The following is a 115,343-nucleotide window of genomic DNA, read 5'->3' as shown; positions in this document are numbered from 1 at the left end:
ACAACAAGTGATGTTAAATTTCCAAGTATATAATCTAAACGAGACTATTAAGCATCTTGAACATATTGGTGTACCTCTTGCAAAGAAAAAAGAGATTAGTGAATTTGGAAATTTTATTTGGATTGAAGATCCTGAAGGTCGACTGGTCGAGCTTTGGGAGAAATAGCGGGTTGTAATCATTTGCTATTAAGCTAACAGGTGCGTTTGCTGAAGATCGGAGCTGTCCTTTAAGGCAGCTTTTTTTTTATGCAACTATCGGGGCAGGATAGTTGCAGAGTGCTGTTTAATCTTTTTTCAACAATTGGGCCGGATTGTAAACAACAACTCTTAAAAAATTGAATCACTGAAAGGTAACTTTCTGAAAATTATGAAATTTTTTATTTTATGGTTGTTTTTACCTGTTATTAGACATATCATAATGATATATCAATTTGATATATCATTGTGATATGTGGAAGGGGATTGTTACATGTCAATTGAAAGTTCTATTCTTGCTATATTAAGCTTTTGGCCCAGTACAGGATACAATATTAAAGCAGAGTTTGAGCATAAAGCTGCCGGCTTATACTGGGGAATGAGTTATGGGAGTATTTATCCGAAATTAAAGAAGCTTGAAGAAGAAGGACTTGTTTATCCTATTGAACAAGAGGAAGAGGGACGTAAAAAGAAACTTTATGAACTTACCCCAAAAGGGTGGGAGGAATTTGAAAACTGGCTTCGACTCCCTCCTGCCTACCCAATTATTAGAGACGAATTATTAATGAAGATGTCCACTTGGCACGAAGATATGGAAAGCTCAGTATTAATCAGTCATCTACTAAAAAGAAAAGAGACAACCGAAGATTTACTTGAATTTGTAAAAGCCTGGCCAACAAACGGAAGCTCTTACATCAGTAATGTGGGTATGCTAACCATCCGCTATGCCGAATTACGACTGGAAGCTGAGTTGAAATGGATTGAAGAATCGATAAATGCATTGGGAAATAATCAACTTCCAAAAGGGCAGGATCCAAATGGGAATACAGAAAAACTGCTAGCAAGACGAAGAGAGGCAACCCAAGGAGAAAAGGAGAAATAACTCATGAAAGCTGGAATATTTGAGCCTTTAAAATTCCGTCCATTTCGTTCATTATTTGGCGCGCAGCTATTTTCTGATCTGGGTAATTGGCTCGATTTTATTGCTTTACAGGTTATTGTTGCTTACCATTGGGGGCTAGATGAAACAGCCATTGCCGCAGTGATCATTGTATTAGGGCTACCTTGGGTCATCATAGGTCCCTTTGCAAGTGTATTCGTGGATCGACTTCCAAAAAAGCAAATGATGATCATTTGTTTATTTTTAAGGATCATGTTTGTAGGAGGGCTGTTTTTTGCTCCTAACCTTTATATCCTTTTAATATTTGTGTTTTTGAAGGGAACAGTCGCAGCAATTTACGACCCAGCAAGACAAAGTATGATTAGGTTTACGGTCCCTGATAACCACCTTCCAGAGGCGGTAACACTTAGTCAGCTTTCCGTTAATACGATGAAAATTGTTGGTCCTGCACTTGGAGGAGGCGTCATAGCTTTATTTGGAGCAAAAAGTCCATTCTTATTTGAAGCTGCAGGTTTTTTCATCGCTATATTAATTTTATTAACTCTTCCCAACATGGATGAAAAAGAAATGAATTCTGACATTAAATCTGAAAAGAAAAATAGGAATAATGGTCACTATTGGAAAGAACTATTAGATGGCATTAAGCACATTTCATATACCCCATTATTAAAAAGCTCAGTTATCCTATCCTCTGTAGCGTTTTTTATTATTTTCCTGTACGATGGACTATTCGTATTTATTGCCCAAAACCTTGGCTTCACGCAAGGGAATTTTGGGTTACTGATTAGTGCTGTGGGTCTGGGAAGCGTGGCAGGCTCACTTTTAATGGGCAACTGGACTCATTGGAAAAGAAAACCTATTCATTTTATGTCAAGTGCATTACTTTTTAGCGGTTCATTAATCATTGTAATGGGACTTGGTAGTATGGAGATTGTAAATCTACCTGTATTAGCCTGGGTGATTGGCGCATTTTTCCTTGGTTTCATGGGCTCCGGTGAGTCGGTCCCTTATGGATTTATCTTGCAATCGGAGACACCCAAGCAAATGATGGGCAGAGTATCTGCTGCGGCCACATCATTACAAACCTTTTCTATGCTTATTGCACCTGCTTTGGGATCCCTTCTTGCCAAATGGCTTGGAGTTTCATTCGTCTTGATAGGAGCAGGAGGGGCAACCTGCTTATTGGGTGCAATTGTCCTCATCTTTATCGTGAGAAGAATAAACGTTCAAAAAGATATTCAGGAAAAACAATTCCAAGTTTAAAAAGTTACATGACGATACAATTTATTTTGGAACATGAACGTTGAAGTTGGGAGGAGGTTTTTAACAACCGTAATTTATTGGTCATAAAAAGTAAAGCAAGATGAAATTAGTATGATTCTTGAACTCTATCAGATTGCATTCCACAATTGGGCGCTATTCTTGAATAAGGTTCGCTTTTCTTATAGAACTAACGGGTGCTTTACTTCAATAAGGAAGGTTGCTGAGGCAGCCTTTTTCTTATGGCGCTAACGGGGAAGGATAGTTCCATAAGGTAATATGGTAAAATGACATAAACCTAGCCTTTAATATTGGCTATGTTAAAGGAAATGGTTGCTTTATCGTTAAATAATTTGGATGATTCGATTTTCTTACACTAGTCTGTATTGTTCAACATACTAAGACCAATTGTAGAACAAAGATCAAACAGCACTCGTGAAACAACCTGCCCCTTTAGTTCCATTAAAATAAGGAGCTGCCGATCAGCACTTGTTAGTTTAACAACATAGTCATTCTTCTCTATCAATTAATTTTTGGTCATGCACCTGTTAATTTAAAACCTAATTTTCTTCTTAGGTAGTTTATTTGGTGTTTCTATTAGCTTTGCAACTTTTTTATGTTTGTTGAACCTTACATTGTTAAGCCAATATACGAAAGCCTCTCCATTAAAACAGACTCCAAAAATTTTTTCGCCTTCCTCATCTTCTCCTGCGACTTCCCAGTATGAATGCTTGTTTTCTCTGTCATATAACCATTTATCAAATTCTCTCTGCAACTGATGTATATTTCTCCCTACTTTTGCAAGACAACTTATATATTCAGTATCCTCTTCGTACATAAATTCGACTTTCACAATCATAAATATTTTTTCCTCTCTTGCTTTTTAAATTTTACTAGACTGCCCAATCTCATATTTATCTTAATATAAATCTCCTGGTATCTTTAGATTTAAAATCAAGATTGAAAATTAATAAAATACTTTGATCATTTGCAAAAAAGATAGATAAAAATATTCGTAAAAGACCATCTCCTAGAAAATCAATTTTTAAGAGATGGTCTTTTAATTTTCTGGTAAATGCTGTTTTTAAGGATGAATAATTCAATAAAATACTCATTAATATGTTCTTCACACTATATTTAACCAAGCGTCTGCTAACTTTTCAATTCCTTTACGTATTTCACAATCCTCTAAGCCGGCAAAACCGAGCTGAATAGTGGGGTGACCTGGAAAATTCTCTACGTGAAATGGGGAGCATGGATATACTTTAACGCCGTTTTTGAGCGCTTCTTTGACGAGCCACTCTTCTCTTTGCTTTGTTGTAACTTCAATGACAATATAGAGACCAGAGGAGCCACCTATAATTGTAACAGTATCTTTAAAGTACATTTGAATGGTGTCACATAACACCTTCATTTTACGTTTATATATTGTTTTCATTTTACGTAAATGTGCATACCAATATCCTTCTTCTATAAAATGATGGATTGTACGTTGGTGAAGTGTTGAAGCTGTTTGCTCTAGTAATGGTGCAATTTGATGATATCTAACTAGTAATTCTTTTGGTAGCACCATATAGCTCAGCCGAATGGAAGGCAATAATGCCTTAGAAAAAGTACTCAAGTATATGATATGCTCACTGTTTGTTAAACTTTGTAATGAAGGTATAGGCTGCTGTTTATAGCGAAATTCACTATCATAATCATCTTCGATAATATACCCATTTACTTTTTCAGCCCATTCAATTAAATTATATCTTTCGTTGATAGGCATAGTTATCCCTAGTGGAAACTGATGTGATGGTGTTACGTAAACTAACCGAGCATTACACTTATCTAAGTGTGTGATGTCAATGCCGTCCTCTTTAACAGGTATGGGCACAACTGAATATGATTGTAATAAAAAAAGTTCTCTGGCACCATTATATCCGGGATCTTCTACAGCGATTTGATTATGTTCTTCTTTTAAAAGGATTGATAAAATCATCAAAAGTTGCTGTGTGCTACTACCAATAACAATTTGTTCACTGGTTGCTCTCACCCCTCTTGATTGAAATAAATACTTTGCTAAAGATTCTCGTAATAATAAATCCCCTTGATTCGCTCCATATTGATAAATCAGATTATCTTTTAGGACTTTATTCGAAAGAGAGCGCCATTTCGCTAGAGGAAAGTTGTTTCCATCTACAGCTCCAGCTTGAAAATCAATTGTAGGATTTACAATACTCTTAGATGATGCTTTGGTATGACGTATTATCTCGGAAATAGGTAATAGTTCCGAAATAGAAGCTTGTACATAATAACCTTTTTTATATTCACTGCGAATGTAACCCTCTGCTTGTAATTGTTCATAAGCCAGCTGTGACGTATTACGGCTCACTTGTAACATCTCTGCAAGCTGCCTAACAGATGGTAGTTTCGAATTCTCTACAATTTTACCTGAGACAATTTGGGCTTTAATATAGCGATAAACTTGTTGATACATAGGTAGAGTGCTGTTTCGATCAACATTAAATACAAGTTCTTTCATTCTACGCACCTCATCTGTCATTTTTAAATATTATAAACTGTACCTTTTCGAAATGACAATGAAAGTGAATAATAGTATTATATATAATTCGTTGAAAAGGAGAATGTAACATGGAATTTTATAAAGCAAATAAGTTTGACGTTGAAGGAGTAGCACAACTTTTTGATTTATACCGTCAATTTTATGATCAGTCAGAGAATTTAACAGAGGCACATAAATTTATTGAGGAACGTCTTTTAATTGGAGACTCGATCATTTTTGTGGCAAAAAAAGAGGAGCAATATGTAGGATTTGCACAGCTCTATCCAACCTATTCATCAATTTCAATGAAGAAGGCATGGATTTTAAATGATTTATTTGTAATGGAAACTGAAAGGCACTCTGGTGTGGCCCAGCAGTTATTACAATTATCCATTGAATTATGCCACCAAACTGATGCCAAGTATTTAACCTTAGAAACAGCCTCTACTAATGTAAAAGCCAAAAAATTATATGAAAAGAACGGATTTGTTCGTGATACTACTTTTGAACACTATACTTTAAGCTTGGCGTCAACTGACAATAAAGTCCTTTAATAATATACGTTCCTATTATGGGGTAATATAAAAGTTCAATTTATTTTAGGAGGAATGGAAATGGAACAACGCATTAATTATCTTGAAGTAGCACCTGAAGCACTTAACATTATGATGGAAATGGAGAAGTATACTAAATCTACTGGAATAGACCGTAAACTACGTGAACTAATTAAAATCCGTGCTTCTCAAATTAATGGCTGTGCTTTTTGTCTTAATATGCATACCTCTGACGCTCGAAAAATGGGTGAAACGGAACAGCGTTTATACTGCGTCAGCGCATGGAGAGAATGCGATTTCTACACAGATGCTGAAAAAGTGGCATTAGAATTAACTGAACATGTGACGTTAGTTCCAACTAAGCGTGTACCTGATGATCTTTATAATCGAGTGTGTATACATTTTAATGAAAAAGACTATGTAGATCTTGTTATTTTGATCAATCAAATTAATAGTTGGAATCGACTTTCCATTTCAATGGGGAATTTCGCAACTGGAGCAAAATAAGAAATTTTTATCCCTATATTAAGAATGAATTTTCAGCAATCGGCGCTTTAATGGAATAAGGATCACAGAAATGATCAAACTTTTTTATAAAAGAATGATTCAATTGAATATATTAAAAGCGTGTTTTGATCAATCTTTTTTCAAAACAGGCTTTTAATATTTGCTCTTTTATAAGGTTTATAGAGTTAATTTAATCAAACTTTTTTACAAATCTACAGAAGGACACAATATATTGTTGCTAAACTTTATACAAAAAACAGCTGTCGACTTTGTCGACAGCCTGAGGCATCATATTAAATATGGTGTCTTTTTTATTATTTTAAGGGGATTTCGAAATCTCCAATATCAAAGTATTCCCATCTTCTGTTTTGTAATTTTTACGATATAATTCTATCATAATATCGCCAGCTTGATCTGTGCTATCTTTAAATTCGGATTGAGGTTTATAAGTAGAAGGGAATTGGTCATAACTGTAAAATTAGAAGCTCCATAAATACCCCAACTCAGCATAACTGCCCCAATTCTTAATGCTTCCTTCTCCTTTGGAAGATTGCGTTTCAAGAGCAGGGCATAAAATACCGTTTCTAATTCCTTTTTAATTTTTTGTTCTATTATCGCACTAATAGACTCATAACTCTTTCTGCATTGTGTACTTAATTCAGGCTGAAAGTTAGTCACCGCAAGAAATATTTTTATAATTGTAGCTTCGTTTAAAGTATCATGAGAATTTAACTTATCCTGGATAATTTTTACTGTTTTTTCTGATATAACAGCATCGAGCAAATCGTATTTATCAATGAAATGAGCATAAAACGTTGCGCGATTAACGGTTGCTTCATCTGTAATTTCTTTTATCGTAATATCTTTAAACACCTTCACTTGTGCCACGGTAATAAAAGAAGCTATTAAAAGTCTTCTTGTTCGTAAAACACGTGGGTCTACCTTCGTTATTTCCTTTTTGTTCAAAAGGCCAAGACTCTTGTTCATACATGCCGTCAACAAGGGATACCTGTTATTTTCACTCGACATATAAGTAGAGGGATGCCATAGGCCAAGTAAACAAAGAACCGTTGAATAAATAAGGGGAACCTATCTATTATGACTCTGATATGGATTCTTTTGAGATTACAGATGAGATAAAACCTCACAAAAATGACATCACTTAGTGAACTTTTCATCAAAAAGGCTATTGATAAACAACGTGTAAAGGATGGAGTATAGACTGTAAAGAATTTGTGAGAACAAGAATTTAATCCTGAATTAAACTGTAAATTCTAACTTAACGATATAAAATAAATGCAGGAGGTTGATAATATGAAAGCAATTCAAGTTACACAGTTTGGCGGACCTGAAAAATTAGTATATACAGACGTAGAGGAAGTAGTAGCAGGTAAGGGAGAGGTATGTGTTCGTTTATATGCAGCCGGTGTCAATCCGAGTGATGCCTATACATTAACAGGTACATATGCGTTTTATATACCTCAATTACCTTATACCCCAGGCTTAGATGGTGCGGGAATTGTGGAGGCGGCTGGAGAAGAAGTCACAAATGTTCGTGTTGGTGATCGTGTATTTATTGCGTCCTTAATGCGAAGTAATAGTACGGGTACTTTTGCACAAAAAATAGTATGTGATGAAGCTTTGGTTCATTTATTACCAGACCATGTATCTTTTGAACAAGGTGCGGCATTAGGGGTACCGGCAATGACTGCATATCGTGCATTATTTCAACGTGCCTGTCTGAAGCCTGGTCAAACCGTGCTTATTCATGGAGCCAGTGGTGGGGTTGGATTACAGGCTGTGCAAATGGCGAAATCTCATGGTGCTAAAGTGATCGGAACAGCTAGTAAGCCAGAAGGTAAAAAAATGGTTCAGCAAGCTGGTGCAGATGTTGTCATTGATCATGTGACAGAAGCAACGATTGAAGATGTGCTGGCCTTAACAAATGGCGATGGGCCAGATGTAATTATTGAGTTTTTAGCAAATATTAATTTAGAAACAGATTTAAAGCTGATTGCATCATTTGGTAAAATTGTAATTATTGGAAATCGCGGTTCAGTTGAAATAAATCCACGTCTTGCAATGCAAAAGGAATGTGATATTTTAGCAACAGCTCTTTGGAACGCACCACAAGATGAATATGAGCAAAGTATTCACGGTGTAAGAGGCATGCTAATAAGCGGTGCGCTTCGTCCGATTATTGGTACAACTTTGCCGCTCCAACAAGCGGCGCAGGGCTTTGAACAGCTAGCAAAAGGTATAGGTAATGGTAAACTTGTTTTAATAATTGAATGAATATTCTACAACGTAAAAGCACTCATACAATTACAATGAGTGCTTTTACGTTGTAAAGAAGGAATTATAAATTGATTTATAAAATGTATCTCCATACAAAACGCTTTAAGGGGTACAGAAAGTAAAAAGGAAGAACTGCCGGTTTTTGCGCTTTATGGATGGCTAACGGGTGCGTTTCTGAATTAGCAGCAACGTTTTTTTTACTATCGGGTTAATGGAAGAAATATTGGAGTTTTTCTAAATGGAATTGTATTTCATTTCCAATATGGCTAGTCAAAATCTTAATATATTTCTAAATGTTAAGTCATATGAGTATTTTAAAAAGATATGCATGTACTGGGTTAATTTAACAATTATTATATTAAATATAACAAAAAATTACGATTCTTTAATACGGATTTAAAATCCCAGAGTTATTCTAAATTTACATCTAGAGGGAGGGATCGGAAGTTGTCAAAATTTCAGGTCATATCTTCTTTGCTCATCTTGGTATTTATCATTTTCGTAATTTATGAAATCACAGCATTCTCACCCAATCATTCCACAATGAATCATTCCACATCGAACCGCTCCATTCAAGTACAATTGTTAGGCGTTAATGATTTTCACGGCCAACTAAACAAGTATCAAAGGGTTTCAGGAACCATGGCAGGGGGTGCTGAATACCTGGTCAGCCTATTTAAAAAAATATATACAAGAAAACCCAAATACACTACTTGTTCATGCTGGTGATATGGTAGGAGGAAGTCCTCCAATCTCTTCTCAATTTCAAGACGAACCCACGATTGAATTTATAAACCTCATGCACTTTGATGTTGGGACACCTGGAAATCATGAATTAGACCAAGGCGTAAATGAAATGAAACGCCTTATTTATGGAGGATTTAATAAAGAAACAGGTTATTTTCAAGGTGCCAATACTTCATACAGTTCTGCAAATATCATCGATAGAAAGTCGGGTACTCCCTTGTTGCCACCGTATGTTATTAAACAAATTGACGGAATTAATATTGGATTTATCGGTGTGGTCACAAAAGAGACCAACCTGTATGTGACCCCTGAAAATCGAAAAGAAGTAGAAATTACTGATGAAGTTTCAGCTATTAACCGAACCGTTAAGCTTTTAAAGGAAAAAGGGATCAAAGTTATTGTTGTACTGGCACATGATTCAGCTAAATCAGATCAGACAGGAGCAAATCCCAGTGGAGCTTTAGTGGAGATGGCTCCAAAAATCGATGATGAGGTCGATGTCATTTTTGCCGGTCACAGCCATGAATATGCCAATACCGTTGTAGCGGGTAAACTGATCGTTCAAGCTTATTCTAATGGGAAAGCTTTTTCTCAAGTAAATCTTGAAATTGACCCACGTACTAAAAATATTGTTAAAAAACAAGCAAAGATTATTGTCACTTCACATGATCATATAAAACCAGATAAAGAAACGGTTGCTCTTCTTAATAAATATAGTAAAAGATTGGGGAGCTATTTTAATCAGATAGTAGGAGAAATGCCTGAAGAAATCACACGAAATCAAGATGCAAACGGTGAATCCCCATTAGCGAAAATGATTGCAGAATCTGAGCGGGAAGCGATGGGGGTAGATATAGCTTTTGTCCATCAAGGCGAAATGCGGAAAAATTTTAAAAAAGGGGATATCACTGTAGAAGACCTTTATACAGACTTGCCTTTTGGTCATAGTGTCAGTAAGTTAATCTTAACAGGAGACCAAATAAAACTTGCTTTAGAACAGCAGTGGACGAAAGATTATGAAAATAGGTTACAGACGGTTGGTTTAACGTATAGTTGGGACTCCAATGCTCCAATTGGCAGCCGCATTGTTGCGATGAAAGACAGGAAGGGTCAAGAGATTCAGCCAAACAACGAATATGAAGTAGCGGTTAGTAATTATTTAGCTTCAGGCGGTGATAACTTCACTGCATTGCAACAAGGTAGACTCGTAGAATCCGGTCCACAAGTTGTCACTGCACTTATACACTATATCCAACAGAAGCATCCCCACGAATAGTTACTTTTTTGATTCATGGTTTATTCGAACTCTGAAATAACTTTAAAGGAATTTTTTGAGATTTGTTGAATTTCTTTAGGTAAGATTCAAAGAAAGGTGGAAAAGTATGAAATCAACAAGTTCTCCTATTTATCGCAAAGTTAACAATGTCTTTATCCATGTTACAGATTTAAAAAAAATCAGTTGAATGGTATTGTAATCTCCTTGGAATCCCTCAGAATAATGACCCTGTAGAATCGCTTGTCTACAATATTCCTGTAACAAGCGAAACTGGATTAACTTTAGATGACCATACATTTGTACCCGGATTTAAGATTCGAACCATCCAATAATGTATTGTTTAATTTCTATGTAAAAGATATAGACGAAGCATATAAATTCATTAAAGGTAATAACATATTCATTGTTAAAGAATAGAGCGTATTGGTGAATTTGCTTATTTTAACTTTCAAGACAAAGATGGTAATGTACTTATGATTTGTAATTGTTAATGATAAAACGAGTTTGTTAGCTATTATATACCTAGCTCTTTTAATTTCTTGTTGCGCAGTTTATGTCAACTCTACAATTAGTCTTTTTCAACTTACAGGTGCTTTACTTCAATGCAAGGAGCTGATCAGCAGCTCTTTTTTGTATGGAACTAAAGGGAATTAGGTATATGTCTACATAGTAAAGAAAAGAATTGGAGTGAATTAGTTTGGAGCTGACACACACACGATTATTAGTAAATAATTATAGAGAATGTTTTTCGTTTTATAGAAATGTTTTAGGGTTTGAGGTTACTTGGGGAAATGAAGATTCTTTATATGCTGAATTTAAATTTAGAGGTTGTACCTTAGGTCTGTTTGAGAGGAAACAAATGCTTGAAGCAATAGGTGCTGAGAGCGTCTCTTATACTCATAATACTGATAAAATTGCTTTAATTTTCAAGGTTGATAATGTTGAAGAGAAATATAAGGAATTAAAAGAAAAGGTTGAATTCATAACAAAGCCTTCTGCACAAGAAGGCTGGGGAATTAAAGTAGCTCATTTTAGAGATCCCGATGGTTCACTGATTGAAATCTATGAGAGTATTGAATAAATTTTATAACTGTTCGATGCCTTAACAAGGCATCGTCTTTTTAATGGATTAGAGGAATTTTGTAAAATATATCACTTAAACTAACGTGTTTGTTATTTCATTAATAGGGATTCGTTGCGGCGATACTTTTTCTAATGGAACTAAAGGGGTAGATTAGTAGAAGAAGGACTATTACATTAATAATGGATTATAACGAATGGAAAAAATTTCTGTAAGGTGGTGTTTTGCTATTACTAAGCTAAAAGGACAGGTTGCCATAGTTACAGGTGCAAGCCATAGCTAAGGAATTGGTTCTAAATGCCGCAAATTAGAAAAAGAAGGTGCTGATATCTTCTTTACATACTGGGATTCTAAATCCGGTCGGTCTTAGTGGTTCCTTAAAAATTGCTTAATTTTAATAATTTTAAATTAAATGCATAGTAAGGAGAATTTTAGTATGAAAATAAAATGGTATGGACATTCTACTTTTTTACTGACATCCGAAGGAGGAACTAGGATTCTCATTGATCCATATTATCGCTTTATCCGCTACCGTATGCCGATTGTTGAACCAGATATAGTTGCCGTTACACATAATCATTTCGATCACAGTAAAATTCAAGCTGCAACAGGTGATTACTTGCTTGTTAATGAGCCGAAGGAATACATCCGAGATGATGTAAGAATTAGTGGATTTAAGACATTTCACGACAAGGTAAATGGCGAGAAGAGAGGCCCCAATATTTTATATCGTTTCCAAATGGACGGTCTAACTATCTGTCATTGTGGAGATTTAGGGCATCTATTATCAGAAGAACAAGTAAAGGAAATTGGAAAAGTAGATATTCTCATCATTCCCGTAGGAGGTACATTCACGATTAATGCACTAGAAGCTACTCAAGTAATGCATCAATTGAAATCTACTATTACAATTCCTATGCACTATAGAACAAAGGCTTTGTCGGTTGTTGGCTTGATGTTTTCAAAGGTAGATAAGTTTCTTCAGATTTCCGGACAGCGAACAACCGAAGTTAAGACTTTGGATATTTTCAAAGAAAATTTGTCAGAATATGCTGGTGTCGTAACTATGCTGTATGAATGAATACAAGGCTGAGCTGTGGATTTAAAATAAAGTCACGATGTTAATAAAAATGTTGCGACTTTCTGAAGAATGAATTGATAAGATATCCTGTTTATGCAGGATTTTTTTATTTCACATCAGCAGCTCTTTTTCTTATGGAGCTAACAGGGCAGGTTAATTGCATAAGAACTGGCATAATTTAGAGAAAATTAGAGTGTAGAGGTGAATTATGGATTTCCTTATATTAGCAATGTTGTTAATGCTTTTATCTGACTTCACAAAAATGAGAAATCAAAATCAAACAATAATTAAACAGAATGAAAGGGCTATCTCTCTGTTGAACAGGTTGATAGAATAGAGAAGAAATAGACTGATTTTATATGATAGATATTTTAAAATGGCAAATCAAAATTCATGGAAATTTTGATTTGCCATTTTATTTTATTCAACAAGTAGCCCAGTCAATATAACTTGTAAACCATATAAAAATTGTTGCTCAAAATCCAGACTCATTTCATATTGTTCCCCAAAAATTAATCCAAACTGTTTAGCTTCTTCTGGAGAAATATGTTTTGCGCGAATTTCATCGGCAACAAATGATAAAACATAATTATTTATAATATTTGCAGCACTTATGCAGTTTTTATCAGAAACTCCGTACTTTGTTAATGTAGCTAAAATAAATTTTATAGCTTTAATTCTGCTTGGCGTGCTCGGAAAAGATAATGCAAATATGTCTACCGCATCTCTGGTTTTTAATAAAACTCTACGAATTTCTAAAGCAAGGGTTGTTAATGCTTCTTTTGCATCATCTAAAGTTTCAGGTAATGCTATTTCTTGGTTAATGTGTTCTGCTATCAAATCATATAAATCCTGTTTACCTTTAATGTGCCAATATAAGGATGCTGCCTTGATATTTAATTCCTTTGCTAAAGCACGCATTGATAAATTACTTATTCCATCACGATTTAGTATATCAAGTGATGCTTTTATAATTGCATCTTTTGTTATAATACTTTGAAGGAGAAGTTTATTTATGATGAAAAATATGAGAAAAAATAAAGATGTTGGTATTTATGGCTTAACAGCAAAATGGTATGATAAAAATTCTCGCAAAAGCAGAATGGCTGAAATGCAAAGATATGCGCTTGAAGTTGCATCTCATGTTAGCAAAAATGCAAATATATTGGAAGTCGCACCCGGTCCGGGTTATTTGTCTATTGAACTTGCTAAGGAAGGTTTTAATGTAACAGGAGTCGAGATAAGCCCTGATTTTGTAGAAATTGAAAAAAATAATGCAAAAGAAGCAAATGTTTCTGTTAATTTTAAAGAAGGTAATGCTTCAAACCTCCCTTGTGAAGATAACTTTTTCGATTATATTGTATGCAGTGCTGCATTTAAGAATTTCAAAGATCCTGTAAAGGCACTATGTGAAATGCATAGAGTGCTAAAACAAGGCGGAACATCTCTAATAATCGACATGAATTACGAGGCAACATCTGAAGATATAGACATTGAAGTGAGAATATCAGGAATGAAGGGGTTTGACAAGTATTTTGTGAAATTTGCTTTTAAAACTTTCTTGAAAAAAGGCGCTTACACAAAAGAAGATTTTGAGACATTTTTAAGAGGAACACCTTTTAAAAACTACAAAATTAAAAAAGAAGGTATCAGTTTATATGTTTATCTTTATAAATAAAGTGGTTTCCTCTTCCGATCAAAAGTGAGAAATAGATTAAGTCAAAGGAGAGTCATCTTTTAATATTGTTGAACGATCTTCCGTAATCGGGCGCGATTCGTTAATAAGAATCGCTTTTCTTATAGAACTAACGGGTGGGTTAGTTCATTAAGGAACACAATAATGATCAATCTTTTTTATAAAATATTAATCCAATTAAATATTATAAGGGCATGTTTTGAGTATTCTTTTTTCAAAACATGCTCTTTCTATTTGTTCATTTATCAAGATTTCTTGTATTAATTTGATTAAACTTTGTTTCAAAGCTAAACCTATGTTGGAAGTGCATTTATTATTCGTACACGGGATTAATAATTAATTCTTATAACTTTATAGAAATTCATTATTTTACTGAATTACAAAAAGATGATACAGTATTTTCTATATTTACAAATTTATTTACATTGGAGGTTATCTATGAAATATGGAGAAACAATTTTTAAAAGCTATTTCTTCTTTCTCATTAAATAGTCAAAAGTGAAAGGAATTATCTATTTATTGATATAATCTGTGATGATGCTATTAATCTTGCGTTCAGGGAGGGCTGACCTATGAAAAAGTTTTTTGCTTTTCAAGTGTTAATTGCATTGTTTATTGGAGCACTTATCGGACATTTTTTTCCTGGTCTTGGCCAATCCTTAAGACCAATTGGTGACGCTTTTATTCATCTCATTAAAATGATTGTTGTGCCTATTGTTTTCACTACTATTGTCATTGGATCATCAGGCGACGGAAACATGAAAAAAATGGGTTCATTAGGACTTAAAACAATTATTTGGTTTGAATTTATTACCACCCTAATTCTAGGTATTGGTCTTTTACTTGTTAACATTTTAAAGCCTGGTGCAGGGCTTAATTTGTCTTATCTTGCACAGAAAGATATCTCACAACTAAATGAAAGCGTTTCCAAAGTTGTCGATTTTAAAACGATGCTTGTTAACATCATTCCAAGCAACATTGTTGATGCAATGGCAAAAAGTGATTTATTAGCTGTTATATTCTTTGCTATTTTATTTGGGGCAGCTGCAGGAGCAATTGGCAAAGCGTCAGAGCCGGCAATGAAGTTTATGGAATCAGTTGCAAATATTATGTTTAAACTGACACAAATGGTCATGGTAACCGCACCGATAGGTGTACTCTCTCTCATGGCAGCCTCTGTAGGTCAGTATGGTATCGCCCTTTTAATCCCTATGGCAAAGTTAATTGGGGTTGTATATCTTGGGCTTGCTATTGTTATTTTCGGTCTGTTTCCAGTAATTGCTTGGTTCTTGAAGATTTCTTACTTTAAAGTGTTTCGAATGGTATGGGATTTGTTCCTTATAGCTTTTTCTACAACAAGTACGGAAACCATTCTGCCTCAGTTAATGGATCGAATGGAATCATACGGCTGTTCGAAACGTGTTGTTTCATTCGTTATTCCTTCTGGGCTATCACTGAATTGTGATGGTTCGACATTGTACCTTTCTGTTTGCTCTATTTTCTTAGCACAAGCATATGGCATCCCGATGGATTTTGGCCAACAGCTGATTGTAATGGGGGTCCTTGTTGCAACCTCAAAAGGAATTGCTGCTGTTCCATCCGGTTCGCTGGTTGTCCTTTTAGCCACCGCCTCAGCAGTAGGGCTTCCTGCAGAAGGCGTCGCAATTATAGCAGGTATTGACCGTGTGTTGGATATGGCACGTACTGCTTGTAATACTCCTGGACATGTTCTCGCTTGTATTGTGGTTTCGAAGTGGGAAAAAGAGTTCCGTCAGGAAGAATGGATTAAAGCTCAAACCGAACAGTCAAGCATTCGACAAGCATAAGATAAAAGGAGCATTCATGTTTTTGTTGTTCTCCGTCAAATGTTGAGGTGATGGTCTTCGGACCTCACCCTTTTCCAATATGAATCCTCATCCTTCTTAACTTTAAAGAATATTGTAAATAACATTAATTTTTGAAATAATTGTTATTAAATTAATAAGGCGAATAGTTGATTTATCAATTTATTATTGTTGAGGTGTAGTCTAAATAAGCCTATTCGGGGGGATTAATTTTGATTTATGATAGCCAAAGTAAAACAATTACTACTAAAAGGTTATTGTTAAGACTGTTTCAAACATCAGATGCATCAGAGGTTACTAAACTTTGTAATAATTATAACATTTATAAGAATACTTTATATCTACCATATCCATATTCCATAGAGGATGCTTTATCCTGGATAGAAAATCATCTTGATAATTTTAATAATAATAAGTCATATGAATTTGCTATTACAGATAAGGTTACAGGAAAATTATATGGAGCAATAGCATTATCTAACAATCAAAATTTTAATAATGGTGAAATTGCTTATTGGATTGGAGAAGAATTTTGGGGAAATGGTTATGCCACAGAGGCTGGCGAAGCTATACTCGAATTTGCCTTTATTGAAAAGCAATATCATAAAGTATATGCTCGTCATTTTAACTCAAATTCGGCCTCTGGCAGAGTAATACAGAAAATAGGCATGAAAAAAGAAGGTGTATTAAGAGATCATGTCATGAAGGAAAACCAATATGAAGATCTTGTTTATCATGGAATTATCAAATAAAAGATTTAAATGTTATATTACATAGTTTAAAAACAAGGCTAGGCATCTCCTTGTACTTGGCTTTGGGATGGGCGAAACATATAAACAATAAAGCTGATTTGTTCAACTAACAGGTGCTTTACTTCAATAAGGGAGGTTGCTGAAGCAACCTTTTTGTTATGCGACTAAAGGGGCAGGTTAGTTGAAGAAGAACCTACCTAAATTTGTAGAGTTAACTTTATAGAAGCTTTATATACTCCTGCAATAATATACTATATACCATTTGAATTTAAGATGTACAGTTATATGAGGATATCTTGAAAGGAGTTTTCCTCATGAATATTACATCTTTTATCATGTATTGTTTTATTGTTACTTTTACTCCAGGACCTACTAATATCGTCATATTATCCACAGTGCATAATTCTTGGACAAAAAAGGCAATGGAATATACGTATGGAGCAACTATTGCTTTTGGTTTATTACTTGTTATTTCTGCTATGTTGAATACTATACTTGTAACGATAATACCAAAAATTTTAATTGTTATGCAGATAATCGGAAGCTTTTATATATTGTATCTCGCTTATCAAGTTTACAAAACGGATACAACAAAACCAACTGTAAACCAATCTGGTACGTTTATGTCAGGCTTCCTTACGCAGTTTTTAAATCCAAAGGTGGTAGTATTTACAATGACTGTAATTCCTACCTATGTTATGCCCTACTATGTCTCAAAGCCTGCGGTTACAATAAGCGTTATTGCTATAACTGTTATTGGATTTTTAGCATTTATAACATGGGTATTTTTCGGTGCAATCTTCAAGGAGTTTTTACAGAAGCATAAAAAAACTGTTAATGTAATGATGGCATTGTTTTTAGTTTATGCTGCAATAATGATATGGATGTAGGTAGGCTAATTAAGAGGTGAATTTAATGGACAAATTTATCTATAAAAAATCAGCAGGTATTACTGCGTTGTCAGCAAGTATGACTGATTTTACGTATAAAAAGCATTCTCACAAGGAGTATGCAATAGGTGTAACATTGCGTGGTATTCAACATTATAACTTGGATGGCAGTTTACAATTATCATATCAAAATGGTGTTATGCTTTTTAATCCAGAACAGGCACATGACGGAAGGGCACATGATGAGACAGGCCTTGATTATGTGATGCTATATATTGAGCCGCAATTGCTTTTAGAGGTTATTGAGAAAAAGGATAAAGTACGTTTTTCAAACCCTATTGTGTATGATAATAGACTTGAACAAAGAATATTAAATCTTTCTAATGCAATATTGAGTGGAAAGGATGAGGCTTTGTGCAGTGAATTACTTTTATCCCTCACAGATAGCCTTAGTCAAACTAATCTTTCTACAGACTATAAGAAAGATAACGTTCTAATTAGAAAAGCAAAGGATATGTTTCATACCAACTTAGAAAATGTACTTAAACTTGACGAGATATGTAAAGAGCTTAATTTGTCAAAATTTAAATTTATCAGATCATTCAAGGCCCATACTGGAATTTCACCATACCAATACTTTCTTAACTGCAAGATAGAACGTGCAAAGCAGTTAATAGAAAAAAACGAGATATTTATTCAGCAGTAGCTGAATGTGGTTTTGTTGATTTAACCCATTTAAATAAACACTTTAAAAGCGTATATGGAACAACAGCATTTGAATATATGTCACATTTAAATTGAGATAAATAGATTTAAAATAAAGGGGGAATAAAATTGTCTTTAAAAATAGGCGACATTATTACATTTAAACGGACTTTCACAGCAGAAGATGTTGAATTGTTTACTAAAATCTCAGGTGATGAAGGCTCTCACCATGTTACTCCTGATGAACAGGGAAGACTTGTAATACAGGGATTACTAACCGCTACCTTACCAACCAAAATAGGAGGCGATAACAACGTACTATCTCGTACAATGAATTTTGAGTTTTTAAGACCAGTATTTACTGATGATACAATAATTTGTGAAGTAACAATTGAGCAATTTGAAAAACAGGTTAATAGAACACATATTACTGCCTGCTTTTTGTGCAAAAATCAAAATCAGAAGGAAGTGCTGAGAGGGGATTTTTCAGGAGTGATACTATAATTTCTTCTTGAAGTTCTACAACAAACGAAAAAGAACTTGGAAAGTGAAGTGAACCCAAAAAGTTAGACACTTTATTTAATTAGGCAGCCTTGAGGGCATGAACCCGGAATTCTACCGGGCTCATGCCTTTTAATTTTACCTTGATTCGTTGATGATTGTAGTAATGGATATATTCTTCTAATTCTTGTTTGAAATGCTCCATGCTTTCAAATTCTTGAAGATAAAGTAACTCTGATTTTAATAGGCCAAAGAAGTTTTCTATGACCGCATTATCGAGACAATTTCCTTTACGGGACATGCTTTGTGTAATGTTATGTCTTTTCAAATCATGCGAATATTGTTTCATCTGGTAATGCCAGCCCTGATCTGAATGAAGAATGGGTGAATCTTTCGATTCCAAGCGGTCAAAGGCTTTCTCCAGCATTTTGGAAACGAGGGGATAAACAGGCCGAGATTCGACATTATAGGCGATGATTTCTCCATTAAACAGATCAAGAATGGCCGATAAGTATAGCTTCTCCCCAGCTAGATGGAATTCTGTGACGTCTGTCACCCATTTTTCATTTGAGTTTGTTGCCTTGAAATCACGTGCTAGAATGTTGGGTGCAATCTTGCCGATTTTCCCTTTGTACGAACGGTATTTCTTCATGCGAACTAAAGACTTCAATCCTAGTTCATTCATCAATCGGAGAACTGTTTTATGATTGATGCGAGCACCTCTGTTACGTAATTCTAGGGTGATACGCCGATACCCATAGCGCCCTTTATGCGTATGGAAAATCTCTTCGATAAGGGATTTCATTTCTGTGTATTTATCCTCACGCCCGAAGGCGTTTACCCAATAATAGTATGTACTCCGTGCCATGTTAGAAATGGATAGAAGCAGATTTAAATCAAATTGTTTCCTTAGTTCATGGACTACTTTCGCTTTGTCTTTCTTTGTAGGGCTTCCTTTTCTTGAACTAAGGCATTCAACTTTTTTAGATAGGCATTCTCTGCACGTAAGTATTCTAATTCGGCAAGAAGTGCTTCTTGAGAGCCTTTAGCTGGTGATGTTTTTTTGGTTTCTTTTTTCATGGATAGACGCCCCTTTTTCTTTGGTTTAAGGGCGTCTATACCTCCTTCCTTCAACTGATTTGACCATTTCAAAAGTGTAGAATCGGAAGGAAGATTATAGTGTACAGCGGTCTCGCTGATCGATGCCCCATATTCGTTCATATAATTAAGTACCTCTAGTTTAAAGGGCAGAGTGTAATTTGTATAGGATGAAGCAATTCCTTCCATCCCATGTTCTAGATAGCGAGCGACCCATCTCTTCAGAGGGGATAAACCTACATTTCTTTCTTGTGCGATGGATTTATAGGATTTTTTCCCTTCCAAGTACTCTAAAACTGCATGTAATTTTTCGTCTATCGTATATTTAGTCAAAAAAACTGCACCTCCAATTGTTAGATGTTGTCTAACAATTGGGGTGCAGTTCAAAGTTTCCAAGTTCTTTTTATTAAAATTTTATCTAGTCTTTAAGTCATAAAGTAACATTCCATTAATGTAACGAATGATTGAGAACAGTTTCACTTAAACTAACGGGTGCGTTAGCTGAAGATCAGAGCTGTCTTTGAGGCGACTTTTTCTTTATGGAGCTATCAGGGCAGGTTAGTTGAACAAGGATAATGGATTTTTGTGGTGAAATGGTAATGCTGAATGGGAGAGGTAACTATTGAATATAAAAACTGATTCTCTTGTAACTTTTATAATTATGTGGGGAATACCAACTTTTATGGTTGTTAGAGGTTATTTAAAAATGATTACTGACGATAAAAAATCAAATAACAAGGTTCTGATAGTTTCCGCCATGAAAGGCTATTTTCGCAAGGATTGTAAAACGGGGCAGAATAGTTAAATAAAGATTGAGACCTTGCTGGTGGATTAATTTATGAAGTAAAGGAGGAAGTTTTATATCAAACCATATATTTATTACAACAAAGAAAATTGGATTATAATTTAAATAAATATTGAGTTATTAGGAGTTAGAAGATGAAAAATAAAAAAAGAAAAAAAGTAAGGCAGAACGGCTATTTTAAAGAAGGCCTAATTGAGCTCTTATTTGAAGTGGCTTGGAACATCTTAATGTTTATACCAAGAATGATGATTCGCTTAATAAAGGACATTTGGTGAAGTGGTTAGTTCAAAATAGAGCTAACGGTTGCTTTGGTCAAAAAAAACAACATTCTATACGAAGACAGCCAAAGTAAAAAAGCCCAGCCCATTACAGGCTAAGCAGGTTTCTGTTTTGATGTCTGTGTACCCCAATTTCAGCTTAGACTGTTGGGGTTGGTGGTTCGGGTGGGATTGGAAGCTGTGGAGGACGCTGATTGTAGCTTTTGTTATACCTCCCATATAAACAACACTCCTTTTTCTACTATATATATGGGATGAAAAAATACATGCTTGTCCAAATTACCTAAGTTCAGTGCTTTTATCTTATCGAGTCTTCTATTGAAAAAATCCCTCTCAAAAATTCGTTACAATAGAGTACACCCAATAGGAACGTTTTCGAAATCCATTTAAATCAAAGTTACAACCTTATCTGTCACTTTAGACGTTATTTTGCACCTGTTTAAATCGCTTTTTTGCATTATAAATAAATATAAAAAAGCTATCATTTAAGGTGATAGCTTTTTCATATTTATTTGATTCCGATTACTAAACTATCCCGTGCAAACAAATACCTATGTATTTATATTTAATACACGCATCACAAAGATCTCGGTTGATGCAAATTTTAAATTACAAGGTTAATTAAAAGTTTGAGATTTTAAAATATTGTACTATGATAAATTTAATTCCATTATTTAAGTTGAGCAATTGTATGGGGCAGTGACCCTTACTCTTACACAATTTAGAGAACATTTTACCTAAGGAGTGGTTATAATGGCACGTGTTTTATTTATTAATGGTGGATCAGAAGGACATCTCAATCCAACTATTGGAGTTGTGCAAGAGCTTATTTCGCGTGGTGAAGAGGTAGTGTACTTTACGATAGAAGCTTTTCGAGAACGTATTGAGAAGACGGGAGCTACTGTACGAACATTCGACGGTGAAAAATTTATAAAAGCTTTTATCTCAGGTGGAAGAAATTATTTACTCGAAAGAATCAATGGTCTTTTGCTTACGGCAGATATCATAATACCTGGTGTTCTGGAGCAAATCGAAGGGGAACAATTTGATTATATCATTCACGATTCCATGTTTGGTTGTGGACGTTTACTTGCACAAATACTAAAACTTCCGGCAATTAATTCTAGTACTTCTTTTGCACAGACAAAAGCATCATTTGATAAAATGTTGGAACATCTTTCACAAAATATCCCAACAGAAATTGTTAAAACGATAAATGATGATTTTCAAAACTTGACAACAAAAATTAAAGAAAAATATGATGTTGAAATCCGTTCTCCTTATGAAGTTTTTTGTAACCCTGCACCACTTACAATCGTTTATACAACTAGGGAGTTTCAACCCTTTGGAGAAACATTTGACCAAACTTACAAATTTGTAGGTCCATCCATCTCTTTACGATCAACGCAAGAAACCTTCGACCTTACCGCAATCAAGGGAAAAAGCCTAATTTACATTTCTCTGGGTACTGTCTTTAACCAAGCAATTGATTTCTATAAGCTTTGTTTTAAGGCATTTGGGAACACTGATCATACTGTTGTCATGTCTATTGGGGAAAAAGCTCAAATATCTGATTTGGGGGAGATTCCTAAAAACTTCATTGTAAAAAATTATGTTCCACAAATTGAGGTGCTGAAATATACAAAATTATTTATCACACATGGTGGAATGAACAGTACCAATGAAGGTCTCTATTACGGGGTACCGTTAATTGTAATCCCACAAAGCGCTGATCAGCCTATAATTGCTCAACAAGTTGCCAATATCGGAGCCGGTATTAAATTACAAATGCAAAATTTAACAGCAAATCAACTACGTGAATCCGCAGAGCATGTGTTAAACCACCAATCTTTCCATAAAGCTGTTGTAAATATTAAGGAATCCTTTCAAAAGTCGGGTGGGTATCACCAAGCTGTTGATGAGATTTTCGAATTTAAAAGTGAATATGATATCTAAATACAAATATTTCTCAGCTACGATCATTGTTGACTTTTTCTTAGTGGACAGCAACTTCTTTTTTAATTGCAGTAATGCAACAATATCTAGATTGTGAAGTTATACACGGTAAAGTAACTGGGGCGTTAGTTCAACAAGACATTGTAATTAAGATCTTCCACAATCGGGCGCGATTGCTGAACAATGAGCAATCGCTTTTTTATTAAACGGATCAGAATAGTTCTATAAATGATTCGATGTAAATAAATAAGAAACCCAGCTAATCTTCTCATGTGAAGGTAGCTGGGTTTTTAAAGGTGGATATGCAAAATAACACTTAAAATATGCGCAAATTATCGGTCAAAGTGACACCATTTAATTGAACAACGCACTTTAAATCAAACAAGATATTTATGTTGAATTATAGATATAATTGTGTACGATTATACTTATTCTAATGCCCAGTATGGAGGAAGAAAGATGAAGATAATAGAATTACCAATTGAATTTGAATTTAATGGACAAAAAAATTACATTTATCCTAGCTTAATTATATTAGAAAATGAACTTACCTTGGTCGATACAGGGTATACAAATTTTTTAAATTTAATCGAAAATGAAATTTTAAAAAATGGATATGAAATAAAAAATTTAAAGAATATAATCATTACTCACTATGATGATGATCATATAGGTTCCTTATATGATTTCAAAGAAAAGTATCCTTGGATTAACATTATAGCTAGTGAAATTGAATCATAATACATTAGTGGTGAAATGAAGGCAGAGAGATTGGTTCAAGCCGAAAAAATGCTAGAAAATATGCCAAATGAAGATATGGAATTTGGTAAATGGTTTATACAGCAATTAAAGAATTTGAAGCATGTTTCAATAGATGAAAAGCTACATGATGGTGATATGATTTTAGATAACAATTGTAGAGTAATAGCAACACCAGGGCATACTTCAGGGCATATTTCATTATATTTTCCAAGTTTAAAAAGTGTAATTACAGGTGATTCAGCTGTTAAAGAAAATCATGAATTAGTCATTGCTAATCCACACTTTTGTTTAAATCTTGAGAAAGCAAAACAGTCTTTGACAAAGGTTAAAAATCTTAAAGCTGAAAATTACTATTGTTATCATGGTGGAAAATTCACTTTATAATTGGGGGCTGAACACTAATATTCGGCACTTGAATTAAACAACTTTATTATCTCTACACACAAGCCGGGTTTAACAACCTTTGATATTATATTACATCTTCCGTAATCGGGCGCGATTGCTGAACAATGAGCAGTCGCTTTTTTACTAGGCGGATCCGAATATTTCTATAAATAATTAGATGTAAATAATTAAGAAACCCAGCTAATCTTCTGATGTGAAGGTAGCTGGTTTTTTTTAGTTGGATGTGCAAAATAACACTTAAAATATACGCAAATTATCGGTCAATGTGACAGCCACGCTACGAACTGCATCTTAAAATTCACCAAAAACGAGGGTTTATATGGTGAAAAATATCCTTCCTTAGCGTATAAAAAGCCTGCTTTTTCATTCCAAAAAATGTATTACCCTATGTTTTCCGCGAAATGTTGGCGGGACCCCATAATGTATTTTAACGGAAGTACTAAAAACAAAAACCCCTTGCCGCACAAGGGGTTTTTGTATAGGGAAATAAAATCGATTGGCACCAGAATTTATTTTGTTTGATTATGTATTCTATTTATGGCCTCTTGTCTATTCATTATTTTCATACCAACATATTTTATAGTAAGAGTGTTAAAAGGAGGGGATATGAATGTTTTTTTGTGATAGAAGACGCCGTTGTGATCGATTTGATCGTTGTGACAGATTCGATCGATTTGATCGTTGTGACAGATTCGATCGATTTGATCGTTGTGACAGATTCGATCGATTCGATCGTTGTGACAGATTCGATCGATTCGATCGTAGAAGAAGGTGTTTTTGGTAATTTAACCTTCAACTCAAATTACAAGCTTTGGTTGAGCTAATGACTGATCTAAAATCTTTCAAAAAAACTACCTGATATAATTATCTCGGTAGCTCTGGATGAACACCTATTTCACAGCTTAATCCTGTTCTTGGATGGTTATCTAATACCTCTTGCAAATGACGTTTCACGTCATCTATATTTATTTCACTTAGCAGGCACCTATGTGTCTGTTACATTTTTTTTTAGAATACCTTTTTCAACGAACTGGCCAGTTCGTTAAAGAACCTAATCAATTAGTTTACATAAGAGATCTTAGAAGAAATAACCAATTAAAATTCGTTCGTAAAAGTACACTTTTACGAACTTTTTTGATTGTTACTTCTTTAAAATAGACTCTCTTAAACAATGCTTTTGATTTTTCTTCTTCAACTAACGAAAAAACGCTAGTTCACATAATCACGCTTATAGGTAAAGAAAAAGGATCCTCTAATTAAAGATCCTTTTGTTAAACACAGATACCACTGTTTTAAAATGGTGTGGTGTTGAAAAAATAGTTTTTCTTCATCCTATATCCATTTTCATCAAAATAAACAACAATAAAGTCATTTATAAACGTACACGGAAGATGCATTATTATTTGCCGAAACACCATTGCTAAATTTGTAGTTGGATAAGTTTATTGTTTTTCCCCAATAGTAAGCGTTGTTAAACCTAATATAGCCTCCACTTGCATACTCATGTTGATACAAGTAAGTACTTCCTGTATTAGCTGTACTAATTGAGGATATAACGTCATTCCAAGTTCTCCCCAACGAAGAAGTGATATTAGGGATAGAATCTCCTACCCTAACTTTAATGTAGGGCCCCCATTTATTTGCATCCGTATAAAAATCAGTACAACAAGTACCAGATCCCCCAATACCAGATCCCAAAGTTTCAAAGTTACTGGATACACTCGATTCTTTCTCTACTTTCTTTTCATTTTTGATATAATCATCTACTTTTTGCTGTGTTGTAAACCCTAAACGAACTTCATTCCCCTGTTCGTCCCCTGTATAGTAAATATGTTTGACATTGGGATCAGTTGCATTTGTCGATACCTGTTTCCCATCAATTAAATCGTACTGACTTTCCCCGGCCGCAAAAGATACATTAGAAAAGGAGAACATCGCTAAAAAGGTAACAGCAACCGTAAACATGAGACTGTAAATCGTTTTCACTTCAACCACTCCCTATTTATAAATTACACACCAGTTAAATATAGTCGAATTCATTTTTTCTTTTAAGGTTCGAAATAATTAATCTGACTAGTTAATGTCATTAACAACCAACTCCTTTATACGTGTTATTTTTTTAATACCAACTAGTCGGTATTAATCAATTTATTATATGATTAGTAATGTGTTACTATTAATGAAATATTCAGTTTTTTAAAAAGGGGTTTTTTATGTTAAATCATCATCAAAAACAATCAGAAGAAACCATCAACAAATTAATGCGATCAGGAATTGAATTGTTTTCTAAGCAAGGCTATTCTAGTACAAGCATTGATCAAATTGTAAAACATGCTGGTTACTCTAAAGGTGCTTTCTATGCTCATTTTTCCACCAAAGAGGAGTTCTTACTGAGGTTGATAAAAGAAGGTATTGATTTCTATTTTGAGGATTTAAAGGAAGCTCTTACTCAAAAAGATTGTGATTTACTAAATACATTTAAAGAATATTCTATGCGTTTAGTGAATGAGGCTTATGAAAAGGGGTCTTCTCCTATGCTTCTCCAAGGATGTATGGTTTCGAATGAATTACCTCAGATAAAAGAAAAGCTTATTCTCCAGATGGAGGAATGGAGGTCATTCCTTACACATTTATTTCAGAAAATGAAGGACGAAGGTATTGTCGGAAGTCCATTGGATGCTAGAATTTTAGCGACGGCTAGCATGGCTCTTTTTAATGGATTTAATCTGCAACATTTTGTTGATAATCGAATTCAAATACAGGACATGTTAAATGTTTTTGTTGAATTGCTTCAAATACAAGAACCTAATAAGAAAGGTTAATAACAACTAACATGGATGCTTTATAACTATACTGAATCATTTATAAATGTCTCTTTAATTTGGGGGTCAATTTGTTTATTGTCTTATGCAACTAACGGGTGGGTTAGCTTAAGATCGGAGCTGCCATTAAGGCAGCTTTTTCTTTTATCGAGGCAGGTTTGTAAAAGAATGCAGGTACAAAGATTTTTCTGAAACTGAAAAAATTAAAATCTTGAGGGAGAGTAAAATGAAAGATATTCATGATGAAAGCACATGGCCCGTTTGGGCTAATGAGACAATAGACATTGTCGAACCAAATCCCAAGTGGGTAGAAAAAGGTAATCAGGAAAAAGCACTTCTTCTTAATCTTCTTTCAACTTTCGGCATAACGGAAATTCAACATTATGGAAGTACATCTATTCCTAATTTACCAGCTAAACCAATCTTTGATTTAATGGCTAAAATTGATTCATTTCAAAAAATAAAAGAAATATCTTCATTGTTAGCTAATCACGACTGGCATTATGTACCACCTAACATAGACAATCGACCTTGGCAAAGATTTTTTGTGAAAGTAATTAACGACAAACGAGTAGTACATTTACATATTTTACTTGAGGGAGAAGAACGGTGGGATAATCAGCTACTTTTTCGTGATTTATTACGGACTAATCAGCAGTTTATTGATGAATACGCTATTCTTAAAAGAAATTTAGCAAAAAAATATAGCAATGATCGTGAAGCGTACACTAAAGCAAAAACAGAATTTATCAATTATGTTCTTAAATCTTAGTTGCGAACTAATATAAGTTTGTGAAGAAATGTACCTAAACTAACGGGTGCGTTAGCTGAAGATCAGAGCTGTCTTTAAAGCGGCTTTTTCTTTAACTATCGGGGCAGGATAGTGGAAGAAGGTATTTATTGTTCAGATAGAGAATAGTATTCGAAAAAGGTTGATTTTTAAGGATTAAACAAACTTAATATCAGGAGGAAAAAATGGTTGAAAATAGTTATGAGAAACAACAATTGAAAAAGCTCAGGACTTATATTTATATCACGATAGCATTACTTTTTTCAATGATATTTATATTTGTTAGCATTCTATTTTTGTATTTTCCTATGATAGGCATTTTAGACGTTGTGTATTTTCCACCAAAACTCGCAATTTTTTCATTCTTAATTTCTATTGTATTTTCTGTTTTAGCCATAAAAAATCTCTTTGGTAAGATATTGTTAGTTTTAAACATATTTCTAATGCTATTTATGATTTTTTATGGACCATAAATAGATACAAGAAGACTAACTTAGGGTGTAATAGTCAGGCTGTTGTATAGACAGCCTTTTCTTAAGTAACAACGAAAGCGACATTTCTGCAATAAATGAACTACTTTCTCCATTTGTAAATCGTTCATTATTGTGAAGTAATTCACTTAAACTAACGGGTGCGTTAGTTGATTAATGAACACAAAAATTCTCAATCTTTTTAATAAAAGAATAATCCAATTAAATAGTATAAGGGCATGTTTTGATTAATATTTTTTCAAAACATGCTCTTTTTATTTGTTCAGTTATCAAGGTTCTTGTATTAATTTGATCAAACTTTGTTTAAAAATTACAATAACACTTTATTTACTTGAGATTCTATTGGTCTATTGGGCAAGACACCTTACCCAATAGACCAATAGATGAAGGGATTTAATAATCGATACCGGCAGCTTCAGCTAAATATTCAATTAGATGAAGGGCGCGCATTGATTGTGTGAGTCCTTCACGATCAATACCAAGTTTCATCTGTAATAGGCAGCCAGGATTTGTTGTAATAATAACAGTTGCCTCTGTGGCTTTCGTGTGCTTCATTTTCTCATCAAGAATCTGCATGGATGAATCATAGTTTACAATATTATAAATGCCTGCAGATCCACAGCACATATCAGCCTGATCCATTTCAATAAGTTGTATTCCAGGCACTTGTTTCAATAATTCGACTGGTTCTTGCGTTACCTTTTGAACGTTCGTCATATGGCAAGAACGCTGATACGTAACTCTCTCGCCAGCTCGGGCTGCTATCTCTGGTAATCCGCATTCAACAAGAATTTGGCTGATATCTTTTGACTTAGCTGAAAAAGCTCTTGCTCTGTCTGCCCATTCGCTGTCATCCGAAAGTAAATGACCGTATTCATATAACATGGCGCCGCATCCTCCAGCATTATTGACAACAAAATCAGCTTCCACTTTTTCAAAAGCCAATATGTTTTGTTTCGCAAGATTGCGTGCTTCATCCATTTCTCCAGAATGGGCGTGCAGTGCGCCGCAGCATGTTTGTTTCGGTACAACGACAACATCACAGCCCGCTTCTGAAAGAAGCTTAATGGATAATTGGTTAATGTGGTGGAACATCGCATCCATAATACAACCGGTGAAAAAGGCAACTATATATTTCGGATTCAATTTTGCTTTCACTTCTATCAGGGCACGCCCTCGTTCCACCGGTGAAACCGGTTCCGGCATGATTGCTTCGAATGCACCAAGATTATAAGGTAACTTTTTCATAATACCTGATGAACGAGTCGCTTTTTGCAGCCCACTTTTTTTGTACAGCCAAATGGAGTGCCCAGTGACGTTCATCATCTTCCTACTTGGGAAAACCTTTTTCAGCATTGATTTTCGAAGTAGTCGCACAGGAATAGAAAAGGTTTTGCGTTTGACAAGTGCTGCGCGAGTGGCTTCTAAAATGGAACCATATTCTACACCTGTCGGGCAGGCTGTTTCGCACGCCCTGCAGCCTAAACACAAATCGAATGGTTCTTCGAGAACAGATAAGTCTGTAATTTTTCCTTCACCGACCATTTTCACTAAGTTAATCCGACCACGTGGTGAATGTGTCTCTTTTCCGAATGTTGTATAAGTCGGACACACAGGCAAACAATAGCCGCATTGGACGCAGTTATTCGTTTTGTCGTATTGAAATTCTTTTCTTAACTGTTTAAGTGATGTTTCCATGTTAGCTCAACTCCAATTTTTGTCCCGGGTCAGGGAAAATTTTCCCTGGGTTCATAATGTTATTTGGATCCCATACTTCTTTAATCCGTTTCATAATATCGAGGCCGGCTGCCCCTAGCTCCATTTCCATAAAGGGAGCTTTCATCATTCCAATGCCATGCTCGCCGGACAAGGTTCCGCCAAGCTCAATGGCCGCCATAAAAATATCCGCTACAGCTAGTTCAACGCGGCTCATTTCTTCTTTATCCGTTTTATCACAAATAATGTTAGGATGAAGGTTACCATCACCTGCATGCCCAAAAACAACGAGATGAACACCATACTTGTCTCTTATTCTCTGCAGTCTTTCACACATTTCAGGAATTTTGCTGCGAGGAACGGTGGCGTCTTCTGAAATTTTCGTTGGCTTAATCCGAACAATGGCCGGAGATACGAGCTTTCGTGCTCTCCATAGTTCCGCTTCTTCGACTTTGTCCTTTGGAATTCTAACTTCTCTTGCTCCTACGGCACGACATAATTTAGATGCCTGGGCAACTTCTTCTTGCAAAGCAAGTGGATGGCCATCAATTTCAATTAAAATAAGTGCGGCCGCATCAACAGGTAAGCCAAGTGGCTCAAACTGTTCAACTGCTACAATGGATGCCTGATCCATCAATTCCATTTTTGAAGGGAAGATACCGGCAGAAAGAATTTTGGAAATCGCACTTCCTGCATCTACTAAACTATCAAAAATAACCATTATTGTTGCAGTAGCCTTCGGTTTAGGAATGAGTCTGAGCACTGCTTTCGTAATGATGCCGAGTGTCCCTTCTGATCCGACAATCAGCTTTGTTAAGTCGTATCCGGTCACATTCTTAACGGTACTCCCGCCTGTTTTTATGAGTTCTCCTTCAGGTGTAATCACCTCAAGGCCAATAACATAATCTTTCGTTACGCCGTATTTCAGCCCCCTCGGCCCTCCAGAGTTTTCAGCTAAATTGCCGCCAATTGTCGAGACGTGAGAACTGCTTGGGTCAGGTGGATACATAAATCCTTTTTGTTCAGCTGCTTTATGTATATTCGATGTCAAGACCCCAGGAGAAACCACTGCTACAAGGTCCTCTTCGTGAATTTCCAGAATATCATTCATCACAGATAAATCGAGGACGATGCCCCCTTTAACCGGAAGCGGCCCGCCACTTAAACTAGTAGACTGGCCCCGTGGATAAAGAGGGATTTTCTCCCGATTCGCAAACTTCACGAGGGATACTAGCTCTTCTGTACTTTTTGTCTGAATGACGAGGTCCGGCAAATACGTCCCGAATGAAGCATCGAATGAATAGCTAAAGCGGTCACTTTCATCTATATAGACTTTTCCCGTTTTTATAATTGCATCGATTTCCTGAATGTGATTGGCGGTTACTACTTTCATTTCATTATCATCCTTTCTGTTTTGCTATACTGTATAATCCTGTAAAAATAAACTTAATTTTTTCTCGGCGTTTCTTAGATGAATCTGGCATTGAAGTTTAGCCAATTCGGGCTCTTCTGCTTCAATTGCCAGAAGAATGCTTTGATGTTCATCGTAAACTGCTTTACGTTTTCGTTTTAATTGTTCGTTTGGACGAAGAGTAATGTTTAACGCTTTTTCATAGAGAGTAGATAAGCTTTCTAGCGTTTGAATCATAATCGGATTTTGCGTAGCCTTAATAATGGAACTGTGAAATTCTATATCAGAATGGATGGCAGTAGTACCTTTTTCAATAGATTCTTCTTCCATTCTTTTTAAAATATTCTTCATTTGGTCAAGGCATTTTGGTGTACGTCTTAGGGCAGCTAAATAGGCCGCTTCAGGCTCCAGAATCTTTCGCATCTCAAATAGATACTTAATATTTTCAACATCATCTCTTTCTACTTGTATGCGATGTATGAATGTTGAACTTGTCGTTTCTTCCACATAGCTTCCGCCTCCTTGACGGGAGTTAATGACACCAGCAGCACGCAGCATGCTTAATGCCTCGCGTATGGGTGCTCTGCTTACAGAAAAATGAGCCGTTAACTCCTTTTCCGTTGGTAGCTTAGAACCTGGACGGAACTGCCCTGTTTCAATCATGTTTAATAATTCACGAGAGATCATTTGAGAAACATTTTCTTTTTGGGACAAAATAATCTATCACCTTTCATGTTTTATCTTAATAGAGAAGGATAAAAGCTAAAAATTTGTATTATGAATTTAAATTTGTATGACATATTTATGGGATGTATTGAGATTTTATTCTAATTTTTAGAAATATTAATTCGAAAGCGCTTTCAATTTGTTTGTAATAAAGAAAAACCTTTAACTAAACTACAAAAAACGAATATTTGTATTACAAATATTGTATAAAAAACTGTTGAGTTAATCAAGAGTTTTCTTTAATGAATACAACTTGGTTTCGCAAACTGTAAAAATTTATATTAAAAGGGAAGTACTTTTGAAACTTTACTAATGTAAAAGGTTACTTTTAAGTTGCTTTCAGTCCTCAATTAATGGAATGTTATTTAGCTTATTCTCATTAACAAATAATTGAGGTTTTTGTTTTTAAATATTTGCATTTATGAGTGAGCGACATGAGCAATGCAACTATGTTTAGAAAGACAAACGACTAAAAAAGTGACAAGACGAATTGTACCATTTCTTATTGTCTTGTATGTAATCGCATTCATTGACAGAGCGAATTTAGGTTATGCGGCTTTGGACATGAACGAAGCACTGGCACTGACAAGCAAGATGTTTGGAATCGTTTCTGGTATTTTCTTTATCAGCTATTTCTTGTTTGAAATTCCAAGCAATGTGATGCAGGAAAAAGTCCGGGGCGCGAAAATGGATTGCACGTATTCTCGTTACGTGGGGAGGCGCCGTAGCGTACATAAATATTAAAAACATTTCGTTGCATAAAAATACAAATTGTTGTATTTTTATAATAAACATTCTAAATCTAAAAAGGAGATAAGATATGGATATTTATCATGCAGTAACCAGTGATGTTAAATATATTTATAATTTAATACAAATTCACGCTGAACAAGGAGTAGTTTTGCCTCGTACAAAATTATCACTATATCAACATTTACAATGTATGTATGTCATGAAAGAGGATAATAAAATACTTGGGGTTGCCGGATTACATGTTTTAGGTCAGGACCTGGCAGAGGTACGTTCATTAGTCGTTGCTCCAAATCATTCTGGTCAAGGTATAGGTCGTAAATTAGTTAATCATATTATAAATGAAGCCTCACGACTTGAAATTAGCAGATTAATATCATTAACATACGAAACGGAGTTTTTAAAAAATGTAATTTTGAAATTATTTCAAAGGATACTTTGCCTGAAAAAGTATGGATTGATTGTATGAATTGCCCCAAGTTTAACTCTTGTGATGAAGTTGCAATGATTAATTATATTGGATAAAAAATTATCATCGAGTCCATTCAATTATGGCTGTCATGAATAAATGCGGATTACACATTACCATAAAGACCGTCCATGGTATTTTAAGGAGATAGCACCTTATGGTAAGTGGTTAGAAAGAGAGGGTGGCATACGGGAGTGATGAGTATCTTTAAGTACAATATGTATTTATAGCTTTAAAATATAAAAGTAAAGGTTACGATAGAAAGAGAATGTCACCCTAACGATGGTGCCATTCTCTTCGTCCTTAAGGAGAGAAGTTAACGCCGAAAAAACAAATTTGGAATAAATTTTAAATAAAGTACTAGCAATTGAATTAGTTACTACAGATTATACACGTATTAAAACAAAAAAGATTGACAGGAATAGTACCTGACACAACCTGAAAAATAGTTTACTATATGGATTTTTAAAAAATAATAGACTAATAATTTTGGTTTAAAACCTTAATTCCATCCCTTATTAAAGAATCGCACCCTAAAGATAATTAACGAAGAGAGTTAGTGGTATCGACTTTTTATGTTGGAATTCTCTTTAGGTATAAAATTTCCGAAATGGGCGGTATAGCATTGTTGCTACCGTTCGTAAAAGTACTTTTTGAAAAGTGAACAAAGAACCCATAGGCCTTGCCTAGGACCACAACATAGGTGATAACAGTTTTTCCTTATGCTATTTCTTTCTTTATTCATTCCAGAACTTCATAGCCTTTTTATCAGAGGTATAGACGGTAACTTGTTTGGTTTTGCTAAGTGTTTATAAGGTTCTCCTTCTTCATTTACTTTACGAAGCTCTTCATGCTGTTTTTCAACCCGATTTAACAGCTTATTTACTTCAAGGAAATCAGCGTTTCCCATCTTCATATCTTCACTCACTCCTTTTTTTATTTCGAATTAAATAGATGACATATCCAACATACCAAGATCCACGACATTAAATCCCTTATAAATAAATAGGGCGCAATTATACATAGATTAAAATCTACGTTTTGCGAACCAAACTTTTTCTTTAAGAGTTTTTCGGGGTTGTCCAATCTAGTATAATACCAGACTCATATAATATCTCAGAGTTAATAAAGGGGGGAGGATTAATTTGGGGAAGGATAAAAAATGTCCAGATTGCGGACATAAGCAATGTAAATGCAATCATAAAAAATGTAAGGATTGCGGGCACAAAAAATGTCAATGTGAATCTAAACAAGAACAAAAGGTAGAGCAAAACATTGAAGTGTATGTAAAAGTACCTGCAGGACCTCAAGGAGCTCAAGGTGTTCAAGGAGCTCAAGGTGTTCAAGGGCCTCAAGGTGCTCAAGGACTTCAAGGTGTTCAAGGAGCTCAAGGTGTTCAAGGGCCTCAAGGTGTTCAAGGACTTCAAGGTGTTCAAGGACCCCAAGGTGCTCAAGGTGTTCAAGGACCGACGGGAGAAAATGGATTGTCAAACCAGTTTGTTGTAGGTCTTAATACTACTCCTTTTCCTACATTGGTTTCATTAAATCCGTTGCCAGAGGTTCTTTCAACAGTAACCATTACTATTGATGATCCTGGTGATACCGTCAGATTAATGGCATCAATTCAGTCAATAACTTCTGCATCAAGCGTAAATTCTAGCCCACTCCGAGCAAATGTGATAGCGTACAGAATTAGACGAACTGCACCTAATCTGATCATCAGATCTGTGCAAGATACGGATTTTGATTCTCTAACTACTGCTTTTACAACTCTTGATAACCCTGGATTAGGAACATTTACCTATGTTTTAGAAGGATTGTTGATCAATTCAACTATTCCTGTGCAGAACGAATTTATAATTAGTGTTGTCTTTACTGCCGAGGAAATTGAACCTAATTAACTACCAATAACCCTGATAATGTGAACTCAGATAAAGAAGATGGCTGCCAATTGGCCGCCATTTGAATGTACGATTCTTAAACAAATCATACATTCAATTGGCCGCCATTTGAATGTACGATTCTTAAACAAATCATACATTCAATTAAAAGAAAGAAAAGTACAAAAGTAAAGATATGTATTGAGTTTTAAATAAACGGTGTGAAAAGAGAGTTTTTAATAATGGACATCCTTAAATGTCCTTCTGAGGTGGAAAAAATCTATTATGGACCTAAGCCATATTGTGTATGGAGAATGAGAAAAGCCGCCTATTTGCATTATGATAGGAGGCTTTAAAGAATCGGTCATTTTGTTTTTCTTGTTATTCAGCAGTGAATGTAAATGTTACTTTTAACGGCCTGCCTTCGCTCCCCTTTTGTGTCCAAATGATTTCCACTTCGAATTCCGTTGCTTTTTCAGCCAAAAGGAAATTTTTAAATTGATAAGGCATTCCATCATTCAATTGTTTTGCTAAAAAAGTAGTCTCTTCAAATTGGTTTTTATTATATTCCTCTTCACCAGGACAACCAAAAAGTGAAAACTTCGTCGGGAATTTTATTCATTTTGAATATTCTATTAAACCAAAAATATTAGTAAAAAAGAGAGCATACAACACCTGGACCATATAGGAAATGGCTTCGTGAACAAGGATATGACATTAAAACTTGTCTACTATAAGAGACGTTGAGTCAGAAAAACTAAATATGCAAAATGCTTTAGAATAAAGAAGAGAGGGTCATTAAACTCCATCAAATTTCGCGGATGGTGAGTGGGGTCGCAGGGAGCAACCCACATGGATAGGGCAGACTGTGAGTTGCAACCCGAAGCGAGTTGACTATTTACCAAGATACAGAGTTTTCCTTACGAGGAAGGCTTTTTTTCATTCTTTTTGAAGACATTCGAAAGTGTATAAAAAGTTGACCGGGTGTAATATCGAAGAATTGTTTTTTTGCCAGGTCTAATATAGCTATGACTTCTTCCCGTTTGTTTATTGTCTCTACTTACTTCAGCTACATAAACATCTGGAATGCAAGAAAACAATCAACTACAGACCTCTACGCTGCCAGCGTGGGGAGTGTAATTCCGATAGCATACTAAAATGTCCAAAATCGCTTTAGATCAAGGTTTTCGATGTGTGTGTAAGGTTTAGGATGAACTATGATTTCCGTCAGTTTTCTATAGTTTGTGACCGAAATGTTAACAGAGTGCGACCAATATTTAAGTGTAAAAATTAGCTTTTTGTTTGGGAATCAATAGGGTTGTGAGATGTGATGGTATGCTAAATTAGGTTTATCGCAAGAGAGTATTTTTCTGTAGGAGTAATAGTTGAACAGACACTCCCTATTACCTCCGTCTTCGTAGTAAGTCCTGCACTTTATCAAATGTTTCTTTTTCAATAATGGCTTTATGAGTATTTTCAATAATAATTAGATTTTCTGCGTCAATTTCTTTTCTTTTTGAAGAGGTAACAGAGATCATTTCTGACCGTCCTTGTACTAACTCTCCAATGTAGTGTCTATTACAAAGAATACCTTTAATGGTGGAACCATGCCATTGTTTAGAGGCATTTGATTTATTTGCAATAAAAGGTATATTAACAACTAAAACAGATTTGATTTTAGAAAAAGATTTGAAAGCAATTGAAGAATCAATTAAAGTATTACAAAAATATGTAGAGCTAATTACAAATCCTAAGAAAAGTAATTATCCAAGATTAAAAGTCGTTAAAGTTAAAATATAATGATCGGTTTGAAATAACTAGATTTGGAAGGGAATTTATTGAGTTTATTATTAATACAAAATTAGTTCGGAAAAGATTTCATATTCTTGTCTATTAGAAAGCTTGTATTTTATTGTTTTAAAAGATGCTGGTTTATAGGAGGCGTTATTTGAAAGTTTATTACGGAGGTATAAAATGAATAACTATAAGAAATTTATTGTAATATAATTAAAGAACTAAATTTAGATGAAAAACCAAATCAGCAGGTTGATTCATATATTTATGAGGAATTTAGAGATAAAACTCAATTTATTGAAAATAAAATATTGAATTTAATGGGTGATATGCAAAGTGACTATATTTCGTATAACAAATTTAAAAGAACACTTGTAAAACGAAACATTGAAGTAAAACAATTAATAGGGAAAATTTCAGAAGAATTATCAAAGTTGCTTAATGAAATGAATACTATGAGAAACTGGGGACTGCACGAACCAGAATCACTTAAACGCACATTTAGAAAATATCAAAGAATTTTGGCCAAAGGAAGAATTAGATTGGTATTTTAATAATTTCAATCCTATACACGTACCCATATTTGGAAAATATGAAGGTAAATGGATTATTAGTTTATATGAGAGTTGTAAAGGAAACTTAGAATATTATAAAGCCATTTACGAATATATTTTAAAAGACTATAGGTTATTATCCGGTGAAGAAGATATAAAAATTAATTTAAAGAAGATAAAAGTGCGTCCTTTTGAATTAGAAATAAAATTGTCTAATACATCTCTTGAAATGCAAAAAAATCAATATAATCTAAAATAAAGTATATTGAGAAGAATTTATAAAGAAACGAACACATGTCCCTTTCAAAAATAACCATAGGAAAGCTCTATTTAGAAAATATAGTAACTGTGGCTCTTATTTAAATGGAAAATCAATAAATTAAGTGATCAAATAGTAACCTGATTTGTTTCTGAACTCAACCAATCAGGTTACATAAACCCAGCAACATCTCTTGTGTTGCCACATACACTCCGTATTGTGAAGCGGTCGCGTGGTTGGAGTTGGTATAATAGAAAATCAGTTGATATAGAAAAAATCTATACCATCTGCTTTTTTGTTTATAAAAATACCATTCAGGACCGATTTTAGTTAAAATAAACATTGCCGATTTTCACAATAGTTTTTCACAAATTATAAATGTCCAAATGTACTTGATAATAAGTTATTAAGCATGATATAAGTGTAAAAGAAGTGGAACATTTGGCTTTATATTTTTTGATCGAGAGTTTGAAGATGTATCCATATTGAGAGGATTTGAGTTTGAAATGATAGATAATTTTTGGCGTGATTTACCACGACCATTTTTTGTACTTGCACCAATGGAAGATGTGACAGATGTTGTTTTTCGTCACGTAGTAAGTGAAGCCGGTCGACCGGATGTATTTTTCACAGAGTTTACAAACTCGGATAGCTATTGTCATCCAGAGGGCATGAAAAGTGTGCGTGGCCGTTTGATTTTTACAGAAGATGAACAGCCAATGGTGGCACATGTTTGGGGGGATAATCCCGAATATTTCCGTCAAATGAGTATTGGCATGGCAGAGCTAGGATTTAAAGGCATAGATATTAATATGGGCTGCCCTGTACCGAATGTGGCATCGAGAGGGAAAGGTAGTGGCCTTATTCTGCGTCCAGACGTTGCGGCAGAACTTATTCAAGCAGCAAAAGCGGGCGGACTGCCTGTCAGCGTGAAAACACGACTTGGCTATAATGATGTAAATGAGTGGGAGGAGTGGCTAACGCATATTTTAAAACAGGATATTGCGAACTTTTCTATTCATTTACGTACAAGAAAGGAAATGAGCCAAGTAGATGCGCATTGGGAGCTAATTCCGGAAATCAAAAAATTACGTGACCGTATCGCACCAAATACGCTACTAACAATCAATGGAGACATTCCTGACCGTCAAACTGGGCTGCAGCTTGCTGAACAATATGGTATTGATGGCGTTATGATCGGGCGAGGTATTTTTAAAAATCCTTTTGCTTTTGAAAAAGAGCCAAAAGAGCATAGCAGTAAAGAATACCTTGATCTTTTAAGACTGCAGCTTGATCTTCAAGATCAATATGCGGAAGCACTGCCACGTTCAATCACAGGGCTTCATCGCTTTTTCAAAATTTATGTCAAAGGATTCCGTGGAGCTGGTGAATTAAGAAATCAATTGATGAACACGAAATCAACAGATGAAGTGCGTGCATTGCTTGATAACTTTGGAAAAGAATGTTGATGGGACGGGGACAGTGAAATGATGTAACTCTCAAAAAGTTAGAGAAAAAATGAATCACATCAACTCATGTGTACTTATTTTATTCAGTTTCAAGTTCCATTGCAGCCGGCTTTTTGATAAAGTCTGTTTTCTAGAATGTAAAAAACCCACCAGCACTCTTGTGTTGCCACATACACTCTGTACATGAGGAGAGTGCTATTTGTTTCTAGCGAATGTTTTTCCACTCGAACCGTAAACCTGCTGCAAAATTGAAGAAATAAAGAATAGAAAATTATTAGGATTCTATCTCAATTATAGGATTTTTTGGATTAACTAGGTGGAACCGTACCATAAATATCGATTCTTAGATCAATATTTCCTTTAATCAGAAACATTGTTCTTGATAAGTTCGTTTGCAATTGTCCGCTTGATTTTTAGAGGTAAGCACCTAGTCCTATTATTAAAAGAAGTATCAAAGAACAACTCAACGTTTTTGATACTTCTTTCTTCAATTTTATTTGAAAGATTAACTGTAATCTCGTTTAATATGACATGGAAAGATTTTTGTTTTTTGTTCTATTGGAGGTACCATAGGAAGCATACCAAGGCGTTCGTAGCTTCTCTCTTAGGCTGGTTTCTTCTGTTTTTGGTCCAAGCGATAACTTAGGAAAGTTAGAAGACTTGCAAAGATAGCAACCAGCCCACCGACCCATGTCACATTCAGTAAATTTCCCTGATGGTAAACAACTCCGCCCAGTGCGGAACCAAAGGCGATACCGACATTGCTTGCTACTGGCATTAGTGAAGCAGCTAGCCCTGTAGCTTTTGGTTGATAAATACCGGCAAGATCTATCAAATAAAGCTGGGTTGATGTTGTTAAAAGAATGGCCATTAATGACATCAAGCCAATGTTAATCAATCCAAAGAGAAAATGACTTGTCGTCCAATATAAACTGATCAGAACGACTGCCTGCACGAGAAAAACAAACCGGAGGCGTCCGATAGCATTGTAGCCGGCAATTTTACCAGCGAGTATGTTGCTGAAAATGGAAATGAATCCGTAGCCAAACAAGATCAAACTGATTGAACTGCCTGGTGCTTCCATTCCTTTTAGGATCGGAACAAGATACGTATAAACGGCATACGTTGCCCCAAATCCAAGAGATGGAATGAAAAAAGCCATTAAAATTCGCGGGTGTGTTAACAAAGAAAATTGATCACGCATCGAACTGCGAATTGTACTTTGCATGGCAGGCAATACGAAGAAAGATGCCAAAAACGCAATAGCTCCGAGAAAAGTCGTTAACAGGAAGGATGCATTCCAGTTGTACCATTCAGCAATGACAGTGCCTATCGGTACTCCAATCACGTTTGCAAGCGTAAAGCCACCGAAAACGAATGATATAGCAAGTCCGCGTTTAGCGATCGGCATGGTTTCACTTGCAACAACCATGGCAAGTGAAATTAAAACGCCTGTTACAACCGCCGTCATCATTCGAAGTGTAAGGAGCATGAGGTAGCTCGTCGAAATCACGCACAAAGCATTCAGAATGATGAACGAACCTAGCAGAAACAACATCCATTTACGCTTTGGAAAATGGCTCGTTGCCGACATCACGAGCGGTGTGGCAATGGCAAACGTAAGCGCAAACGCAGAAACGAGTGTGCCTGCTTTGGCATTTGTAATATGGAGACCCGAGGAAATATCGGTTAAGATTCCGACGATAACAAATTCGCTTGTCCCGAGAACGAATGTTAATAAAGTAAGTGTTAAGATGAGCAACCAATGTCGCTTAGTTAATTCTGTGGTGTGCATAAATACCTCTTTTCTTTCTTAGATGAATGTAAATGTGTCACAGGAAAGATAAACAATTTACCTATCATACCACAAAACATTTTTACGAGGAAAATCCTTGCTTAGATATCGTTGATTATTTTTTGCTAAAAAGCTTGTACCTGAATCATTCACTAATTTTACCGTAACCTGTTTTTTTATCAAACAAAAAAAGAATCAAAAACGGATTAATAAGGAAAAGCATAAGGGTAACAAGATGATAAAAATATAATACTCTAATATCAGGCAGAAAACATAAATCAAACAAAAAGGATGGGATCCTGATGGTTGATGAAAATAAGCAAAATAACAAACGGGAACAATGGAAAAAGAATGTTATGGATAATCTGAAGAGGGAAGCTGTCAAAAATATCATAGCAAGAACGGGAGACCTAGCAAGATTAGATGCTAAAGTCAATAATACTTACACTGTATACATCAAGGATGGAAGGATGATAAAGCAACCTACAAATGGGAAGTGTGTTGTTATTAATGGAAAAATCCAAAATTAAAATTTGTGAAGGAATAGAGAATACACATTATAGAAGGCGAAGGTATATAGCGGTTGGACCACAGTAATTGGTGCAAGGCCATAACAAAGTTCATAGTGCTAACGTGCATGGTAAGCTTTCTGAAGCCAAGATAGTGTAATAGAATTCGAGGTCCTTACTTTTATGAAGCTCTAATTTGATTAGATTTGGTACATTTGAAGTGTGCGACGAGCAGTTCGAACTAGAAACCCACATACAGGAGAAGAAATACAAATTGCTGCTTCCAAAGTTTACTGCTTGTAAACCGGATAAGGAAAAGAGGCGGTTAAATAAAAAAGTAGTATAGCGTAAAAAAATACTCTGGGATGAGATATTCTCCAGAGTATTTTTTTCTTTATGTAAAGTTAGGTTTTATACTTTCGCATCTGTTTTCACATAGATAAGTGCTACGGGTAAAATGCAAAACACTCTTAAGTGAGCTTGTGAGATGCTCCTATTTTTACAGAATGAGAGGAGGGAAGGGATGTAGTGGGAGGGGATGTTACTGAACCCTTTTTTTCGATAAATGTCGAAAAACTTTGCACCACAAATAACTTTGGTGTGGAAGGTGATCACTTTGTGATATCAGCCTTTATGAAGAAATTCCAATATAAAAGTTAACTCTCGAACTTCATTAGCTACATAGTTTCAAAAACCAAATTGTAAAAATGTTGTCTCTAATAATATAGAGTCCCATTAATACTTTAGAAAATTTTCTCTGTTGAGTACAAAATCATTAAAAAACATAACTGATTGTATAACTTGAATTAATCATTAAAAGTAGTATTATGATTTAGGTACGAATGTTAAGGAGGCACAACTATGAAACAGATTTCTCGAACAAATACAGCTTTACTGCTTATATTTCTTGTAGTTGTATGGGGCGTTAATTGGCCATTGTCTAAAATGGCGCTGAATTATACACCACCAATATTATTTGCGGGAACAAGAACTATATTGGGTGGTCTGATTTTACTAATTTTTGCTCTCCCGAGATATAAAAAACTTCGCTTTAAAAAAACATGGCATTTTTACCTAATTTCTGCTTCTCTAAACATTATTCTCTTTTACGGCCTTCAAACGGTAGGTCTTGGTTTTGCACCTGCGGGATTATTTTCGGCCATCGTGTTCATTGAGCCAGTTTTACTTGGGATTTTCTGTTGGATTTGGCTAGGGGAATCGATGTATGGATTAAAAATTATTGGATTAATTCTTGGCTTCGCAGGTGTTGCTATAATAAGTGCAGGAGGATTTACAGGCAATGTTTCAGCGATTGGAATTATTCTTGCCCTTGGCTCTGCTTTATCCTGGGGATTAGGTACTGTTTTTATTAAGAAAACTGGTGATCGTGTAGACTCAATTTGGATGGTTACATTACAACTTATTATGGGAGGCATTTTTTTATTAAGTGTAGGTTCCAGCGTTGAAAGCTGGTCAAATATCCAGTGGGAATTTCCATTTATTATAAATTTATTATTCATCTCTATCTTTGTAATTGCATTTGGGTGGCTTGCATTCTTTACACTTGTAGGTTCAGGAGAAGCGAGCAAAGTAGGTTCATTTACGTTCCTTATCCCGCTTATTGCAATCCTTTGCAGTTCTTTTATGTTGCATGAAAAAATTACACTAAATTTATTAGTTGGCCTTTTATTTATCTTGATTAGTATTTTGTTTGTAAACATAAAACTAAAATCACAGACAATACCCGACTCAAATTTATAAAATATGGCTGTTTTCTAAAATATTATAATTTGATTACGATCTAGATCGGTCGCTTTATACATATAAAATGCGATTAGGTCAAATATCGTTATGGACACATATCCGAGTTTGATTATATGGATGACCAAACCAGTTTAGTCTTATTTCCTGTAGTATTATTTGCAGACTTGGCTAATACTTTCCCATTTATTTCTTAGGGTGGATTATGTAAAAAGTTGGAGTTATCCGAGCTATTGTTTGGAAAAACAACAATAAAGATTAAGAATTTTTATATTATAAAATAAACCTCGTTAGAATATATGTAGTTTTCTTTAACCATATTTTGCTAAGAAAATGTTAATTATACTAATCATTAATATAAAAAAACCACTCTTTAAAAAGGAGTGGATTTTTTATATTTATTTGGTTTATTGCGTAAATCTGTCACTTTTATGCTCCCTACAATACATTTCATGACTAAGGTCTGTTTTTCTATAGCATCTTTATGATTTACAAACAGAATCTCTTCCAATTATAAGGGGATCTTAAATTGTCCCTTTTGCTTCCGATCAAGATTAGCGATATAGGAACTCATCAGCTTCATGGAAAACTGAAAGATCGGGCTTTGAATAAAGGTATAGGCAAACGTCATAATAAACACTGGACCGCCAAGGATGAAGCCGATAATCAAGATGAGGCTCTCGACAACGATTCTTGCACGGCTGACAGATAACCCGGTTTTTTCCGAAACGGAAAGCATGAAACCATCCCGAGGACCGGCCCCGATTCCCGCAGCCACATAGATTCCTCCGCCAATGCCGGATATGATGATACCCATCAACAAGATGAATAGATTTAACCACCAATGCTCCGTTTCATGAGGAAGAATGTTGAGATGCAAGAAGAAATCCATAATCGGGCCGATTGACAAGGCATTTAGAAAGGTACCAATGCTAATATACTTCCTATCAACGACGCAGGCGATTAGCACAAGTACTAAGCCGCATATGACACTCCACGTCCCAATCGTGAACCCGAACCGTTGGAACAGGGCGACGTTTAAAACCTCCCATGGATGCGACCCCAAGGATTGAACATTCACCGCAATCGCATTCCCTAATCCAAAGAAAATTAAACCAAGAAAAAAATAAAATACCGTAATAAAAGAAATGTCATCTCTTCACCTCTACATCATATATATCTATCTACTTTAGATGAAGAAGGCCTAACGAACAAGATGATTTATTAAATTCAAAGCGAGAGGACCATGAAAAAACGTCATCCTTTTCGAGTATTTTACTCAAAGAATAACGTTTTTTTGTGTTTGAAATTGTTTCGTTTTCTTGATAGGCATGACGAAGGAATGAGAGGGCAATTGACCCGTTGAGACATGGGAGGGAAAGCCTCCAGGGGCGGCGTAGAGATGTGTATTATATGGTAAAATATGGAGTGGTAGCTGGCTCCTTTATTTAACTATGCCTTCACGAAGCCTAACTGATCTGAACTCATTTCATTTACCCGTAAGTCTAATTACAAGGGTTATGAAATCCTGCGAATAAGTGAGCATTCGAGAGATATTCGCATCAAACTGAGGGAGTTGAAGAATGGTTTTTCCTCTTATTTAACAATTATGCATATTGTCAAGGATGTAGTTTAGGATTACTAGTGATGAACCGTACCATAAGTAAATGAGGTTTTTAGTACGGTTGGAAGACACCTTCAACAAAGAAAGCTAGCCAAGGGCTGGCTTTTTTTTCAGTAAATAGATCTGTGCCTAATAACTCCTCGAATATTCTTGTTTTAAATATAGTTTCAAAGGTGTTTACATCTCGGTTTATTATATTACTATGAATGTTTACTTGTAGTAATTTGTGATATTTAATCCAATCAAGTAGTAATATATCATTCTATTATTTATCCATACACCGCTACTAGTTAAGTCTGCTTTAGTTTTTGTAACTTAGATAAATCTGAAACAGGACTTTGAAATTATTTAAAAGTCATGACACTAGGTAAAAACGATTATTTTCTGATAATTTACATGAAATTAACATGGAATTAACCTTCTATATAAATAACCAGATTATTATTGGGGAATAATAGGAGGAATGAAATTTTGAGAAAACTATTTTGTAAAAGATTTATTAATTTACTAGTTATTGCACTACTGGTTCTACCCATCTTCTCAAGTCTTGCCATTCGTGCGCATGCAGAAGATACCGTGTCGGTTAAATTACTTTCGGTGAATGATTTACATGGTAAGATTGATGTAACAGCAACAATTAATAATGTAAATTACGGACGTGCTGATTATTTGGCTACTTATTTAAAAGCCCGTAAAGCAACCAATCCAGATAACACGCTAATTATCCATTCTGGAGATATGATTGGTGGCAGTTCTCCGGTTTCAGCTTTACTTCGAGATGAACCTACTGTTGAAATCATGGAAGCAATCGGATTTGATGTAGGAACTGTAGGTAACCACGAATTTGATAAAGGTACACAAGAATTCCTTCGGATGGTAAATGGCGGTGACCATCCGAACGGCACACAAGGATATAACGGGATGGACTTTCCAGTTATTGCTGCAAATGTGGAATACAAAGATAGCGGAAAGCTCATATTAGATCCCTATGCCATTAAAGAAGTAGATGGTGTGAAAATTGGATTTATTGGTGTAGCTACGGTTGAAACACCTAATATGGTGATGGCCTCAGGTATTCAGGATATTCGTTTCACGGACGAAGCTGCCGCTGTTAATAAATATACGGAGGAGCTAAAAGCACAAGGAATTAAGGCAATTGTCGTTTTAGCTCACGTTCCTGGAAATCAAAGCGGTGAAACGGCCACTGGTCAAATTGCAAGTTTATCTAAGAACGTAGATGACGAGGTAGATGTCATTATTGCTGCTCATAACCATGTGAAACTCAATGCGATTGTAGACAACAAACTTATTGTCCAAGCTTGGGAATATGGAAAATCCTTTGCGGATATTGATTTGAATATTGATCGTGTTACAGGCGACATTGTTGAAAAACATGCAGAAATCGTTGATGTTATTCAAGAAGGTGCAACTCCTGATCCAGAGGTTAGTGCCATTCTAGCCAAATATAAAGAAATGGTTGGAACAAAATTGAATGAAGTCATGGGTTATGCTGCCACTCCAATGACTGGCGGATACCCTATCAAAGGCATCATTGGTGACAATGCTCTTGGAAACTTGATTGCAGACGGAATGAATGATGAAATGAAGTCTGATTTTGCCTTAATGAACGGTGGAGGAATCCGTGACGTTCTAGCCCAAGGCGAAATTACTTGGGAAAATCTTTTCAATATCCAGCCATTTAATAACACATTGGTTACGGTCACCATTCCAGGATCAGCATTAGAACCTATATTAAATGCTCAGATTTCATCCTATGGGCCAGACGTCTCCATTAGTGGATTCTCATATATATGGGATAGTGCGACAAGGAAAGTAGTGAATATCTATCTTCCTGATGGAACACCAATTGATAAGAATGGGACCTATACGCTTACTGTCAACAATTATATGTATGAACATGAGACTGATAAATATAAAATTCGCCAATATGGCAATGATCCAGTTCAAGGACCTGAAGATTTACAAGCTACTGTAAACTTCGTGAAAAGCTTTAATGGACCAATCCATTATGTAGCGGAAGGAAGAATCTCGGAAGACTTCAAGGCACCTGAACTGGCGGATGTGGTATTACATGAGGCTGACTTGAGAGACGGATCGTATCTTCATGAAGTTAAGGTATCCTTGGAAGCAACAGATGCAGGTATCGGGATTTCGCATATTGAGTATAGTCTAGATAACGGTGTCACTTGGAAACGTTATGATGAGGGGCTAACTATTAATAAAGAAGGTAAAAACTCTATTCAATATCGTGCGATTGATAAAGTGCATAATGTTTCAGAGCCGAAAGCTCTTGAGGTATTCATTACACCTGCATCAGTCGAAAATGCGATTTCTTTAGTGAAACAAGCAGAGGGAAATAAAGGAATCAAAACATCGCTTATTGCTCAATTGGAGAACGCAATTAAAACTTTTGAAAAAGATAAAGAAGATAAGGCTTATCAATCTTTAGAAAAAATTTACTCGCGTATTAGCGAGCTCCCAAATAAGCATTTAGAGGAAGTGGACAAAAACGAAATCATGTTCATGCTTCAATACATCATTGAACATAGAACAGAAACTAGCGGGAATGAGTTCCCAGCCTTATTAGCAAGTTAGTTTTCGATTCGAGTCTTTTATAATAAATAAAATGATGGCAAGGATAAAAACATGACCTTTCGAAAAAGTAGGATGCTAACCAGAAAATAGGAACTGAAAAAACAGATAGAGGCTTGTTTTACGCGCACTCTATCTGTTTTTTTAATTTACTCTATTCAACGTTAGAGTGAACCGTACCATAAGTAAATGAGGTTTCTAGTTGAAAGTTAAAAAGTATTTCATTCTTTGAATTCATTATTATCTAAATAAAAATAAGCACTCAGTCAAAAAAGAGTAGAATGCTGAAATTAATCTTAGCATTCTACTCTTTTTTTGTCTCTAATATCACCAAAATCTATTTGATGACCGCCGCCAAAGTTAATCCACTCCATTTGTGATTACCGTGGCCAAAAAGTAAGTTTTCACTTTTTATAAGTTTGTTTATTTTTGTTAGTAAATTAATATAAGGAAAAAAAGACTTCAAACCATATGACAATCTCCAGCTACTTTCAGAAAAAGATTATAAAAATTCAAAGGCAAGTGGGGAAAACAACCTGTTTTTCTTCACTTGCTTTATTTTAGGGACTTATCGGACAGCCCCCTTGTGGAATTAATAATATTAATATAAAAAATTAACATTATATTTATATAGTTTTGGTTTAATTGAATTGTAAAATATAAATCTCCTTGGAGGAATCATTAGATGATTAATAAGAAAATTGTGAAAACAGGAGCTACTTTAGCACTTGCCTTAGCTATTACAGTTCCAGCACTATCACCGACAGCAGCTACTGCGAAGGAAAATAGTAAAATTGAATCTGTTAAATTTAATGGAATGAAAGCACCAGCTACTATCGATGAAATGGTAAAAACGTATACAACTGCAACCGTTGATGTAAAATATAGCAATGGAAAAGTAAAAACATTTCCGTTGTCCTACAACTACCTATTTAAATCGGAAGATAAGGTAGCAATCGTTAAAGGTGAAAAAATTCCTGCAGGTACACCAATTGATGTAAAAGGAAATCCAATTAAGGATCCAAGCAGCACAGACGGAAAATATTTTGTTTCAGATGCTCCGGATTCAAATAGCTTATTAATGCCAATTGACGGCAAACTTTATATGGTTACACATTATGAATATCAAACAATTGATGCTGCTGGTCAATCAGCATACGGTTTAGTCCCAGCATCTATGTCTTTAACTGAGTTGGAACAGGACAAAAAAACAGGTGAACTTAAACCTGTAAAAGTAGAAAAAATCGATTTTTCGGCAGTAAATGGACTTTGGATTCCATGTAATGGTTCTTTATCACCATGGAATACACATTTAGGTTCAGAAGAGTATGAGCCAGATGCTCGTCAATTTGCGGACCCTACATCAAAAACAAGAAGTCAAGTTGAAACATTTGCTCAATTCTATTTTGGAAATAAAGCAAAGGCTAATCCTTATTTCTATGGCTACACTCCTGAAATTACAGTAGATAAGAAGGGGAAAGCATCGGTTGTGAAACATTACAGTACAGGGCGTTTCTCTCATGAGTTAGCTAAAGTAATGCCTGATAACAAAACTGTATTTTACGGTGATGATGGTGGTAATACAGGAATGTTTATGTATATAGCCGATAAAGCAAAAGATTTATCAGCGGGTACACTATATGCAGCTAAATTTAAACAAACAGGTACTGAAAATGGTGGTTCAGGAGACTTAGAATGGATTAATTTAGGACATACAACGGATAAAGAAGTGGAAAAAATTATTGACAGCGGCATTACATTCAATGATATTTTTGAAACTTCTGATGTACCAAAAGAAGGTTTTACAGCGATTAAACAATATTCATATGGTAAAACAGAATATCTAAAACTTAAACCTGGTAAAGAAAAAGCAGCTGCCTTCCTTGAAACACGCCGATACGCAGCAATGCTTGGTGCGACTACTGAATTTAACAAAATGGAAGGTTTAGCGCTAAACGAAAAGGATAAAAAAGTATATATTGCTATTTCCGATCAAAGTAAGAGTATGGAAAAAGATTCAACAGGAAAAGACCCAGCAGACCATATCCAATTACCAAAAATTAAAGCTGGTGTAACCTATCAATTGGATTTACAAGGTGGTCAAAAGGATAGCGAAGGAAAGGCTATTCATAGCTCTTATGTAGCACCATCAATGTATGGATTGGTGGTAGGAGAAGACCTTCCTAATGCTGATGCATATGGAAACACTGCAAATGTAGACAAAGTAGCTAATCCCGATAACTTAAGTTATTCTGAAGCAATGAGAACCCTCTTTATTGGTGAAGATAGCGGTGCTCACACAAATAACTATGTTTGGGCATATAATGTTGAAACGAAAGAATTAAATCGTATTCTATCTGTTCCAGCAGGAGCCGAAGCAACTGGATTATTTGCTGCTGATGACCGCAATGGATTCTCATACATTTTCAGTAATTTCCAACATCCTGGTGATGAACTAGATGGTAAGTCAATTACAGCTGTTAACAAAGATGAATTATTTAAAGCTGTTGACGAACAAATTGGCATTAATAAAACAGGGGGGATTGGTTATATCTCTGGTATACCTTCTTTAACAAAATATAATAATGGTAAATATCAAAAAAGTTTAGAAATTGATAAAAAATGATAAGTTTAGATTAGGTAATGAACCTGAATGAAGGAACACAAATTTACGTAACGGCAACTGATGCAGACCGGAAATATAAGCACTGATAAAGTTACTAAGTAATGGATAAACTGGCTCCTAAAATGCCTTCAGTAAATGAAGTTATTGTGCTTATAAAAATGAATAGGGCTGTCATAAAAGTGATTAAAAAATGACTTTTGTGACAGCCCTCATCCATTTTAATTTGGCTCTGTATTATTTGTTGGGGTTATGACACAATTTTGAAGCAATAAAAAAACGTAGGAATCTTATTTTAGAAATGAGATTCGTGTCTCACCTCAAGCAGTGGCAGAACAAGTAGGGATTTTGCTAGAGAGAAACCTATAGGTGGGAAATAGAATGAGATTGTGAAGGATTGTACGTAAACTTTAGCCAATGTCGATTGTTATTATAAAGAATCTCTTGAACCAAAAACCAGGATGATCCCAAGAAATAAAATTATAAATATTGTTTTATTAATCCTGTACGTAAAAGTACACATTTATAAACATAAAAAGTCCTTAGAATCTATTAAATCTAAGGACTTTTTTGATTGCCTCTAATCCTAATTATGTTAAGTAGGGCTGGCGTACGCTGGTTCTTCTTATTTCACATTTCACATAATATTTTTTGAACGTATTTTTATGTTTTGTTGCTGATAGGTCGAACACGTAAGTGACATTTCTGTCATTCTTATTTATTTATTGTTAGGTAAATCGATGGAAAGAAATTGAAATGATTTTTAAAATAGATATAAACTCTGTTGTAGAAAGGAATATGTCCAGAGAACCCTTTACAATCACCTTATTAGTTTGGTTGACGTTGTTTGTAATTTTTGTACTTCATGGGAGAATAGATACTTTATAAAAAAAGCCGCCCTTCCAAATATAGAAAGATAGCCCCTTTGGCGTTTTAAGGAAAGGACCTTGTATTAACCTGATAGATGGCGAGACCCGTATTAGAGAATGTACGGTTAACTTAAATGAATTTTAAAGTTCTTATATTAAAACAAAAAATAATACTACCAAGAAAAGGAGAATGACTGATGAATCGAAGTTTTGTTGATCGATACAATCAATCTATCATTTTCTTTAATGGAGAGTGTAAAACTTGAAAGGAGAAGTCTATGAAAAAAGTATTCGAAGTATTAAAGAAAATATTTGTTTTATTTATTGCCTTTATCTTGCTCGTATCAGTATCTGTTTTTATTTACCATAACTCTCAATTAAGTAAGGAAGCAGCACTCCTTAAAAGTGAGGGAACAGTCGTTAAGTTTAATAATAAAAAAATTCATGTCTATAATGAGGGAAGTGGTGAGGATATATTTGTATTTATGGCTGGCTCCGGGATCGCTGCTCCTGTTTATGACATGAAAGGACTATATAGCAATTTTTCAAAAGAAAATAAGATAGCTGTCATTGAAAGAGCTGGATATGGGTACAGTGACGTTTTTAACGATGACAGAGATATTGACAAAATACTAGAGCAAACTAGAGAAGCGCTAATAGAAAGTGGAAATAAACCTCCGTATATATTAGTGCCTCACTCATTATCAGGGATAGAAGCTATTTACTGGGCACAAAGATACCCAGATGAAATAAAGGGAATTATTGCTTTAGATATTGGTTTACCTCAACAGTACGTAACACATAAAATGAACCTAGTTGATTCATTGACAGTAAGAGGAATAAATATTTTAACGAAAATTGGTTTGCACCGACTTGTTCCTTCTTCTACTTATAATCCTGAAGTGATTCGGCAATCATTTTTAACTGAAGAGGAAAAAGAAATTTATAAAGCATTATACTATAAACAATTTTTTAATGATGATATGAAGCAAGAACTTTTACAGGCTTATGAAAACGGTAAAAAATCAGTTAACCTTCCGATACCAAAAGAAACACCTATTTTATTTTTAGATGCAATTGCTGACCAATATAAAAACTCAAAATATACAAAACAAAAAAACAAAGATTATGAGGAATTTGCAGAACAATTAGAAATAGCAGATGTCATAAAAATTAGAGGTACACACAGCATTTATTTATACGTGCCTGATGAAATATATAAGCTTTCAATGGAATTTATCAATAAAGAAGTTGAAAAAAATGAAATCCTACGTGATGAAAGGATATAACATTTTAATAGTAGAAGACGATTTGATAATTGGCGATTTACTTCAAAAAATTTTGTAACTCGAAGCGTACTATGTTTGTTGGAAAACGGATGGAAGAGTAGTTCTGGATATCATCCATAAGATAGATTTAGTCATAATGGATGTTATGTTACTAGGTGAAGATAGCTATCAAATCACAAAGAAAATAAAAAACTAGGATTAAATATTCTCATAATTTCTCTCTCTGTCCGAAATGATAGGGTAAATCCTTTTGATTCTAGAGAGTTACATTACAAACTTTTTTAAATTGCGGGGTAGAAAATACAATTGACTAAGAACATAGGGTCGTTGAATTATTTGCAGAAATTATAGATTAAATATTAGTTGAACTTGATTAAAAGTTATACCATTTTTGGTGGAATCTTTAATGTTTCAGGAGGGGGATTTGGAATTATAGAACTTTTAAGGTCAAGGCTTAACTTGGATACAGCTTAGCTCATCTATATAGGAAATCCAGGATAGTAGGTGGATGATTATGAGTTAATTGGTTAATTGACTGGGCGGTAAATAAAAAGAAAAGGTACTAATTCCTTTTTTGTACGGAATCAGTACCAGGTATAGATATTTAATAATCTTACTTATTAGGGAATCACTTACCGGTTAATTAAGCAATTCCCTTCGTCATAACGAACGATAATGACGAGCTTGTGTCTATCCCCATGGTGTTCCGATTACGACAAATATTAGCCAAGCAAGTCCAGGTCCGATAACAACAAAGCATGCGGATGCAATTAAGAGTTTTCTAAAAAATTCATTTTGGTTCATACCTTGAGCATTTGCGAGCAACATAGCACCATTTGTTGAGAAGGGACTTATATCCACAATGCTCGATGCAAAAGAGATGGATGATATGACACCTATGGATGATACAGTCGGATCCTGAAGAATTGGAATCGCGAGTGGAATAATGGCTGCCAAGAAACCTGTTGTTGAGGCGAAAGATGAGATAATTCCTCCAATATAAGATGCTGTTAGAGCTGCCATTACAGAATTATTCATGCCAGCTATTAACTGGGTCATATATTCGATAACACCGATTTGTTCTAGTACTCCTACATAAGTCACAATCCCTGTTACCATAAGGATAATTGGCCAAGGCATACTCTGTAAGACGCCTTCTTGCCTTTTTGGAGCCATCAAGAAAAGTGCCAACCCTACTCCAAACCCGGCAAAGCCCATGTGTACATTGTACCCTAGAGCTAGGACGACTAGAAGAGCTATTCCAAGAAGTGTGAATCCTCTATACCAAGTTAAACGCCCTTCTGATTTTCCTGAATTATCTACTTGATTTACATTTATATCGATTGTTTCTACTGTTTCTACTGTAGCTGCTGTATACAGGTGAACAGAATCTTTCCTAAAAAACCTAAGTCCTCCAAAAAGAATGAATACTATAATCGCAACGAATACACATAAGATAAAGGTGTTTAAGAAAAGCAAACCTGGTGAATGTGGGAGGTTTTGTGAATCCATCATACCGTTCACAATCACACCAAAAAGATGAAGTGGTGAGAAACCACCCGCAGTCACCCCTATAAGTAGCATTAAGCCCATCATAAGAGGATTAATCTTGTATTGAAAGGCAACTCGTAACGCAATTGGACTTAAGATAGAAGCAGAAGCAATGGCAGATGTACCGATACTGGTCAAAATAGCACCCAGGGCGAACATAATCCATGGAATTAAGCCGGTGTTACCTTTAACCAAAAGGAGTCCCCATCTACTAATTAAGTCGATGGTTCCATTTTTTTGGACAATGGCAAATAAGAATGTGACTCCTGCAAGTAGGACGAATAGATCTGCAGGAAATGCACTAAAGATCTCGTCAACGCTTAGCCCACTGACTAACACACCCATGATAAAAGCAGCAACAAAACCAATAATACCGATGTTTATTGGAAGAATAGCTCCAATGATAAACATGAGTAAAAGTAATATAATAGCTCCGATTTCTATGCTCATAATATGTCCCCCTAAGTTTAATAAATTGCTCATGTGTGACCTGAGCCATGTGCTGAACAAATCCATTTGCTTGCGTCTTAGAGGTAGGGTCGCACTGTAACAGACTCATAAGAAAAATACTCTATTAAAAATTTAAAACTTTGATTCACAAATCTGAAAACGCTTTCAATTAGAAGTATTATGAATGCCAATAAATATCCTTATTAGGGAATTATTTTTTTGAGTTTTTCAAATGAAGAGTAATTGTCAACAATTTATTAATATCATCAAGAGTAATTGCATAATACAAGACACGTTTAATTTCTGTTTAACCAATTGTAGAGTAGCTTCATTTCTTTAACCTCCTTTCCTTAGTTCATTTTTGTATAAAAAACTAATGGCGATTGTCGACAAAATTATGCTGATGTTTGTAATTCTAATGAAATTAGAATTTTCTGTCAATGTTTTTTTTATCAATTTTATTAAATTCCCTTAATCCAAATAGGAGGGTGTAAATTCAAGAAGTTTTGTTAAACCAGAAGTTGGTTTTTGTACCCTATGTATTTGAAAGAATAAACCGCATTTTGGGAAAGGCAAATAAGCCTGCTCGTAGAGATAGGCTTTTTCACTTTTTTCAATTTAAGTTTTCATGTTGAAAAAACAAGGGAAAGTGTTTTTAGGTAGGAAACTATGGAATATGGTTTTCTAATTTTGTTTTTCAACGTCCTTTTCTTCTGGTGTCATAGTTCATACAGTAATACAGTCCTCATCAACATTCATACCACATGCACGTTCAATAACTACATTCATTGAAAACACCCGTTTCGGCTTCAATAATTGGAATTGGTAAGATCAACTTGACCTTTGTTCTGCATGGATTGTTAAGGGAAAATCTAATTATTAATGCCTTTAATGCTAGGTTGTGATTTACCTTTAGGGTTAAAGACATTTTGGTTATGCTGTATTAAAACTTTTTTGCTTCAACAAATTGTTTTTTATGTAAATGATTTAAAATAATATGGTGTTCTTTAAGTGATTTATTAATATTCTCTACCCATTCAAAAGAAAGTCGTTGCAATGATAGTAGCGGTAGTCCTAATCTAGAATACATATTGGCGATAATATCACTTTTACTCATTTCGATAATCCCCAAGTGGAACTTTTGATTCAACATCGCGTATTCCAAACGGTCACCATCAACCAGATCCATCTTATTAACAAGCTGTTCCATATGAATTAGAGATGATTCAGGTGTATCGAGTTCTGCAATCCTCTCTATTGCCAGGCTTTCGAGCATCATTCTTATTTCTAACAGATCAATAATATCTCTTTCTGAGTAGCCCTTTACAACGGAACCTTTTCTTGGGATCCGTTCAACTAAACCATCGATTGCTAATAAATAAAAAGCTTCTCTTATTGGGGCTCTGCTTGTCCCAAATTCTTCAGCATAATTAGCTTCTATTAATTTGTCTCCTGCTTTAAGTTTCCCAGTAATAATTTCTTCAGTTATTTTCTCGGCTATCAGCCTAGATAGTGAGTTATTATCAAAAATGTTGTTATCAACCATTATTTGTCCTCCTTAACCTGGACATGAGTTTTGAACTTTTATTAATGTATACAATACCAGAACTTTTAGAAAAATCGAAGTAAACTTTTTGGGAAAATCCTACTCATTTTAAATTTTTTTAAAAAAGCAAAATATTGTCATCAAACTAAATCAATTGAAATGAGAAAAAGGGTGAAGATTGCCACTCTTTTTAGAAGTAAATACAACCAATGTTATCGACAAATTGAAAATACACGTAATAAGCCTGAAAATAAATAGTCAGAAAATTATATAAATTAATAATTATTAGTTGAATTTACATTAAAAGTATATTAGGATGTAATCATTCACAATAAACGATTGTCGACAATATACTATTTTAGTTTCGGTACATGATAATTTTTTAAAAAAGCAAGTAAAGAAGTCATCAAATTCAAATTTATTAAAGGGGTGAATTCAGCATGAAAGTTACGATTAACCGAACTGAAACGAATGGGAAGATTACCTTACAAGAAAGCGGCGGGTTTGCGATAGTGACCATACACCGTCCAGAATTAAAAAATGCACTGACAAATCGAATGTGGAATGATTTAGCAGAGATGGGGAAAATGATAACTCAAAATCCAAAGAATAAAGTCGTAATATTGCGTGGAAGTAAAACTCATTTCTCTGCTGGCTCCGATATTAAACAATTTAATGAGTTAACAATTGCTGAGGCAAATGAAGCATTTCGATTAATGGAAGAGGCCATTTCTACTTTTGAAAAAATAACATTACCTACAATAGGCGCCATAAATGGTCCTGCGTTAGGTGCAGGTTTTGAATTGGCCTTAGCATGCGATATACGAATTGGCACGCCACACACACTAATGGGAATTCCAGTTGGAAGACTAGGGATTACTTTGAACCAACCATTTGCGAAAAGAATAGCCGACATGATCGGAAAAAGTAGAACAATGGATCTAGTTTATACGGGTCGTTTATTAAATCCAATAGAGTGTTATCAATTGGGCCTAATCAATTATCTTCTAGATGATGAAGAAGATATTAATCATTTCATTATAAATCTTGGCAAAAGGATCTTGGAGCAGTCACAAGCCTCCCTTTTAGCTGTAAAACGGTCAGTTGCTTATAATTATCCGACTATTTCAATTCCATGGGAAACTGGCATTCAATCCAGCGTTGACCCCATTGACTTTCCAGAAGGTGTTCGATCTTTTGTAGAAAAAAGAAAACCAAACTTTCAAAGGAGACGATAATATATGCAACCACTAAAAGGAATTAAAATAGTAGATTTAACCCGTATTTTGAGTGGTCCATACTGTACAATGACACTTGCTGACCTAGGTGCAGAAGTAATCAAAATAGAGTCCCCAAAAGGTGACGATACAAGAGAGTGGGGTCCCCCTTTTTTACAAAATGAAAGCGCTTATTTTTTAAGCGTTAATCGAAATAAAAAAAGCTTGGTACTCAATTTAAAAGAAGAAACAGGGAAAGAAATTTTTTTAAAGTTAGTTAAAAATGCTGATGTTGTAGTTGAGAATTTCCGTCCAGGTACTTTAACGAGACTTGGTATAGGTTACGAGGTCCTTAAAGAGCATAATCCAGGAGTTATTTTAGCTTCAATTTCCGGATTCGGCCAAACGGGTACATATTCAAAGAAACCAGGATATGATGTTTTAGCCCAAGGTATGGGCGGGTTAATGTCAGTAACAGGAGAACTCGGGAAAAGACCAGTGAAAGCAGGATTTTCCATGGCGGATGTCGGTACTGGAATGTGGGCAGCTTTTGGCATTTTAGCAGCTTTGCATGAACGTAATCATTCTGGCGAAGGTCAGTGGGTAGACACATCCTTACTGGATACCGTCGTTTCGTGGCAAACTTATTTAGCAGGCAGTTATTTTGCTTCTGGAAAAAATCCAGAACCACTGGGAGATGCTCATCCAAATATTGTCCCTTATCAAGTATTTGAAGCATCTGATGGATACTTCATACTTGCTGTTGGGAACGATGGTTTATGGGATAGATTTGTTGAGGTGATGGATTTACAATCCATAAAAGATCAAAGGTTTGTAACAAATCCAAAGAGGGTGGAAAACCGAGAGATACTTATTCCTCTCTTAAATGAAGTATTTCAGAACAAAACAATTAATGAGTGGATTGCATTATTTGAATCAGTGAAAATTCCGTGCGGTCCAGTAAATAAGTTTTCAGACATTCTAAATGATAAACATATGTATGAACGCGAAATGATAATTGAGAGGGAGCACCCAACACTTGGGCCTATTAAAATGTTAGGAATTCCAGTTAAATTTTCAAGAACACCAGGGGAGGTTAAAACTGTGCCACCACAATTAGGGGAACATACGACCGAAATTTTAGAAGAGTTAGGTTATAGTGATGAAGAAATTTTACGCTTTGTTGAATTAAATATTACAGCTCCAGAAAAAGCTAGTTTAATAAAAAAATAGATGAAAAAAGTATCCATTATGGAAACCCTGGAGGATAAAGATGTTTATAGACCCGGAGACGCTAACACCTAAGGAAATATATAAATTGCTCATTGGTTCAGTTGTCCCAAGACCGATTGCATGGGTTTCTACGGTTAGTAGAAATGGAGTATATAATTTAGCACCTTTCAGTTTTTACAATGTTGTTTCGCGAAACCCGCCAATGCTCGGCATTTCAATAGGTCCAGGTGTCGGTGAAAGAAATGGAACAGAAAAGGATACGTTGACAAATATACGTAGTGAAAAAGATTTTGTCATCAATGTAGTGTCCAATAATGTTGCAAATCAGATGCATTTAAGTTCTGGTAATTTTCAACCTGAGGTTGATGAGTTTAAGAGTGTAAATGTAACACCAATGGAAAGTAAGATAGTAAAATCTCCATTAATAATGGAAGCAGATATAAAAATGGAATGTCGATTAGAGAAAATTATCGAACTTGGATCAGATCATCTCGTAATTGGCAGACTTGTTCAATATCATATTATTGACGATTTATATTGTGATGGGAAGGTCAATATAGAAGAATTACAACCAGTAGGTCGACTTGCTGGAAATTATAATCTTGTTGAAAATATTTTTCTTCTCCCCAGATAAAAAAGGGAGTGATAATCTGATGAAAGCCATTTATGTTAATCGATTTGGAGGTCCAGAGGTATTAGAAGTAATAGAAACAACTGTGCCTCTCATAGCTCCAAACCAAGTTCTAATACAAGTTGCCGCAGTGAGTGTTAACTTTGCTGATATAAAAGCAAGATTAGGTAAGTATCATGGAAAAGGCAACCCGCCTTTTATACCAGGATTAGATGTAGCTGGGATAGTAGAATCTGTAGGTAATTCAGTGAAAAATGTAAAGGTGGGGGATCGGGTAATTGCCTTTCCAGCCAACGGTTCTTATTCAGAATATTGTGTGGCATAAACTAACCTATGTCATTCCTGATAATGTTAGCTTTGATATTGCAGCAGCATGCCCAGTTGTTTCAGTAACTTCATATAATCTACTGTCACAATCTGCGAATGTAAAAAAGGGAGAAATCATTGTTATTCATTCTGCCTCTGGTGGAATAGGTACAACTGCAATACAAATTGCAAAAGTATTGGGTGCAAAGATGATCATTGGAACAGTGGGAATTGATGAAAAAATTGCAACAGCTAAAAGTGCAGGTGCAGATGCTGTGCTTAATTACAATACAGAAAGCATGGAGCAAAGAATCCTTGAATTAACAAATGGACAAGGTGCTGACGTTATTCTCGATTCAATTGGGGGGAAGATTTTTGAAGAAAGTATGAAATATCTTGCTCCTTTCGGAAGAATTGTCTGTTTTGGAAGCTCATTAGGAGAATCAGGTGTAGTCAAAACCAACGATCTCCATAAAACATGCCGTTCCGTATTAGGATATAGTTTAGGAACCCAGTTAAAGGCACGGCCAGAAGCATTAGCTCAACCAGTTTCAGATGTATTGAAATTAATTGAAAACAAGGAATTAAAAATAGTCATAAGTAAAAAATTTAAATTAAACGAGGCAGCAGAAGCACATAAATGGATTGAGAGTAGGAATAGTGTAGGGAAAATTCTATTAATTCCATAATGTGAAAGAGGATGATTAATGAAGGAGTGAGGTTAACGAGTCACTTCATATTTTCATCCTCTTTTCTATTAATCTTTTTCTAAAGTAAGACTAGAAATATAAACATCGATTGAATCTAGCTCAATTTCCAAGACAGAAAGGAGAATAAAGGTGATTTTCTCTTGAATCATTTCGATCATTTTTATAATATTTTGATCAATTGAGGAAACGAGTTCGACCTGTATTTGTAGTTTAGGGACATTGGAGAAATTATATCTAATGTTGCTAACTTTTGACACCTCGACTATGTTTTTGCAACTGAAAATTGTAATATCTTTTAAGGCAGTTTCAGATATGAAGATAGTACCTTTGTTAAAGTTTGGCTGAATAATTGTTGTTTCACCAATATATATTTTTTGATTAGAAAAGATTTTCTTACCCTTTAAGATTATCTTTTTAACCATGCTAGGTTCGATTTGAATATATGGGATCGGTATGACATGTTTTTCTTCTGTCTTTCGTACAAAGAGTGCCATTTTAATTTCTTTACTGGAACGGATATCAGATACATCAGTATATTGGTCAATTTTCCCTAATTTTAATTTTTGGGCAATTAAATCAACCATCTTGATTGAAGTACCTACTATTAAAATTTTATCAATCGAAGCTCTATGAATAGCTTTTATTACTTCTTCTTGATGCTCGTCGTAATGAAATATAGCACGCTTAACCGCCTTAATATAATTTTTTTCGTATTTTGCAGAAGTTCCTGCAATTTTCCGGCCTTTAACAATTAAAAGACCATCGTCAATAAAGGCAGGAATCCCTTTTTTATGGGTATATTGAAGAACAGAAGTGCTCTTTCCAGTACCACTTTTTCCAACTAATGCAAAAACTTTCAAGAAAAATCCCCCTTAACTTCCAGTTTATATAAAATTACCTTTTAAAGATAATTTTTATATTCTAGCAAATATCGAATTGAAAGAAATTACTTTTGATTCAGTTCCCTTCTAATCCATTAATAAAATAAATAAAATAGTTAACAAAAAATGTGATTAGAAAAACTGATTAACATAAAATCTTTTGAATAATAAGGTTTTAATCTTAAATGCATACTAGATTATTGGAAAATAAGTATAAATTGTTAACAATTTGTTGAAGGGAATTTAGAGATAACATATAATATACTCAAAGACATTATATCATTCTTAAGTGGTTGTTCAAAAAGGTCAGGAAAAGTTCCGCAAAAAGAAAAAAGATTTTTCTTATCGCGAAGTTATTTCTAGGAAACTGACCCTAGTATTGTGAATCTCTTCATTGATTCGCTTTTTTCCTCCTTTTTGAGCATTCGCTTAAAGTTATTTGTAAAAGAGGTGTATTATTATGGAGGTCGATAAGCATCTTCCAAAAATTATTGCAAGTCAAATCGTTACTGATATTATAAATAACGTTTTGGAATCCGGGGAAAAAGTAATTGAAGAGCGATATGCGAATAGTTTTGGTACTAGTCGAGGTCCAGTTCGAGAAGCACTTTATATATTAGAAAATGAAGGGATGATCGAGAGAATTCCCAAAAGGGGTTCATTTGTAAAAAAATACAACAAACAGGATCTTTGTGATTTATTTGAAGTCAGAGGATCTCTAGAAAACATGTCACTAAGCCGCCTTAAATATCCATTACAAGAGGATCCGGTAAATGAAATTGATCAAATAATTAGTGATATGGCTACTGCAAATATGGAAGTTTATGCACAACTAAATAATGATTTTCACTATAAAGTCTTGTCTTTATCAGGGAATGAGGTTTTTAAAAATATTTTTTCTCGTTTGGGAACACCATTGATAACCTTACAAAAGATAGTTTTAGAAACTCCTGAAAGTGTAAAGCAATCGTATGAGGAGCATAAAATGCTTTGGAATGCTATAAAAGTGGGGAAAATTAATCTTGCAAAAGCAGTGTTAGAAGACCATATTGAAAGTGGTAAAAGAAGGTTTTATGAAGCAGTTGAAAAAAATAAAAAATAAAGGAATGTATCTTTTATTTTTTGTCATAAATTATCAAAATATTTAAAATAATATAAAAAGTGTGGATTGAAATGATTCTTCATTAAATGGACATTGAATAAAAAAAGGGTTGTAGATGGAAACGGAAACATTAGAAGGTTTTAAACTATTAACATTTAGCAGTCCTCTAGTACGAAATGCTATTAATATGAAAATGATTGAGGGGGAGTAGAGGTATTGAGTTGTTTTAGAAAAATGATGATATTGACATTCTTATGATTTCGGAACAGGTAAAGCTTTTACTCTGGAGAAGAAGATACAACGAAATTCTTAAGTGTGATTATGGAGGAAAATGGTGACATGGTTAATAGCATGTAGATCCAACGATACCTGTTATTGGTGTAATTAAGGAGTAGGCTGAAGTATTTCTGAATGAAGAGAACTTGAAGATAAGTCCAATCAATGTAAAGTTCACCATACTAATAATTGTGAGACTTTTGAATTATTTGTAGAGAAAGAGAAAATTAGACCAGTAAAAGGGTGGTATTGGTGTTAGGTTACCCGAAGAATCTACTATATTTAAAAAAGAAATAGAAGGGACGTAGAAGAGATGGCTGAAAATCTAGAGGTAGTGAACAAAAATAGTATTAGTAATGAGCCACTTTATCTCCAAATAGAAGGAAATATAGCGTTTATCAATTTCAACAGACCCGAAAAACGGAATGCACTTAGTTACGAAATGTGGACGAAAATACCTGATTTAATAGAAGAATGCGAAAAAAATTCACAGGTTAAAGTAATTATTTTTAAAGGTGTAGATCATAGTGCGTTTTCGGCAGGAGCAGATATAAGCGAATTTAAAACATTACGTTATACAGCTGAAGGGGCTGATAAATATAATAGGGCAACGCTGGTCGCAGAAAAAGCCATAATGGATGTTTCCAAACCAACAATCGCCATGATTCAAGGGTTTTCTGTGGGAGGGGGCTGTGAAATAGCAGTTGCATGCGATTTTAGATTTTCTGATGAAAATGGAAGATTGGGCATTACCCCTGCCAAGCTTGGATTAGTTTATAATACGCCTGGAACAAAGAATATTGTCGACCTTGTAGGTCCTGCAAAAGCAAAAGACATTCTATATACAGGCCGTTTATTAGATGCTGAAGAAGCTTTTCGAATTGGGTTAGTGGATCGTGTATTTTCCTCAGACTCAATTGAAAAAGAAACTTTGGATTATGCAAAACTAATTTGTAAAAATGCTCAATTGTCAGTACGGGGGACAAAAAAGATTATTAATGAAGTATTAATGGGAGCTACCGAGGATTCTCAAGAGACAGCGCAACTTGTAATCGATTCTTTTGTTTCAGAGGATTATAGAGAAGGTGTTCATTCTTTCCTAGAAAAACGCAAGCCGAACTTTAAATATTCTTAATATGCAAATGAGTCATACTGAGAAACTTTCTTGAGGTGTAAGTATAGATAAGAAATAAAAACGTTGAATGAATTTTAGTTTAACTGACACACACCTTAAGAAAGGGGATTTTTACATAAAGGCTTAAAACGATATAAATGAAGTTAAAAAAAGGGATTATAAAAGGGCATTCTATATAAAATCGGCGTATTGTGTGATAACGAAAAACGAAATGGCTGAGAGTCTATAAGACAGATGGGGGATAAAGATGAATCAAACAAAAACCAGCAACAATGTCATCTCACTTAAGAATATTAACTGGAAACGCAATGGGAACCAAATATTAAATGGGGTTTCATGGGAAGTCCAAACGGGGGAACACTGGGCGCTTCTAGGTTTAAATGGATCAGGTAAAACATCTCTTTTAAAAATGATTACGGGATATCAATGGCCCAATAGTGGTGGCGAAGTTTCTGTTTTAGGAAACATTTTTGGAAAAACGAATATACCTGAGCTACGGAAATCCATAGGCTGGGTGAGTTCCTCCTTAGATCAGGAATATCAATCACGGCCGAATGATACAGCACTTGAAGTAGTCTTAAGTGGTAAATTTGCTTCTATTGGATTATATGAGGAAATTACAGAGAATGATGTAAAAAAAGCAAATAAATTACTAGACCAATTTAGAATCAAACATTTGTCCAACCAATTCATCCAATCTCTTTCTCAAGGTGAAAAAAGAAAAGCGATGATTGCAAGGGCTCTAATGTCTTCGCCTCGTTTATTAATTTTAGATGAGCCTTGTAATGGATTGGACATTTACTCTAAGGAAGAACTATTAACCACTATTGAAGATATGACTGCTGCACCGAACGGCCCAACCATTTTATATGTTACACATCATATCGAAGAAATCGTTCCATCAATAACTCATGCTTTGTTAATCAATTCAGGGAACGTTATTGCAAAAGGCGATAAAAAGAACACATTAACAGAATCATTGTTAGAAAAGACCTTTCGTGTTCCTATAACTTTAGAATGGGAAAACGATCGTCCTTGGATCCGGATTAAATCGATGTTAGCGACTGTAAAAAACTAAAACTTCTGGAAAGCATTCTGCATGAGTAGTATAATCAATTCTTCTATAAACTTTACATGAGTTTTAGGGGATTTTAACTCTTCTGAGAAGGGTGTCAACTGTTATTCATAGAGATTCAATGGGAGCAACGTTTTATAGAACAACACCCTTATGTTAATCATTAATGACCCGTTCGCGAAAGCTGACTTTTACGAGCGGGTATTTTTGTTTTGACAATACCTTTTTCTCATTCACCTTAATAGTGTGTCTGGTTGAGTGGTTGACAATGTAAGGAATATGGTCTTGCAAATATATGATACGATGAAAGTAGCCCTCCGTTTTTTGATTTGGGCAGGCTGGGTGAAAAAAGTGAATAAACAATCATATTAGGTCAATTCTATATACAAGAATGAAAATAAAAAGGAGATTAGATCGTGAAGCCATATGAAATAAAAAATATGATTATTGATGACGAGTTTGATGGTGAAGAAACGGTTACAGCTGATTTTACTCACAATTATAAAGATTATAGCATTACTTTTAATAAAGCAGATCTTGAAATAATTAATACATGGGTTTTTGAGGATGGTTCATCTCTTCCATCAAATTTATCTGATACTATCATTGAATCAATAAGGGAAGATATTAAAAAGAGAATCTAGTCATATGAACTAGATCTTTTTTATGGTCATTTTCTTGATCGAAGAAAAGTTTAGCCTAGTTAGAAGAAGTAGAAATTATTTGGCTTTACCGACAAACGTCTTAAACTCGGAACCGAATTGATGACAAATATGATCACTTTAATCCCTGCTGAGATGGATGATGAGACCTTTTTTATATCTCTGGTTTTTATACAATACTGGCTCCAATTGAAAATAGAAAACAGGTAGTATAGGTGTTTGTTCTAAGTCCCAACCCGTGGGGAAGAAAAAAGGGCTTTGCGTATTTTATTTCCTAAAGGATCCATTATGTTAACTAATGATGAGTCTTATTTATCCACGATTAAAGATGGTTCAACCAATGAAATACTTGCCTATAATGTGTCTAGCCGAATGACATTAGATTTAACTACAGATACATTAGTAAAGTTAACGAAGAATAAACGAGTAAAAAGGGGCCTCTATTCACTCTGATCACGGAGTACACTATACTAGTCCACTTTTCAAAAAAAACTAGGACTTGGGCAATCCATGTCGAGAAGAGGGAACTGTTAGGATAACGCTCCACTAGAGTCCTTCTTTGGTCATTTTAAAGATGAAGCCTAAATTAAACCCTGCAATACAATAGAAGTACTTAAAAAGGAAATTAGAAGTTATATGACGTACTATAACAATTTAAGATTACAATGGAACTTAAAGAAGGTGACTCCTGTTCAATACAGAAATCACCTTCTCCAAGTGGCAGGACCTTTTTTAAAAAATCCTTTACATAGGGTTCAGTTTAATAATTGGCTGACCTTATATTACGAATGGGGCAGGTTAGTTCCAAAAGGAATTCTGAATTTTATGGTAAAGTAAAGGAAATAATTGATTATTAGTTTGGGGGATTTTTAGTGGAGGCTATCATACCTATTGTTTTTTATATTTTGGGGTTATTTATTCTATTTATAGTTATCGAAACAGCAGTAAGGAAAGGTATTAATAGTTCAATTATTGGTCAATTTCTTGAAAAGAAGTATGAATTTAAAGGAAGATAAAAAGTCTTTTCTTGATGATGAATTAGATAATGACAAACGATAAAACGGATTATTAAGCTAACAGGTGCTTTATTTTATTAAGGAAATTGCTTTGGCGACTCTTATTCTAATGGAGCTAACGGGGCGACTTTCCTATGAGTCATTTTCTTCAAATGTCCAGTTATATCCTTTTTTATTGAGGGAGTTTAGTTACATAACAGCAGGAATGGGGCGAATACGTAGCCGCTAATGCTTAGCTTGATATACCTATGATGTTATTACTTCTTAAGTAATCCATTGAAAAGTTGGCAGAAGATAGACTGCTAAAAAATTCTTGAGAAAAGGAGACATTAGAAATGACAACTTCAAAGAAAAATGTAAGGACTTGCAACAAAGGACACAAATATTATAAGGGTAGCGACTGTCCGACCTGCCCTATTTGTGAGCAAGAGCGCAAACCTGACAACGGATTTCTTTCACTACTTTCTGCGCCAGCCAGACGAGCAATGGAAAACAATGGGGTAACTTCACTACAACAGCTATCAAAATTTAGTGAAAAAGAGATTTTGCAATTTCACGGTATGGGACCAGCTTCTATACCTAAACTTAGGACTGCTTTGGAGACAAATGGGTTATCATTCAAAAATTAAACACCAAGAATGATTAAACTTAAGTAATGCATTTTATGCCTACTGGAGCATAATTTTTTATTCAATTTCTTCCTCAAGTCACAGGGGCTTTATGTCAATAAGGGATTAGAAACATCGATGGTTCCTGAGTTTTTTTGGCCACCATCCTTGTTAAACTGAAAGTAACTCTAAAAAGTGAGGTAACGAAAATCATGAGTTCCTATACTCCCTATTTTGAATTCAATCGAAAAAAGTGGGCATCTTTACGAAATCATACTCCTCTTCCTTTAACTGAAGAAGAATTAGATAACTTAAAAGGAATAAATGAAGAAATATCTATTCAGGAAGTAGAAGAGATTTATTTGCCCTTGACTCGTTTAATTAATTTATATGTCGAAGCTTATCAGCAACTTAACACAGCTACTTCTTCATTTCTAAAAAATAATGCTAAAAAAGCCCCTTATATTATTGGAATTGCAGGAAGTGTTGCTGTAGGAAAGAGTACAACAGCAAGGTTACTTCAGACATTATTATCTAGATGGGATAACCATAGAAATGTAGGTCTAGTCACAACAGATGGTTTTTTGTACGCAAATGAGATTTTAGTAGAAAAAGGAATGATGAAAAGAAAAGGGTTTCCTGAAAGTTATGATACACAAAAATTAATTAATCTTATCGGAGATGTAAAAGCTGGAAAAAATAAAGTGGAAGTTCCAATCTACTCACATTTGACGTACGATATTTTGCCGAATGAAGTACAAACTATCAGTAATCCAGATATTTTAATAGTGGAAGGTGTTAATGTTCTTCAAGTTGACAAAGAAAATCAAGTATTTGTCAGTGACTTTTTTGATTTTTCACTTTATGTTGATGCAGAGATACATGACATAGAAAGGTGGTATGTTGAAAGGTTTCTTCTACTTCAAGAGACAGCATTTCAAAGTCCCGAATCCTATTTTCATCGGTACATTAACTTGTCTAAAGAAAATGCTATTAAACAAGCGACTCAAATTTGGGAAGAAATTAATTTGAAAAATTTACATGAAAATATACTACCGACAAAAGGACGTGCCAATCTAGTTTTAAAAAAAGGATCAGATCATAAAGCTGAAAATATCTATTTACGAAGATAATATAATTTAAAACTTTTTAAAAAAATAAATATATCTAATTCAACGAACAGGTGCGTTAGCGCCATAAGAAGGCCGCCAATTGGCGGCCTTTTGAAAGTATGTTTCTTAGTATTATAGAGCAATCAAATGTCTAATATAAATTAGGACGTAAAGGTTCCAAGAAAACTAATCAGTATCAGCTAATACCTGTAAAGTCTTTTCTCTAATATTTATCCTGTTTTTATAATCTTTTGCTACTAACTCTGTATATATTAAATCAAAAAGTAATAAGAGCGGAAGTAAGGGAGAAATATTCTGTCCCATATGCATGCTACTTTTACTGGTTACTAATAATGATAAGTCACCCAGCTGTGAAAGCTCAGAATTTTTATCACCTGTAAAAACTAATATGAGTGAGCCTTGTTTCTTTGCAATTTTAACAGCACGAATGACTTCTTTTGTTGCTCCGGAAATGGAAATGCCAATGACAACACTATTCTGGTTACTTAAAGCCGCATCCATCATTGCCTGGTGAGTATCCGTAACAGCCTCAACATGTAAACCAATTCGGAAAAACTTGGATTTAAACTCCTGGGCGGCTATACCCGAACTCCCTATTCCATAGACATGTATCTTATCTGCCTGAGTAAGGAAAGATACCGCTTTCTGGATATCGTCATAAGTAGCTATACGAAAGGTGTTGTCAATGATTCCTAAGTGATCTTGGTACAGTTTAGCGAAATAATCTACCTGCTTAATGTTTTTCATGCTTATCGGTGTATTTTGCAGATCAACGAACCTTTTTAACTCATGTCTAAACTCATTAAATCCTGAAAAAGCTAGTTTCTGGCAAAAACGCGTAATGGTTGCTGGCGAAATGTGAAGATTTTTAGCAATTTGACTTATTGTCAACTGGCTAACTTCATCAGGGCGTTGAAGAATATATTTGGCTAATTCTTCTTCTGTTTTTGTGAATTTGCTCATACTGCACTCGATTCCATATATGAGATTTTCTGCTAGATATTCCATTTGACCACCCATTTCAGGTTGAATTTCTTAAATGTATGCTTTCTTTAGTATAGTTTAATGTAACCATTAAGAACGTCTATAACCGATAGTTTTAAATAAAGTTGCAGCTACAACAATATTAATCGAGAAAAAGACCCAAACTGCTGATAGTCTGAGTCTTTTTCATTCTTTTGTTATGTTCGGTGCACATCTACAAAGTTTCTATTTTTGCATAGCATCTACAAATCTTTTTGTGATTTGCTGTGGCCTGGTAATAGCGCCACCTACTACTACTGCATGGACATTCATATCTAATATAGAACGAGCAATTTCTGGTGTTATGACATTTCCCTCTGCAATAACTTTTGCATTTTTCACTGCTTTTATTATCTCTTTGAGCACAGCGTAGTCATCTTGATAAATTTTCTGTCCCATTGTTTCATTTGTATAGCCGTAGAGTGTAGGTGCTACAATATCAAATCCTAAATGGTCAGCGTATACAGCCTCATCTATGGTCGATACATCAGCCATTAACAGAACATCTGGATATTTTGCTCTTATATCACAATAAAACTGCTCTAACGTTTTACCGTTCGGTCTTATCCGAGCAGTAGCATCCGTCGCAATGATTTCCGCTTTAGTTTCCATTAAAGCATCAATTTCGACCATGGTGGGAGTAATATAGACATCGTTTTGTCCATACACCTGTTTAATGATCCCTATGACTGGAAGGTCCACATTTTTCTTGATTTCCATTATGTCAGCTACAGAGTTGGCGCGAATGCACGTTGCACCGCCTTCTTTGGCAGCAATGGCCATACGTCCCATAATAAAAGAGCTGTGCAGCGGCTCATTCTCCAATGCTTGACATGATACAATTAAGCCTTTGTGAATTTTATCCAGCACCTGTTGCATGTTTAACACGTCCTTATCGTTATCTATGTTCTTAATGACCCAAGTATTCTTCCACTTCATTTTTGATGATCGTTACTTGGGGACCGTATACTATTTGAATACCATTTCCTTTTTTCACGATACCTTTTGAACCAGTTTGCATAATTAAGTCATCTTTTACCAATAATTCATCCTTTACAGTGACACGTAGACGGGTTGCGCAGCAATCGACTATATCGATATTTTCCTGTCCGCCTAATCCATTAACGATGGTCTGGGTTCTCTCTGAAGCCGTTACTTGTGTAACAGCGGCCTGTTCATCATCTTCACGGCCGACCACTTTCAAATTTTTCTTCCTGATCAAGAATTTAAAAGTGAAGTAGTATAGGAAAAACCACGGAATGCCGACTAGAAGTACATAAATCCAGTTTGTTTTACTGATGCCCTGGAGTATCCCGAATAAAGTAAAATCAATAAATCCTCCAGAAAAGGTTTGACCGATCGTTATATTGAATATATCTGCCATCATGAAGGCAAGTCCGTCAAACAAGGCATGAAAAACATAAAGGATCGGGGCGACAAATAAGAAACTGAATTCAAGCGGTTCGGTGATGCCTGTTAAGAATGATGTTAAGGCAGCTGAAAGAAGCAAGCCGGCCACGACTTTCTTATTTTTAGGTTTAGCGCAATGATAAATGGCCAATGCCGCGCCGGGTAAACCAAACATCATCGTGATGAACCTTCCGGACATGAACCGGGAAACACCCTCATAGTACTTGACAGTAGTTGGGTCGGCCAATTGCGCAAAGAAGATATTCTGGGTCCCGCTGACAATCTGCCCTTTAATCTCCATCGTTCCGCCTAAAGCTGTTTGCCAGAAGGGAAGGTAGAAAATATGGTGCAACCCTAACGGCCCGAGCATCCGTAATATGAATCCGTAAAAGAAAGTCCCAATCGTACCTGTGCTCGTTACCAGCGCACCTAATTGGTTTATGAAAAGTTGGAAATAAGGCCATACGATAAAAAGCACGGCTCCAACCAAGATGGACGCGAAGGAAACGATGATGGGAATGAACCGGGAACCACCGAAAAATCCTAACACTTGCGGAAGCTGAATTTTATTATATTTATTGTGCAAAAGTGCGGCAACGATACCTACTACGATACCGCCAAACACACCAGTCTCCAGTGTTTGGATCCCGACCGCCATTCCCTGTCCGGAACCTGCCAAATTCTCTTTGGCAAGTTCCCCGTTTATTTGAAGCAGAGCATTTATTGAACTGTTCATGACGAAATAGCCAATCATGGCTGCCAGTGCAGCGGTCCCCTTATCCGAACGTGCCAATCCTACTGCAACACCTACGGCAAAAATGACCGGCAAGTTACCGAATACGATGCTTCCTGCAGAACTCATGATCGTGAAAATGGCCTGCAGCCAGGCAAAGTCTAAAAAAGGATAGGCCTCAACTGTATTTGGATTAGAAAGAGCACCGCCAATTCCCAGCAATAAACCGGCCGCTGGCAAAACGGCAATCGGGAGCATAAAAGATTTACCGAACTGCTGCGCTTTCTCAAAAGCTTTCTTCATAAAAATTCCTCCCTCATTTAACGAGCCTATAATGTTCTCTATATTTTGATTCTCTATTAATAAGGGGTATTTCTTCCCTATAGCTATATATTAAATCCCTATAAAAGCGTTTTCAATACGAAGCAAGAGATATCAATTGTTTTCACCTAGGAGCTGATTTTTTTGAAAAAGTTTTCAAAAAAAAATAATCTCTGAAAATCTGATTGCAAAAAAGTATTTCCTATTAGCTGGTTTAGGTCAAGAAGACATACAAAGGACTAAATTAATTTCCTTTTTCTTTTGTTTAACTATCAAAATTAATGTTTAAATGAGCCTAAATAAAAAGATCCTCTCATGGTGTATTGCGGTTGTGATTGCTGTCTTAAATCTTTTACAATGTTTTTTGATAAGAGGTCTCTTTAAAAAAAGCAACTTGTATGAGTGATACTAGTTGCTTTTACTATTTTACGGACAGAAATAAGGCTAATTTGTAATAAAGTTTTTAATGACAAATAAAAGATATCTTCACAATAGTTATTATTCATTTTTGTGACAGAACCATATTTTTTACCTTATGCAAAATTTATGGTATAAGAAAAACCTTTTAGGATAAACTAATGCTAAAAACAAGAAGTTTAGTAAAGAGAGTGTGTGCATGAATTATATTTACAGTCTAGCGTGCTTGTTCTTAGGATTATTTCTGATAAACCTGATTTTTTCTTATCAAAGTAAACACATTGATTCAGCTTTTTGGGAAACACTCAAGTTCCATCTTCGTGTCTTACCTTTATTTTTAACTGCTAATATGCTGATAGGTTATGGAGTAAAGTTTGGATTTAAAGCTATACATAACCTGACATATGTCTTAGTTACTTCTAAGGGGATAGAAATTTTAATCGCATTGATAATGGGGTACATATTTTTAAAGGAAGTGCCTACTTGGAAAACTTTATTAGGATTTTCGATTATTGTAGTTGGATTAATTGTCTCAAAAATAAAGTAGGGACAGTTCAATCCTGGTGCAAAATCTAATGACTATTAATGTTCAAGATGATTTTCATCATGAAGTATTAATTTTGAATAAGTTTGACTCATATACTTTGTTAACAATGAGATGGTACCTGCGGTGCAACTTGAGCTTTCTTAATGTAGTGGAGATGAGGGGAAGAACGTGGCTTATCGATGGCTCATACAACGATTTATGCGTTGGGTCATCAATATTGATTGACATTAGGTGAAGGAATACAGCGTCATCTTAATACAACAAATGACTCCTGGAGAGTGGATGAAAAGTATATCAAAGTAAAAGGTCAATGGATGTAAATCAACATGGAGGAATAGCCACTAGACTCTTGAAGAGTCATTTAATCATGCAAGGCCAATCTTAATCGGTTGATAAGGTTCTCGTAAGACTAAAAGATGTTTAATTCCCAAGGGAGTCACCGACTTATTGAAACTGAAGAAATGAGGCATAGTTAGTATTGCAATGCTCAAAAGTATTAATGGTCAAATTGAATTGGGTTAGTTGAAGAAGCCAAAGCTTTTTTTCATTACCATTACTTATCAATATTTCGAGTGATCATAAAAATATTAATATATTGCTAGAATTGGAACAATATACAATTGATTACACTAGAAAAAATGGGGGGGATATGAGTTTTTTACTAAAAAAAGTAATGTACTAATGGGTGCTTTACTTCACTGAGAGAGTGGCTGAGGCAACCTATTTTTATGCAATTAACGGGGCGGTTTAGTGGAAAAAGGGATTTTTTTTCCCTTTGACGAATATATAACTTTGAAGGCTCAAAAAGGAAGGTGTTACTACGATAGTGGTACGCCTTTTTTAGTTAATCGAAACGATTGCTTAAGTTTAAGAAAAGGGGTTATAACATAACAATGCCTGCTTCTTATTGTGCTAACCGGATAGTTACGAGGATGGGAATGAGGGGGATTTATGGACTTAAGGAAAGCTACTTTGAGCTTTGGGAGAGTCAATTGTGTTGATGGAAGTAAGTTAACAACTGAGTCTGCAACTTCAAAAAATGTTGATGATGTAACACTCCATGCCGAGGCAGGATCATTTGTGAATTATGGTGGCTTTCATGGAGATATCACTTGTACAAACATAGTCAGCAGGCTTCGGGCCGCCGGTTGTGTTTTCGCCGAAGATGAGGCCCGGTTGCTCCTCTCCGCGGAACGGACTCCAGCCGACCTTGCCGCCATGGTTGACAGCCGAGCCGCCGGTTTGCCCCTCGAACACGTCATTGGCTGGGCGGAGTTCTGCGGACTGCGAATAGCGGTGGACCCTGGAGTTTTCGTACCCCGTCAACGCACCAAATTTCTCGTCCGACAGGCCGCCGACATCGCCCGACCAGGAGCCATCGTGGTTGACCTGTGCTGTGGATCGGGCGCGGTGGGCGCCGCGGTGGCCGCTGCACTGGAACGAATCGAGTTGTACGCCACCGACATCGACCCGGCGGCGGTGCGGTGCGCCCGCCGCAACGTCACTGTCGCAGGTGGTTACGTGTACGAAGGTGACCTCTACGAGTCGTTGCCCTCCACACTTAGGGGGCGCGTCGACGTTTTGGTCGCCAACGCACCCTACGTACCCACCGAGGTGATCGGACTGCTCCCCCCGGAGGCCCGCATACACGAGGCACGGGTGGCGCTCGACGGGGGAGCGGACGGGCTTGACGTCCAGCGACGGGTGGCGAACGCGGCCCCAATCTGGCTGGCACCGGGTGGCCACCTGCTGGTCGAGACTAGCGAGCGACAGGCGCCGAAGACCGTCGAGATTTTCACTCGCAACGGGCTGGTACCGAAAGTGGCCAGATTCGACGAACTGGACGCCACCGTCGTCATCGGAACCAAGCCCGACCTTCAGAGCAGTTCGGACGGCTAGCACTGTCCGCAAATGAGAGTGATGTTTGCTTGATAGCCTGTGATGGAAGTCAAAAATATGGCCCAATAAAAAAGTCGCGTAAATAATATAAAGGTTCATGTCATAGTTCGAAGTTAAAATAGGACTAATCGAACAAGTGCTTTACCTTTATTTGAGAGGGTTGCTGAGGCAACCTTTTTTGTATGCAACAAACCGGGCAGTTAAATTTAACAAGGGTCCTGAAAGAAATTATAAGCCTTAATATCTGATGTCGTATTAAGGTGGATGCAGTTGCAGCTACGCTACCCCTATAAGGTTATATCACCACCGGCCTACATAACAACTGTAGGCAAATCTTTTTTCATTTAGAAAAAATATGGCATAGTTAAAGGTTAAGGTTGATATAAAAAAAGATAAAATATAAACTCGTTGATTGATATGGATGGTCGTTTCCCATGCATTTATTTGAATTGTGAAGTGTTTAAAGGGCCCTTTGGGTATCTATGTTAAAGTGAATATGAGATATGTAATTTTAGGAGGAAGAAAATGAAAATTCCTTATTGGGGTCTAGCTTTACAAATAATATTTGTTCTATCAATAACAATCTTTAATTCCTTTAGAGTAATTATTATGGAGCATTATTCTGTGTATCCAGTAGCACTATTTGAACTATTTATAGGTGTTATAAGTATCCTATGTGGTATGTATGGGATTATTAAAAAGATTAAGCCATTCCTTTCTTTATTCATTATTATTTTCGGTCTTTTAATTTGTTTCTTTTTCACTTTTGTTTATCTTTTACCTGAAGCTGGTACCCCCCACCGATCCCTTGGCTTTATTCTGAATAAGATTTCTATCGGACTAGCGAGTGGCCTAGTAAAAAATCAGACAGTAAAACAAATGAGCTTGGAGATACTTTTCCAAGTTATTTTTATTGGGAATAATATTATAAATTCATCATTGAGGTGTTCTTTATAAAAATTCTTGTTCCCTTTTGTCTCTTCAGTAATTCCATTTATCATTATTTTAAATAGCACCTACATTTGAACCTATAAATCAACCCTTTCCTTTAACATAGCCAAAAATATACGATGGATCTTCTATATCCCCGGTTAGTGGTGATTGAGGAAATAGGGTTGTTACAGTCATTGATGTGGCAAATAGAAATGTTTTCTCTAATATCACACGATTAACGTATGATATGGATAATTTATCAATAAGGGCCCAGGTCTATTAATGAACTGAATGTACAAAAATATGTATCCTCTAGTGGAACGAATAGAGAAAGACCAAATAAATAACTGATTGCTCAAAAAAATCGTATTTCGGTCCATTAACAGACATTTACTTTTAATAGTTAGATAGTTAATGTTATAAGTAACATTAACTATCTAACTATTCAGTATATTTTGAAAAAAGCAGGAGGATGAATGAATACAAAAGTATTAGTTATCGGCCCTATGGATTTAGTAGAACTAGTAGTCACTATCGGCCAATCATACTCCGCTATTACCATGTTACCTGCTCCTTACAATCATGAACAGGAAACATTAGATGTGATAAAAAAAAGAGCCGACGAAGCGGATGTTTTATTATTTGCAGGCACTATCCCTTATCAGATAGCTAAAAACCAAAACATTACTAAGCCAATGGTTTTTATTCCATCAACAGGAACATCTTTGTATCGTACTCTTTTTAAAATTATTACTGAAACTGAGTTTAACCCAATCAAAGCACCATTGAGGATTAGTATAGATACATTGCCGAATAGAGAAGTAAAAGAGTGTCTAGAGGATTTAGAGATATATCCAGAAAAGATTTTTCTGAATACCGATCAAAAAGCTGAGGAAATGGTTCAATTTCATTATGAACTGTGGAGTAACAATCAAACTCAAGTAGCCATTACTTGTGTTAAATCCGTATATGAATCGTTAAAAGGGCTAGGGGTGCTAGTATTCAGGGTTCTCCCTACTAAGTCTGCTATTCGAACCAGCCTGAATAATGTTCTTTTAGAAGGGAAGGCCTTGCTCCAAAGCGATACCCAAATTGCGATTGGAATACTGCATTTTAATAATTTGCTTTCGTCTTTACATAAGCCATTATCAGAGTATGGAGAACAGCGTAAAAAGGCTGTACTACAAAATCTTCTTATAGATTTTTGTGAAGAAACTCAAGCTATTTTTGATTGGTCAGAACGGGATGAGGTGCGATTTATAACCACTCGCGGTGCAATTGAGAGGACGACCCAAAAATATAAAAAAGCTCCGTTATTAGATGAGATAGCCATGAAAATTGATATAGAGACCACCATCGGAATTGGATTTGGACATACTGCAAACGAAGCAGAAGTGAGTGCTCGTAAAGCACTTACGAAGGCAAAAGTGAATAAACCCAGTTGCTTTGTGGTTGACATGGATGAAACAGTTTATGGGCCTGTTGGAAAAGATGGAAGATTGAAATATTCCTTACGGAGTGATGACCCACATCTAATGAACTTAGCAAAAAAAGCTGGACTCAGTATTGCAACCATCAATAAATTACTTTCCTTTTGTGAGTGCTTCGGCAGTAAATGCATCACGGCAAATGATCTTGCTAACGGTCTAGGTTTGACCATTAGGAGCGCAAGGAGAATTCTTAATACACTTGAAAATACTAATTTAGCTGTCATTGTTGGTGAGGAACAGCCTATACACCGCGGTAGACCGCGACAGCTTTATGAATTTCAATTTTTTATGGAGTCTGTTAGATAGAGTTTTTTTTACTATTGAAGAAAGGGGTTATTTTATGAGGATAGCAATCGGTCAGTTGGCCCATGAAACGAATACGTTTTCTCGAGTAAGAACGACTGTCGACTTATTTAAAATATGGGAATGGACCCAAGGAAAGGAACTTCTCGAAAGGCATACTGGTGTCCTAGATTATTTGGGTGGGATGATTGACCGGGGAGAAGAGCTTGGGATTGAAATTGTGCCGACCTTCGCAGCCATGGCCAATCCTTCAGGAACGATAACACAGGAAGCATTTCAAATTGCAAAAAATCTATTAATATCTAGCATAATGAATTCTGGCAAACTTGATGGTATTTGTCTGTTTCTTCATGGAGCCGGAGTAGCTGAAGGAATTGACGATATTGAAGGTGAGATTTTATCGGAATTAAGAAGCGTTGTGGGTTCCGAAATCCCTATCGTAGCTGCATTGGATTTGCATGGTAATATTACCGAAACCATGGTTAAAGAAGCAGATGCACTACTCGGCAATATAGATTACCCTCATACGGATTCCTATGAAAGGGGGATTGAAGCGATTGATGTAACAGCTTGTATTATTCAAGGGAAAGTCAACCCAGAAATGGCTTTAACTAAATTACCATTACTTATTCCTACTACAACTTCTTACTATTCTCCAATTAATGAAATCAATGACTGGTGCCAAGAATGGGAAAGTCATCCTGAGGTGCTTGATTGTACTGTATTTCACGGCTTTCCATATTCAGATATTCCTCATGCAGGTGTTTCGGTTATTACCATTACGAATAATGAACCCTCTTTAGCACAGAAAATTTCAGATGATATAGCTGCTAGAATTTTTGAGAAAAAAGATGAATTTTTTCCTATCTTGCTTTCACCAAAGAAAGCAATTTCATATGCTTCCACTCGGAATGAAATGCCCATCGTCATTAACGAAGCTTCCGATAACCCTGGTGCAGGTACACCAGGTGATGGCACCTTTTTATTGAAGGAAATGATTGAAGCAAACATTCCAAATAGTTGCTTTGGATTTATTTTTGATCCAGGAGTAGCGGAAATAGCCCATAAAGAAGGTGTGGGTTCCCTGATTCAAGTGGAATTAGGAGGTAAAACAGATACATTACACGGGAAACCTCTAAAAATATTAGCCTATGTAAAAAGTCTGTCTGATGGCAAGTTTATTCAATCCTCACCGATGTGGAATGGTAGCAAAGTAAACTTGGGGAGAAGTGCAAGATTATCGGTCGGAAAAGTGGATATCATCGTATGTTCTGTAAATTCACAGACATTTGATGAACAAATATTCCTCCTTCATGGAATAGATGTTGAAAAATCAAGTATTGTTGGTTTGAAATCAGCTCACCATTTCCGAGCAGCCTTCATGCCTATTGCTAAAGAAATTATAACGGTTGACTCGCCTGGGTTAAGCAGTGTCAAGTTATCAACCTTTGACTACAAGAATATAAGCAGACCTATATACCCTTTTGATTCTATAAGAAATCATCTATTAGTCTAACTAAACTTATAAAGGATGTGGCAAAATGCTAGACGTGATAATAAAAAATGGAAGAGTTTATGATGGAACAGGAAACCCATGGACGAAAACGGATATTGGAATAAAGGATGGGAAAATTGCTTTTATAGGAAATTTAGGCAAAGAACAAGCTGTACAAACTATCGATGCTAAAGGATTGGCGGTTTCACCAGGATTTATTGATCCTCATGTCCATTCTGATTTACTATGCACCGTTCCTGAAGTTCATAAAATAAAGGCACTTCAAGGTGTGACTACAGAATTATTTGGACAGGATGGTATTTCTGTCGCTCCTGTATCAGAAGAAACAAAGCCGTTATGGCAAAAGCAATTAAGCGGACTAAATGGCGATATAGGGGAATGGCCATGGAATAGCATTGATGAATATTTTTCATTTCTCGAAAAGTCAAAAATGGTAGGCAACGCTGCTTACCTGGTACCTCATGGAGCTGTCCGTTCCTTGGTCATGGGATTTGAGAATAGAACCGCTACTAAACAAGAATTGAAAAAAATGCGTTCGTTAGTCGAGGAAGGAATGCGTATGGGAGCAGTAGGGTTGTCCTCCGGATTGGTATATCCCCCAAATATTTTCTCGAATAAGGAAGAATTAATTGAAATATGTAAGGGTACCGCCAAATATGACGGCTGTTTCGTTGTCCATATTCGCAATGAAAGCATTCATTCTTTGTCAGCTTTGGATGAAGTCATAGATGTCTCCAGACAATCCGATGTAAGACTTCATATTTCCCATTTTAAGATAATAGGCCAGGGAAATCGGGATAAATTTAAGAAAGCACTAGACAAGATGGACGCCGCAAGACAGGAAGGAATTGAAATTACCTTTGATCAATATCCATATTCAGCTGCTTCAACCGTTTTTCATGCCATTCTTCCACCTTGGATGCACTCAGGAGGAACGGAAGAGACGCTGATTCGATTGGGTATTCCTGAAGTCCGAAAAAGAATATCCAATGAATTTAAAACTAACACAGAGTACGAAAACTGGGTTTTAAATTGTGGTTGGAAAAATATCATTATTACATCCGTTCAAACGGCTTCGAATAAATGCTTTGAAGGTAAGAATATGATTGAAATTGCAGAAATCAGGCAGCAGTCCCCTGAAGATGCCGCATTTGATATTCTGATTGAGGAAAAAGGAAATGTAGCCATGGTTATTCATTGGGGCTTTGCGGATGATGTTCTGTTGGGTATGTGTCATCCACTGCAAATGGTAGGATCAGATGGAATTTTTGGTGGCAAGCCGCATCCTCGATTATATGGGACATTTCCGAGAGTATTAGGCAAGTACGTAAGAGAAGATGGAGCTTTGACGCTTGAACAAGCAATTCGTCGAATGACAGGTGCACCTGCGCAGCTCATGAGATTGAAGGATAGGGGATTAATAAAAATGGGATATCAGGCAGATATTGTTATATTTGATCCCGAAAAAATTAAAGATCGGGCTACATTTGATGATCCGCTATTAGAGCCTGAAGGCATACTTATGGTTTATATAAACGGAAAATTAACCGTTCATCATGGGAGATACACAGGTGCACGAGATGGGCATGTAATTAGAGCAGTCCGACATTCAAAAATAGATTTAGTTGGAAAAATGTAATTTTTTATAAATACTTCACTATTAATTAGTCTGTTGAAAAATGAAAGATTAAAAGAAAAGGGAGGAATAAGATGAATCGTTACATTGGAAGGTCCCAAAACAAGCACTTTATACTATTTTTGCTGTTCGTTGGTTATCTGGTTGATTATTTGGATCGGATGGTCATGAGTGTAGCTGTTGTATCTATTAAAGAAGAATTTAATTTGGATGCTGCTGCAGTAGGGGCAATCTTGAGTAGCTTCTTCTTATCCTATGCAATCATGCAAATACCAGGAGGATGGCTGACAGATAAACTGGGTTCAAGAAAAGTGTTAATATGGTCCATCATTGTGTGGTCGGTTTTTACCGTATTTACTGGTTTTGCCTGGTCTCTAATCTCGTTACTTGTCATACGATTTCTCTTCGGGCTTGGTCAAGGAGGATATCCTTCCGCTTCGCAAAAAGGTATTGCGGATTATTATCCCCGGGATGAAAGGCCAAAGGCTTCTGCTTACTTAATGTCATCCAATTACTTTGGGATGGCGCTTGCTCCGTTAGTAGCTGCACCGATGATTTTATTTATGGGCTGGAGAAACATGTTTTATGTAATCGGATTGCTAGGAATTTTGTTAACAATTGCTTTCTGGGTGTATTTTAAACCAAAAGAAAGTACTGCCTCTAACAAAACATTAAAAGAGAATAGTGTTCCTTTGAAGGAATTGTTGGCGAATTCTGGATTGTGGAAAATAACTGTCATGTGGTTTGCTGCCGGAATAGTCAACTGGGGACTTTCCTCCTGGATTCCATCCTATCTAATGGAAGCTAGGGGAATGGATCTTTTGTCCATGGGTTTTTATGCAGCACTCCCGGGTCTCTCTACAGGAGTTGCTATGCTTTTTAGTGGATGGCTGCTTGACCGCTTTTTTAATAATTTGGAAAAGTATTATGCGGCATTTGGCATGCTGATGTCTGGAATATTCCTATACTTGAGCCTCCATTGTGGCAGCAATGGTATATTTGAATCTTTGTATGATCTTTAAGAGCTTTGCCTTTACAGTTGCTTTTGCTTTGCCGCATAAAATCATGTCCAAAAAGGTTATCGGTTCTGCAATGGGTGTAATTAATATGGGGGCACAGGCGGCTGGTTTTATATCACCACTCGTCATGGGCTTTATCATCAGCCTTACAGGTTCTTTTAACGGAGCGTTTTGGTTCTTAATTGTATGTTCTGGAATTTCAATAATCGCAGCACTTTCTATTAAAAAGAATAATCAAATAGCGCAATCAAATGATGTTGACTTATTAGCATAGGAACGATAAGCAAAGACTTTCTCTTAAATAAATCTCTTGAGGTTTTAACTAAAACTAAAAGTATATAGTGAAAATAAAAAAAACTCGAATCAGGCCTATAGAAACCAATTCGGGTTTTTTTATCTTTAATTTTAGGCAGCCATTTGTAGAGTCCACAATTGAAAGAATCAAACATGCAAGAAAAATAGTGAACAGTATATTACTTATCGAGCAGATCTACGACGTGGACAGATCCATTGTTTTTTGCTCAATAGGTTTTGTTGAAGAAATGTTAAAAGTCGACTCCTTAAAGGAAATCGGCTTTTTCTAAGTCATATTTTGTTTAACAGACAATAGTTGATGTACCAAATGTTATTTTGGGTATACCCTTTTAAAACAGATTAGAGCACAGGAAATGCATGTGCGAAATTATTCGATTAGGGTTGTTCAAGATAGAAGTTATTTACCCGGTCGTAAAAGTACACTTTTAAATCAGTACAGACCATCTTAAAAAATGGGTTGTACTGGATTTAGGTCAATGTTTTTCATCCTAAAACTCTTATCATAACTAAATATTCTAAGAGTTGACTTAATACATAACCTTGATAATAACGTTAAGATTAAGTTCTATTTGATTGTATAAGTTCTCTTTAATAGATGGAATAGTACACAAAGAATGTTCTGTGAAAAAATGTATAATTCCCCTGTTGTATATTGTCTCAAATACAATTTTAAAAAATATAATGTCTTTACACCTATAAAAAAGTAAAATCTTTCGAAGTTTATTAAGTATGGAAATCTGAAAATAGTATATGCAATAATGTTTTTAATTTGGTTTATATAAAATACAAAAATAAATGTATTATGACTATCAATAACGGTCTTTGTAAATATTCTGAAATAATTTGATATAGGAAAAGAAAGAAGTGATTCATTTATTGATAGAATTCAGTGTTTGTTTACCCTCGATACTGATGTGAAATGAGAGAAAGTAACAAAATGTTTGGATGAAAAATCAGAAGACGTTTTACTAGAGTTGCTAAAAACGATTGAAAACATTATGTTTATAAATCTGAATAACGACAAAGGTAAGGATATATTTAAGGCTGCTTTTATACGTTATGTACGTTTGATTAAAATGATATTACTTATATTTTTAACTTTTGGATAGGGTTTAACTCCATTTTCCTGAACGATTATATTATTCTTTTATATTGATTTTATTTAAGGGCGGTTACATAGCATGGGGAGAATGGATAAGAGACAACAACGAAAATTTGCATTAAGAAAGATATGGAATCAGAGGTATTCCAAAAAGCTTCTATTAAAGATAATGGCCATAGTTACAACATTTACTATATGCGTTTTACTTATTCTTAATATGTTTATTTGGACCACTGATGTAAGTAAATTAGAGAATCCTGTACCACAACCGACAATTATCTACGACCAAGCGGGAAGCGTTGCAAGTAAGATTTCGACTTCAAATATTGAGGGAGTTAGTATTAAACAAATTCCTAGCGATTTGATAAATGCAGTCATTTCGACTGAGGATCAGCGTTTTTACGATCACCATGGTATTAATTACGTAGGTATTGCTAGAGCTATGGTTAAGAATCTATTTAGTGGGGGAATTGTAGCGGGGGGAAGTACAATAACACAACAGTTAGCTAAAAATGTATTTCTTACCCAGGAACGTACATATACAAGAAAGTTCAAAGAGCTCATTTTTACTAAAAAAATTGAACGGACATACTCTAAAGATAAGATTATGGAACGATATTTAAATCAAATCTATTTTGGAGAAGGTGCTTGGGGAATTCAACGGGCTGCTCAAGTATACTTTGGAAAAGACGTAAACAAATTAACATTAAGTGAGTCCGCAATGCTAGCAGGACTTATTAAGGCACCTTCTATCCTGTCGCCATTTAAAAATTACGACAAGGCAATTCAGCGTAGAAATATTGTATTGTCACTTATGAAGAATGAAGGCTATATTAGCGAAAGTGATTTAGAGAAAGCCATGCAACAATTGATAGTGTTAGAAGGAAAGAAAACAGAAGACTATAAAGGGAAATATCCTCATTATGTAGATAACATTATTGATGAGGCAATTAATAAGTATCATCTCACACAAAACGAAGTGCTTTCAGGTGGTCTCCGGATTTATACAGAATTAAATCCTAGGATGCAGAATGCTGTTGAAGAGGTATATAAAAGTGAAAATATGTTTCCAAAAAGTCAGCCAGATCGATTGATTCAAAGTGGGGCAATCTTAATTAACCCTTCGACAGGAGGAATCAATGCTCTTATTGGAGGAAGAGGAGAGCACAGCTTCCGCCAGTATAATCGTGCAACACAATTAAAAAGACAACCAGGGTCAATAATGAAACCATTGTCAGTATACACCCCTGCGTTGGAACAAGGCTATGACATCTTTGATATGTTACAAGATAGCCCCCTTAATATTGATGGATATCAACCTCAGAATTATGACAAACAATTTCGCGGTAGCGTTTCTATGTATGATGCTGTAGTTCATTCCTATAATGTACCAGCTGTCTGGTTGTTGCAAAAGATAGGACTAGAGTACGGGGGCAAGGCAGTGGAACGTTTTGGAGTCACATTGGAACAAAAAGACTATATTCCCGGTCTAGCTTTAGGGGGTATGAACAAAGGAACTTCTCCATTGCAAATGGCACAAGCCTTTTCCGCTTTCCCTAACGATGGAATTATGGTAGAAGCACATGCTATTCAACGCATCGAGAACGCCAGTGGCGAAACACTCGGAAAGTGGAATAAAAAAGAAAGTCGAGTAACAGAACCATCTGTTGCCCAAAAAATCACTTTTATGCTGAAAGGTGTTGTAAACGAAGGAACAGGGGTAAAGGCTCAGATTGAAGGTAGAGAAATTGCCGGTAAAACAGGAACTACACAACTGCCATTTTCTACGCAAAATGGAGCGAAGGATCATTGGTTTGTAGGGTATACTCCGCAAGTTGTAGGAGCCATTTGGTTAGGATACGACAAAACAGATCAAACCCATTATCTCTCATCGTCCAGTAGTGGAACTGCTACTGTTATTTTTAAAGAGATTTTATTGAAATCTGGCAATGAGGTCCCTACTAAAGGGTTTGACCTATCATTACTTGGAGGCAACTATATAAAACAATTAGAAAAGAAAGTAAAGGCTAAAGAAGAAAAGAGAAAACAAGATAATGAAAACCAAAGTGGAATCAAAGCACCAAAAATTGAAGAGAACAAAAGCCATGAAAATAAAAAACATTTAAAAGAAATAAAAAACAAAAATAAAGAAAACAAAGATAAGAAAAAAATAAGGGAAAAGATGATAAAAAAAACAAAGATAAGAAAAAAATAAGGGAAAAGATGATAAAAAAAACAAAGTTAAGAAAGAAAAAAAGGAGAATCATGGATAAGGAAGGGGGAGTAATTATAATGACTGTTTTGTTCGGTACGGTAGAATACTTTGAACAAGAAATGCTAAGACACTTAGAAATTAGTCGAATGGGAAAATGGACTAAAGAAGATGAAATCTCATTAATATATTCAAGATTAGAAAATGAAATTTTATACGACTTTGTATGTGACGAAAAAGTTCGAATAGAATGTTTGAAAAATCTTGCCTATGCAGATAAAAGGTTAAGGATAAAAGACTATCAACCTATAAATGTCAATGAAAAATATAGTGTAGTGTAACCATTTGGATGAGTAACACTAGCTATAGCTATTGAACCTTACATGCGGTTTGCTTTTTGTAATAAATGTAATAGATACCGTTAGCTCATAAAATTTGGAAAATGTAATTTTACCTCATTCGAAAAAGTACACTTTTATGAACAAAAAAAGCCCTTAGTAGATGAAAAAAGGGCTTTTTTGTATTTTTAATTGATGGAAACCATTGGATACCTCATATAACCCAACAATAGAATGTAGAAAAAACATGAAGGACGAGAGTCAGGGAGATGAAGTGTTGGGAGCCCTGAACGTTTCGCCCTTCAAAGTTAATGTTCTCCATTTCGTAAAAGATATACAATGATGGTTAAAATGACTGAATTGTAGGAGCAATGATCTGGGATAAAAAATGTAGCACGGTTTCTTGTATGTACTTTAAATAACCAGAAATTTGTTGTAATAATTATAAGCTAGAAGAGCGAAAAAACTGAGCATTATGGAATAACGAAACCACCATGAAGCATATAAGGTCTTTACAAGGAATAAAATGAATGAAATATATGAAGGAAAGCGGGGCAGTGCATTTGAAAATCCATGTGGTGAATAAGGGGGATTCCTTGTGGAAGATTTCCCAGCAATATGGTGTCAGCACCAACCGAATAGTTAGGATCAATGGCCTTGAAAATCCCGAAAAGTTAGTGATTGGCCTAGCACTTTTGATTCCTGAACCTTATCTTCAGTACAGAGTTCAACCAGGGGATACTCTCGAAAAAATCGTGACTCAGTTTGGAACAACCTTACAGGAAATCATGCAAACGAATCGCATCACAAATCCTTCTAATATCTATCCAGGACAAAGACTTACCATTCCGGTCATTTTTCATACAGTAAGGGAACGAGATACCCTTTATGACATAGCAAGACGTTATGGAACAACAGTTCAATCCATTATGCAGACTAATCGAATTACAGACCCTTTTAGTATTTATCCCGGACAGATAGTAAAGATTCCCCAGAAACCGAAACCCACGATTGATGTGAATGGTTTTACAAACGTTTATGGGCAAAGTGGTGCGGTGCAGGTACGTGAAGTAGCCTACGATTTGACATACGTAAGTCCGTTTGGTTATAGAATGAGGCAAGATGGGAGTTTAGAAGTCATTGATGACAACCCGACCATACAAGCGGCGCAGTCAACTGGAGTTGTACCCATGATGTGCATAACGAATTTTTCCGCGACTGAAGCGGGAACAAAGCTTGCACATACGATACTTTCTGATTTAAGTTTAGTGGAAAAATTATTGACCAATGTCATAAATACGATGAAAAATAAAGGTTACCGTGGATTGAATATCGACTTTGAAAGTGTAGCATCAGAGGACCGTGATGTCTACAATCGGTTCCTCCAAAGAGCAGTGGATCGATTGCGTTCTGAAGGCTACTTTGTGTCCTCCTCCCTTGCCCCAAAAACTAGTGCCAATCAAAAGGGATTATTAGTTGAAGCACATGATTATCCAGTTCACGGACGGCTGCTCGATTTCGTTGTGCTGATGACATATGAATGGGGTTACCGAAAGGGACCGCCACAGGCTATCTCTCCCATTAATCAAATCAAGCGGGTTCTAGACTATGCAGTTACAGTGATTCCAACAAACAAAATCTTTATAGGCTTTCAAATTTATGCACGTGACTGGCTTGTTCCTCATATAGAGGGTCAAGAAGCAGAGACTTTCGACATGCAGGAAGCCATCAGGCGTGCCACCCAATATAATGTAGAAATAAAATATGACGAGACAGCCCAATCACCTTATTATAGATACAAAGACAGTCAGGGACGCACACATGAAGTTTGGTTTGAGGACGCACGCAGTGCTAAAGCCAAATTCGACCTGGTGAAGAGTTACAGGGCAAGGGGTCTCAGTTATTGGGTACTTGGTTATCCTTTCCCTCAGAATTGGGAATTACTTGGAGATACATTTATTGTACGAAAATTGTAAGGTGTTTTTTAATAGCATTGAAATTGCCCGCCCTAGAAGTTCATCATTGCTTTTTGCCTGACATGGGGTCAACAAAGTGAGCGTTTTTGGCAGAATAAGAATCAAACAATCATTATATCCTCATTTATAATCACAACTATTAAATCTTAATGCCCTTTTTGTAAAATGTGGATGAGAAGAAGCAAAAGTTACTTCATATGTCCATGCATTGCAGGAAGTTGCTGCCATGCCCAATTTTCAGGGTATACACAGACAGCTTATTTAAGGGGCGAATCTTTGGGAAATTAACGACTGCGATGGAATGATTTTTGCTGAACAAAGGTTAATTTTTAACATGTAAAGAGGTTTGAGAACAAAAATTTATCCTCTATTATGTTTTTATTGTTAGCAAAATGCTCGGAACTTATTAATACCCATTAAACAATTTGCTGGGAATCAGCTACAATATGAAGAATGCTTTAAACAAGCCGTATAAGAAATTACTGAAGCGCAAACATAGTAAGGTGAATATCAATGTCTCTTTAGGCTATTTCTACAAATTTAAATAAACGTCAAACTGAAAAACGCTGACTATGGTCAGCGTTTTTACATTTTTGAAAACAAACGGTATTAATACTTATTGCTGTTTACTTATTTAAATTATTATTCATCTTTATTATCTGGGTCAGTTGCATCTTTAGGGTCTTCAATCGGATCTTCTGTATTAGTGCCCCCATCATTATCATCGATATTATCTGGGTCAGTTGCATCTTTAGGGTCTTCAATCGGATCTTCTGTATTAGTGCCCCCGTCATTATCATCGATATTATCTGGGTCAGTTGCATCCTTAGGATCTTCAACTGGTTCTTCTTTATTAGGAGGAGCTGGATTATTATCCTTATTTGTAGTATTACAACCCATTAACATCATGGCAGAAAGAAAAACAACTGATAATAGTCTTAACCACTTTTGATTCATTTTTATCGTCCTCTCTATTGGCTTTTTACTTTCAATATTACCTTCTCCTTTCCACTTTTTTTTATACAAAAAATGTACTGTATCAACTTCATCTTCAATCACAGATAAGCTCACGATGTTGTTGTAAAGCAGCGAAATAAAATGGATGTAGAGTCACAGCAGATTTTTGCACTCAATATTTTTTCCAATTTAATCTAAACACCTGTTAACCGTTCTCTCAAATCAGGAGGGTTTAAATCAACAACGGTGTTAATCGAATTAATTTAGAACTACAACGTCAAACACAAACACAGTTAGTGTCATAATCATTTTTGAAAATGGACTCTGAAATTCTAAAGTTTTATGTCGCGTCCCTATGAATTGATTCAATAGTTAAAATAACGAATAATTAAGATTGTTTTGTATAAAAAATAAAAAAGGAGGAAGAGTTATGCGGTTACGTGAAGACTTTTAAAAGTTTTTAGGAGTAAATCTCGCTATGCATAAAACAATAGGGTTAAGTTTAGATCCGTGCTTATCACATCATAAGGTAGTAAGGTATATGGGGATAAAGTGTTAGTACCTATTAGTTTTAAAGAAAATTTGGAATTTATAGCAATGAAAATAGGAACCATTTGGATATAAAACGGTTCCTATTTAAATATTACCTTGTTTTAAAACATTACTTCGTAATAATGAGTTTTGGTTATAAAATATGGAGATAAATTGAAGGTATTATAAAGCTCTGTTTTCACCCTTCTAAAAGAGTAATAAAGGATGGCCTGCGTTACAAATTGGCTTCATTTGTATTAATATGCCTTCTATTCGATTGCCCTCTTGGCTTGTTAAATTTCCCTCCATGTTTTAGATGATTTCTCCTTCCTTGAAAAATACCTATCTTCACAATGCGACTCCAGCTACTTCTCGTTTTAGTATCAAATATTCTTTCCCATATAAATAACTAAAGGGTAGGTCCATAGGCAAATTTTATGTTAATTAAATTAGTTAATAAAATATTTAAAATATTTTGACTAATGTAATTTTCTGGTTTATAATTACGGTATTCCATGGTCAGACCAACTTAGCAGTGTAAATTATGGATTAATGTAAACGATTTCATTTTGAATTTTCACCTTGAGAGGAGTTGATATATTAAAGATATGATAACTTTAACAATGAAGAGGGTGGAAACGATTGGATGTATTATCAAAGGAGAACCAAAGTACCAATTTTGATGTAAAGAGTTCTTTTAGTTTAATTGATTGTGATGTTCACCCATTTTTGTCTTCACTTGATGAATTAGTTCTATATCTTGATGAAGCATATCAAAAACAACTTAATATTGGTAAATTTAAGAATGATAGGTTAAAAAATCAAAATAATGGTGGGTTTGAATTTCCAAAGGGCAGGTATGGAAATCCGGGACATGTACTTCGGACTGATGCGATACCTCCTTGTGGAGGTATACCTGGGTCGGACCCTAAATTTTTAACAGAGGATTTATTTGATCGTTATAACACGACACACGGTATTCTAAATATTGGTCATGGAACTATGGGAGCTTATCATAATGTTAACCTTGCAGCAGAATACACAAGAGCAACGAATGACTGGCTTTACGATCGTTGGATAAAAAGTGACAAAAGATTCAAAATGACTATGGAAGTAATCCCTTTAAACCCACAACAAAGTGTTAAAGAAATAGAAAGAATTGGTCGTAAACCTGGAATAGTCGGAATTAACTTGCGCGTAGTTAACATCCCGTTTGGTAAGCGTCATTTTTGGCCCATTTATGAAATTGCTGAGGAGTACGGACTTCCTATTGTAGTTCATCCTGATGCAGAGAATACGGCAGAATACTCTCCTGATCAGGCGATTGGTCCTGCATCAACATACATCGAATGGCATTCTACTTTGCCAATCATTGCAATGAGGCAGATCCCGAGCTTAGTTTTTGAAGGAGTTTTCGAGAAGTTTCCAAAATTGAAGTTTGCTTTTATTGAATACGGTGTTAGCTGGTTACCTCATTTAATGTGGAGGTTAGATAAAAACTGGAAGGGGCTAAGGCAGGAAGTTCCTTGGTTGAAAATACCTCCAAGTGAATACATCAGAAGAAATATTCGTTTAGGCACACAACCAATTGAGGAACCATTTAAGCCAAATCATCTTCTAGAAATGATTCAAATGGTAAATGCAGAGGACATGCTATTATTTTGCAGTGATTATCCTCATTGGGATGGAGACAATCTCAAAAGAGTTTTTCTTCGGTTCCCAGATGATTTAAAACGCAAAATATACTATGAAAATGCTTTGGAAACATTTAGGTTTTAATTTTTTTTAAGGGAGGTAAATTATTCTTGGAAGTAGAAAATACACAAAGTCAAAATCGTGTTGTTTTATTTCCTTCTGATCAACTAAAACCTGGAGAAAGAAAACTAATTAAAGTAGACCAGTTAGAAATAGCAATCATAAATGTAGATGAAAAAATATACGCTTTTCGAAATGAATGCCCACACCAAGGGATATCCATGGTTTACGGACCAGTAACGGGTACAATGGTGACCTCTAATCCTCAGGAATATAAATATGGGTTAGAAAATGAAATAATTAAATGTCCATTACATGGATGGGAATTTGATTTGAAAACGGGAAAGTCCTTTTTTTCACCTAATCAGGTTTCCCTTCTAACCTACGATGTAAAAAAAGAAGAAAAGGATATTGTACTATATCTAAAAAGAAAGCCTGAAAACATAGTACTTAAAGACTGTCATTTCACTCATATCTGTTAATAAAAGTTTCTCAAATTAGTAGAGAAGTTGGTAAGGGGGTGATAAAGGTGTTAATAGTATATCCAGATGCAGATCCGCAATTTAAAAAATTACTAACGGATGAACTTCTCGATCCATTACAACAGTTTGCCGAAATTCGTGTTTATGAAGGAAGACCAGAAACTCAAGAAGAGTTTGTTAACAGGGTAAAGGATGCCGATGGGATACTTCTGGGATGGTTAATACCGAATGAGGTTATTGCTAAATGCCCTAAATTGAAAATCATTTCATTTACCGGGATTGGTGCATCTAATTTCATTGATTTGAAATTTGCAGCGTCTCGAGGTATTACAGTTACAAATACCCCTGGATATGCAGATAATTCAGTTGCAGAACATGCATTAGGATTAATGTTTTCGCTAGCAAAAAATATTAACCAGAACCACAAAAATGTAACAAGTGGGATTTGGGATCAGTCCAAGATGATCATGGAGATAAAGGGAAAAACAATCGGTTTGATTGGATTGGGTGGAATAGGGCAGAGAATGGCTGAACTATGTAAGGTACTTGGTATGAATGTCATTTGTTGGACTTTTAACCCAAATAAAGAAAGAGCCCTAAAATTAGGTGTAACATTTACTAGCTTAGAAAAGCTTCTAGAACAATCAGATTTTGTTTCACTTCATCTGCCCTTAACTGAACAAACGAGGAAACTATTAGGCGAAAGGGAACTTTCACTGATGAAACGAGAGTCATATCTAATTAACACATCAAGAGCAGAATTAATCGATACAATTTCATTAGTTAAATTTCTTTCTTCATCACGAATTGCAGGCGCTGGTATTGATGTTTTTGATGAAGAGCCTATTTTGAAAAATAACCCGCTACTATCAATATCAAATGTAGTTCTTAGTCCGCATATTGCATTTAATACACCCGAGGCTTCAAAAGAAATTTTTATTATAGCAATAAATAATCTAGTTCAATTTTTTAATGGAATCAATCAAAATGTTGTTATTTAATTTATTGAGAGAGGGGAATTAAGATGAAAATTATAGTTATTGGTGGAGCGGGAATCCAAGCATTAGGGACAATTTATGATTTGTTAGAAAATGATGAAGTTACAGAGGTTATGGTTGCTGACATTTTAATAGAAAAAGCAGAAGAAAGAGCTAAGAAAATCGGAGATCCACGTTTAACAGCCAAGCAGATTAATGTTCTTAAAGAAGAAGAAACTGCCAATGTCATTAAAGACTTTGATGTTATTATCAATAGCGGTCCAGCTTTTCTATGTCCGAATGTAACCAGGGCAGCATTAAAGGCGGGAGTCAATTATGTAGACCTTGGTGCTTGGCCAAAAGAAACTGCAGAACAACTAGAATTGACAGAAGAATTTGAGGCAAACGGGATCACAGCCGTCCTTGGAATGGGAAGTGGTCCTGGAATTTCAAATATGATGGCATTAGCAGGGGTAGAACAGTTAGATACAGTATCTGATATTGATATTACAATTGCCATGAAGGATTTTACAGAATACTCTTCTCCGTTAGTTACACCATATATGCTAGATACTATTATCGACGAGTATACATTAAATCCAGTGATTGTAAAAGATGGTGAAATAACGAAAATTGATCCACTTATTTCTAGACCTGTTGAATTTAAGGAACCGATTGGCCTTGCAAATCCTGTATATACAATTCATCCTGAGCCCGTTACACTCTATGATTCATTTAAAGACCAGGGTTGTAAAAATACTACCTTCAGCATTGCTCTTCCAAAGGAGTTCCATGAGAAAGTGGAGTTTTTAGTTCAGCTTGGATTTGGTAGTAAGGAACCTATTAATATGGGTGGGGTTGAGGTATCTCCAAGGCAAGCATTACTAACTGTTGCTAATCAACTTATACAACCAAAAGTGGATAAAGATCAGTATAGTGTAACTCGTGTTGACGTAACAGGTGAAAAAAATGGTCGGAAAGAGAAAGTTGTAGTTGAGGTTTATGTTGGGAGTGAAAAGAAATGGAATATTCCTGCTGGAGCATTGAAAACATCTGTACCTCCATCCATTGTGGCTCAAATGCTTGCAAAGGGCCAAGTTAAACGAAAAGGTGTATATCCTCCGGAAAAATGTATTGAAACCGCTGCATTCTTTAAAGAATTAGCGTTAAGAGGTATGGAAGTATACTCGAATAAGGTTGAACATACTTTGTAAAAATAAAATATTTAATACAACGTGGTTCTATTACGTTTTACGACATTAATAAAAATGATTTACCGGCAGACAACGTATTTAATTTGATGTCCTGAAAATCGCTTGCTTTGGTTCAATATCATTAGTAATAATTATTTGTGGGGGCTCAGTTTAGTATTTTACCATTAATTCGTGATATTTTATGGATTTTCGTTAAAAATGCGATTTTGTTTGTCAATTTAATAACGAAAATCCTTAATCCAGTAAAGCATTACTTTTCCTTCTTAGTTCTTCATAATGTATTTCTTAATCATACAAGCTATTGAGAGTGTTAAAATTTTTGGGCTATTTGCAAAATTCATTTTACCCACCTTTCATCCAGACAGATTTTTGAAAAATGGGAACAAAATAGAAATGAAGCGCAAATTATTATGAAGAAAAAAAAGAAACCTTTTAATCAAAGGGGGAAATAGTAATGTCAACCAAAGCGCGTAATATTGTTGATGATTCACCATTAACGAAATTCCACATGAAATTAACAATATTTACAGCAGGTGGTCCTTTTCTTGATGGTTATATACTTAGCATCGTTGCAATGGCTTTAATCCCATTAAATCAATCATTTGAAATCAACGGTTTATGGAACGGGCTACTGGGTTCTTCTGCTTTAATTGGAATATTCATTGGTGGAATAATATTCGGTTATCTAACGGATAGGGTTGGCCGAGAAAGTATGTATCGTTTGGATCTAATAGCATTTCTTGTTCTATCCATACTTCAAATATTTGCAACAAATGTCGAACAGCTATTTATTATCCGAGTGTTGTTAGGTATAGCCATAGGGGCTGATTATCCAATTGCCACATCGTTGTTAACTGAATTTGCACCTAAAAAATATCGAGGAAAAATGATCGGATTCCTTACTATATCTTGGTATTTGGGTGCAACTGTCGCTTACTTTGCAGGCTACTTTTTATTAAACTTAGGACCAGATGCTTGGAAATGGATGTTAGGATCAAGTGCTATACCCACAATAATTGTTATATTAATGCGTTTAAATACTCCTGAATCACCAAGATGGCTTTTAAGCAAAGGACAGAAAGAAAAGGCATTACGAATCATGAAAAATATCTATGGGGAATCCACGACACTAGAAGATATTCCTTCAGGACCAGTTCAAAAACCAAGTCTTATGAAACTCTTTTCGCCCGCCTATCGAAAACGTACGATTTTTGTCATGTTATTCTGGAATTTTCAATTAATCCCGATGTTTGCGATTTATACATTTGCACCAACTTTGTTAGAAACCTTTAATTTAAATAAAGGGGATTTGTCCCATATTGGATCGGCATTAATTTCATTCATGTTTTTAATTGGATGTACGGTCTCTATGTTCTTTATTGATCGCATTGGACGGAGATCTCTCTGTATCGGGGGATTCTTTTTTACCACAATCGCCCTGCTTGGTCTGGGGTTAGCACCTGAAGCAAGCAGTTGGATCATCGTTAGTTTGTTCTTTATGTATGCATTTTTCGCAGGAGCTCCTGCTATTCTTGAATGGGCTTATCCAAATGAACTATTCCCGACAGAAATTAGAGGGACTGCAGTTGGATTTGCTACAACAGTAACTAGAATTGGTGCCTCAGTTGGAACATTCGGTTTACCAATTGCTTTAGCAACATTTGGAGTTGGACCCACGATGCTAATAGCAGCAGGATTGAACGTTATCGGATTACTAGTATCCGTCTTTATGGCACCTGAAACAAAGAACCTTAGCTTAGAAGAAGCGAGCCAAGATAAAGCGAGCAAAATGGATGAAAAAGAGGATGTATCAAACTATTAAAAGAAAACGTAACTTAAAAAAATTTTTTGAAAGTGAAAAATGAAAAATGAAGTTACATTGGCAGACTATAAAAGAAGTCTGCTTTCTCTTTTTTATAAAGATAGATAACACTTTATCATTATTCAAAAAAATTAGGAGTCTTCTTAACATAGTAGCTATACAAAGCTATTTTATAAGTTTAGGATGACTTCTTTTTATATAAAAAATTTGATTGGGAAAGATACTCCCTAAAAGAAGGGTAATCCTGGTTGTAAAGGACTAACTAAAGCGAGCATTCGTTACCGTGGTATGCTCAAGTTCTGTTAAAAGGGGTACGTTATAACCCTCCCACTTAGGCTTTTTGGTAAACGCAATTATTATTAATAAAACCAATGTTAATAACCAACGTGCGAAAGTGGTCCAGATTGGTGACATCTACGAAAAGATATAGGTTCCAGAAATAAAATTACCTGACCGAAAATAGTTGGCCAGTATTAGGTAGATTCAAACTCTAATATTCCTCACAAGTATCACATCCTAACATAAAGAGAAGTTATCTCAATAGTTTTGGGGTTGGTCATCTCAATAATAGGAGTATTAGTTATATTGATACAGGGAAACTTGTCTGGATTTTTTATACTAAATATAATAAAGGTGCCCTACTAATGGTAATAGCCGTTATTCTATGGACATTTTTGCCCCTTCGCGTTTGTTGGAGGGCTAGAAATTTTTAAGGCAGAATGTATCAGTTAGGGAAATCGGACTAAAAGAGTCAGGAGTTTCTTTTGAATTTAAATCCTACCTTTACTGCAATTTCTTGCTTTTTTATTGGGAGGGGAAATAACGAATGAGCAAATCTTTGGCGGCTTATTTGTGCTTTTGGTGTTTTTTTTAACTGTAGGAGTACTTAATCAGAGGATTAAAATGATCAAGGAAAACAGGCAAAGATAATATAAAAGTTATTTCATAAAAAAATCTAGAAATAGTTTGAATAATATAAAATACTTTGAAATACCACTAGAAGTCCCGTATAATAATTGGGAATAACTACCTGGTCTGACCAAAAGTTGAATTAGCTTATGAGCTAAAAACTATAGAAATATATTTTATTAAGAGAGTAAAAGGGGGTACTGAAAATTAAACTAAGTAAAGAGTCTTCAGTAAAGTCGTACGTAAAAATAATGGAGGAAATTAGACACTTAATTCTTGAAGGTGGGTTATCACCAGGAGATAGATTGCTATCTGAACGCGAATTGTCTACACAGTTAAAGGTTAGCCGGACAGTAATAAGAGAAGCTTTAAAATCATTAGAAATGCTTGGTATGGTTGAAGTGAAGGCTGGTGGTACCTTTATTAAGGAACCTGAGTTGAAAGGGATATATCATACCCTATCCTATACAATGGCTTTGGATAGTGTCACTATATTTGATTTGTTAGAAACTAGGAAAATCATTGAGGTTCAAGCAATAAAATTAGCATCAATCCGGAGAACAAGTAATGACCTGGCGATCATATCTGTAATATTAGAAGAAATGAAACAGGCATTCATTGAAAATGATTTTCAGAAGAGTGTAGCTGCAGATCATAAATTTCATTCTTATATAGTAAAATCCAGTCAAAATAAGGTTCTCTCAATAATGATGGAAGCGGCATCCGATTTATTTATAGAGGTCTTATCTATCACAAGAGAAAAATTAGGGCAATACAGTGGAATGGATAAGGCAATTTATGCCCAACATTTTTCAATCTTTAAAGCAATTAAAGATCAAGATGTTGAATATGCAGAGAAAATCATGACAGAACACTTAGATTCATTAGAAAATGAATTGAAAATGATTTTCCAAGGTATCGAACCAGAACTTCCAAGAATAGATGAAGATGATTTAGATGATCTTTAAATCTTTAAAAATAATTCTAATTGTGTGCTTTTCATAGTAAATATGCATTTTTACTGCTACTACCTTTCTAACTCCAGTGTCGCCAAACGTCGGAGAGCTGTATTATCATAAATTAGCTATTAGTGTGGGCTCTTATAAAAGCAATATGAGGGAATTTCCAGAAGCTCTCTTTTCGCAAAGCAGAACACTATTATATTGATTCTGAGCATGGGAAGGAATTTAGTGGTGATAGAATAGATCATCATTGGGTAAGCGAGGAAGGGAAAATTTTACTTTGAGATATTCCTAGCGGAAAGAAGAAATAAAGGGTGATAATTCTTGGCCAATCTTATTTAAGCATGTCAGAATTTGAACTCTTTGATGTAGCAATCGGTAACTATGTTTACTATCTTGACATTTTAGTCTAGGAGCCGGAAACACAGCCATAAAAAGGGTCTCCTTTGAGTGACCCGATAAAGATAATAGCAATTAAGCTTAGAAAGGGTAACCTAAATGGTTACTCTATTTTTGGGAATCTTAGGGAGTTAGACGTTAAAAAGACGACCTTTAATGAAGCAATACGAAAGTAGTTTAAAATTAGTACTATTTAATTAAAGAAGAAACTCGTCAAAAAAGTAGTCGGGAGAATAATTATTTAGTGTTAATGGAATTTTTATTAATACTATGGCGATACTTCAACTAAGGCTCTTTTCCATTACATCTACATGTAATTTTTGTTATAAAGTGAAACTAAGTTTGATAAGAAATTCATGAAAAACATTGATAAATCAACTTTTCATCAAAATCAAAGTGTTTAAGTAAACTTCATTTTTATAAAAACTATAAAAATTCATTAAAAGCTAACCCTTATTCAAAACTTCAAAATATCATAGGTAGGATATGAGGTAATTTTAGGTACGAAAAAAGGCTACACCTAATAGGTACTAGCCCTTCCTGAAAATTGTACTTTAAACGGAAAACACAATATAGTATAGCCGAATTTTTTTGATATATTGATGGGTATCAAGACGTTGAAATCAAGATTCCAATGAAATATATTCAGCACCCTGTTCTTTTGCCCAATTATGTATATAACTGAGCAGCCTATATCCAAGGCCACTAGGGCGATGATTTACATCAGTAACCAAATCTTGTACAAATACATAGCGTTCATTATACAAATCTTCATGCCAGCTAATACCTGCTAAAGCTACGATGCTTGTATCATGATATAAAGCAAATAACTGTTGACCATCCTTACGCATATCATTTAATAATTCTAGATATTCCTCTAAAGTCAAATCAGTATGTAACTGATTTATTATCGGATAAGCCTGTAAGAATTGATGTTCTACAGTTAACTCTACAATATTTTCCACTGGTATTTTCATATTAATTTCTCCTATCTTTTTTAATTTTTATTGCTTCGCCTTCCATAAATAGATGCAGATTGATTTTCTGACATATAGACCTGTCCAAAATTTTTGTTAGTTAAAAATGCTTCTATTTCAGTTGAATCTTTATCAATCTAGAGATTCATCACCCACTTAACCTACACTCGCTCACGAATTGGTTCGTTTTGAAAATGAGGGCCTTATCGCTAGCTGATAAAAAAGAAGCGGAACATAGTTAAGGTTCCTGCTTCTTTATGTTAATGTCACAAGATTCTAATAACAATATTATGAATGATTTTGGGTTGATTTTTCTAGTTCTTCTTCTTTTATCTTTAAGGCTACTAAACTAGCAAAGTCATGAATGATAGTGGCTGCCAATAGTGATGTGATTTGTGTTGGATCATAGGGGGGGAGGACTTCCACTAGGTCGAATCCAATAAAGTTAAATCCCTGCAGAGAACGAATCATCTCTAGGGTTTCAAAGCTGTTTAGACCGCCGACCTCTAGGGTGCCTGTACCAGGGGCACAGGATGGATCCACAAAATCTATATCAAAGCTCAAGAAACATGGTGTATCCCCAATGGTCTTCTTGACTTCTTTCAATACATCCTCGATTCCTCTTTCCTTCAGTTCAGGCGTAGTTATCACGTTGTATCCTAGATCCGTGCTGGAATCTATATCTCCTGGATGATTGAGCGTCCCTCTAATTCCAATTTGGAAAACTTTATCCGTTTGGAGCAAACCTTCCTCATATGCACGGATAAAAGGGGAACCATGCCAATATTTCTCTTCATAATAGGTATCCCAGGTATCAGTATGTGAATCAAAATGGAGCATTGCAACAGGTCCATGTACTTTTGCGGCAGCTCGCAGGTTTGCCAATGTTACAGAATGATCCCCGCCAATACCTATTGGAATGATTCCTTCTTTCATTAAGTCTGTCATCGCACTTTCAATTAACTCATAGCTTCGGTGTATATTATGGGGAATCACTGAAATATCCCCAATATCAATGGCATTACAATCGTCAAATGGGTACACCTTGTGTATCGGATGGTAAGGAAACAAGGTCATAGATGCCTGGCGGATTGCCTGTGGGGCAAACCGTGCTCCTACCCTGAATGAAGCAGCTGTATCAAAAGGTATACCTAATACTGCCAATTTGGCATTTTCTCTTGAAGCAGGTAAGCGCATGAATGATCCGGTCGTACAAAACTCTGGTTTTACGTCAGGAGATAACGGATATTTCATTTTTGTATTCCTCCATTTTCTTATTTCTTTCATAGTAGAGAAACAATGCAAATATCATGCCAAGTCGCTATTAAGTGATATCTATATGTTCTAACTAGATATTATTTGCAGGAGTTATGAAGGAGCGCATAATCTATGAAAAATTGAATCGCTTATCGGAAGGCGATGTACTACTTCATTCTCGTGAATAAAATCCAATACGCTGTCCAATATTGCATAATTTAAAAGCTTATTATTGCGAAATTCATGTATTTAAGTAAACAGGTAACCATTTGGCACAGAATTTGCATTTAGATATATTTGAAAATTTGAAAAATGGGGAGGTCTTTAAATCTATTAAAGATGTGTTAATCCTAATAAATGAAAGCGATTACAAGGAGGAATGATAGGTGGAAAATGGTGCTAAACTGAAAAGAACTCTAAAATTATGGCAAATTGTTATGATGGGGTTAGCTTATATGACGCCCATGGTCGTATTTGATACATTTGGTATTGTATCTGGAATTACGGGGGGGCACGTCCCAACAGCGTATATCGTTGCATTGGTGGGTATGCTTTTTACAGCCGCAAGCTATGGGAAACTTGTAAAAGTTTTCCCGACAGCTGGTTCTGCCTATACTTATACGCAAAAGGCAATTAACCGACATTTAGGATTCCTGGTAGGTTGGTCTTCGTTGTTAGATTATCTATTTTTGCCTATGGTAAATGCATTGTTGACCAAAATCTATCTCACAGCATTATTTCCAGAAGTTCCAACATGGATATGGGTAGTATTGTTTGTAGGGATTGTCACCATTCTCAATCTCCGGAGTGTTAACGTACTTGCTAACTTTAATACCCTTTTTGTTTTAATTCAGATTGCCATCATGGTGGTGTTCATTATTCTTGTTGTCAAAGGCTTGCATAATGGAGAAGGTACAGGCGAAGTGGTTACAATTCAGCCTTTCATAAATGTAGGAATGGACTATTCGGCTATAATAACTGGAGCAACCATTCTTTGTTTTTCCTTTTTGGGGTTTGATGCTGTAACAACACTTTCAGAAGAAACACCAGATCCGAAAAAAACGATTCCGAAAGCGATCTTTTTAACGGCCCTTTGGGGTGGAATTATTTTCATCACCTCTTCATTCTTTATTCAGCTCTTTTTCCCGGACATGTCCCGTTTTAAGGAACCAGATGCTGCTTTACCGGAAATCGCCCTTTATGTAGGTGGGAAGCTGTTCCAATCCATTTTTCTTTGTGCAACTTTCGTCAATACGCTAGCATCAGGACTAGCTTCACACGCCAGTGTCTCACGTCTTTTATATGTTATGGGCAGGGATAAAGTGTTTCCGGAAAAATGGTTTGGATTTATCCACCCTAAGTGGAAAACACCAGCTATTAATGTTGTCATAGTTGGAGTCATTTCTTTGTCGGCTTTGTTTTTTGATTTAGTAGCTGCCGCATCACTGATTAACTTTGGTGCATTAATGGCATTTACTTTTGTAAATCTGTCAGTGATCAGCCATTTTGTCTTCAGAGAGAAGAAGCATCGAACTATTAAAGGGTGTATCAATTATTTAATTATGCCTTTAATCGGAGCTATTTCAATTGCTATTCTCTGGATTAATCTTGAGACTAGCTCACTAATAATGGGGTTAGGCTGGTTTATAATTGGTTTTTGTTATCTATTATTTATCACGAAGGCATTCCGAACAGCTCCACCTCAATATCAAGTTGAAGAAATTCAGTTATAGAGTTTGAAAGGAAAAACGCATTTTAAAAAGGATGCGTTTTTTCTATTTGTTTATTTCATCATCATATTTTAACATTATGCAAATTTGAATTGCTTATGAATGTATACATATAGTCTGGATGAATAAAGCGTGAATCCATGTAGGAAAGTGGCGATATACTACCAACCAGCAACATGGTTAAAGCTGGCACGGAAATTGCTTTATAATTTATAAGAATAAAAAATGAGGTGCTAAAATGGCAGTTAAAACTGAGGGGATTAAAAAACGCGAAAAGGATAATTCTCTGCAAGAATTCCAGGATATCTTAAAAGAAGCAATTGATGTTTTGGACTACCCAGATCAGGTTTTTGATTTTTTAAAAACACCAATGCGCTTTTTAGAAGTCTGTATTCCTATCCAAATGGATAACGGTGAGACAAGGATGTTTCAAGGGTATCGGGCTCAACATAATGATGCAACCGGTCCAACGAAAGGAGGGATTCGGTTTCATCCGGATGTCACTCCTGAAGAAGTTAAGGCTTTGGCGGGTTGGATGAGTTTGAAATGCGGAATAACAGATCTTCCATATGGAGGAGCAAAGGGTGGCATTGTCTGTGATCCCAGACAGATGAGTTTGTCTGAGCTAGAACGATTAAGCAGAGGGTATGTCAGGGCAGTCAGTCAAATAGTTGGGCCGACCAAGGACATTCCTGCACCGGATATGTATACAAATTCTCAAATAATGGCCTGGATGCTAGATGAATATGATCATATCAGGGAGTTTGATTCACCCGGCTTTATTACGGGTAAGCCATTGTCATTAGGAGGATCGAAGGGCAGAGAAACAGCTACTTCCAAGGGAGTATTATATACTCTTCAAATGGTAAGTGATTTAAAGAAAATGCCTATTCAGGGTATGCGGGTAATTATTCAGGGATTCGGGAATGTTGGAAGTTATTTGGCAATGTATTTGCATGAATTGGGAGCTAAGGTTGTCGGGATTTCGGATGAGCTTGGCGGATTATATGACCCAAACGGCTTAGACATTCCTTACCTTTTGGAAAACAGGGATTCGTATGGAGTCGTTACGAACTTATTTAAAGATTCATTATCCAATCAAGAATTATTGGAAAAAGAGTGTGATGTGCTAATTCCCGCAGCTATTAGCGGAGTGATAAATAAAGATAATGTCGAACGACTGCAATGTGAAATCCTAATTGAAGCAGCAAATGGACCGACAACAAAGGAAACAATCAAAATTCTCGATGAAAAAGGTATATTACTAGTCCCGGATATTTTGGCGAATTCAGGAGGAGTGATTGTTTCATATTTTGAATGGTGCCAAAACAATCAAGGATATTACTGGACAGAAGAACTTGTAGATACACGTTTAAAAGAAAAGATAACAGCCAGCTTTTTGAATGTCTATCATACTTCTCAAAAATTTTCCGTGAACATGAAAATTGCTGCTTATATAGAAGGGATTCGTAAAATAGCAGAAGCATCCCGGCTCCGAGGGTGGGTCAGGTTCTAAACTAATTAGGGCTTTACAAGAAAGGAGGCAATCAGTTGAATTTTGATATTATTTCTGAAAATAAAGAAAACCAGGCTATTCATCATTATTGCTTATTGTCAAAAAATTATAGATATGATGTGACTATTGCCTACTCGGCTCAGTTTTTAGGTAAAGCAATGGTCACCTCCCTTCAAAGCGGGAGAATGATCCTAATGTGTGCCGATGATATTCATTTAGATCAGTACTGGGCTCCGAAGCTTGGCATTGAACAAGAAGATATTTCTGAATTTCAATACTTTCTCAAGTCAGTCTTACAATCCCAATTTCATTTTGAACAATATTGAAGGATGGAGTGAAATATATGTACGTTGATGTGATTCTTAGTCCTTGTCATGGTAAAGTTGAAAAAGTTTTAATAACCAAAAATTCCGGATTCTACGAATGGGAACCATTGTTCCATATTAAGACGGCAGATGGACGTGAGGAAATCATCCATATTGGTGTCAGCGGTGAGATAGAATCATTGGAGGTACTGGAGGGGGAACAAGTGGAAGCTGGCAAGGTCCTCGCCTATTTTAAAGAAGATTTATTCGTGACCGGTAGCGATTAATATATAGAGAAAAGAAGATGAACTGAATCATCTTCTTTTTTTTATCTGCTTTCTGGATAAGGGCTGTGTGAAATTACATATGAAGCAATAATGGGGTTGGACAAATGTTTGCAATTTCTTGAAGTACTTTCTTTCTGGAAGATAGTCTATCTGGATGGTGCGGACCAGTAAAACAACCAAACTCCGTCCAGTGGTGTCGTGATTTGATACGACGGACATATAGGATTAATTATTCTAGTGTTATTTTAAAATTTGATATCTTTTCGTTATCCTTCTGTGATATCTGTCATCTATTCTTTATCTGTTTGTTCTTTGTATAGCAAATAACTATGCTATTATTGAAAAAATTAGCTAACTTACTAGCTTACAAGGAGGTAACAACATATGAAAAAATCAATCTTATCGTTAGCGGCAGCGGCTGCAATATCAGGTGCATTCACTATTCCGGTACAAGCAGAAGATGTCAATGTGAAAGATGGAGACACATTATGGGGGATATCTCAAACGTATAAAGTATCAATAGAAGATATTAAGGATTGGAACCATTTGTCTTCAGACACGATTTATTCAGGAGAAACATTACATATTTCTCAAGAAAAGCATTATAAGGTCAAGTCCGGGGACACGTTATGGGAAATTGCAGGCAAATATCAAGTATCAGTAAATGACCTTAAATCTTGGAACGGTTTAAATTCAGATACAATCCATCCAAAGCAGGAACTAGTTATTAAACCTGGGACGTACAAAGATGAGGCAGCGAGTGTTAAGCCTGAACAGCCAGCAGCGCCAACTGAGCAAGCGAAACCAGCAGTACCAGCTGAGCAAACGAAACCAGCTGAGCAAGCAAAGCCAGCAGCACCAGCTGAAAAAGCAGAAAAAGAAAAAACAGTATCTAACAGTGAATTTACGAATCAATCAGGCATAGAAAAAGAGATTACTGTAAGAGCAACTGCATATACTGCTGATTGTCAAGGTTGTAGCGGCACTACAGCTACTGGAATCGACTTAAAAGCAAATCCGGATGCAAAAGTAGTAGCTGTTGACCCATCTGTCATCCCACTTGGATCAAAAGTGTATGTGGAAGGCTATGGCTACGCAACGGCAGAGGATACCGGCAGTGCTATAAAAGGAAATAGAGTAGATATCTTTATTCCTAATGAGCAGGATGCTTTAAATTGGGGCGTTAAAAACGTGAAAATACAAGTCTTGAATTAACTCAATCATATAATTGATTGTTTAGAAAATATCTTTTTCTTCGTTGCGGCGAGGTACAAAAAACGACTCGTTTTTTCTAATAGTCTAATATCGCTCAATAAATAACATTACATGCGTAATAAGAGTGAAAGGGGGAACATCGTGAACACAGATCAAGCATTTGACCTGTTAAAGGATGCAGGAGTAACAGAAAGTATTAGCATTCAAACTGTTAGACGTTGGATGCGTGAAGGTAAAATTAAATACGAGGGGGGAAACAAGAATAGAAAAACTGGATACATAATTGATGACACAGATCAAGCATTTGACCTGTTAAAAGATGCAGGAATAACAGAAAGTATTAGTATTCAAACTGTTAGACGTTGGATGCGTGAAGGTAAGATTAAATACGAGGGAAACGGGAATAGGGAAACTGGATACATAATTATTGATACAGTCTCAAAGGTGTCAATAAATGATCGTATTGATCAAAATAAGGACGAGATCATTCACAGATTAAAATTAAAAATACAAGCACAAGATAAGCATATAAAAGGAATTGAAGAACTTCATGAGTCTGCAAAAAAAATATTAATCCAGCAAAGAGATAAGTTTAAAAAGGAAGTTGTAATACTAAAGAATGAGAAAAGTAAATTACAAATTGAAACAAAGGATTTATTAAAAGAAAATATTGAATTACGTAATGAATTGATAAAAGTAAAAGAAAACAAAAGAGACAATTACAATTTCGACTCCAATAATCAATCAAATGATTATAGTGAAAAATTGGGACTTGCAAAAATGGCGAGTAATAAAGACGTGATAGCAGAATATAAAGGGTTATTAAAAATAACTCATCCAGATCATGACGGCAACGCAAAGGTATTTCATTACATTAAGACTGATTACGATAATTTCAGAAAATTTATCAAAGGCAAATGATGAGTAGTGTAGTAGTGATTAATTTCCTAACATAAATGTTGAATAGGGAAAAGAAAAGAACTAAGTGAAAGTTAATCAGAATTTGGATTTCCATGCTGTTGGATGACAATAAATCTGTTACTTTTAAGTTCTTTATGAAACAGGTGGCGGTTAAAAGAAGTCCGATTTCCTTAATAAAAAAACACCCGATTATTCGGGTGCATACTTAATCATTCCATGTAAATAAACCGAGCATTCTCTTTGAATACATCCTCTTAAATTAATTTTTCCTTCACTTTCTATTTCTTTAACCAATTCTTCAATATTATATTAGTATCTTTAGGAATCTCTATTGAAAGAAGCATTCAAAGATGTTTAAATAGTCTATTTTTATTCATTAGACCATCTCTCTTTATCTACTTTCTTTACCATAGAGTAGTATTTTTCTGTGAATTCCCATTGATTATGTAAAAATGAACATAATATATCAGCATTGGTGACTTAGTAAACATAGTAGAGGGACCTTGCTATTTAATGAATTATTTTAATAACATTTAACAAAACCTTGTTAATATCTATCTACCAAGTAATAGACGTATAGAAGAAATGTTTTGTTGTTATCTCCACATACTATATATGCATATTGGATGAGGTTTTTGACCAAGAACAAAAATGAACTAGTCATAAATAAATCGATAGAGTAACGCTTGTCCAAACATTTGCATAATTTATATAAGACGTGAGGAAGCACCTGACGTCACATTAGACTGGTTTTTTATAGTCAGTCTCTTTTTTTTTGAACTAACCTTACCCAAAACATAAAAGTATAGGCCACCCGTTTTGATAGTGTAGTAATGGTAAGGTATTGTATGGTGACATAATTTAGGGTCATAAATAAAGTGTAAAAGTGGGATACGCCAAGAAATATGGACATGCTAGGGTAAGTACAATTAGCTAATATTTGGTAGTTGACTTCGAGAATTAGAAAAAATCAACTCTGAGAAGTTCACATAAAATTGAATTTGCTTGATATTCAAGTCAGTCTGTCTGAAACCTTTGACTACTAGAGATATAGAAAATCAAACAATTAACGAATACATTAACAATGATGAGGAAGGAAAGCCGCCATTTATGATCTGAACTCTAAATAGTAAACACACAAAGAAAAGCATATTTAAGCAGTTACATGATAGGGCTGTTTATGGCTTGCTAGGAGCCATAAAATAGATATTGTTAAGTAGTTATTTGTATTTGTTAATTAAATCTAATATGGCAAGTTCTATTATGTCGGATTTATTAAACTTCTGTTGATCTGCGAACCTATCAAGCAAAGTCCCAACTTCTTCGTTTATGACAATCGTTTTTCTTACTTTGTTGCCTTTTTCTAAAGTGACTACCCTTTGATAAAGATCATCTCTTTGACTATCTTGCTGATCATCAAGAACATATGACTTTATCAGTTCCTTTAATATCGTAACTTCTTCAGGTGTGAAAACGGTGTGAATATATTTTTCACCATTTCTTACACTCTTCACATCGAGTGTAATAGGCTGTGAACTTCTTGGTAAAGTAATATTCAGGTCGGGGGAACTTTGTTTAACATTAGGTAAACTATTTTTTGATTCAATGAACTCAAACACTGACTGATAAAGGGGCTCTTTCCCTTCCTTTGCATAAAACCAGCCTTTCGGATTTTTGTTCCTGTATTCATATCCTGCATTGTGTAACGCATTCTTTAATCGTTTCTCTCCAATGCCAACCTTGTCCTGTGCAATTTTTGCTATTGTATTTCCAGTTACTGATAGTTCATCTAATAGCTCTTTTATTTTCATATTTCACACTCCATTACGACTATTATTCACATATTCTCCATACTTGTGTGAATTACCTCCATTTTTTTTAACTTCTCCTGTAAATGAACGGTGTACGTTAAACTAAGGAAAATGAGTCGTGAACGGATAGTAAAGGAATCCCAAAGTGGGATATGATTTATAGCTAGGATCTTCTTTTAAAGCTTTAAGGGTTGTCTCTATTGTACGTACAACTTATCCTATTCTGTGGTCCTTCTGGTGACTATTTTTGTATAGCAATTTCAAAATAAACAGGACATTTGTCGGAAGGGGAATATAAAATCTAAGGGGAATTAGTAAGGTGGATTGAATAAACAAAAAAGAGGGAGATGGAGCTATGAAGAAATTACTTACTGGTTTGGTAGTATTATCAATAGCCCTGGGTATATCATTTTCCACCGCTTCAGCATCTGCTGGAGGATTTCACCACCCGCAAAGCTGGGATAAAAACTCGATTTTGCGGAAGGACACTCTTGGGGTGGAAGTAAGAAATATGCAGTATATCCTCAATGTAATGGGTTTTTATACTGATTCAGCAGTGGTTGACGTTGATGGGGTTTTTGGGCCGAAAACCGAAGCGGGTGTAAAGAAATATCAAAAAGAAAACCATCTCCAAGTGGATGGTGTTGTTGGCCCCAAGACATGGGCAAGTTTTTCACAATATATTAAAAAGAATGGCGAGAACACATATGGAGCAGGGGGGAACATGGGTCTCAGAATCAAATGGAAGTACGACGATTCTTCCTATACATCCGGCTCAAAAGCCTATATTTACGGTAATGGAGATACATTAAGTGACCAATATCGCTTGTATGCGAATTAAAAACCCAGGAAGGAGGCCCTTTTTAGTTAAATGAAGATAAAACGATGGGGAAGCCTTGCATAAATGATTTACTAAGCGTAAGCGATCCAGTATCAAAGAAGGAGAGGGGGGATAGTTCTATTAAATTTCTCCTTTTTATTAGTTTCAGGTTAATTGTAAAAAGCCGATGATTCCTAGGTAGGAATCATCGGCTTTATTCATTTAGAAATATGTGTTTTCTGCGTTTGTGAATTAAAACCCCAAATGATTAAAATCTTTATAAAGAAAGGTCTTCCATGCTTAACCACTCCGAGAATTATACCTCAACAGAGTTGAAAATTGAGGTGAATTAAAATAATGCTCATTCGGGGAGTGAACATCACTGAGCACCACCATTCTAGTATAACCTGACTGTTATAATCTAATATAAATGAGATTTATTAGGTTAGCGTTTTAGTTCAGATTCTTTTTTCTTTTAGGGAGCTTGATCTCGAGTTTCAATAGGTATATGGCATCAATCGCTAACGTCTCAAGTGGTTTCCTGCTTAGATTCCTTTGTAAATAGGAGAAAAACTCGTCAAAAAAAAATAGTATGGCTTTGAATAAACGTTTTTAAGTAGAGGTCCACATGCATTAAGGGATGTTATCATTTTTGTAGATTCTTCAGAAATTTACATATCCTGATAAAACAGTTGCCCATGTGCGAATAAAATTTTGGGACAAGAATAAGTTTCTAACCGTTTGATAAGTTGTCTCGAGGGGGAGTAATTATGAGTATCAGGAGGTTCAAAAAAGAATGAGAAAAAATGATAGAAGAAAGTATAAGGGGAAGGTTCAGTAGGGACTAATATTATTCGTTTCCAGTATAAATTTCTCCCATATAACTCACAAATATAGAAAAATATTTAGGAACTGATATATCGACATCGCAGACAATCATTTTAGAAGTAAGTTTAACTAGCTTGACAACATACCCCCATAGGTATAATATGAGGTTATAAATTGAAACACAGGTGGTGGATTTGATTTTTTATTTGCTTCTATTAACTGTCGTGATTTTGGTCCCTAGTTTGTATAAACGTTATGTTCCTGTTAAAAACGTTCCTTGCGAAAAGAATAATAGTAAAAATCATAGCGCTATTTTATTAGATATAAGGGCTTATAATCAAAAACAGGATGATATCAATAGAGATGCTTTGAATATCCCTTATGCATATTTGAAACGTTTTAATAAAGAAATCCCACATGAAAACATTCATGTAATTGCTTCCGATAAAATAGAAGTGAACTTGGGGCTGCGCTTCTTAATTGGAAAAGGAATTAAGGTAACCAGTTATGAGATAAGTGATTGTGTTTGTAAATAGATGGGTGGGTAGAATATGGAATACGATAAAAGCGTCATCAATCGGTTAAAGCGAATTGAAGGACAAATTAAAGGAGTTCTAGGAATGATGGAGCAGGGAAAAGACTGTAGAGATATCGTCACACAGTTGTCTGCTGCACGAAATGCAATTGATAGGACTATGGGCGTTATTGTAAGTGCAAATCTAGAACAATGTGTTCGGGAAAACATAGAGAAAGGTGAAGGCACTGAACATCTTGTAAAAGAAGCTGTTAATTTATTGATAAAAAGCAGATAAAAGAAGTAAAGTAAGCTGTCATCAACGGTAAATTTAGGTGATATTCTGGAAAATGTACAAGGTAGTGTCGTTGTACCTCGATTAACACAAAATCTAAACAAAACGAATTTATTAGTTATTTAAAAAGGAGTGTTAAAAATGGCTTATATTTTACAAGTGGATTTTAAAATGGATGGACCATTTGGTAATGACATGGTTGAACAATTTACTGAATTAGCAAAAAGCATCAATGATGAAGAAGGGGTGATTTGGAAAATTTGGACTGAAGATAGCGAGGCAAAGGAGGCTGGTGGTATTTATCTGTTTGAGTCAAAAGAATCAGCTCAAAAATACTTAACTATGCACACTGCTCGATTAAAAGGATTTGGTATTGAGACAGTTAACGGGAAAATATTCGAAGTGAATGAAGGATTAACACAAATCAATCATGGTCCGTTTAAATAAGAGGTGTCTGTTAATCTAATCAAGATAGTTTACCTATATGTATGGTTTAAAACATACAGGAGGATGTGGTTAAGGAGCCTATCCTTCTGTATTCAGGGATCTCTCAAAAAAACCTGGTGTATCCAGTTCCTTTTATAACATTTCAAAAGAAGAGGGTTGACGAAATAAACTTTTTACCATAACATATACCCTACTGGGTATTTTAAAGTATTTGAAACTAAACTAATAAAGTATCCATTTAAAAGAATATTTTTTTAATGAAAAATATACCCATACGGGTAATTAGGAATCAAGGGGGAAAAACAAATTGACTGAAAAGAAAAAAACAACGATCATTTTATTTAGTGGTGATTATGATAAGGCCATGGCGGCCTATATTATCGCAAATGGTGCAGCGGCTTATGATCATGAAGTAACCATCTTCCATACTTTCTGGGGATTAAATGCTTTACGAAAAGATGAGCCATCGACATTAAAAAAAGGCTTCTTTGAAAAAATGTTTGCAAAAATGATGCCTCGAGGTTCTGATAAGATGGGGTTATCCAACATGAACTTTGCTGGAATGGGCCCTAAAATGATTAAACATGTAATGAAAAAACATAACGCCATGTCACTGCCTCATTTAATTGAGTTGGCTCAAGAACAAGAGGTCAAATTAATAGCTTGTACGATGACAATGGATTTATTGGGCTTGCAACAAGAGGAATTATTAGATGGAATAGAATACGCGGGTGTGGCAGCTTATCTAGCAGACGCAGAAGATGGTAATGTAAACTTATTCATTTAAGTAATAAAATGTGAAATAGGGTAAATTTCATGGTAAGGAGGGGAGGATATTAAAATGGGAACAGCATTTAATGTCATAATAATAGGGGCAATTGCTTGGTTTTTATTTCAGCGCTTTGTCCCGGCAAAGGGAATTAAGAATATTAATACGAGTGAGTTAAAAGCTCAATTAAGTAACAAAGGAAGTAAGCAATTTATTGATGTCCGTACACCTAATGAGTATAGGGGCAATCATATTAAGGAGTTTAAGAATATTCCCTTATTCGAACTTCATAAAAGAGCACAAGAACTTTCAAAAGATGAAGAAGTCTTTGTCATCTGCCAAAGTGGGATGAGAAGCAGTAAAGCAAGTAAGTCATTAAAAAAACTTGGATTTAAAGAAGTTACCAACGTAAAAGGCGGCATGAGTGCTTGGCACAATTAAAAGGAGGTATTTCAATCATGAAAGAAATCTCACCAAATGAAGTGAATGCATTATTAAAAGGAAACTCGACAATTAATATTATAGATGTTCGGGAAGTAGATGAAGTAAAGGCTGGGAAAATACCCAATGCTACGCATATCCCATTGGGCCTCGTGGAATTTCGAATGCAAGATTTGGATAAATCAAAAGAATATATCATGGTTTGCCGTTCAGGAGGCAGAAGTTCAATGGCAGCAAAGTTACTTGAAGATCATGGATATAAAGTGCTAAATATGACAGGCGGTATGCTTGAATGGAACGGTCCAATAGAATAATTTTTAAATTCTTAAATACCCCCATCTGTATTAGCAAATAAGGAGGAAAAAAACATGATTGAAACAAATTCCGTATTAGATGCAAAAGGATTAGCATGTCCAATGCCGATAGTAAGAACGAAAAAAGTAATGAACGGCCTGGAAGCAGGAGAAGTGCTAGAAGTTCAAGCGACGGATAAAGGGTCAACTGCAGATATGAAAGCTTGGGCAGAAAGTACAGGTCATCAATATTTGGGTACAGTTGAAGAAGGAACCGTTCTTAAACATTATCTTCGGAAAGCAAGTGGTGAAGAGCATGAAGTAAAAAAGCATGAAAAAGTCATTTCAAATGAAGAACTTCTACAAAAAATAGAAGAAAATCAAAACACGATAGTACTTGATGTACGTGAATCGGCAGAATATGCGTTTAATCATATTCCAGCTGCTAAATCCCTTCCAATGGGTGAATTAGAAGAACGTTTTAGTGAACTGGATAAAGAGTCTGAGATTTTTGTCATATGCCGAACCGGTAGCCGAAGTGACCTGGCTGCACAAAAACTAACAGCTGCAGGATTTAAACAAGTGGTTAATGTTGAACCGGGCATGAGCCAATGGAATGGTCCTACACAAAAATCAGTGAATGAATAACATATAATCCTAAAAATGGAGGGGCATATCATGTCTAAAAAAGTAGCGATAATAGCTAGTAACGGTGGTTTATTTGACGCATATAAAGTATTTAACATTGCAACAGCAGCAGCAACGGATCAAGAAGTAGCTATTTTCTTTACATTCGAAGGCTTAAATTTAATCCATAAAGTAGCGAATCAACAACTACCGATGCCAGAAGGTAAGGAACATTTTGCAGAAGGATTTGCGAGGGCTAATGCACCTTCTATTCCTGAGTTACTTTCTATGGCACAAGAAATGGACGTCAAGTTTATTGGATGTCAAATGACCATGGACGTTATGGGCTTGGAAAAAGAAGCCTTCATTGACGGCATCGAAGTCGGTGGAGCTGTTACATTTTTAGAATTCGCGAAAGATGCGGATGTAACTTTAACCTTTTAAGTCAGGTAAAAAATTTTGAAACGCTAAATACTATAGGGGGTATATTTTATGGCGTTAAATGAAATGACAGCCAAAGAGGTTTCAAAGAAAGTAATCAATAAAGCTGAATTATTTATTTTGGATGTTCGAAATGAAAGTGATTTTAACGATTGGAAAATTGAAGGAGAGAACTTTGAATTCCTTAATATTCCTTACTTTGATTTACTGGATGGCGTTGAAGAAATCATCGATAAAATTCCAGCAAATAAAGAAATTTTAGTTGTCTGTGCAAAAGAAGGCTCATCTATTATGGTTGCTGAAATGCTATCTGAAGCAGGGCTGGATGTTTCTTATTTGAAGGGCGGAATGAAAGCATGGAGTGAACACTTAGAACCAGTGAAAATTGGGGATTTGAATAATGGCGGAGAAATCTACCAATTTGTACGTCTCGGTAAAGGTTGTTTATCTTACATGATCATTTCTAATGGTGAAGCAGCCGTTATTGATTCCACAAGAATGACTGATATCTACGTTGATTTTGCCGATAGTATTGGAGCGAAGATCACTCATGTATTTGATACGCACTTACATGCTGACCATATTTCAGGTGGAAGAAAAATAGCAGAAAGTGCAAATGCAACTTACTGGCTACCACCAAAAGATGCAACAGAAGTAACTTTTGAATATCAGCCATTAGAAGGCGGTAAGGTGGTTACGATCGGTCACACAGCTATCAATATTCATGCTCTATACTCCCCGGGCCACACGATTGGTTCCACTTCATTTGTAGTCGATGAAAAATACTTGCTTTCAGGAGATATTCTATTCATCGATTCCATTGGTAGACCGGACTTAGCCGGATTAGCTGAGGATTGGGTAGGAGACTTGAGAGAAACACTTTATACTCGCTATAGAGAATTGTCAGACGAGTTAATCGTACTGCCATCTCATTTTATGATCATTGAAGAATTAAATGAAGACGGCAGTGTTGCAAAGAAATTAGGAGAGTTATTTACAGAAAATCATGGTTTGAACATTGCTGACGAAACAGAATTCAGAGAGTTGGTTACAGGAAACTTACCTCCACAGCCAAACGCATATCAAGAAATCCGTGAAACGAATATGGGGAAAATCACCCCTGATGAGGAAAAACAGCGCGAAATGGAAATTGGACCAAATCGTTGTGCGGTTCGATAAACTTAAGAAAAGATTATAAATACTACGAAAACAGGAGAGATGTATGATGAATTCAGATAAAATGTTAGATGCTAAGGGACTTGCTTGTCCGATGCCGATCGTTAGAACAAAGAAGGCTATGAATGATTTACAATCTGGTCAAGTGTTAGAAATACATGTGACAGATAAAGGCGCTAAAGCAGATTTAGCTGCTTGGTCAAAATCTGGTGGCCATGAGCTAGTAGAAACTGCAGAAGAAAATGAAGTTCTAAAATTTTGGATTAGAAAAGGCTGATAATGATAAGGGAACCCTATTGGTTCCCTTCTTTTCAAGGAGGCAATAAAAATGGATATTACTTTTATCATAACCATCTTTTTGATAGGATTTATAGGTTCATACATTTCAGGAATGCTAGGTATAGGCGGATCCATCATTAAATACCCAATGCTTTTGTATATACCACCACTTTTCGGTTTAGCGGCTTTTAGTACTCATGAAGTCTCAGGAATAAGTGCAGTACAAGTATTATTTGCATCCATAGGTGGTGTCTGGGCTTATCGTAAAGGTGGCTATTTAAATAAGACGCTCATCATCTATATGGGTGTTAGTGTACTAATAGGTAGTGTCATTGGGAGTTTTGGGTCGCAATCCATGTCTGAAGACGGGATAAATATCGTATATGGCCTACTTGCTCTAATAGCAGCTGTCATGATGTTTATTCCTAAAAAAGGAATAGATGGCGTTCCTTTGGATCAAGTAACCTTTAACAAATGGCTTGCAGCAATTTTAGCCTTAATTGTCGGTTTGGGTTCAGGGATTGTCGGTGCAGCCGGTGGATTCTTATTAGTTCCTATTATGCTAGTTGTCTTGAAAATCCCAACTAGGGTAACAATCGCCTCTTCCTTAGCGATTACATTCATTTCATCGATTGGCGCAACGGTAGGGAAAATCTCAACAGGGCAAGTTGACTTCTATCCTGCCTTGATCATGGTTATAGCAAGCTTAATAGCGTCTCCACTAGGAGCGATGGCTGGTAAAAAAGTGAATACAAAAATACTTCAAGTCATCCTAGCTTTATTAATTTTGGCAACGGCTGTGAAAATTTGGATGGGGATTTTGTCATAAGATTTTTGGGGATATTGGACCCTTACCTTGACAGGGAAGGGGGCGTGGGTTCGAATCCCTCACAGGTCATCAACTAACAAAGGCTTAAATCCTTGATATAACAGGGATTTGGGTCTTTTTCTGTTTATAAAGACATAGTTCATTTTGTAGTATTATTTACTTAATTGGTGGCGGATAGAGAAGGAGTAAAACGTATTACAGGTCAATTATTTGTAATAATTAATTTTTCAAGGAACTGTAGGTAAAGCTTTTTGCTTATTCAGCTAACGATGGAGGTTAAAAATAAGACCATCTTTTTGGCTTTTCTCCGAATGGTATGTTCAATAAAATCAAAAAGCGTGGTTTCTCTATAGTAATAATCGTGTGCTGTTAAACAGCTCTCACTAAGTAACTTTGTTTAACTAGCGGGTGCTTTACTTTAAGAAAGTAGGTTGCTGAGGCGACTTTTTCTTATTGCAGTATTGGGGCGGATTTGTTTAAT

Annotated in this window: 101 protein-coding genes and 7 pseudogenes (1 of these 108 only partly in view); 82 read left to right on the top strand and 26 right to left on the bottom strand. The window is 35.5% G+C overall.

All coding sequences use genetic code 11. The features are described from left to right. From JFU50_RS27175 to JFU50_RS27165, 3 genes are all read left to right on the top strand, one after another. A protein-coding gene (locus tag JFU50_RS27175; protein WP_201224904.1) for a VOC family protein crosses the window boundary here: on the top strand, positions 1–166 show its 3' portion. The gene continues 182 nt to the left of window position 1, outside the view; only the last 166 of its 348 coding nucleotides appear in the window; its start codon lies beyond the left edge, outside the window; the stop codon is at positions 164–166. Between the two features lie 303 nt (positions 167–469). Next, positions 470–1,078 (top strand): PadR family transcriptional regulator, encoded by a 609-nt coding sequence (locus tag JFU50_RS27170; protein ID WP_201224903.1) that lies wholly within the window; start codon positions 470–472, stop codon positions 1,076–1,078. Between the two features lie 3 nt (positions 1,079–1,081). Continuing rightward, positions 1,082–2,359: an MFS transporter gene (locus tag JFU50_RS27165; RefSeq protein WP_201224902.1), complete on the top strand. Its 1,278-nt coding sequence runs from the start codon at positions 1,082–1,084 to the stop codon at positions 2,357–2,359. Positions 2,360–2,732: 373 nt separating this feature from the next. Here the strand turns inward: JFU50_RS27165 and JFU50_RS30485 are convergent, their stop codons facing one another. The 3 genes from JFU50_RS30485 to pdxR form a co-directional block, all read right to left on the bottom strand. After that, entirely contained in the window at positions 2,733–2,882 is a 150-nt protein-coding gene (locus JFU50_RS30485; protein WP_207198839.1) for a hypothetical protein, read from the bottom strand. Positions 2,883–2,909: 27 nt separating this feature from the next. Continuing rightward, complete coding sequence (locus JFU50_RS27160; RefSeq protein ID WP_201224901.1) at positions 2,910–3,215, bottom strand: hypothetical protein; 306 nt, start codon at positions 3,213–3,215, stop codon at positions 2,910–2,912. Positions 3,216–3,482: 267 nt separating this feature from the next. Then, entirely contained in the window at positions 3,483–4,883 is a 1,401-nt protein-coding gene (gene pdxR / locus JFU50_RS27155; RefSeq protein WP_201224900.1) for a MocR-like pyridoxine biosynthesis transcription factor PdxR, read from the bottom strand. Between the two features lie 110 nt (positions 4,884–4,993). Here pdxR and JFU50_RS27150 point away from each other — a divergent pair, with 110 nt between their 5' ends. Together JFU50_RS27150 and JFU50_RS27145 are read left to right on the top strand one after the other, a co-directional pair. Continuing rightward, positions 4,994–5,458 carry a GNAT family N-acetyltransferase gene (locus JFU50_RS27150; RefSeq protein WP_201224899.1) on the top strand — a complete coding sequence of 155 codons (465 nt, stop codon included), beginning with the start codon at positions 4,994–4,996 and terminating at the stop codon, positions 5,456–5,458. 60 nt (positions 5,459–5,518) lie between these two features. Next, entirely contained in the window at positions 5,519–5,965 is a 447-nt protein-coding gene (locus tag JFU50_RS27145) for a carboxymuconolactone decarboxylase family protein (protein WP_201224898.1), read from the top strand. A gap of 393 nt (positions 5,966–6,358) precedes the next feature. Here the strand turns inward: JFU50_RS27145 and JFU50_RS27140 are convergent, their stop codons facing one another. Continuing rightward, positions 6,359–6,931 (bottom strand): TetR/AcrR family transcriptional regulator, encoded by a 573-nt coding sequence (locus tag JFU50_RS27140; RefSeq protein ID WP_201224897.1) that lies wholly within the window; start codon positions 6,929–6,931, stop codon positions 6,359–6,361. Between the two features lie 348 nt (positions 6,932–7,279). Between JFU50_RS27140 and JFU50_RS27135 the strand changes: the two genes are divergently transcribed. From JFU50_RS27135 to JFU50_RS27115, 4 genes are all read left to right on the top strand, one after another. Continuing rightward, entirely contained in the window at positions 7,280–8,260 is a 981-nt protein-coding gene (locus JFU50_RS27135) for an NADPH:quinone reductase (RefSeq protein WP_201181082.1), read from the top strand. Positions 8,261–8,915: 655 nt separating this feature from the next. Then, entirely contained in the window at positions 8,916–10,286 is a 1,371-nt protein-coding gene (locus JFU50_RS27125; RefSeq protein ID WP_201224895.1) for a 5'-nucleotidase C-terminal domain-containing protein, read from the top strand. A gap of 697 nt (positions 10,287–10,983) precedes the next feature. Next, complete coding sequence (locus JFU50_RS27120) at positions 10,984–11,367, top strand: glyoxalase/bleomycin resistance/extradiol dioxygenase family protein (RefSeq protein ID WP_056528942.1); 384 nt, start codon at positions 10,984–10,986, stop codon at positions 11,365–11,367. A gap of 436 nt (positions 11,368–11,803) precedes the next feature. After that, a complete protein-coding gene (locus JFU50_RS27115; RefSeq protein ID WP_201224894.1) occupies positions 11,804–12,448 on the top strand; it encodes an MBL fold metallo-hydrolase in 645 nt (214 codons plus the stop codon). 420 nt (positions 12,449–12,868) lie between these two features. Here the strand turns inward: JFU50_RS27115 and JFU50_RS27110 are convergent, their stop codons facing one another. Beyond that, complete coding sequence (locus tag JFU50_RS27110) at positions 12,869–13,420, bottom strand: TetR/AcrR family transcriptional regulator C-terminal domain-containing protein (protein WP_342366368.1); 552 nt, start codon at positions 13,418–13,420, stop codon at positions 12,869–12,871. Between the two features lie 43 nt (positions 13,421–13,463). Between JFU50_RS27110 and JFU50_RS27105 the strand changes: the two genes are divergently transcribed. The 6 genes and pseudogenes from JFU50_RS27105 (at position 13,464) to JFU50_RS27080 (ending at position 18,839) form a co-directional block, all read left to right on the top strand. Next, positions 13,464–14,126: a class I SAM-dependent methyltransferase gene (locus JFU50_RS27105; protein WP_201224892.1), complete on the top strand. Its 663-nt coding sequence runs from the start codon at positions 13,464–13,466 to the stop codon at positions 14,124–14,126. Positions 14,127–14,716: 590 nt separating this feature from the next. Further along, complete coding sequence (locus tag JFU50_RS27100; RefSeq protein ID WP_201181070.1) at positions 14,717–15,970, top strand: dicarboxylate/amino acid:cation symporter; 1,254 nt, start codon at positions 14,717–14,719, stop codon at positions 15,968–15,970. Between the two features lie 230 nt (positions 15,971–16,200). Further along, a complete protein-coding gene (locus tag JFU50_RS27095) occupies positions 16,201–16,740 on the top strand; it encodes a GNAT family N-acetyltransferase (RefSeq protein WP_201181069.1) in 540 nt (179 codons plus the stop codon). 314 nt (positions 16,741–17,054) lie between these two features. Beyond that, positions 17,055–17,630: a LysE family translocator gene (locus tag JFU50_RS27090; protein WP_201224891.1), complete on the top strand. Its 576-nt coding sequence runs from the start codon at positions 17,055–17,057 to the stop codon at positions 17,628–17,630. Between the two features lie 25 nt (positions 17,631–17,655). Then, positions 17,656–18,431 (top strand): annotated as a pseudogene (locus JFU50_RS27085) (AraC family transcriptional regulator). A gap of 33 nt (positions 18,432–18,464) precedes the next feature. After that, entirely contained in the window at positions 18,465–18,839 is a 375-nt protein-coding gene (locus JFU50_RS27080; RefSeq protein WP_201181067.1) for an enoyl-CoA hydratase, read from the top strand. A 79-nt stretch (positions 18,840–18,918) separates the two neighbouring features. Here JFU50_RS27080 and JFU50_RS27075 read toward each other — a convergent pair. Beyond that, positions 18,919–20,267 (bottom strand): IS3 family transposase gene (locus JFU50_RS27075; protein WP_201182105.1). Its coding sequence is split into 2 segments (ribosomal slippage): positions 18,919–19,823 and positions 19,823–20,267, totalling 1,350 coding nucleotides; the frame shifts between segments, so codons are not numbered across the junction. A 289-nt stretch (positions 20,268–20,556) separates the two neighbouring features. On the opposite strand from JFU50_RS27075, the gene JFU50_RS27070 reads away from it, so the two are divergent. The 5 genes and pseudogenes from JFU50_RS27070 to JFU50_RS27050 all read left to right on the top strand — a co-directional run bounded on the left by JFU50_RS27070 (position 20,557) and on the right by JFU50_RS27050 (position 24,964). After that, positions 20,557–20,739 (top strand): hypothetical protein, encoded by a 183-nt coding sequence (locus JFU50_RS27070; protein ID WP_201225223.1) that lies wholly within the window; start codon positions 20,557–20,559, stop codon positions 20,737–20,739. A 134-nt stretch (positions 20,740–20,873) separates the two neighbouring features. Beyond that, a complete protein-coding gene (locus JFU50_RS27065) occupies positions 20,874–21,014 on the top strand; it encodes a hypothetical protein (RefSeq protein WP_201224890.1) in 141 nt (46 codons plus the stop codon). Positions 21,015–21,770: 756 nt separating this feature from the next. After that, complete coding sequence (locus tag JFU50_RS27060; protein ID WP_201224889.1) at positions 21,771–22,973, top strand: macrolide family glycosyltransferase; 1,203 nt, start codon at positions 21,771–21,773, stop codon at positions 22,971–22,973. 459 nt (positions 22,974–23,432) lie between these two features. After that, positions 23,433–24,119, top strand: a pseudogene (locus JFU50_RS27055) (MBL fold metallo-hydrolase). Between the two features lie 659 nt (positions 24,120–24,778). After that, the gene (locus JFU50_RS27050; RefSeq protein WP_201224888.1) at positions 24,779–24,964 is read left to right on the top strand and encodes a hypothetical protein; all 186 of its coding nucleotides are present in this window, start codon (positions 24,779–24,781) and stop codon (positions 24,962–24,964) included. A gap of 544 nt (positions 24,965–25,508) precedes the next feature. Here JFU50_RS27050 and JFU50_RS27045 read toward each other — a convergent pair. Further along, on the bottom strand, positions 25,509–26,126 hold the full coding sequence (locus tag JFU50_RS27045) for a hypothetical protein (protein ID WP_201224887.1): 618 nt from the start codon (positions 26,124–26,126) through the stop codon (positions 25,509–25,511). A gap of 227 nt (positions 26,127–26,353) precedes the next feature. Between JFU50_RS27045 and JFU50_RS27040 the strand changes: the two genes are divergently transcribed. Together JFU50_RS27040 and JFU50_RS27035 are read left to right on the top strand one after the other, a co-directional pair. Then, positions 26,354–26,962 carry a TetR/AcrR family transcriptional regulator gene (locus JFU50_RS27040; protein ID WP_201181060.1) on the top strand — a complete coding sequence of 203 codons (609 nt, stop codon included), beginning with the start codon at positions 26,354–26,356 and terminating at the stop codon, positions 26,960–26,962. A gap of 226 nt (positions 26,963–27,188) precedes the next feature. Further along, positions 27,189–27,734 (top strand): GrpB family protein, encoded by a 546-nt coding sequence (locus JFU50_RS27035; RefSeq protein ID WP_201224886.1) that lies wholly within the window; start codon positions 27,189–27,191, stop codon positions 27,732–27,734. Between the two features lie 256 nt (positions 27,735–27,990). Here JFU50_RS27035 and JFU50_RS27030 read toward each other — a convergent pair whose 3' ends face one another. The 4 genes from JFU50_RS27030 to JFU50_RS27015 form a co-directional block, all read right to left on the bottom strand. Next, positions 27,991–28,149 carry a hypothetical protein gene (locus JFU50_RS27030; RefSeq protein ID WP_201224885.1) on the bottom strand — a complete coding sequence of 53 codons (159 nt, stop codon included), beginning with the start codon at positions 28,147–28,149 and terminating at the stop codon, positions 27,991–27,993. A gap of 487 nt (positions 28,150–28,636) precedes the next feature. Beyond that, the gene (locus JFU50_RS27025) at positions 28,637–29,941 is read right to left on the bottom strand and encodes a (Fe-S)-binding protein (RefSeq protein WP_201181056.1); all 1,305 of its coding nucleotides are present in this window, start codon (positions 29,939–29,941) and stop codon (positions 28,637–28,639) included. 1 nt (position 29,942) lies between these two features. Then, the gene (locus tag JFU50_RS27020) at positions 29,943–31,352 is read right to left on the bottom strand and encodes an FAD-binding oxidoreductase (RefSeq protein WP_201224884.1); all 1,410 of its coding nucleotides are present in this window, start codon (positions 31,350–31,352) and stop codon (positions 29,943–29,945) included. 24 nt (positions 31,353–31,376) lie between these two features. Continuing rightward, a complete protein-coding gene (locus JFU50_RS27015) occupies positions 31,377–32,084 on the bottom strand; it encodes a FadR/GntR family transcriptional regulator (protein WP_201181052.1) in 708 nt (235 codons plus the stop codon). 453 nt (positions 32,085–32,537) lie between these two features. On the opposite strand from JFU50_RS27015, the gene JFU50_RS27010 reads away from it, so the two are divergent. After that, on the top strand, positions 32,538–32,840 hold the full coding sequence (locus JFU50_RS27010) for a hypothetical protein (RefSeq protein ID WP_201224883.1): 303 nt from the start codon (positions 32,538–32,540) through the stop codon (positions 32,838–32,840). A 76-nt stretch (positions 32,841–32,916) separates the two neighbouring features. Beyond that, positions 32,917–33,371, top strand: a pseudogene (locus JFU50_RS27005) (N-acetyltransferase). A 698-nt stretch (positions 33,372–34,069) separates the two neighbouring features. Here JFU50_RS27005 and JFU50_RS27000 read toward each other — a convergent pair. Continuing rightward, entirely contained in the window at positions 34,070–34,231 is a 162-nt protein-coding gene (locus JFU50_RS27000) for a hypothetical protein (protein ID WP_201181048.1), read from the bottom strand. 229 nt (positions 34,232–34,460) lie between these two features. Here JFU50_RS27000 and JFU50_RS26995 point away from each other — a divergent pair, with 229 nt between their 5' ends. Continuing rightward, complete coding sequence (locus tag JFU50_RS26995; RefSeq protein WP_201224882.1) at positions 34,461–35,216, top strand: collagen-like protein; 756 nt, start codon at positions 34,461–34,463, stop codon at positions 35,214–35,216. A gap of 360 nt (positions 35,217–35,576) precedes the next feature. Here JFU50_RS26995 and JFU50_RS26990 read toward each other — a convergent pair whose 3' ends face one another. Next, positions 35,577–35,717, bottom strand: a complete 141-nt coding sequence (locus tag JFU50_RS26990) for a hypothetical protein (RefSeq protein WP_201181046.1) — start codon at positions 35,715–35,717, stop codon at positions 35,577–35,579. An 881-nt stretch (positions 35,718–36,598) separates the two neighbouring features. After that, complete coding sequence (locus tag JFU50_RS26985) at positions 36,599–36,784, bottom strand: recombinase family protein (protein ID WP_342214738.1); 186 nt, start codon at positions 36,782–36,784, stop codon at positions 36,599–36,601. A gap of 7 nt (positions 36,785–36,791) precedes the next feature. Here JFU50_RS26985 and JFU50_RS30480 point away from each other — a divergent pair, with 7 nt between their 5' ends. From JFU50_RS30480 to JFU50_RS26975, 3 genes are all read left to right on the top strand, one after another. Further along, entirely contained in the window at positions 36,792–36,995 is a 204-nt protein-coding gene (locus tag JFU50_RS30480) for a hypothetical protein (RefSeq protein ID WP_207196321.1), read from the top strand. Between the two features lie 314 nt (positions 36,996–37,309). Beyond that, positions 37,310–37,543 (top strand): hypothetical protein, encoded by a 234-nt coding sequence (locus JFU50_RS26980; protein ID WP_201254541.1) that lies wholly within the window; start codon positions 37,310–37,312, stop codon positions 37,541–37,543. A 765-nt stretch (positions 37,544–38,308) separates the two neighbouring features. After that, positions 38,309–39,271, top strand: coding sequence for a tRNA dihydrouridine synthase (locus JFU50_RS26975; RefSeq protein WP_201224880.1), 963 nt, complete (start codon positions 38,309–38,311; stop codon positions 39,269–39,271). A gap of 604 nt (positions 39,272–39,875) precedes the next feature. Here the strand turns inward: JFU50_RS26975 and JFU50_RS26970 are convergent. After that, a complete protein-coding gene (locus JFU50_RS26970) occupies positions 39,876–41,066 on the bottom strand; it encodes an MFS transporter (RefSeq protein WP_201224879.1) in 1,191 nt (396 codons plus the stop codon). Positions 41,067–41,368: 302 nt separating this feature from the next. On the opposite strand from JFU50_RS26970, the gene JFU50_RS26965 reads away from it, so the two are divergent. Continuing rightward, positions 41,369–41,596: a hypothetical protein gene (locus tag JFU50_RS26965; protein ID WP_201183528.1), complete on the top strand. Its 228-nt coding sequence runs from the start codon at positions 41,369–41,371 to the stop codon at positions 41,594–41,596. An 840-nt stretch (positions 41,597–42,436) separates the two neighbouring features. Then, a complete protein-coding gene (locus tag JFU50_RS26955) occupies positions 42,437–43,336 on the top strand; it encodes a DMT family transporter (RefSeq protein ID WP_201181043.1) in 900 nt (299 codons plus the stop codon). A 511-nt stretch (positions 43,337–43,847) separates the two neighbouring features. Here the strand turns inward: JFU50_RS26955 and JFU50_RS26950 are convergent. After that, positions 43,848–44,486, bottom strand: a complete 639-nt coding sequence (locus JFU50_RS26950) for a YitT family protein (protein WP_201225203.1) — start codon at positions 44,484–44,486, stop codon at positions 43,848–43,850. A 945-nt stretch (positions 44,487–45,431) separates the two neighbouring features. Here JFU50_RS26950 and JFU50_RS26945 point away from each other — a divergent pair. From JFU50_RS26945 to JFU50_RS26930, 4 genes and pseudogenes are all read left to right on the top strand, one after another. Then, positions 45,432–47,576, top strand: coding sequence for a bifunctional metallophosphatase/5'-nucleotidase (locus JFU50_RS26945; protein ID WP_242486127.1), 2,145 nt, complete (start codon positions 45,432–45,434; stop codon positions 47,574–47,576). Positions 47,577–48,258: 682 nt separating this feature from the next. Further along, positions 48,259–50,199: a PhoX family protein gene (locus JFU50_RS26940; RefSeq protein ID WP_201224878.1), complete on the top strand. Its 1,941-nt coding sequence runs from the start codon at positions 48,259–48,261 to the stop codon at positions 50,197–50,199. A 1,144-nt stretch (positions 50,200–51,343) separates the two neighbouring features. Next, complete coding sequence (locus tag JFU50_RS26935; protein WP_201224877.1) at positions 51,344–52,354, top strand: alpha/beta fold hydrolase; 1,011 nt, start codon at positions 51,344–51,346, stop codon at positions 52,352–52,354. Further along, positions 52,341–52,621 (top strand): annotated as a pseudogene (locus JFU50_RS26930) (response regulator); the annotation flags it as partial. The gene JFU50_RS26935 and the pseudogene JFU50_RS26930, both read left to right, overlap by 14 nt. Before the next feature lie 423 nt (positions 52,622–53,044). On the opposite strand, the gene JFU50_RS26925 reads toward JFU50_RS26930, so the two are convergent. Continuing rightward, positions 53,045–54,355 carry an SLC13 family permease gene (locus JFU50_RS26925; RefSeq protein ID WP_201224876.1) on the bottom strand — a complete coding sequence of 437 codons (1,311 nt, stop codon included), beginning with the start codon at positions 54,353–54,355 and terminating at the stop codon, positions 53,045–53,047. A gap of 943 nt (positions 54,356–55,298) precedes the next feature. After that, positions 55,299–55,901: a GntR family transcriptional regulator gene (locus JFU50_RS26920; protein WP_242489112.1), complete on the bottom strand. Its 603-nt coding sequence runs from the start codon at positions 55,899–55,901 to the stop codon at positions 55,299–55,301. Between the two features lie 440 nt (positions 55,902–56,341). Between JFU50_RS26920 and JFU50_RS26915 the strand changes: the two genes are divergently transcribed. The 4 genes and pseudogenes from JFU50_RS26915 to JFU50_RS26900 all read left to right on the top strand — a co-directional run bounded on the left by JFU50_RS26915 (position 56,342) and on the right by JFU50_RS26900 (position 59,977). Then, on the top strand, positions 56,342–57,139 hold the full coding sequence (locus tag JFU50_RS26915) for an enoyl-CoA hydratase/isomerase family protein (protein ID WP_201181037.1): 798 nt from the start codon (positions 56,342–56,344) through the stop codon (positions 57,137–57,139). A 3-nt stretch (positions 57,140–57,142) separates the two neighbouring features. Beyond that, on the top strand, positions 57,143–58,351 hold the full coding sequence (locus tag JFU50_RS26910; RefSeq protein ID WP_201224875.1) for a CaiB/BaiF CoA transferase family protein: 1,209 nt from the start codon (positions 57,143–57,145) through the stop codon (positions 58,349–58,351). Between the two features lie 40 nt (positions 58,352–58,391). Then, a complete protein-coding gene (locus JFU50_RS26905; RefSeq protein ID WP_201181035.1) occupies positions 58,392–58,985 on the top strand; it encodes a flavin reductase family protein in 594 nt (197 codons plus the stop codon). A gap of 19 nt (positions 58,986–59,004) precedes the next feature. After that, a pseudogene (locus tag JFU50_RS26900) lies at positions 59,005–59,977 on the top strand (quinone oxidoreductase family protein). A 68-nt stretch (positions 59,978–60,045) separates the two neighbouring features. Here the strand turns inward: JFU50_RS26900 and JFU50_RS26895 are convergent. Beyond that, complete coding sequence (locus JFU50_RS26895; protein WP_201224874.1) at positions 60,046–60,858, bottom strand: hypothetical protein; 813 nt, start codon at positions 60,856–60,858, stop codon at positions 60,046–60,048. Between the two features lie 481 nt (positions 60,859–61,339). On the opposite strand from JFU50_RS26895, the gene JFU50_RS26890 reads away from it, so the two are divergent. From JFU50_RS26890 to coaA, 8 genes and pseudogenes are all read left to right on the top strand, one after another. Continuing rightward, entirely contained in the window at positions 61,340–61,981 is a 642-nt protein-coding gene (locus tag JFU50_RS26890; protein ID WP_201224873.1) for a GntR family transcriptional regulator, read from the top strand. 589 nt (positions 61,982–62,570) lie between these two features. Then, positions 62,571–63,392, top strand: coding sequence for an enoyl-CoA hydratase-related protein (locus JFU50_RS26885; protein WP_201224872.1), 822 nt, complete (start codon positions 62,571–62,573; stop codon positions 63,390–63,392). Positions 63,393–63,639: 247 nt separating this feature from the next. Beyond that, positions 63,640–64,470, top strand: a complete 831-nt coding sequence (locus JFU50_RS26880) for an ABC transporter ATP-binding protein (protein WP_201224871.1) — start codon at positions 63,640–63,642, stop codon at positions 64,468–64,470. A 413-nt stretch (positions 64,471–64,883) separates the two neighbouring features. Continuing rightward, complete coding sequence (locus tag JFU50_RS26875) at positions 64,884–65,111, top strand: hypothetical protein (protein ID WP_201181028.1); 228 nt, start codon at positions 64,884–64,886, stop codon at positions 65,109–65,111. A 315-nt stretch (positions 65,112–65,426) separates the two neighbouring features. Then, positions 65,427–65,852: pseudogene (locus JFU50_RS26870) on the top strand (IS3 family transposase); the annotation flags it as partial. A gap of 149 nt (positions 65,853–66,001) precedes the next feature. After that, a complete protein-coding gene (locus tag JFU50_RS26865) occupies positions 66,002–66,145 on the top strand; it encodes a hypothetical protein (protein ID WP_207198900.1) in 144 nt (47 codons plus the stop codon). A 335-nt stretch (positions 66,146–66,480) separates the two neighbouring features. After that, the gene (locus tag JFU50_RS26860) at positions 66,481–66,774 is read left to right on the top strand and encodes an RNA polymerase alpha subunit C-terminal domain-containing protein (protein WP_053345612.1); all 294 of its coding nucleotides are present in this window, start codon (positions 66,481–66,483) and stop codon (positions 66,772–66,774) included. A 191-nt stretch (positions 66,775–66,965) separates the two neighbouring features. Next, positions 66,966–67,886, top strand: a complete 921-nt coding sequence (gene coaA / locus JFU50_RS26855) for a type I pantothenate kinase (RefSeq protein ID WP_201224870.1) — start codon at positions 66,966–66,968, stop codon at positions 67,884–67,886. Between the two features lie 165 nt (positions 67,887–68,051). Here the strand turns inward: coaA and JFU50_RS26850 are convergent, their stop codons facing one another. The 3 genes from JFU50_RS26850 to JFU50_RS26840 form a co-directional block, all read right to left on the bottom strand. Next, a complete protein-coding gene (locus tag JFU50_RS26850) occupies positions 68,052–68,906 on the bottom strand; it encodes a MurR/RpiR family transcriptional regulator (protein WP_242486128.1) in 855 nt (284 codons plus the stop codon). A 189-nt stretch (positions 68,907–69,095) separates the two neighbouring features. Beyond that, on the bottom strand, positions 69,096–69,788 hold the full coding sequence (locus JFU50_RS26845) for an N-acetylmannosamine-6-phosphate 2-epimerase (RefSeq protein ID WP_201225202.1): 693 nt from the start codon (positions 69,786–69,788) through the stop codon (positions 69,096–69,098). Positions 69,789–69,819: 31 nt separating this feature from the next. Further along, positions 69,820–71,355 carry a maltose/glucose-specific PTS transporter subunit IIC gene (locus JFU50_RS26840; RefSeq protein ID WP_201224869.1) on the bottom strand — a complete coding sequence of 512 codons (1,536 nt, stop codon included), beginning with the start codon at positions 71,353–71,355 and terminating at the stop codon, positions 69,820–69,822. A gap of 634 nt (positions 71,356–71,989) precedes the next feature. Here JFU50_RS26840 and JFU50_RS26835 point away from each other — a divergent pair. The 12 genes and pseudogenes from JFU50_RS26835 to JFU50_RS26780 all read left to right on the top strand — a co-directional run bounded on the left by JFU50_RS26835 (position 71,990) and on the right by JFU50_RS26780 (position 87,076). Next, the gene (locus JFU50_RS26835) at positions 71,990–72,337 is read left to right on the top strand and encodes a hypothetical protein (RefSeq protein WP_201181021.1); all 348 of its coding nucleotides are present in this window, start codon (positions 71,990–71,992) and stop codon (positions 72,335–72,337) included. A 106-nt stretch (positions 72,338–72,443) separates the two neighbouring features. After that, positions 72,444–72,654: pseudogene (locus JFU50_RS26830) on the top strand (IS6 family transposase); the annotation flags it as partial. 763 nt (positions 72,655–73,417) lie between these two features. Further along, entirely contained in the window at positions 73,418–74,236 is an 819-nt protein-coding gene (locus JFU50_RS26825; RefSeq protein WP_397329190.1) for a putative protein N(5)-glutamine methyltransferase, read from the top strand. A 525-nt stretch (positions 74,237–74,761) separates the two neighbouring features. Beyond that, positions 74,762–75,193, top strand: a complete 432-nt coding sequence (locus JFU50_RS26820) for a hypothetical protein (RefSeq protein WP_242486129.1) — start codon at positions 74,762–74,764, stop codon at positions 75,191–75,193. Positions 75,194–75,645: 452 nt separating this feature from the next. Beyond that, positions 75,646–76,965: a transcriptional regulator gene (locus JFU50_RS26815; RefSeq protein WP_201224867.1), complete on the top strand. Its 1,320-nt coding sequence runs from the start codon at positions 75,646–75,648 to the stop codon at positions 76,963–76,965. A 34-nt stretch (positions 76,966–76,999) separates the two neighbouring features. Further along, positions 77,000–78,478 (top strand): M81 family metallopeptidase, encoded by a 1,479-nt coding sequence (locus tag JFU50_RS26810; RefSeq protein ID WP_201224866.1) that lies wholly within the window; start codon positions 77,000–77,002, stop codon positions 78,476–78,478. Between the two features lie 25 nt (positions 78,479–78,503). Next, positions 78,504–80,117 (top strand): N-acyl-D-amino-acid deacylase family protein, encoded by a 1,614-nt coding sequence (locus JFU50_RS26805; RefSeq protein WP_201224865.1) that lies wholly within the window; start codon positions 78,504–78,506, stop codon positions 80,115–80,117. A gap of 71 nt (positions 80,118–80,188) precedes the next feature. After that, entirely contained in the window at positions 80,189–81,136 is a 948-nt protein-coding gene (locus JFU50_RS26800) for an MFS transporter (protein WP_201224864.1), read from the top strand. Further along, positions 81,126–81,407, top strand: a complete 282-nt coding sequence (locus JFU50_RS26795) for an MFS transporter (RefSeq protein ID WP_201224863.1) — start codon at positions 81,126–81,128, stop codon at positions 81,405–81,407. The genes JFU50_RS26800 and JFU50_RS26795 overlap by 11 nt, the downstream gene beginning before the upstream one ends. A gap of 1,231 nt (positions 81,408–82,638) precedes the next feature. Next, positions 82,639–84,765 (top strand): transglycosylase domain-containing protein, encoded by a 2,127-nt coding sequence (locus JFU50_RS26790; RefSeq protein ID WP_242489111.1) that lies wholly within the window; start codon positions 82,639–82,641, stop codon positions 84,763–84,765. Between the two features lie 8 nt (positions 84,766–84,773). Next, a complete protein-coding gene (locus JFU50_RS26785) occupies positions 84,774–85,103 on the top strand; it encodes a hypothetical protein (protein WP_242489110.1) in 330 nt (109 codons plus the stop codon). Positions 85,104–85,663: 560 nt separating this feature from the next. Then, positions 85,664–87,076: a LysM peptidoglycan-binding domain-containing protein gene (locus tag JFU50_RS26780; RefSeq protein ID WP_201225201.1), complete on the top strand. Its 1,413-nt coding sequence runs from the start codon at positions 85,664–85,666 to the stop codon at positions 87,074–87,076. 642 nt (positions 87,077–87,718) lie between these two features. On the opposite strand, the gene JFU50_RS26775 is transcribed toward JFU50_RS26780, so the two are convergent. Further along, complete coding sequence (locus JFU50_RS26775; protein WP_242489109.1) at positions 87,719–88,147, bottom strand: hypothetical protein; 429 nt, start codon at positions 88,145–88,147, stop codon at positions 87,719–87,721. 1,059 nt (positions 88,148–89,206) lie between these two features. Here JFU50_RS26775 and JFU50_RS26770 point away from each other — a divergent pair. From JFU50_RS26770 to JFU50_RS26745, 6 genes are all read left to right on the top strand, one after another. After that, on the top strand, positions 89,207–90,343 hold the full coding sequence (locus JFU50_RS26770; protein ID WP_201224861.1) for an amidohydrolase family protein: 1,137 nt from the start codon (positions 89,207–89,209) through the stop codon (positions 90,341–90,343). Between the two features lie 26 nt (positions 90,344–90,369). Then, positions 90,370–90,801, top strand: a complete 432-nt coding sequence (locus JFU50_RS26765) for a Rieske (2Fe-2S) protein (protein WP_201181008.1) — start codon at positions 90,370–90,372, stop codon at positions 90,799–90,801. Between the two features lie 47 nt (positions 90,802–90,848). Next, a complete protein-coding gene (locus JFU50_RS26760) occupies positions 90,849–91,802 on the top strand; it encodes an NAD(P)-dependent oxidoreductase (RefSeq protein ID WP_201224860.1) in 954 nt (317 codons plus the stop codon). A 23-nt stretch (positions 91,803–91,825) separates the two neighbouring features. Next, complete coding sequence (locus JFU50_RS26755; protein WP_201224859.1) at positions 91,826–92,992, top strand: saccharopine dehydrogenase family protein; 1,167 nt, start codon at positions 91,826–91,828, stop codon at positions 92,990–92,992. Between the two features lie 454 nt (positions 92,993–93,446). Continuing rightward, positions 93,447–94,814: an MFS transporter gene (locus tag JFU50_RS26750; RefSeq protein ID WP_201181004.1), complete on the top strand. Its 1,368-nt coding sequence runs from the start codon at positions 93,447–93,449 to the stop codon at positions 94,812–94,814. A gap of 1,160 nt (positions 94,815–95,974) precedes the next feature. Further along, positions 95,975–96,691 (top strand): FadR/GntR family transcriptional regulator, encoded by a 717-nt coding sequence (locus JFU50_RS26745; RefSeq protein WP_201181003.1) that lies wholly within the window; start codon positions 95,975–95,977, stop codon positions 96,689–96,691. 1,016 nt (positions 96,692–97,707) lie between these two features. Here JFU50_RS26745 and JFU50_RS26740 read toward each other — a convergent pair. Together JFU50_RS26740 and speB are read right to left on the bottom strand one after the other, a co-directional pair. Then, positions 97,708–98,061 carry a GNAT family N-acetyltransferase gene (locus JFU50_RS26740; protein WP_201181002.1) on the bottom strand — a complete coding sequence of 118 codons (354 nt, stop codon included), beginning with the start codon at positions 98,059–98,061 and terminating at the stop codon, positions 97,708–97,710. Positions 98,062–98,349: 288 nt separating this feature from the next. Beyond that, positions 98,350–99,315 carry an agmatinase gene (gene speB, locus JFU50_RS26735; protein WP_056523038.1) on the bottom strand — a complete coding sequence of 322 codons (966 nt, stop codon included), beginning with the start codon at positions 99,313–99,315 and terminating at the stop codon, positions 98,350–98,352. Positions 99,316–99,704: 389 nt separating this feature from the next. Between speB and JFU50_RS26730 the strand changes: the two genes are divergently transcribed. The 6 genes from JFU50_RS26730 to JFU50_RS26705 all read left to right on the top strand — a co-directional run bounded on the left by JFU50_RS26730 (position 99,705) and on the right by JFU50_RS26705 (position 105,292). Further along, positions 99,705–101,051, top strand: coding sequence for an APC family permease (locus JFU50_RS26730; protein WP_446728151.1), 1,347 nt, complete (start codon positions 99,705–99,707; stop codon positions 101,049–101,051). Positions 101,052–101,286: 235 nt separating this feature from the next. Beyond that, the gene (locus tag JFU50_RS26725) at positions 101,287–102,564 is read left to right on the top strand and encodes a Glu/Leu/Phe/Val family dehydrogenase (RefSeq protein WP_201181001.1); all 1,278 of its coding nucleotides are present in this window, start codon (positions 101,287–101,289) and stop codon (positions 102,562–102,564) included. A 35-nt stretch (positions 102,565–102,599) separates the two neighbouring features. After that, positions 102,600–102,890 (top strand): SAV0927 family protein, encoded by a 291-nt coding sequence (locus tag JFU50_RS26720; RefSeq protein ID WP_201224858.1) that lies wholly within the window; start codon positions 102,600–102,602, stop codon positions 102,888–102,890. Between the two features lie 17 nt (positions 102,891–102,907). Beyond that, positions 102,908–103,156, top strand: a complete 249-nt coding sequence (locus tag JFU50_RS26715; RefSeq protein ID WP_201224857.1) for a hypothetical protein — start codon at positions 102,908–102,910, stop codon at positions 103,154–103,156. Positions 103,157–103,540: 384 nt separating this feature from the next. Next, on the top strand, positions 103,541–104,371 hold the full coding sequence (locus JFU50_RS26710) for a 3D domain-containing protein (RefSeq protein ID WP_201224856.1): 831 nt from the start codon (positions 103,541–103,543) through the stop codon (positions 104,369–104,371). Positions 104,372–104,512: 141 nt separating this feature from the next. After that, entirely contained in the window at positions 104,513–105,292 is a 780-nt protein-coding gene (locus JFU50_RS26705) for a hypothetical protein (protein WP_201224855.1), read from the top strand. A 1,220-nt stretch (positions 105,293–106,512) separates the two neighbouring features. Here JFU50_RS26705 and JFU50_RS26700 read toward each other — a convergent pair. After that, positions 106,513–107,103: a hypothetical protein gene (locus JFU50_RS26700; RefSeq protein WP_201224854.1), complete on the bottom strand. Its 591-nt coding sequence runs from the start codon at positions 107,101–107,103 to the stop codon at positions 106,513–106,515. Positions 107,104–107,458: 355 nt separating this feature from the next. Here JFU50_RS26700 and JFU50_RS26695 point away from each other — a divergent pair, with 355 nt between their 5' ends. The 12 genes from JFU50_RS26695 (at position 107,459) to JFU50_RS26640 (ending at position 114,862) form a co-directional block, all read left to right on the top strand. Continuing rightward, positions 107,459–107,944 (top strand): peptidoglycan-binding domain-containing protein, encoded by a 486-nt coding sequence (locus tag JFU50_RS26695; RefSeq protein ID WP_201180992.1) that lies wholly within the window; start codon positions 107,459–107,461, stop codon positions 107,942–107,944. A gap of 1,049 nt (positions 107,945–108,993) precedes the next feature. Further along, positions 108,994–109,287, top strand: a complete 294-nt coding sequence (locus JFU50_RS26690) for a sulfurtransferase (protein WP_242489108.1) — start codon at positions 108,994–108,996, stop codon at positions 109,285–109,287. 15 nt (positions 109,288–109,302) lie between these two features. After that, a complete protein-coding gene (locus JFU50_RS26685; protein ID WP_053345627.1) occupies positions 109,303–109,563 on the top strand; it encodes a metal-sensitive transcriptional regulator in 261 nt (86 codons plus the stop codon). A 138-nt stretch (positions 109,564–109,701) separates the two neighbouring features. Then, positions 109,702–110,007, top strand: coding sequence for a monooxygenase (locus JFU50_RS26680; RefSeq protein WP_056523023.1), 306 nt, complete (start codon positions 109,702–109,704; stop codon positions 110,005–110,007). A 307-nt stretch (positions 110,008–110,314) separates the two neighbouring features. Next, positions 110,315–110,794 (top strand): DsrE/DsrF/DrsH-like family protein, encoded by a 480-nt coding sequence (locus JFU50_RS26675; protein ID WP_201180988.1) that lies wholly within the window; start codon positions 110,315–110,317, stop codon positions 110,792–110,794. Positions 110,795–110,848: 54 nt separating this feature from the next. Further along, positions 110,849–111,217, top strand: a complete 369-nt coding sequence (locus JFU50_RS26670; protein WP_201180986.1) for a rhodanese-like domain-containing protein — start codon at positions 110,849–110,851, stop codon at positions 111,215–111,217. Positions 111,218–111,234: 17 nt separating this feature from the next. Further along, the gene (locus JFU50_RS26665; RefSeq protein ID WP_201180984.1) at positions 111,235–111,531 is read left to right on the top strand and encodes a rhodanese-like domain-containing protein; all 297 of its coding nucleotides are present in this window, start codon (positions 111,235–111,237) and stop codon (positions 111,529–111,531) included. A gap of 54 nt (positions 111,532–111,585) precedes the next feature. Then, entirely contained in the window at positions 111,586–112,158 is a 573-nt protein-coding gene (locus tag JFU50_RS26660) for a sulfurtransferase TusA family protein (protein ID WP_201180982.1), read from the top strand. 30 nt (positions 112,159–112,188) lie between these two features. Continuing rightward, complete coding sequence (locus tag JFU50_RS26655) at positions 112,189–112,581, top strand: DsrE/DsrF/DrsH-like family protein (RefSeq protein WP_201224853.1); 393 nt, start codon at positions 112,189–112,191, stop codon at positions 112,579–112,581. Positions 112,582–112,629: 48 nt separating this feature from the next. Then, positions 112,630–113,757 carry an MBL fold metallo-hydrolase gene (locus JFU50_RS26650; protein WP_201180981.1) on the top strand — a complete coding sequence of 376 codons (1,128 nt, stop codon included), beginning with the start codon at positions 112,630–112,632 and terminating at the stop codon, positions 113,755–113,757. Positions 113,758–113,803: 46 nt separating this feature from the next. Then, complete coding sequence (locus tag JFU50_RS26645; RefSeq protein ID WP_053345635.1) at positions 113,804–114,031, top strand: sulfurtransferase TusA family protein; 228 nt, start codon at positions 113,804–113,806, stop codon at positions 114,029–114,031. Positions 114,032–114,082: 51 nt separating this feature from the next. Then, positions 114,083–114,862 carry a sulfite exporter TauE/SafE family protein gene (locus JFU50_RS26640; RefSeq protein ID WP_201224852.1) on the top strand — a complete coding sequence of 260 codons (780 nt, stop codon included), beginning with the start codon at positions 114,083–114,085 and terminating at the stop codon, positions 114,860–114,862. Positions 114,863–115,343 lie beyond the last annotated feature (481 nt).

Source organism: Peribacillus sp. TH14, from assembly GCF_016651145.1.
GTDB classification, from domain to species: domain Bacteria; phylum Bacillota; class Bacilli; order Bacillales; family DSM-1321; genus Peribacillus; species Peribacillus butanolivorans.
The sequence above is the reverse complement of the archived record's forward strand: the minus strand, read 5'-3'. Positions and strand labels throughout refer to the sequence as shown.

Coding starts and splice junctions, on each gene's coding strand:
- pdxR (WP_201224900.1), bottom strand. CDS start 4,883: ATGAAAGAACTTGTATTTAATGTTGATCGAAACAGCACTCTACCTATG.
- JFU50_RS27060 (WP_201224889.1), top strand. CDS start 21,771: ATGGCACGTGTTTTATTTATTAATGGTGGATCAGAAGGACATCTCAAT.
- JFU50_RS26845 (WP_201225202.1), bottom strand. CDS start 69,788: ATGCAACAGGTGCTGGATAAAATTCACAAAGGCTTAATTGTATCATGT.
- JFU50_RS26745 (WP_201181003.1), top strand. CDS start 95,975: ATGGAGGAAATTAGACACTTAATTCTTGAAGGTGGGTTATCACCAGGA.
- JFU50_RS26700 (WP_201224854.1), bottom strand. CDS start 107,103: ATGAAAATAAAAGAGCTATTAGATGAACTATCAGTAACTGGAAATACA.
- JFU50_RS26840 (WP_201224869.1), bottom strand. CDS start 71,355: ATGAAGAAAGCTTTTGAGAAAGCGCAGCAGTTCGGTAAATCTTTTATG.
- JFU50_RS27170 (WP_201224903.1), top strand. CDS start 470: ATGTCAATTGAAAGTTCTATTCTTGCTATATTAAGCTTTTGGCCCAGT.
- JFU50_RS27040 (WP_201181060.1), top strand. CDS start 26,354: ATGTTAAATCATCATCAAAAACAATCAGAAGAAACCATCAACAAATTA.
- JFU50_RS26860 (WP_053345612.1), top strand. CDS start 66,481: ATGACAACTTCAAAGAAAAATGTAAGGACTTGCAACAAAGGACACAAA.
- JFU50_RS27160 (WP_201224901.1), bottom strand. CDS start 3,215: ATGATTGTGAAAGTCGAATTTATGTACGAAGAGGATACTGAATATATA.
- JFU50_RS26925 (WP_201224876.1), bottom strand. CDS start 54,355: ATGAGCATAGAAATCGGAGCTATTATATTACTTTTACTCATGTTTATC.
- JFU50_RS26710 (WP_201224856.1), top strand. CDS start 103,541: ATGAAAAAATCAATCTTATCGTTAGCGGCAGCGGCTGCAATATCAGGT.
- JFU50_RS26790 (WP_242489111.1), top strand. CDS start 82,639: ATGGATAAGAGACAACAACGAAAATTTGCATTAAGAAAGATATGGAAT.
- JFU50_RS26670 (WP_201180986.1), top strand. CDS start 110,849: ATGGGAACAGCATTTAATGTCATAATAATAGGGGCAATTGCTTGGTTT.
- coaA (WP_201224870.1), top strand. CDS start 66,966: ATGAGTTCCTATACTCCCTATTTTGAATTCAATCGAAAAAAGTGGGCA.
- speB (WP_056523038.1), bottom strand. CDS start 99,315: ATGAAATATCCGTTATCTCCTGACGTAAAACCAGAGTTTTGTACGACC.
- JFU50_RS26965 (WP_201183528.1), top strand. CDS start 41,369: ATGGTTGATGAAAATAAGCAAAATAACAAACGGGAACAATGGAAAAAG.
- JFU50_RS26685 (WP_053345627.1), top strand. CDS start 109,303: ATGGAATACGATAAAAGCGTCATCAATCGGTTAAAGCGAATTGAAGGA.
- JFU50_RS27065 (WP_201224890.1), top strand. CDS start 20,874: ATGAAAAATAAAAAAAGAAAAAAAGTAAGGCAGAACGGCTATTTTAAA.
- JFU50_RS27100 (WP_201181070.1), top strand. CDS start 14,717: ATGAAAAAGTTTTTTGCTTTTCAAGTGTTAATTGCATTGTTTATTGGA.
- JFU50_RS26935 (WP_201224877.1), top strand. CDS start 51,344: ATGAAAAAAGTATTCGAAGTATTAAAGAAAATATTTGTTTTATTTATT.
- JFU50_RS26725 (WP_201181001.1), top strand. CDS start 101,287: ATGGCAGTTAAAACTGAGGGGATTAAAAAACGCGAAAAGGATAATTCT.
- JFU50_RS26715 (WP_201224857.1), top strand. CDS start 102,908: ATGTACGTTGATGTGATTCTTAGTCCTTGTCATGGTAAAGTTGAAAAA.
- JFU50_RS26820 (WP_242486129.1), top strand. CDS start 74,762: ATGAAAATTCCTTATTGGGGTCTAGCTTTACAAATAATATTTGTTCTA.
- JFU50_RS26810 (WP_201224866.1), top strand. CDS start 77,000: ATGAGGATAGCAATCGGTCAGTTGGCCCATGAAACGAATACGTTTTCT.
- JFU50_RS27010 (WP_201224883.1), top strand. CDS start 32,538: ATGCAACTATGTTTAGAAAGACAAACGACTAAAAAAGTGACAAGACGA.
- JFU50_RS27135 (WP_201181082.1), top strand. CDS start 7,280: ATGAAAGCAATTCAAGTTACACAGTTTGGCGGACCTGAAAAATTAGTA.
- JFU50_RS26835 (WP_201181021.1), top strand. CDS start 71,990: ATGAATTATATTTACAGTCTAGCGTGCTTGTTCTTAGGATTATTTCTG.
- JFU50_RS26650 (WP_201180981.1), top strand. CDS start 112,630: ATGGCGTTAAATGAAATGACAGCCAAAGAGGTTTCAAAGAAAGTAATC.
- JFU50_RS26850 (WP_242486128.1), bottom strand. CDS start 68,906: ATGGGTGGTCAAATGGAATATCTAGCAGAAAATCTCATATATGGAATC.
- JFU50_RS26750 (WP_201181004.1), top strand. CDS start 93,447: ATGTCAACCAAAGCGCGTAATATTGTTGATGATTCACCATTAACGAAA.
- JFU50_RS26785 (WP_242489110.1), top strand. CDS start 84,774: ATGATAAAAAAAACAAAGTTAAGAAAGAAAAAAAGGAGAATCATGGAT.
- JFU50_RS26815 (WP_201224867.1), top strand. CDS start 75,646: ATGAATACAAAAGTATTAGTTATCGGCCCTATGGATTTAGTAGAACTA.
- JFU50_RS27165 (WP_201224902.1), top strand. CDS start 1,082: ATGAAAGCTGGAATATTTGAGCCTTTAAAATTCCGTCCATTTCGTTCA.
- JFU50_RS26665 (WP_201180984.1), top strand. CDS start 111,235: ATGAAAGAAATCTCACCAAATGAAGTGAATGCATTATTAAAAGGAAAC.
- JFU50_RS27150 (WP_201224899.1), top strand. CDS start 4,994: ATGGAATTTTATAAAGCAAATAAGTTTGACGTTGAAGGAGTAGCACAA.
- JFU50_RS26800 (WP_201224864.1), top strand. CDS start 80,189: ATGAATCGTTACATTGGAAGGTCCCAAAACAAGCACTTTATACTATTT.
- JFU50_RS26655 (WP_201224853.1), top strand. CDS start 112,189: ATGTCTAAAAAAGTAGCGATAATAGCTAGTAACGGTGGTTTATTTGAC.
- JFU50_RS26795 (WP_201224863.1), top strand. CDS start 81,126: ATGATCTTTAAGAGCTTTGCCTTTACAGTTGCTTTTGCTTTGCCGCAT.
- JFU50_RS26980 (WP_201254541.1), top strand. CDS start 37,310: ATGGGTGATATGCAAAGTGACTATATTTCGTATAACAAATTTAAAAGA.
- JFU50_RS27090 (WP_201224891.1), top strand. CDS start 17,055: ATGAATATTACATCTTTTATCATGTATTGTTTTATTGTTACTTTTACT.
- JFU50_RS27145 (WP_201224898.1), top strand. CDS start 5,519: ATGGAACAACGCATTAATTATCTTGAAGTAGCACCTGAAGCACTTAAC.
- JFU50_RS26920 (WP_242489112.1), bottom strand. CDS start 55,901: ATGGTTGATAACAACATTTTTGATAATAACTCACTATCTAGGCTGATA.
- JFU50_RS26885 (WP_201224872.1), top strand. CDS start 62,571: ATGGCTGAAAATCTAGAGGTAGTGAACAAAAATAGTATTAGTAATGAG.
- JFU50_RS27030 (WP_201224885.1), bottom strand. CDS start 28,149: ATGGCTAAAACAGAAAATACAATAGAAATTAAGAATGAAAAAATTGCG.
- JFU50_RS27025 (WP_201181056.1), bottom strand. CDS start 29,941: ATGGAAACATCACTTAAACAGTTAAGAAAAGAATTTCAATACGACAAA.
- JFU50_RS26975 (WP_201224880.1), top strand. CDS start 38,309: ATGATAGATAATTTTTGGCGTGATTTACCACGACCATTTTTTGTACTT.
- JFU50_RS26660 (WP_201180982.1), top strand. CDS start 111,586: ATGATTGAAACAAATTCCGTATTAGATGCAAAAGGATTAGCATGTCCA.
- JFU50_RS26755 (WP_201224859.1), top strand. CDS start 91,826: ATGAAAATTATAGTTATTGGTGGAGCGGGAATCCAAGCATTAGGGACA.
- JFU50_RS26805 (WP_201224865.1), top strand. CDS start 78,504: ATGCTAGACGTGATAATAAAAAATGGAAGAGTTTATGATGGAACAGGA.
- JFU50_RS26640 (WP_201224852.1), top strand. CDS start 114,083: ATGGATATTACTTTTATCATAACCATCTTTTTGATAGGATTTATAGGT.
- JFU50_RS27035 (WP_201224886.1), top strand. CDS start 27,189: ATGAAAGATATTCATGATGAAAGCACATGGCCCGTTTGGGCTAATGAG.
- JFU50_RS27020 (WP_201224884.1), bottom strand. CDS start 31,352: ATGAAAGTAGTAACCGCCAATCACATTCAGGAAATCGATGCAATTATA.
- JFU50_RS30480 (WP_207196321.1), top strand. CDS start 36,792: ATGGTGGAACCATGCCATTGTTTAGAGGCATTTGATTTATTTGCAATA.
- JFU50_RS27000 (WP_201181048.1), bottom strand. CDS start 34,231: ATGAAGATGGGAAACGCTGATTTCCTTGAAGTAAATAAGCTGTTAAAT.
- JFU50_RS27115 (WP_201224894.1), top strand. CDS start 11,804: ATGAAAATAAAATGGTATGGACATTCTACTTTTTTACTGACATCCGAA.
- JFU50_RS26890 (WP_201224873.1), top strand. CDS start 61,340: ATGGAGGTCGATAAGCATCTTCCAAAAATTATTGCAAGTCAAATCGTT.
- JFU50_RS27105 (WP_201224892.1), top strand. CDS start 13,464: ATGATGAAAAATATGAGAAAAAATAAAGATGTTGGTATTTATGGCTTA.
- JFU50_RS26905 (WP_201181035.1), top strand. CDS start 58,392: ATGTTTATAGACCCGGAGACGCTAACACCTAAGGAAATATATAAATTG.
- JFU50_RS26695 (WP_201180992.1), top strand. CDS start 107,459: ATGAAGAAATTACTTACTGGTTTGGTAGTATTATCAATAGCCCTGGGT.
- JFU50_RS26915 (WP_201181037.1), top strand. CDS start 56,342: ATGAAAGTTACGATTAACCGAACTGAAACGAATGGGAAGATTACCTTA.
- JFU50_RS26955 (WP_201181043.1), top strand. CDS start 42,437: ATGAAACAGATTTCTCGAACAAATACAGCTTTACTGCTTATATTTCTT.
- JFU50_RS26680 (WP_056523023.1), top strand. CDS start 109,702: ATGGCTTATATTTTACAAGTGGATTTTAAAATGGATGGACCATTTGGT.
- JFU50_RS26970 (WP_201224879.1), bottom strand. CDS start 41,066: ATGCACACCACAGAATTAACTAAGCGACATTGGTTGCTCATCTTAACA.
- JFU50_RS26880 (WP_201224871.1), top strand. CDS start 63,640: ATGAATCAAACAAAAACCAGCAACAATGTCATCTCACTTAAGAATATT.
- JFU50_RS26940 (WP_201224878.1), top strand. CDS start 48,259: ATGATTAATAAGAAAATTGTGAAAACAGGAGCTACTTTAGCACTTGCC.
- JFU50_RS26645 (WP_053345635.1), top strand. CDS start 113,804: ATGAATTCAGATAAAATGTTAGATGCTAAGGGACTTGCTTGTCCGATG.
- JFU50_RS26910 (WP_201224875.1), top strand. CDS start 57,143: ATGCAACCACTAAAAGGAATTAAAATAGTAGATTTAACCCGTATTTTG.
- JFU50_RS26740 (WP_201181002.1), bottom strand. CDS start 98,061: ATGAAAATACCAGTGGAAAATATTGTAGAGTTAACTGTAGAACATCAA.